88 protein-coding genes, 1 tRNA gene, 3 pseudogenes and 2 riboswitches (1 of these 94 cut by a window edge) are annotated in these 106,012 nt (G+C 68.0%); of the genes and pseudogenes, 31 read left to right on the forward strand and 61 right to left on the reverse strand.

Going from position 1 to position 106,012, the window contains the following annotated elements; genetic code table 11:
* From WFM69_RS14565 to WFM69_RS19430, 6 genes and pseudogenes are all read left to right on the forward strand, one after another.
* Positions 1 to 1,039 carry the 3' portion of a DegT/DnrJ/EryC1/StrS family aminotransferase gene (locus WFM69_RS14565; protein ID WP_337005880.1) on the forward strand. The gene continues 77 nt to the left of window position 1, outside the view, so 1,039 of the gene's 1,116 nt are visible here — the last part of the coding sequence; the start codon falls outside the window, past its left edge; its stop codon occupies positions 1,037 to 1,039.
* Positions 1,036 to 1,965, forward strand: coding sequence for a glycosyltransferase family 2 protein (locus tag WFM69_RS14570; protein WP_337005882.1), 930 nt, complete (start codon positions 1,036 to 1,038; stop codon positions 1,963 to 1,965). Before WFM69_RS14565 ends, WFM69_RS14570 begins: the two co-directional genes overlap by 4 nt.
* Complete coding sequence (locus tag WFM69_RS14575; RefSeq protein WP_337005884.1) at positions 1,959 to 2,360, forward strand: GtrA family protein; 402 nt, start codon at positions 1,959 to 1,961, stop codon at positions 2,358 to 2,360. Before WFM69_RS14570 ends, WFM69_RS14575 begins: the two co-directional genes overlap by 7 nt.
* A pseudogene (locus WFM69_RS19420) lies at positions 2,357 to 2,605 on the forward strand (WxcM-like domain-containing protein); the annotation flags it as partial. The gene WFM69_RS14575 and the pseudogene WFM69_RS19420, both read left to right, overlap by 4 nt.
* 84 nt (positions 2,606 to 2,689) lie before the next feature.
* A pseudogene (locus tag WFM69_RS19425) lies at positions 2,690 to 2,818 on the forward strand (WxcM-like domain-containing protein); the annotation flags it as partial.
* Between the two features lie 75 nt (positions 2,819 to 2,893).
* A pseudogene (locus WFM69_RS19430) lies at positions 2,894 to 3,268 on the forward strand (sugar 3,4-ketoisomerase); the annotation flags it as partial.
* 55 nt (positions 3,269 to 3,323) lie between these two features.
* On the opposite strand, the gene WFM69_RS14585 reads toward WFM69_RS19430, so the two are convergent.
* The 5 genes from WFM69_RS14585 to WFM69_RS14605 are packed head-to-tail and all read right to left on the reverse strand — an operon-like array spanning position 3,324 to position 9,360.
* Positions 3,324 to 5,459, reverse strand: a complete 2,136-nt coding sequence (locus tag WFM69_RS14585) for a hypothetical protein (protein ID WP_337005889.1) — start codon at positions 5,457 to 5,459, stop codon at positions 3,324 to 3,326.
* 59 nt (positions 5,460 to 5,518) lie between these two features.
* Positions 5,519 to 6,670 carry a UDP-galactopyranose mutase gene (glf, locus tag WFM69_RS14590; RefSeq protein ID WP_337005891.1) on the reverse strand — a complete coding sequence of 384 codons (1,152 nt, stop codon included), beginning with the start codon at positions 6,668 to 6,670 and terminating at the stop codon, positions 5,519 to 5,521.
* On the reverse strand, positions 6,651 to 7,655 hold the full coding sequence (locus tag WFM69_RS14595) for a Gfo/Idh/MocA family oxidoreductase (RefSeq protein WP_337005893.1): 1,005 nt from the start codon (positions 7,653 to 7,655) through the stop codon (positions 6,651 to 6,653). The genes glf and WFM69_RS14595 overlap by 20 nt, the downstream gene beginning before the upstream one ends.
* Complete coding sequence (locus WFM69_RS14600; protein WP_337005895.1) at positions 7,655 to 8,752, reverse strand: DegT/DnrJ/EryC1/StrS family aminotransferase; 1,098 nt, start codon at positions 8,750 to 8,752, stop codon at positions 7,655 to 7,657. The genes WFM69_RS14595 and WFM69_RS14600 overlap by 1 nt, the downstream gene beginning before the upstream one ends.
* The gene (locus tag WFM69_RS14605; protein ID WP_337005897.1) at positions 8,749 to 9,360 is read right to left on the reverse strand and encodes an acyltransferase; all 612 of its coding nucleotides are present in this window, start codon (positions 9,358 to 9,360) and stop codon (positions 8,749 to 8,751) included. The genes WFM69_RS14600 and WFM69_RS14605 overlap by 4 nt, the downstream gene beginning before the upstream one ends.
* Before the next feature lie 169 nt (positions 9,361 to 9,529).
* Here WFM69_RS14605 and WFM69_RS14610 point away from each other — a divergent pair, with 169 nt between their 5' ends.
* Positions 9,530 to 10,822: a lipopolysaccharide biosynthesis protein gene (locus tag WFM69_RS14610; protein WP_337005899.1), complete on the forward strand. Its 1,293-nt coding sequence runs from the start codon at positions 9,530 to 9,532 to the stop codon at positions 10,820 to 10,822.
* Positions 10,823 to 10,828: 6 nt separating this feature from the next.
* On the opposite strand, the gene WFM69_RS14615 is transcribed toward WFM69_RS14610, so the two are convergent.
* Positions 10,829 to 11,908, reverse strand: coding sequence for a UDP-N-acetylglucosamine 2-epimerase (locus WFM69_RS14615; RefSeq protein ID WP_337005901.1), 1,080 nt, complete (start codon positions 11,906 to 11,908; stop codon positions 10,829 to 10,831).
* Positions 11,905 to 12,984: a glycosyltransferase family 2 protein gene (locus tag WFM69_RS14620; protein ID WP_337005903.1), complete on the reverse strand. Its 1,080-nt coding sequence runs from the start codon at positions 12,982 to 12,984 to the stop codon at positions 11,905 to 11,907. Before WFM69_RS14620 ends, WFM69_RS14615 begins: the two co-directional genes overlap by 4 nt.
* 180 nt (positions 12,985 to 13,164) lie before the next feature.
* Here WFM69_RS14620 and WFM69_RS14625 point away from each other — a divergent pair, with 180 nt between their 5' ends.
* Positions 13,165 to 14,640: a DUF2142 domain-containing protein gene (locus tag WFM69_RS14625; RefSeq protein ID WP_337005905.1), complete on the forward strand. Its 1,476-nt coding sequence runs from the start codon at positions 13,165 to 13,167 to the stop codon at positions 14,638 to 14,640.
* A 49-nt stretch (positions 14,641 to 14,689) separates the two neighbouring features.
* Here the strand turns inward: WFM69_RS14625 and WFM69_RS14630 are convergent, their stop codons facing one another.
* From WFM69_RS14630 to rfbA, 8 genes are read right to left on the reverse strand one after another with little or no spacing between them, the layout of a single operon-like run.
* The gene (locus WFM69_RS14630) at positions 14,690 to 15,061 is read right to left on the reverse strand and encodes a DUF2304 domain-containing protein (RefSeq protein WP_337005907.1); all 372 of its coding nucleotides are present in this window, start codon (positions 15,059 to 15,061) and stop codon (positions 14,690 to 14,692) included.
* The gene (locus WFM69_RS14635) at positions 15,058 to 15,780 is read right to left on the reverse strand and encodes a glycosyltransferase family 2 protein (protein WP_337005909.1); all 723 of its coding nucleotides are present in this window, start codon (positions 15,778 to 15,780) and stop codon (positions 15,058 to 15,060) included. The genes WFM69_RS14630 and WFM69_RS14635 overlap by 4 nt, the downstream gene beginning before the upstream one ends.
* A gap of 32 nt (positions 15,781 to 15,812) precedes the next feature.
* Positions 15,813 to 16,826 (reverse strand): glycosyltransferase family 2 protein, encoded by a 1,014-nt coding sequence (locus WFM69_RS14640; protein ID WP_337005911.1) that lies wholly within the window; start codon positions 16,824 to 16,826, stop codon positions 15,813 to 15,815.
* Positions 16,823 to 18,028, reverse strand: coding sequence for an ABC transporter ATP-binding protein (locus tag WFM69_RS14645; protein ID WP_337005913.1), 1,206 nt, complete (start codon positions 18,026 to 18,028; stop codon positions 16,823 to 16,825). Before WFM69_RS14645 ends, WFM69_RS14640 begins: the two co-directional genes overlap by 4 nt.
* A 2-nt stretch (positions 18,029 to 18,030) precedes the next feature.
* Positions 18,031 to 18,951, reverse strand: a complete 921-nt coding sequence (locus WFM69_RS14650; RefSeq protein WP_337005915.1) for an ABC transporter permease — start codon at positions 18,949 to 18,951, stop codon at positions 18,031 to 18,033.
* Between the two features lie 5 nt (positions 18,952 to 18,956).
* Positions 18,957 to 20,918, reverse strand: a complete 1,962-nt coding sequence (locus WFM69_RS14655; protein WP_337005917.1) for a rhamnan synthesis F family protein — start codon at positions 20,916 to 20,918, stop codon at positions 18,957 to 18,959.
* Positions 20,918 to 22,834, reverse strand: a complete 1,917-nt coding sequence (locus WFM69_RS14660) for a rhamnan synthesis F family protein (protein WP_337005919.1) — start codon at positions 22,832 to 22,834, stop codon at positions 20,918 to 20,920. Before WFM69_RS14660 ends, WFM69_RS14655 begins: the two co-directional genes overlap by 1 nt.
* A gap of 3 nt (positions 22,835 to 22,837) precedes the next feature.
* Positions 22,838 to 23,710, reverse strand: coding sequence for a glucose-1-phosphate thymidylyltransferase RfbA (rfbA, locus tag WFM69_RS14665; RefSeq protein ID WP_337005921.1), 873 nt, complete (start codon positions 23,708 to 23,710; stop codon positions 22,838 to 22,840).
* 78 nt (positions 23,711 to 23,788) lie between these two features.
* Between rfbA and rfbB the strand changes: the two genes are divergently transcribed.
* Both rfbB and WFM69_RS14675 read left to right on the forward strand, forming a co-directional pair.
* Positions 23,789 to 24,787, forward strand: coding sequence for a dTDP-glucose 4,6-dehydratase (rfbB, locus tag WFM69_RS14670; protein ID WP_337005923.1), 999 nt, complete (start codon positions 23,789 to 23,791; stop codon positions 24,785 to 24,787).
* Entirely contained in the window at positions 24,787 to 26,193 is a 1,407-nt protein-coding gene (locus WFM69_RS14675) for a bifunctional dTDP-4-dehydrorhamnose 3,5-epimerase family protein/NAD(P)-dependent oxidoreductase (RefSeq protein ID WP_337005925.1), read from the forward strand. Before rfbB ends, WFM69_RS14675 begins: the two co-directional genes overlap by 1 nt.
* A gap of 263 nt (positions 26,194 to 26,456) precedes the next feature.
* Here the strand turns inward: WFM69_RS14675 and WFM69_RS14680 are convergent, their stop codons facing one another.
* A complete protein-coding gene (locus tag WFM69_RS14680) occupies positions 26,457 to 29,285 on the reverse strand; it encodes a hypothetical protein (protein WP_337005927.1) in 2,829 nt (942 codons plus the stop codon).
* A 134-nt stretch (positions 29,286 to 29,419) separates the two neighbouring features.
* Entirely contained in the window at positions 29,420 to 30,493 is a 1,074-nt protein-coding gene (locus WFM69_RS14685; RefSeq protein WP_337005929.1) for a glycosyltransferase, read from the reverse strand.
* A 122-nt stretch (positions 30,494 to 30,615) separates the two neighbouring features.
* Between WFM69_RS14685 and WFM69_RS14690 the strand changes: the two genes are divergently transcribed.
* On the forward strand, positions 30,616 to 32,379 hold the full coding sequence (locus tag WFM69_RS14690) for a DUF4012 domain-containing protein (RefSeq protein WP_337005931.1): 1,764 nt from the start codon (positions 30,616 to 30,618) through the stop codon (positions 32,377 to 32,379).
* 143 nt (positions 32,380 to 32,522) lie between these two features.
* A complete protein-coding gene (locus tag WFM69_RS14695; RefSeq protein ID WP_337005933.1) occupies positions 32,523 to 33,116 on the forward strand; it encodes a hypothetical protein in 594 nt (197 codons plus the stop codon).
* Between the two features lie 205 nt (positions 33,117 to 33,321).
* On the opposite strand, the gene WFM69_RS14700 is transcribed toward WFM69_RS14695, so the two are convergent.
* From WFM69_RS14700 to WFM69_RS14725, 6 genes are all read right to left on the reverse strand, one after another.
* A complete protein-coding gene (locus WFM69_RS14700; protein ID WP_337005935.1) occupies positions 33,322 to 34,779 on the reverse strand; it encodes an LCP family protein in 1,458 nt (485 codons plus the stop codon).
* Entirely contained in the window at positions 34,776 to 35,243 is a 468-nt protein-coding gene (gene purE, locus WFM69_RS14705; protein ID WP_337006049.1) for a 5-(carboxyamino)imidazole ribonucleotide mutase, read from the reverse strand. Before purE ends, WFM69_RS14700 begins: the two co-directional genes overlap by 4 nt.
* A gap of 145 nt (positions 35,244 to 35,388) precedes the next feature.
* The gene (locus WFM69_RS14710) at positions 35,389 to 36,513 is read right to left on the reverse strand and encodes a 5-(carboxyamino)imidazole ribonucleotide synthase (RefSeq protein WP_337005936.1); all 1,125 of its coding nucleotides are present in this window, start codon (positions 36,511 to 36,513) and stop codon (positions 35,389 to 35,391) included.
* Positions 36,514 to 36,614: 101 nt separating this feature from the next.
* On the reverse strand, positions 36,615 to 37,133 hold the full coding sequence (locus WFM69_RS14715) for a PH domain-containing protein (protein WP_337006051.1): 519 nt from the start codon (positions 37,131 to 37,133) through the stop codon (positions 36,615 to 36,617).
* An 86-nt stretch (positions 37,134 to 37,219) separates the two neighbouring features.
* Positions 37,220 to 37,990 carry a biotin--[acetyl-CoA-carboxylase] ligase gene (locus WFM69_RS14720; protein WP_337006053.1) on the reverse strand — a complete coding sequence of 257 codons (771 nt, stop codon included), beginning with the start codon at positions 37,988 to 37,990 and terminating at the stop codon, positions 37,220 to 37,222.
* Between the two features lie 2 nt (positions 37,991 to 37,992).
* A complete protein-coding gene (locus WFM69_RS14725; protein ID WP_337005937.1) occupies positions 37,993 to 39,276 on the reverse strand; it encodes a CDP-glycerol glycerophosphotransferase family protein in 1,284 nt (427 codons plus the stop codon).
* Positions 39,277 to 39,446: 170 nt separating this feature from the next.
* Between WFM69_RS14725 and WFM69_RS14730 the strand changes: the two genes are divergently transcribed.
* Entirely contained in the window at positions 39,447 to 40,472 is a 1,026-nt protein-coding gene (locus WFM69_RS14730; protein WP_337006055.1) for a glycosyltransferase, read from the forward strand.
* Between the two features lie 16 nt (positions 40,473 to 40,488).
* On the opposite strand, the gene WFM69_RS14735 is transcribed toward WFM69_RS14730, so the two are convergent.
* Genes WFM69_RS14735 through WFM69_RS14745 form a run of 3 tightly spaced genes read right to left on the reverse strand, consistent with a single transcriptional unit; the run spans position 40,489 to position 44,822 of the window.
* Positions 40,489 to 41,925: a CDP-glycerol glycerophosphotransferase family protein gene (locus WFM69_RS14735; RefSeq protein WP_337005938.1), complete on the reverse strand. Its 1,437-nt coding sequence runs from the start codon at positions 41,923 to 41,925 to the stop codon at positions 40,489 to 40,491.
* Positions 41,922 to 43,175, reverse strand: a complete 1,254-nt coding sequence (locus tag WFM69_RS14740) for a CDP-glycerol glycerophosphotransferase family protein (protein WP_337005940.1) — start codon at positions 43,173 to 43,175, stop codon at positions 41,922 to 41,924. The genes WFM69_RS14735 and WFM69_RS14740 overlap by 4 nt, the downstream gene beginning before the upstream one ends.
* Positions 43,176 to 43,223: 48 nt before the next feature.
* A complete protein-coding gene (locus WFM69_RS14745; protein WP_337005942.1) occupies positions 43,224 to 44,822 on the reverse strand; it encodes a S1C family serine protease in 1,599 nt (532 codons plus the stop codon).
* A gap of 98 nt (positions 44,823 to 44,920) precedes the next feature.
* Here WFM69_RS14745 and WFM69_RS14750 point away from each other — a divergent pair, with 98 nt between their 5' ends.
* On the forward strand, positions 44,921 to 46,123 hold the full coding sequence (locus tag WFM69_RS14750; RefSeq protein ID WP_337005944.1) for an aminotransferase class I/II-fold pyridoxal phosphate-dependent enzyme: 1,203 nt from the start codon (positions 44,921 to 44,923) through the stop codon (positions 46,121 to 46,123).
* A 15-nt stretch (positions 46,124 to 46,138) separates the two neighbouring features.
* Here the strand turns inward: WFM69_RS14750 and WFM69_RS14755 are convergent, their stop codons facing one another.
* The gene (locus WFM69_RS14755) at positions 46,139 to 46,954 is read right to left on the reverse strand and encodes a carbon-nitrogen hydrolase family protein (protein WP_337005946.1); all 816 of its coding nucleotides are present in this window, start codon (positions 46,952 to 46,954) and stop codon (positions 46,139 to 46,141) included.
* 95 nt (positions 46,955 to 47,049) lie between these two features.
* Here WFM69_RS14755 and WFM69_RS14760 point away from each other — a divergent pair.
* Positions 47,050 to 47,123, forward strand: a tRNA-Met gene (locus WFM69_RS14760).
* Between the two features lie 61 nt (positions 47,124 to 47,184).
* Here the strand turns inward: WFM69_RS14760 and WFM69_RS14765 are convergent.
* The 4 genes from WFM69_RS14765 to WFM69_RS14780 all read right to left on the reverse strand — a co-directional run bounded on the left by WFM69_RS14765 (position 47,185) and on the right by WFM69_RS14780 (position 52,267).
* Positions 47,185 to 47,553, reverse strand: a complete 369-nt coding sequence (locus tag WFM69_RS14765) for a hypothetical protein (RefSeq protein ID WP_337005948.1) — start codon at positions 47,551 to 47,553, stop codon at positions 47,185 to 47,187.
* A 104-nt stretch (positions 47,554 to 47,657) separates the two neighbouring features.
* Complete coding sequence (locus WFM69_RS14770) at positions 47,658 to 48,059, reverse strand: arsenate reductase ArsC (RefSeq protein WP_337005950.1); 402 nt, start codon at positions 48,057 to 48,059, stop codon at positions 47,658 to 47,660.
* Between the two features lie 124 nt (positions 48,060 to 48,183).
* Positions 48,184 to 51,102 carry a UPF0182 family membrane protein gene (locus WFM69_RS14775; protein WP_337005952.1) on the reverse strand — a complete coding sequence of 973 codons (2,919 nt, stop codon included), beginning with the start codon at positions 51,100 to 51,102 and terminating at the stop codon, positions 48,184 to 48,186.
* Positions 51,103 to 51,175: 73 nt separating this feature from the next.
* Positions 51,176 to 52,267 carry a YlbL family protein gene (locus WFM69_RS14780; RefSeq protein WP_337005954.1) on the reverse strand — a complete coding sequence of 364 codons (1,092 nt, stop codon included), beginning with the start codon at positions 52,265 to 52,267 and terminating at the stop codon, positions 51,176 to 51,178.
* A gap of 118 nt (positions 52,268 to 52,385) precedes the next feature.
* Between WFM69_RS14780 and WFM69_RS14785 the strand changes: the two genes are divergently transcribed.
* Entirely contained in the window at positions 52,386 to 53,789 is a 1,404-nt protein-coding gene (locus WFM69_RS14785; RefSeq protein WP_337005956.1) for a zinc-dependent metalloprotease, read from the forward strand.
* A gap of 828 nt (positions 53,790 to 54,617) precedes the next feature.
* Here WFM69_RS14785 and WFM69_RS14790 read toward each other — a convergent pair.
* Complete coding sequence (locus WFM69_RS14790; RefSeq protein WP_337005958.1) at positions 54,618 to 56,339, reverse strand: ATP-dependent helicase; 1,722 nt, start codon at positions 56,337 to 56,339, stop codon at positions 54,618 to 54,620.
* On the reverse strand, positions 56,336 to 57,217 hold the full coding sequence (gene nudC, locus WFM69_RS14795) for an NAD(+) diphosphatase (protein WP_337005960.1): 882 nt from the start codon (positions 57,215 to 57,217) through the stop codon (positions 56,336 to 56,338). Before nudC ends, WFM69_RS14790 begins: the two co-directional genes overlap by 4 nt.
* 64 nt (positions 57,218 to 57,281) lie before the next feature.
* Here nudC and WFM69_RS14800 point away from each other — a divergent pair, with 64 nt between their 5' ends.
* Complete coding sequence (locus tag WFM69_RS14800; protein ID WP_337005962.1) at positions 57,282 to 58,631, forward strand: phosphotransferase; 1,350 nt, start codon at positions 57,282 to 57,284, stop codon at positions 58,629 to 58,631.
* Here the strand turns inward: WFM69_RS14800 and WFM69_RS14805 are convergent.
* Together WFM69_RS14805 and WFM69_RS14810 are read right to left on the reverse strand one after the other, a co-directional pair.
* Entirely contained in the window at positions 58,577 to 62,083 is a 3,507-nt protein-coding gene (locus tag WFM69_RS14805) for an ATP-dependent DNA helicase (RefSeq protein ID WP_337005964.1), read from the reverse strand. The genes WFM69_RS14800 and WFM69_RS14805 overlap by 55 nt on opposite strands.
* Positions 62,080 to 65,295, reverse strand: coding sequence for an ATP-dependent helicase (locus tag WFM69_RS14810; RefSeq protein WP_337005966.1), 3,216 nt, complete (start codon positions 65,293 to 65,295; stop codon positions 62,080 to 62,082). Before WFM69_RS14810 ends, WFM69_RS14805 begins: the two co-directional genes overlap by 4 nt.
* A 162-nt stretch (positions 65,296 to 65,457) precedes the next feature.
* On the opposite strand from WFM69_RS14810, the gene WFM69_RS14815 reads away from it, so the two are divergent.
* Positions 65,458 to 65,682, forward strand: coding sequence for a DUF3107 domain-containing protein (locus tag WFM69_RS14815; RefSeq protein WP_337005967.1), 225 nt, complete (start codon positions 65,458 to 65,460; stop codon positions 65,680 to 65,682).
* Positions 65,683 to 65,689: 7 nt separating this feature from the next.
* Positions 65,690 to 65,977, forward strand: a complete 288-nt coding sequence (locus tag WFM69_RS14820; RefSeq protein ID WP_337005969.1) for a hypothetical protein — start codon at positions 65,690 to 65,692, stop codon at positions 65,975 to 65,977.
* 17 nt (positions 65,978 to 65,994) lie between these two features.
* Here WFM69_RS14820 and WFM69_RS14825 read toward each other — a convergent pair whose 3' ends face one another.
* Positions 65,995 to 66,708: a ferritin-like fold-containing protein gene (locus WFM69_RS14825; RefSeq protein ID WP_337005971.1), complete on the reverse strand. Its 714-nt coding sequence runs from the start codon at positions 66,706 to 66,708 to the stop codon at positions 65,995 to 65,997.
* A gap of 196 nt (positions 66,709 to 66,904) precedes the next feature.
* Between WFM69_RS14825 and WFM69_RS14830 the strand changes: the two genes are divergently transcribed.
* Positions 66,905 to 68,425 (forward strand): DEAD/DEAH box helicase, encoded by a 1,521-nt coding sequence (locus WFM69_RS14830; protein ID WP_337005973.1) that lies wholly within the window; start codon positions 66,905 to 66,907, stop codon positions 68,423 to 68,425.
* A gap of 73 nt (positions 68,426 to 68,498) precedes the next feature.
* Here WFM69_RS14830 and WFM69_RS14835 read toward each other — a convergent pair whose 3' ends face one another.
* Positions 68,499 to 69,386, reverse strand: a complete 888-nt coding sequence (locus tag WFM69_RS14835; protein ID WP_337005975.1) for a DUF817 domain-containing protein — start codon at positions 69,384 to 69,386, stop codon at positions 68,499 to 68,501.
* Positions 69,387 to 69,449: 63 nt separating this feature from the next.
* Complete coding sequence (locus WFM69_RS14840; RefSeq protein WP_337005977.1) at positions 69,450 to 70,322, reverse strand: PHP domain-containing protein; 873 nt, start codon at positions 70,320 to 70,322, stop codon at positions 69,450 to 69,452.
* A gap of 97 nt (positions 70,323 to 70,419) precedes the next feature.
* Between WFM69_RS14840 and WFM69_RS14845 the strand changes: the two genes are divergently transcribed.
* Together WFM69_RS14845 and WFM69_RS14850 are read left to right on the forward strand one after the other, a co-directional pair.
* Positions 70,420 to 71,442, forward strand: coding sequence for an endonuclease/exonuclease/phosphatase family protein (locus WFM69_RS14845; protein WP_337005979.1), 1,023 nt, complete (start codon positions 70,420 to 70,422; stop codon positions 71,440 to 71,442).
* Positions 71,443 to 71,479: 37 nt separating this feature from the next.
* On the forward strand, positions 71,480 to 72,901 hold the full coding sequence (locus WFM69_RS14850; RefSeq protein WP_337005981.1) for an aminopeptidase P family protein: 1,422 nt from the start codon (positions 71,480 to 71,482) through the stop codon (positions 72,899 to 72,901).
* Positions 72,902 to 72,965: 64 nt separating this feature from the next.
* Here WFM69_RS14850 and WFM69_RS14855 read toward each other — a convergent pair whose 3' ends face one another.
* Together WFM69_RS14855 and WFM69_RS14860 are read right to left on the reverse strand one after the other, a co-directional pair.
* Entirely contained in the window at positions 72,966 to 73,547 is a 582-nt protein-coding gene (locus tag WFM69_RS14855) for an alpha/beta hydrolase family protein (RefSeq protein ID WP_337005983.1), read from the reverse strand.
* Between the two features lie 105 nt (positions 73,548 to 73,652).
* Positions 73,653 to 74,369 carry a general stress protein gene (locus WFM69_RS14860; protein ID WP_337005985.1) on the reverse strand — a complete coding sequence of 239 codons (717 nt, stop codon included), beginning with the start codon at positions 74,367 to 74,369 and terminating at the stop codon, positions 73,653 to 73,655.
* A gap of 85 nt (positions 74,370 to 74,454) precedes the next feature.
* Here WFM69_RS14860 and WFM69_RS14865 point away from each other — a divergent pair, with 85 nt between their 5' ends.
* Genes WFM69_RS14865 through WFM69_RS14875 form a run of 3 tightly spaced genes read left to right on the forward strand, consistent with a single transcriptional unit; the run spans position 74,455 to position 77,350 of the window.
* A complete protein-coding gene (locus WFM69_RS14865; RefSeq protein WP_337005987.1) occupies positions 74,455 to 75,723 on the forward strand; it encodes a magnesium transporter MgtE N-terminal domain-containing protein in 1,269 nt (422 codons plus the stop codon).
* Entirely contained in the window at positions 75,723 to 76,232 is a 510-nt protein-coding gene (locus WFM69_RS14870) for a DUF1003 domain-containing protein (protein WP_337005989.1), read from the forward strand. Before WFM69_RS14865 ends, WFM69_RS14870 begins: the two co-directional genes overlap by 1 nt.
* A complete protein-coding gene (locus WFM69_RS14875; RefSeq protein WP_337005991.1) occupies positions 76,229 to 77,350 on the forward strand; it encodes an Mrp/NBP35 family ATP-binding protein in 1,122 nt (373 codons plus the stop codon). Before WFM69_RS14870 ends, WFM69_RS14875 begins: the two co-directional genes overlap by 4 nt.
* A gap of 10 nt (positions 77,351 to 77,360) precedes the next feature.
* Here the strand turns inward: WFM69_RS14875 and WFM69_RS14880 are convergent, their stop codons facing one another.
* Entirely contained in the window at positions 77,361 to 77,735 is a 375-nt protein-coding gene (locus WFM69_RS14880; protein ID WP_337005993.1) for a twin-arginine translocase TatA/TatE family subunit, read from the reverse strand.
* A gap of 90 nt (positions 77,736 to 77,825) precedes the next feature.
* Here WFM69_RS14880 and WFM69_RS14885 point away from each other — a divergent pair, with 90 nt between their 5' ends.
* Positions 77,826 to 78,464 (forward strand): O-methyltransferase, encoded by a 639-nt coding sequence (locus WFM69_RS14885; protein WP_337005995.1) that lies wholly within the window; start codon positions 77,826 to 77,828, stop codon positions 78,462 to 78,464.
* 113 nt (positions 78,465 to 78,577) lie between these two features.
* Here WFM69_RS14885 and WFM69_RS14890 read toward each other — a convergent pair whose 3' ends face one another.
* The 3 genes from WFM69_RS14890 to dapE form a co-directional block, all read right to left on the reverse strand.
* Complete coding sequence (locus WFM69_RS14890) at positions 78,578 to 78,751, reverse strand: DUF3117 domain-containing protein (RefSeq protein WP_017203323.1); 174 nt, start codon at positions 78,749 to 78,751, stop codon at positions 78,578 to 78,580.
* A 94-nt stretch (positions 78,752 to 78,845) separates the two neighbouring features.
* Positions 78,846 to 80,063 (reverse strand): hypothetical protein, encoded by a 1,218-nt coding sequence (locus WFM69_RS14895; protein ID WP_337005997.1) that lies wholly within the window; start codon positions 80,061 to 80,063, stop codon positions 78,846 to 78,848.
* Positions 80,045 to 81,118: a succinyl-diaminopimelate desuccinylase gene (dapE, locus tag WFM69_RS14900; RefSeq protein WP_337005999.1), complete on the reverse strand. Its 1,074-nt coding sequence runs from the start codon at positions 81,116 to 81,118 to the stop codon at positions 80,045 to 80,047. The genes WFM69_RS14895 and dapE overlap by 19 nt, the downstream gene beginning before the upstream one ends.
* Positions 81,119 to 81,183: 65 nt before the next feature.
* Here dapE and dapD point away from each other — a divergent pair, with 65 nt between their 5' ends.
* Complete coding sequence (dapD, locus tag WFM69_RS14905) at positions 81,184 to 82,131, forward strand: 2,3,4,5-tetrahydropyridine-2,6-dicarboxylate N-succinyltransferase (RefSeq protein WP_337006001.1); 948 nt, start codon at positions 81,184 to 81,186, stop codon at positions 82,129 to 82,131.
* A gap of 283 nt (positions 82,132 to 82,414) precedes the next feature.
* Positions 82,415 to 83,794 carry a DEAD/DEAH box helicase gene (locus WFM69_RS14910; protein ID WP_337006002.1) on the forward strand — a complete coding sequence of 460 codons (1,380 nt, stop codon included), beginning with the start codon at positions 82,415 to 82,417 and terminating at the stop codon, positions 83,792 to 83,794.
* Between the two features lie 111 nt (positions 83,795 to 83,905).
* On the opposite strand, the gene WFM69_RS14915 is transcribed toward WFM69_RS14910, so the two are convergent.
* Complete coding sequence (locus WFM69_RS14915) at positions 83,906 to 85,357, reverse strand: DHA2 family efflux MFS transporter permease subunit (protein WP_337006004.1); 1,452 nt, start codon at positions 85,355 to 85,357, stop codon at positions 83,906 to 83,908.
* A gap of 63 nt (positions 85,358 to 85,420) precedes the next feature.
* Here WFM69_RS14915 and WFM69_RS14920 point away from each other — a divergent pair, with 63 nt between their 5' ends.
* Positions 85,421 to 86,062 (forward strand): TetR/AcrR family transcriptional regulator, encoded by a 642-nt coding sequence (locus tag WFM69_RS14920; RefSeq protein ID WP_337006006.1) that lies wholly within the window; start codon positions 85,421 to 85,423, stop codon positions 86,060 to 86,062.
* Positions 86,063 to 86,083: 21 nt separating this feature from the next.
* On the opposite strand, the gene WFM69_RS14925 is transcribed toward WFM69_RS14920, so the two are convergent.
* The 6 genes from WFM69_RS14925 to WFM69_RS14950 all read right to left on the reverse strand — a co-directional run bounded on the left by WFM69_RS14925 (position 86,084) and on the right by WFM69_RS14950 (position 90,499).
* The gene (locus WFM69_RS14925) at positions 86,084 to 87,373 is read right to left on the reverse strand and encodes a citrate synthase (RefSeq protein ID WP_337006008.1); all 1,290 of its coding nucleotides are present in this window, start codon (positions 87,371 to 87,373) and stop codon (positions 86,084 to 86,086) included.
* A gap of 192 nt (positions 87,374 to 87,565) precedes the next feature.
* A complete protein-coding gene (dapC, locus tag WFM69_RS14930) occupies positions 87,566 to 88,678 on the reverse strand; it encodes a succinyldiaminopimelate transaminase (protein WP_337006010.1) in 1,113 nt (370 codons plus the stop codon).
* Between the two features lie 9 nt (positions 88,679 to 88,687).
* Positions 88,688 to 89,008, reverse strand: coding sequence for a ferredoxin (gene fdxA / locus WFM69_RS14935; protein ID WP_131491902.1), 321 nt, complete (start codon positions 89,006 to 89,008; stop codon positions 88,688 to 88,690).
* 9 nt (positions 89,009 to 89,017) lie between these two features.
* Positions 89,018 to 89,428 carry a histidinol dehydrogenase gene (locus tag WFM69_RS14940; RefSeq protein WP_337006015.1) on the reverse strand — a complete coding sequence of 137 codons (411 nt, stop codon included), beginning with the start codon at positions 89,426 to 89,428 and terminating at the stop codon, positions 89,018 to 89,020.
* A gap of 43 nt (positions 89,429 to 89,471) precedes the next feature.
* On the reverse strand, positions 89,472 to 89,786 hold the full coding sequence (locus WFM69_RS14945; RefSeq protein ID WP_337006017.1) for an AzlD domain-containing protein: 315 nt from the start codon (positions 89,784 to 89,786) through the stop codon (positions 89,472 to 89,474).
* Positions 89,783 to 90,499, reverse strand: coding sequence for an AzlC family ABC transporter permease (locus tag WFM69_RS14950; protein WP_337006019.1), 717 nt, complete (start codon positions 90,497 to 90,499; stop codon positions 89,783 to 89,785). Before WFM69_RS14950 ends, WFM69_RS14945 begins: the two co-directional genes overlap by 4 nt.
* A gap of 102 nt (positions 90,500 to 90,601) precedes the next feature.
* Here WFM69_RS14950 and WFM69_RS14955 point away from each other — a divergent pair, with 102 nt between their 5' ends.
* A complete protein-coding gene (locus tag WFM69_RS14955; protein ID WP_337006021.1) occupies positions 90,602 to 91,150 on the forward strand; it encodes a helix-turn-helix domain-containing protein in 549 nt (182 codons plus the stop codon).
* A gap of 12 nt (positions 91,151 to 91,162) precedes the next feature.
* On the opposite strand, the gene WFM69_RS14960 is transcribed toward WFM69_RS14955, so the two are convergent.
* Together WFM69_RS14960 and typA are read right to left on the reverse strand one after the other, a co-directional pair.
* Positions 91,163 to 92,068 (reverse strand): phospholipase, encoded by a 906-nt coding sequence (locus WFM69_RS14960; RefSeq protein ID WP_337006022.1) that lies wholly within the window; start codon positions 92,066 to 92,068, stop codon positions 91,163 to 91,165.
* A gap of 194 nt (positions 92,069 to 92,262) precedes the next feature.
* A complete protein-coding gene (gene typA / locus WFM69_RS14965; protein ID WP_337006024.1) occupies positions 92,263 to 94,176 on the reverse strand; it encodes a translational GTPase TypA in 1,914 nt (637 codons plus the stop codon).
* A gap of 102 nt (positions 94,177 to 94,278) precedes the next feature.
* Here typA and WFM69_RS14970 point away from each other — a divergent pair, with 102 nt between their 5' ends.
* Entirely contained in the window at positions 94,279 to 95,085 is an 807-nt protein-coding gene (locus tag WFM69_RS14970) for a CPBP family intramembrane glutamic endopeptidase (protein WP_337006026.1), read from the forward strand.
* A gap of 26 nt (positions 95,086 to 95,111) precedes the next feature.
* On the opposite strand, the gene WFM69_RS14975 is transcribed toward WFM69_RS14970, so the two are convergent.
* The 8 genes from WFM69_RS14975 to gcvT form a co-directional block, all read right to left on the reverse strand.
* The gene (locus tag WFM69_RS14975; RefSeq protein ID WP_337006028.1) at positions 95,112 to 95,675 is read right to left on the reverse strand and encodes a PH domain-containing protein; all 564 of its coding nucleotides are present in this window, start codon (positions 95,673 to 95,675) and stop codon (positions 95,112 to 95,114) included.
* Between the two features lie 5 nt (positions 95,676 to 95,680).
* Positions 95,681 to 97,405 (reverse strand): ABC transporter ATP-binding protein, encoded by a 1,725-nt coding sequence (locus tag WFM69_RS14980; protein ID WP_337006030.1) that lies wholly within the window; start codon positions 97,403 to 97,405, stop codon positions 95,681 to 95,683.
* Positions 97,402 to 98,355: an ABC transporter permease gene (locus tag WFM69_RS14985; RefSeq protein WP_337006032.1), complete on the reverse strand. Its 954-nt coding sequence runs from the start codon at positions 98,353 to 98,355 to the stop codon at positions 97,402 to 97,404. Before WFM69_RS14985 ends, WFM69_RS14980 begins: the two co-directional genes overlap by 4 nt.
* The gene (locus WFM69_RS14990; protein ID WP_337006034.1) at positions 98,345 to 99,274 is read right to left on the reverse strand and encodes an ABC transporter permease; all 930 of its coding nucleotides are present in this window, start codon (positions 99,272 to 99,274) and stop codon (positions 98,345 to 98,347) included. The genes WFM69_RS14985 and WFM69_RS14990 overlap by 11 nt, the downstream gene beginning before the upstream one ends.
* A 78-nt stretch (positions 99,275 to 99,352) precedes the next feature.
* A complete protein-coding gene (locus tag WFM69_RS14995) occupies positions 99,353 to 100,975 on the reverse strand; it encodes a peptide ABC transporter substrate-binding protein (RefSeq protein WP_337006036.1) in 1,623 nt (540 codons plus the stop codon).
* 215 nt (positions 100,976 to 101,190) lie between these two features.
* Positions 101,191 to 104,025, reverse strand: a complete 2,835-nt coding sequence (gene gcvP, locus WFM69_RS15000; RefSeq protein ID WP_442928448.1) for an aminomethyl-transferring glycine dehydrogenase — start codon at positions 104,023 to 104,025, stop codon at positions 101,191 to 101,193.
* Between the two features lie 61 nt (positions 104,026 to 104,086).
* A complete protein-coding gene (gene gcvH, locus WFM69_RS15005) occupies positions 104,087 to 104,464 on the reverse strand; it encodes a glycine cleavage system protein GcvH (RefSeq protein ID WP_337006040.1) in 378 nt (125 codons plus the stop codon).
* Positions 104,461 to 105,576, reverse strand: coding sequence for a glycine cleavage system aminomethyltransferase GcvT (gene gcvT / locus WFM69_RS15010; RefSeq protein ID WP_337006042.1), 1,116 nt, complete (start codon positions 105,574 to 105,576; stop codon positions 104,461 to 104,463). The genes gcvH and gcvT overlap by 4 nt, the downstream gene beginning before the upstream one ends.
* A 54-nt stretch (positions 105,577 to 105,630) precedes the next feature.
* Positions 105,631 to 105,729, reverse strand: a riboswitch (glycine riboswitch).
* 1 nt (position 105,730) lies between these two features.
* Positions 105,731 to 105,825: riboswitch (glycine riboswitch) on the reverse strand.
* Positions 105,826 to 106,012: the final 187 nt, after the last annotated feature.

Genomic DNA, 106,012 nt, shown 5'->3' on the forward strand with positions numbered 1-106,012 from the left:
GACGGCGGCGGTGATCGATTCCGGCTACGCGGTCCTCGGCGCGCAGCACATGGCCTTCGAACAGGAGCTTGCCGCCTACCTCGGTGCGATGGATGCGGTCGGGGTGGCGAGCGGCACCGACGCCCTCGAGTTGGCGATCAAGGCAGTCATGCCGGATGGACGAGCTGTCGTGCTCACTGCTGCGAACGCGGGCGCCTACACCTCCACGGCGACCGTTCGCGCGGGATTCACCCCGCGCTACGCGGATGTGGACGCGGAGACGCTGTGCCTGAACGCGGAAACGATCCGCGCTGCTCTGACCGACGACGTGGGAGTCGTGGTCGTCACACACCTCTACGGATATCTCGGAGACATGGCCGCGATCCGCGCACTGTGCGACGAGCGCGGCGTGGCGCTGGTCGAGGACTGTGCACAGGCGATCGGCGCGACTCGCCCCGAGGGCCGGGCCGCGACCTTCGGAGACGCCGCGACCTTCAGTTTCTACCCGACCAAGAACCTCGGCGCGGTCGGCGACGGCGGCGCCGTCATCCCAGGTTCCGAAGAGACAGCGGCCCGCCTACGGCAACTACGACAATACGGCTGGGACGGCAAGTACAACGCCGTGCTTCCTGGCGGCACGAACTCCCGTCTGGACGAGCTGCAGGCGGCCTTCCTCCGCGTGCGCCTCCCCCTCGTCGACGGGTTCAACCAACGGCGCCGCGAAATCATCTCGGCGTACCGGCACGCCACAGCACACATCGACCCCGCTCTGCTGACGGTACTTCCGGCCGACACCGCCGACCACGCGGGGCACCTCGCGATTGGCCGCAGCGCCCGTCGGGACGATGTCAGGGCGCAACTGACGGCACAAGGCATCGCGACCGACGTCCACTTCCCGCTTCCCGACTACGAGCAGCCCGCGTTCGCCCGCTTCGCTCCCGAAATCCCGCTCACTGTGACCGAGAGCGCCTGTCGCGAGATCCTGAGTCTTCCGCTGTTCCCCGAGCTGCGCGACGACGAAGTCGAGAGGGTCGTCGCCGCGATCAGGGGGCTGCGGTGACGGACTTCTCCATTGTCATCCCGGTGTACGGCAATGAGGAGAACATCCCCTCCCTCGTCGCACGTCTCACCGAGATCATGCCGGAACTTCCCGCCGAGACCGAGGTGGTCTTCGTGGTCGACGGTTCTCCCGATCGTTCTTACGATGCGCTCGCGGCCGCGTTACCAGAGGCGGCGTTCCGGTCGCAGCTGCTGCAGCACTCCCGCAACTTCGGTTCGTTCGCGGCCATTCGCACCGGCCTCGCGGCAGCGAAGGGCTCAGCGATCGGCGTCATGGCCGCGGACCTCCAGGAGCCGGCTGAACTCATGGTCGAGTTCCAGAGGGCTCTGGCCTCCGGAAGCGTAGACGTCGCGGTCGGCCGCCGCGTCGCCCGCGACGATCCGGCACTGTCGAGCTTGAGCTCGCGTACTTTCTGGGGCCTCTATCGACGCACCATCGCGCGCGAGATGCCACCCGGTGGAGTCGACGTCTTCGGGTGCACCAAAGCCGTGGCGCTCGAGCTGGTCGCGATGAACGAGGCGAACTCGAGCCTCGTCGCGCAGCTGTACTGGGTCGGTTTCCGTCGCGTGGAGATACCCTACGGACGCCAACGACGCGAGCACGGCACGAGCAGCTGGACCCTCCGCAAGCGCGTGAAGTACCTACTCGACAGCGTCTTCTCGTTCACGAACCTGCCCTTGGACCTGCTGCTGCTGACAGGCATGTTCGGATCGGTCGTCGTGCTCGCCGTCGCCGTCGTGATCCTCTGCTTCTATCTCGCCGGCGGGATCACCGAGCCGGGTTACGCCCCGTTGATGCTCACCATCCTCTTCTCGACGTTCCTCACCATCACCTCGATCGGGATCGTCGGTGCCTACGTGTGGCGCATCTTCGACAACACCAAGCAGCGCCCCTCGTCGATCGTCATGAGCCACGAGCAATGGTGAACGAGGACGCGCGCACGACCCGCGCGGCCGCGTGGCGGTTCCTCATCGTCGGCGGCGCGAACACTCTCGCTACCACCGCACTGCTGATCGGACTCAGCTACCTGATGCCAGGATGGCTCGCCTTCACCCTGGCGTTCATGATCGGTCTGGTGTTCTCGACAGTCTTCGCCGCCCGGTGGGTGTTCACGAGCAACGGATCGCGCCGGGCTGCCCTCGTCTACGCCCTCTGCTACCTCGTCATCTATCTCGTCGGACTGGTGGTGATCGCGATCATCCGCTCCTTCGACGGTCCCGAGTTCCTCAACGGATTGAGCGTGCTGGTGACGGCGCCTCTCGGCTTCGTCGCGGGCCGGATAGTATTTCGTGAGCGCCGACGCGAGGAGCCTTCTGCATGACTGATGACGCTGACTACTTCGTTCACCCCCAGGGCATCTGCGAAAGCACGCAAATCGGGGCACGAACCCGGGTCTGGGCGTTCTCACACGTCCTTCCCGGAGCCGTGATCGGTGAAGACGTCAACATCAACGATCATGTCTTCGTCGAGAACGACGTCATGATCGGCGATCGGGTCACCCTCAAGTCCGGCGTCCAGGTGTGGGACGGCGTTCGCCTCGGCGACGACGTCTTCATCGGACCGAACGCCACGTTCACCAACGATCCCTTCCCACGCAGCAAGCAGTACCCCGAGGCGTTCACGCAGACCGTGATCGAAGACGGGGCTTCTATCGGCGGCGGGGCCGTGATCCTGCCCGGCATCCGTGTCGGCCGTCGTGCGATGATCGGCGCGGGTGCCGTCGTCACGAAGGATGTCCCGCCGTACGCGATCGTTGTCGGAAACCCCGCGCGGATCATCGGATATGCCGAGACGGAGACGCCGACCGCAGCGCGGACCGAATCCTCGACGAGCCCCGAAGGCATCACGGCTTTGCGCACCGTGAGTGACATCCGGGGAGACCTGCTCCCCATCGATCTGCCGGACGACCTCCCGTTCGCACCGCTGCGCGTCTTCTTCGTACACGGCGTGCCCTCGAAGGAAGTACGCGGCGAGCATGCACACCGCCAGTGCGAACAGTTCCTCATCTGCCTCACGGGCAGCGTCTCCTGCATCGTCGATGACGGCACCACGCGCCACGAGTACGTCCTCGACGATCCGTCGATGGGACTGCACATGCCGGCGATGACGTGGGGCACGCAATACGACTACAGCCCCGACGCCGTGCTCGTCGTGTTCGCGTCGCGTCCCTATGAGGACCAGGACTACATACGCGACTACGAGGAGTTCCGAGCGCTGACACGGCCCTGAGGACCGAGCTGACCTCAGGACGTCCTGAAGCCCACATCCCGCGCGGCGAGACGGCTCAGACCGTCTGGCTGACGCGCGTCATCTGTGCAGACCCGTATTCCTGGGCACGGACGGCGATGCCACCGAGCTTCCAGATCGTAGGCAGAGTCGCCCGCAGGCGAGTATCGGTCCCTCCCACGGTGTCGGCGGTCCTCACGGAAAGCTCCCCCGTACGCCGCTGGGCACCGAATGCCATCTCCTCGAACCACAGCGCACCGGGCTCGCGCGAGATGTCGGCCAGTGCCCGAGCATCAGCGCCGTCGAGAACCAGCGCCCGCACGTCACCCCTACCCTCCAAGGAGAGCAGTGCACGACGGAGCGCATTCACGACGCCTCCGCCCGTGGCCGAGCGAACGACTGCGGATCGCCCACCCTCCGGATCGATCACGAGGAGCCCCGCGTCGCTGGCGGACCGCAGGACTGCGACGCGTGCCCCTGCGGTGGCCAGGACACCTTCGCGCAACCGCCCGCCGACACCCGCGGCGCGGGAGGCCACCACGCGGACCCTGGCATCGTCGAGCAGGTCTATGGGCACGGCGGTCCCCGTGCTCACGACGACGACGATCTCATCGACCTCGGCACCGAGTGAACTGATCGAACTCCGCGCATCGGAGGCGGTGCCCGCGGCGTCGATCACGATGCTCGTGCCGGTCCCGGTCTCAGCGGACCGCGGATCGCGAGTCGCAGTACGCTGCCTCTCGCGGTCGCGCACGCGTGCCGGCCACGATGAGACAGCCCAGACGATGATGCCGAGCGAGACGGCTGCCAGGACGCCGAGAGACGCAGCCAGCTCGGAGTAGTAGTAGAGCATAGGCATCACCAGCACGGCCGGGACGAGTCCGATCGCGACGGTTGGCAACGCGATCGCCAGCACACGGCCGATCCGGACAGGCGGCCGCGCTCGGACGGTCAACCCGACTGAGAACCCGACGATGATGAAAAGGAGCAGCCCGCCGAAGTGCTGAGTGACGTAGATCAGTTTCTTCACGTAGAGCTTGACCGCTCCGAGAGGATCGGCGAGAACCTTCTCGAAGTACAGGTCTTTGAGGATCTCGTCGTACTCCGTGCTCGCCACCACGACGTCCGGGTCGACCTCCTGCGCCTTCTCCCACCCGAACTGGTCCGACCAGAGCACCCCAAAACGCGACTCCTGTCCGTTGAGCGGTTGCGGGTAGGACAGCCCGAGATACAGCGAGTGCCACGCTGTGTGCGCATCGGGCACGTCGGACATCTGCTGGTTCGCAGCTTCGGCTCGAGGTCCATTGATCGCCGACATCACTCCGTTCTGAATCACGGTCGCGAGCAGGATCGTCGCCACGATGCTGCCGAGCGCGGCAACCCACTTCCATCGACCGCGGACGTGGATCCACCACAGCACGCCGACCGCGGCGGCCACCCCCATACCGGAGAGGGAACGGGACATGTTGCCCGACGCCGCGAGCACCGCGAAACCGACCGTCACGGCGATCAGGGCGACGGTGCTCAGCCGGAACGAACTGGCGAGGACGACCAGAGACAACGACAGGAAAGCCAGTGATGCGGCCGTCCCGTAGAGCGAGTACACCGGCAGTGTACTGATCTGGTCGGAGAGCCCATACTCCGTGCCAGCCAGCGTCGCTCCATGGTTGAACAGCCACATGGCGAGCGGGAGCAGCACCATGGCGAATCCCGCACGTGCTCTGCCGACAACGCGAGCGACGGCCAGCGGCAACCAGATGAGCGGGATCCCGACGAGCAGCGCCTGCGCGAGGGTGAGGCCGGGGTAGGGAGACTCGGAGCCTGTCACGTGGCTCATCAGACTCGCAATGATGTAAGAACCCGGGTCGTCGTCCCACGTCGCGAAGGTCAACGGACCGTTCGTCGGCCCTTGGACACTGTTCGACCCCGAGCCCGACTCCTTCACGAGGAGCGTACCGGTCTCGCGGTAGGCGTCGTAGGTCGCCTGCAGTTCCAGGCCGCGGGTCCCGTGCCACGCCAAGTTCGGCATAGCCATCACGGTCGCGAAGCCGATCGCGCCCATCAGAAGCCCCACGAGCAGCAGCAGCCCGGTCGTTCGGCGGGGCCACAACCGGTTCGACGATCGTCGCGCATCCCCCGAGGAGAGCTGATCCGATTCCGGGCGCGCCGGGAGGGCGGACGTGGGGGAAGCCATGTCACCGATCCTACAGATCGTTCGTGATGGACTCCGTGATACGAGATCTCAGCAGCTGATCACGCGAAGGTGTTGTTCCACATGGAGAGCGCCGAGCCGATCGCCATGTGCATGTCCAGGTACTGATAGGTGCCCAGCCGTCCGCCGAAGTGCACGTCCGCCTCACCCTTGGCGAGTTCGCGATAGGCCAGCAGACCACCGCGGTCGGCGGCGGTGTTCACCGGGTAGTACGGCTCGTCCTCCCGGTCCGCGAAACGAGAGAACTCCCGCATGATGACGGTGCGGTTCGAGTCGTACACGTCCTTGCGCTCCGGGTGGAAGTGCTTGAACTCGTGGATCCGCGTGTACGGCACGTCCATGTCCGGGTAGTTCATCACGCTCGTGCCCTGGAAGTCGCCGACGTCGAGCACCTCTTGCTCGAAGTCCAGCGTCCGCCAGCTCAACGCACCTTCCGCGTAATCGAAGTAGCGATCGACGGGGCCGGTGTAGACGATCGGCAGTTGACCGACCGTCGCCTCCCGGTTGAAAGGTTGGGACTCGTCGAAGAAGTCGACGTCGAGCCGCACCTCGATGTTGGGGTGGTCGGCCATGCGCTCGAGCCAGGCGGTGTAGCCGTCCGTGGGCAGGCCCTCCCACGTGTCGTTGAAGTACCTGTTGTCGTAGGTGTAGCGCACCGGGAGACGGCTGATGATGTCGCCCGACAACTTCTGCGGGTCGGTCTGCCACTGCTTCGCGGTGTAGTCGCGGAAGAACGCCTCGAACAGCGGACGGCCGACGAGCGCGATGCCCTTCTCCTCGAAGTTCGCCGCGGTCTTCACGTCGAACTCCCCTGCCTGCTCCCGCACCAGGGCGCGCGCCTGGTCGGGTGTGTACGCAGATTGGAAGAACTGGTTGATCGTGCCCAGGTTCACGGGCATCGGGAAGACCGTGCCCTTGTGGGTCGTGTAGACGCGATGCACGTAGTTCGTGAACGACGTGAAGCGGTTGACGTACTCCCACACGGTCGGGTTCGACGTGTGGAACAGGTGCGCACCGTAGCGATGCACCTCGATGCCCGTCTCGGGCTCGGCTTCGCTGTAGGCGTTGCCGCCGAGGTGGTGTCGGCGATCGATGACGGTGACCTTGCGGCCGGCCTGCGCGGCACGCTCGGCGATCGTGAGGCCGAAGAAGCCCGATCCGACGACGAGGAGGTCAGTGCGCTGCGCGTCCAATGTTCACCAGCTTCCCTCCGTCGCGTGCCGACTCGAGCGCGGACTCGACGACCTCGAGGGTGTGCACGGCTTCACTCATGGTGGACAACTCGCTGGGCTGGCCGAGCACCGCGTCGCGGAATGCCTCGAGTTCGGCGCGCAGCGGCTCCCGCTTCGCGAACGCGAACCGGGTCATGTCGCCTTCGGACACACCTCGGAACGTCGAAACGGAGTCCCATTCGAGCAACTCGGTGCCGTTCGCGTGGAACGTCAGATCACCCGTCGCCGTGTCGGCGACGAAGGTGCCGCGCTCGCCCGTGACGACCGTGACGCGCTCCTTCATGGGGCTGAGCCAGTTGATCAGATGGTTCGTGATGATCCCGCTCTCGAGGCGTCCGGTCATCGCGATCATGTCCTCGAACTCGCGGCCGCTCTTGAACGCGGTCTGCGCGCTGATCGACGAGTAGAAGGACTGGGCGACCCACGCCGTCAGATCGATGTCGTGCGTGCCGAGATCCTTCGCGACGCCCACGTCACCGATACGGGCGGGGAATGTACTCTGTCGACGAGTGGCGATCTGGTAGACCGCCCCGGCGTCTCCCTCGGCGAGTCTGCTGCGCAGCTGCTGCAGCGCGGGGTTGAAGCGCTCCACATGCCCGACCGCACCGACGAGGCCCTTCTGCTCGAAGCACTCGCTCACCCGGTGCCCGGACCCGCTGTCGTCGGCGATCGGCTTCTCGACCAGCGTATGTACGCCCGCGTCTGCCAGCGCGAGTGCTGCTTCCGCATGGAACCGCGTCGGGATGGCGACCACGGCGATGTCGATGCGTGCGGCGATCAGCTCCTCGACGTTCGCGAGAAGAGGCACTCCACCCGCGACGCGATGCGGATCACCTCCCGGATCAGCGACCGCGACGAGTTCGACGCCGTCGATGTCGCGAAGAATCCGTGCGTGGTGCCGCCCCATCGAGCCCACACCGAGCAGACCCGCCCTCAGTGCCGCCATCAGCTACCGGCCCCGGCGAGCTTGTTCACCGCAGTGACGATTCGGTCGAGATCGGCGTCCGAGAGCGACGGGTGCACCGGAAGCGACATCGCCTCACGTGCCGCGCGCTCCGTCTGCGGAAGCTCGAGGCCCGGCGCATACTGCCGGAGCGACGGGAGCCGGTGGTTCGGGATCGGGTAATACACGCCACTGCCGATCGCGTACTCCTCCTTGAGCGCCGCGACCAGTCCATCGCGGTCATCCTCGACCCGGATCGTGTACTGGTGGTAGACGTGCCTGGCACCTGCAGCCACGGGAGGCACGGCGACGCCGGCGAGGTTGGCGTCGAGGAAGGCGGCGTTCGCGCGACGCTTCTCGGTCCAGGCGTCCACCTTCGTCAGCTGGACCCGCCCGATAGCGGCGTGGATGTCGGTCATGCGAGCGTTGTAGCCGATGACCTCGTTCTCGTACTGACGCTCCATGCCCTGGTTGCGCAGCAGGCGCACCCGTCGTGCGGTCTCCTCGTCGGCAGTGACGACCATTCCACCCTCGCCGCTGGTCATGTTCTTCGTCGGGTAGAGCGAGAACATCGTCATCGTTCCGAAAGTACCCACCGGGCGTCCGTTCAACGCGGCACCGTGCGCCTGCGCTGCATCCTCGTACAGCGCGATCCCGTGCTTGGTTGCGATGTCGCCGAGATCGGTCATCCGCGCCGGGTGACCGTAGAGGTGAACGGGGAGGATACCGCGAGTGCGCGCAGTGACGGCAGCATCGACCGCCGCTGGGTCCAGCGTGAACGTCTCGGGCTCGATGTCCACGAACACCGGGGTGGCTCCGGTGAGGGCGACGGCGTTCGCGGTCGCAGCGAACGTGAAGGACGGGACGATGACCTCGTCGCCGGGTCCCACTCCCGCAGCGAGCAATCCGAGGTGCAGACCGGAAGTCCCGGAGTTGACCGCGATGACCGGAAGCCCCTCGACGAAGTGGTCGGCGAACTCCTTCTCGAACGCCGCGACCTCCGGGCCCTGAGCGACCATGCCGCTGCGAAGCACGCGGTCGACGGCCGCTCGTTCCTCGTCGCCGATCAGCGGCCTGGCCGCCGGAATGAATTCCGTCATTGTTCCTCCAATGCGAGAACGCCGTCTGTTTCGAGATAGCGGGAGCCGGTCGTCGGGCATACCCAGACACCGGGTTCGGATTCCGTCAGCGGTACGCCCGCCTTGCCCACCCATCCGATCCGGCGCGCCGGCACTCCGACGACGAGCGCGAACGGGGGAACGTCCTTCACGACGACTGCTCCGGCGGCCACTGTCGCCCACGCGCCGATGGTCACGGGCGCGACGCAGGTTGCTCGCGCACCGATGGAAGCGCCGTCACCGATGACGACGCCGACGGGCTCCCAGTCGTGTGCGGACTTCAACTGTCCGTCCGGGGTCACCGCCCGGGGGTAGGTGTCGTTCGTGAGGACCACTGCGGGGCCGACGAACACGCCGGCGCCGAGAACGGCCGGCTCGTAGACGAGCGCATAGTTCTGCACCTTGCAGTTGTCGCCCATCCGCACGCCGGTGCCGATGTACGCGCCACGTCCGATGATGCAGTTCTCGCCGAGGACGGCGCTCTCCCGTACCTGGGCGAGATGCCAGACAGAGCTTCCGCTGCCGATGGTCGCATCCGGTGAGACATCGGCGCTCGCGGCGATCCGAGTCTCGGCGCCTGCGGGCGCCACGGCATCAGCGTTCTGGGAGGGCGTCACAACGAAGAAGCTTACCCTCCCGCATTCGCGAACCCGTGTGAGTGCCAGCGCGCCCTCAGACACGCCGAGTATCATTGCCGCGGCACGAGTGGCCCGTGCGCCCGCACCCTGCGAGCGGCGTCCCGCCCCCACAGACGTCAGGATGACCACGCCGATGGCCGAGCACGAGACGATGACGAACCCGAAGCCGCAGCGCACTGGCCTGGGGGTCCACGTCCGCTCGCACGGCAAGGCGCTTCTCGCCGTCGGCGTCGCGAGCGGTCTCGGCATCGTCGCCTCCTTCGCATTCCAACTGCTGAGCGCGCGCTTCCTCTCTCCCGCCGACTTCGGCCTCCTCGCCGCCTTCTTCGTGATCGTCAACGTCGCTGCGATCGGCAGCGCCTCATTGCAGAGCAGTGTGACCGTGCAGACAGCCACCGCGCTGACGACGCCGGTAGATGCCGCCGGCAAGAACAAGAAGCGCTGGCCCCTCGACGCGATCCTGATCGGCCTGGGGGGCGGGGCCGTGATCGCCACGCTGTCACCCTGGCTCGCGACGTCGCTCAGCACCACTCCCATCGTGATCATCGCCGCCGCCGTGACGATCCCACTGAGCTTCGTTTTCGCCGATGCGATGGGGCTGCTGCAGGGCTCTGGACGAGTGGCCCAGGCCGTGTGGTGGTCGACGTTCTCGCAGATCGCGCGGGTGCTGTTCGCCGTCTTGGCGATCGCCGTCGGCATGGGACTCGGGGGTATCGTCGGCGCGGTGCTCGCCGCGCTCGTGGTGGCGGTGGTGGGCGGCCTCTGGACGGCCCGGCACGTCCCACGCCCCGTCGATGGCGTCTTCAGCCGGGCCGGGATCACGATCGTCGTCCTGAGTGTCGCATTCGCGTGGCTGACGAGCTCCGACGTCATCTTCCTCCGCGCAGGCGCACCCGAGGATCTCGCCGGAATGTACGCCTCTGTGACTGTGCTCGTGAAGACCGGGTTCCTGCTGCCATCCACGCTGTCTCTGTACCTGCTGCCCCGATTCGTGAAGCACCGCGACAACCCGAATCTCGCGCGCATCGGCGTGCTGGCGACACTCGGGCTCTCCCTCGCCACGAGCGTGGCGATGATCCTCGTGTTCCTCGTGCTGGGCGACTGGATCATCGGGCTGATCTATCCGGCCGCATACGCGCCGGCATCCGGCCTGCTCGTGCCGACTGCGCTCGCCTACCTCCCCTGGATCGCGGCCCAGGGGATGATGATCAAGATGACCAGCTCGGCATCGCCGGCGGCGGCGGCCCTCCTTCTCGTCGCCACGGCGGCGCAATGGATCGCGTTCACCCTCACGATCCCAAACATCACGGCGATGCTCGTGTCCTATGCGGCGATCGGCACGGTGGTCTTGGTCACATTCTTCGCAATCGACATGCGCAATGCGCGTCGACTCCGGCGCTCGCTGGCCGACTGAGCTCGATCAGACGCCCGGCGTCGCGAGTCCTCGTTCGATGAGGTCGGCGACGATGATGTCGGACGGCGATGCGCCAGGATCGACATCGACCACGCGATAGTCATCGGCGTGCGCCAAGAAGTCGATGACCGCCTGCTGCTCCCAGCCCGACAGCACAGCGCTGGTGCCGATGCCTTCACGGCTCTCCGACACCTTGCGATGGACGAGTGTCGGGATACCGAACACCGCAGCCTCCTGCTGGATGCCGCCTGAGTCTGTCACGACGAAGCTTGCGGACCGCAGCGCGGCGACGAACTGGCTGTGCTCGAGCTTCGGCATGACCGTGAACTTGGTCAGACCGAGGTCCGCGATCGTCTGTTCGATCGCATCACGCGAGTACGCGTCGACGATGAGCCGCAACGGCAGTGGGCTGTTCTCATCGAGCGTCTTCAGAGTCTCTGTGACGAGGGCGGAGTTGGAGATGAACTCGAAGCGGTGCAGCAGCACAAGGCCGTAGGGCTCTGTGACAGCCGCAGAGTCGCCTGCCGCGTCGCGCACCGCGTCCTTCGCGGTGTTGCCGTGTGTCAGTACCACGTTGCGCTGCGTCGAGAGGTTGCTTGCTGCTTCCTCAGTCGGCACGTAATGGATGTCGGCGAAGCGCCCGACGATACGTCGGTCGAGCTCCTCGGGGAACGGGTGCCGCCAGTTGCCGGAGCGGAGTCCCGCCTCGACGTGCGCAACAGGCACCTTGAGCCGACGCCCGATGAAGGTGCCGAGCACCGTGGTCATGGTGTCGCCATGCACGATGACGGCAGAGTCCTTCGGGAGCGATTTGCGGATGCGTCGGATGTTGCCGAGCGACCACCGGGCGACATCGAACATCCAGCCCACCATCTGGATGGGCGACTTGAGCGGCTTGCCGCGGAAGCCGTTGGCGATGACCTCCGTCGGAGCCGGGAAACCCAGCTCCGGCATCGCCTTGCGCAGCGACTCCGTGTGCTGCTGCGTCACCCAATGCTGCACAGGGACGCCCTTGTCTGTGAGGCGCCGCACGACCGGAGCGATCTTGATCGCCTCGGCGGTCGTGCCGTAGATGAAGATGATCATGAGTGCGCCTTTCCGGCAGCGGACCCGGCGACGCGGGACCGATCGAAGAATGCACCGCGATGGATAACGATGCCTCTGAGGAGGCCGCTCCAGAACGGGACGAGGAAGACCAGGATGAACGTGACGTAGGACAGTTGGGCGCGAGGCGGGCATCGATTGAGGGACGCCGGCATGAGCGGTGCGAGCAACAGCAGCAGCAACACCGCGACCAGGATGAGAGCTGCAACGCCCGCTCCCGCGACGATGAGCCAGACCATCAGCGCCACCGCGACGAATGGTGCCACAGCCGCAAGCAGCAGGATGACCGAGCGCAACGGCGATGTTCCGGCGTAACTGTCGACGAACAGAGTGCCGCGATCGAACGAGTGCCGCACGAACCCATCGACGGTCGTGCGCGGTCGGTACGTCGCCGAGAACCCGGGATCGAGACGGATGCCCCCGTTGTCCGCGATCCAGCGCAGGATCTTGGTGTCATCGGAGATCAGCTTGGCGTCACCCTCGGGCCAGGCCTGCAGGAATGCCTCCCGAAGCACCTCTCGTCGAGCCAGGAACGCGCCAGTGCCCTTGGGCGCGGAGTCGAACGTCTCCGCGGTCAGATCGTACGGGCGCGGGTCGCGCAGGTATCCGCCCCAGAACACGAACGTCGGCACTTCCCAGAACCGTCCCACCAGAGGCGAGGTCGGGTCGGTGTGCACATGCGCGTTCCAGCCTGCGGGTGCAGGGTCGGCCGCCACAGCGGGCAGGAGGTAGGCGAGCGCATCCGGGGCGACGATCACGCGTGAGTCCAACAGCAGGACGTGTTCGGCGCGCGCACGCTCGATGCCCGCCCAGCGGGCGAGAAAGCGTCCACTGTTCTCCTGACGCACCACGATGAGCTCGCCGGGGAAGTCTGCCGACAGCTGCTGGAGGACATCTCCGGAACCGTCGTTGCTCCCGTCATCGACGACGATCACCTCGATGTCGGCATCCGCCTCACGGACGGCGACGGCAAGCGCGTCCAGGGTCGACGGCAGCCAGCGCGACGAGTTGTACGACGGGATGACCACGCTCAGTGATGGGTCTCCGTTGCCGGTCATCGTGTCCTACCAGCCTGAGGGATCCCGCGATCGACGACCACGGTCCATCGAGGTGCCCGCTGGGCACGCAGATAGGATGGGACACGGTGAAGACGCACCACCCAACAATACCCGCGACTTTCTGTGCCACCGAAACCTCTCGTCGGCAGTGTCGCTTCCTGACCGAGGAGCCCCTCTGCGATGACCCGCCGGACACGACAGATCGTTGCTGCAGTACTCGCCCCGCTCGCGCTGCTGGTCGCGCTCCTCGCCTGGGGAGTGTCGTCCCCGCCCGGGTCGAGCCCGGACGAGGACTACCACATGGGCAGCATCTGGTGCGCGAACGGCCCTGTCGATGGACGATGCGAGCTCACAAGCGACGAGAAGACGCGTGAGTTGCCAGGAGACGTCGTTCAGGCGGCGGCCTGCTTCGCGTTCCATTCCGGCCAGGCGGCGACCTGTCCTCTCGATGAGACGAGCATGAAGCCGACCATCCGCGGAAACTGGCTCGACAACGGCTACCCGCCGGTCTTCTACGCGGTCATGAGCACCTTCGTCGGGCCCGACCTCTCGGTGTCGATCATCCTCATGCGATCGCTCAACGCACTCTTGTTCGTGGGCGTGCTCACCGCACTGTTCTTCCTGCTCCCACTACGCATGAGACACCTCCTCGTGTGGGGTGCCCTCGCTGCCATCGTCCCACTCGGGGTGTTCCTGATCCCGAGCGTGAATCCCAGCTCCTGGTCGATCATCCAGGCGAGCGGGCTGTGGCTTGCGACGTGGGGCTTTTTCGTTCAGACCGGACGGAGGAAGTACGGCCTCGCCGCCCTTGCGGTCATCCTGATGGTGATGGGAGCCGGGGCGCGCAGCGACTCCGCAGCCTACGGCGTGCTGGCAGTGGCAGTTGCTGTCGTGCTCGGTTGGCGGCGCGACCGGAAGTTCCTCCTCGAACTCATCCTGCCCGCTGTCCTCGTGGTCATCGCCGCCAGTCTGTTCCTCACCAGCGGCCAATCCGGGGTGCTCACCGCCGAGACCGAACGGACGTCGAGCGTCTACTCGCTGATCATCGCCAACATTCAGCTCCTTCCCGGCTTGTTCACGGGAGCACTCGGCTCCTGGGGCCTGGGCTGGTTCGATACGCCCATGCCCGCCTTGGTCTGGGTGACCACCGTGGCCATCGCGGCGGGAGTCACCTTCTGGGGCTTCAAGAAGGGCAGTCCGCGCAAGTGGCTCGCCCTGACCGGCGTGGCCGCGGGTCTGGTCGTCGTCCCGATGTACATCCTCGTTCGCGAGGGTGTACTCGTCGGCGCCGGTGTCCAGCCACGCTACGTCTACCCGATGATGATCATCTTCCTCGGCGTCGCGCTCGTGGGCCTCCGTCGTGCGAACCTCTCTCTCAGCCGCGTGCAACTGACAGTTGTCGTCGCTGGCCTCTCGATGGCGAACAGCCTGGCCCTGCACATCAACCTGCGCCGCTACATCACCGGCCTCGACGGAACCGGGGTGAACCTCGACCGCGACGCCGAGTGGTGGTGGAACACCCCGATCTCCCCCATGACCGTGTGGATCGTCGGATCCCTGGCATTCGCGATCGCGCTGTCGGTCTTCGCCTGGATGGCGTGGGGGCACCGGAAGATCGAGCGCGTCATCGACGAAACCGCGCCCGTCGCCGCGTGAGTTTCGGGTTCCCGTCCACCTCACGAGGCAAGGGCGGGAACCCCGCCTCTCAATCCTCGCGGTCGCTCTCGGTGCGAGCAGCGAGAGCACGCAGTGCATCGACCTCGGCACGAAGGATCGCGACCTCTTCGGCGACACGTCGCGTCTCGTCCTCTGCCGTAGACAGTTCCCAGGATTGATGCAGCGTCACGCCCACCAGGAGAGCGAGCGCCCCGACGAACAGCAGGTTCGAAGGCACCTGGACGCCCAGTGTGGCCGAAAGCCATACCAGCAGATCAGGGAACACCGTCAGCACGAGCATCGCGACGCCGATGATGAGCCACAGCACCGCGTACTTCTCGCGGAGGCGTTTGCTCAGCAGCATCCAGATGATGACTGCGAGCACGAACAGGGCGAACGCGATCCCGAGGAAGACGATCATGCGGCGGCCTTTCGACGTCCTCGCATCAGCGCGAGCCCGAGTGCGAACACGGAGCGGAACAGGTAGATGGTGGAGCCGATGGCCCCCTGCGAGGGGCGACCGTGCACGCGCGGCCGCATCGCCACCGGAATCTGGGTCACGGTCAGGCCTGCGTGCGCACCGGCGACGAGCGAGTCGATGGTGTCGCCGAGATACTCCGCCGGGTAGTAGCGGACATATTGGGCGATAGCGCGCGCGTTCGCGGCACGGAATCCGCTCGTGACATCGGTGAGCTTCGCGCCGGCCACGCGGGAGACGACAGAGGCGAGGAACACCATCGCCCACTTGCGCGGTCCGCGCACGGAGTAGTCCCCCACATCGGCGAAGCGCGCTCCGATCGAGATGTCGGCATGGTCGAGGCCGCTGAGCACCTCGGCGATGTTGGCGGGATTGTGCTGACCATCGGCGTCGACCTGGATCGCGCGCGCGTAGCCGTGTCGCTGAGCGTAGGTGTAGCCCGTCTTCATCGCTCCGCCGACGCCGAGGTTGAAAGGCAGCGGGAGTACGGTCGCACCGGCCCCCTTGGCGACCTCGACGGTGGCGTCAGTCGACCCGTCGTCCACGACGATCACGTCGTAGCGATCATCGGCTGCCAGAATCTCCGAAACGGTGTGGCCGACGTTCTTCTCTTCGTTCCACGCGGGGACGATCACCAGCACGCGTTCATTCACTTTCGCCACGGTTAGCCATCCTAATAGCGATACCTCCGACGTCAGCGACGTCGGTGCACCGTGCGGTTGTAGACCTGGACCTCGATCGCGCGCTGTAAGTACAGCAGTTGACACAGCACTCGCTGCCCGAGGCTCAGTCGTCGGAGGCGAGTGCGCACGGCCCGCACGTCGGCGGCGTAGATCGCCTGGTCCGCCGATGTGATCGCACTGCGGCGCTCGAAGCGGAGCGTCTTCAGCCCGGAGTATGCCCGCGCCGGGGTGATACCCATACGAAGGGCGGCGTCGAAGGATGTGAGGTGTGCCTGCACGATATCGGAGTAGTAGCCCGTGGACTTCACGGCGTGCGAGACACTGTCGCCGCGCTGGAGCCAGTAGTACAAGGCGTCCGTGCACGAGACGACGGTCGATGTGCGCTCATAGAGGCTCATCGCCACTGCGACGTCCTGCGCGTAGCGTCCGTCGGGGAAACGCACTCCTTCGAAGAGGTGAGAGCGGTACACCTTGCCCCAGTTCGCCTCACTGAAGTACTTCAGCTCGAGGCGCAGGAGACGACGTACTGCCACGGAGAACACCAGTTGATAGGCCTTGGCAGCGTCGTCGAACACGAGCGAAGAACCGAACGGATCGTCGCGGTGCTTCGCGACCTCCGCCGGCCCCTGACTCGCACCGACATTGCGCCACCGGCAGCAGCCCATGTCCGCACCGGTCTCTTGCATCAGAGCCACCAGACGCTCCAGCATCCGCGGAACCATGAGGTCGTCGTTGTCGCAGAAGGTGACGAGGTCGCCGGTGGCTCTGTCGAGGCCCGCGTTCTGTGCAGAAGCGATGCCCCCGTTCGCCTGGTGAACGACGCGGACGCGGGCATCCTCGACGGCGAAAGCGTCACAGATCGCACCGGAATCGTCGGTGGACCCGTCGTCGATGAGGATGACTTCGAGATTCTCGTACGTCTGGTCGAGGATCGAGCGCACACACGGCCGCAGATGCACGCCCGAGTTGTACACCGGGACAATGATCGAGACCAGCGGATGCGAAGCCGTCGAATCAGAGGTCATACGATCCGCACGGCCGTGGCGACAGGACCGACCGAGACGATGTCGCCGAGGATCTCGAACTCAGCGCCGTTCATCAGACCGTGCGAGGTGGGCTCGCTGATTCCCGATGCGTTGACGTTGACGGTGTACCGTCCAGGGCTGAGTCCGTCCGTCGTGAACGTGATAGACACGTCGCGCGATGCCGTCAGCGGGTCGAGCTGGATGTCGAGCATGTCCGTGTTCGATGCGAGCGCGATCTGTCCGAGCGACGAGTCAACACTGAACCCGATCGCCCACTGCTCGATGGGACGCAGCATCTCGACCTTGACCTTCAAAGTGATGTCACCGCCTGCCCTCAGCGTGCTGACGGCCTTCCCCGACTCGTCGCGGAGCTTGATCGAACGGATCTCGAGCGCCCGGGACACCTGGTCGGGTCGGGCCTGACCGACGGCGTTGTCCGCGAGCAGCTTGCGGAACGTCTTTATGGCCGTGACGGGAATCCCGTCGTAGACGAGTTTGCCTTTGTCCATGACCACCACGCGGTCGCAGAGAGCGGAGATCTGATCGAGAGCGTGGCTCACGATGATGATCGTGCGTCCCTCCGTCTGGAACTCACGGATCTTGTCGAGGCATTTCTGCTGGAACTGCTCGTCACCGACAGCGAGGACCTCATCCACGAGGAGGATGTCCGGATCGGTATGCACGGCGATCGCGAACGCAAGGCGGACGTACATCCCGGAGGAATAGAACTTGACCTGGGTGTCGATGAATTCACCGACACCCGAGAACTCGAGGATCGCGGCGAACTGCTCCTCGACCTGCTCTCTGGTGAGCCCGAGCACCGAGCCGTTGAGGAACACGTTCTCGCGTCCGGTGAGATCGGGATGGAATCCTGCGCCGAGTTCGAGAAGAGCGGCGACCCGACCGCGCTGCTCGACCGTACCGTCGGTCGGCTGGATGATGCCGCCCAGCACCTTGAGCAGCGTGCTCTTTCCCGAGCCGTTATGGCCGATCAATCCGATCGTCGTGCCTGCGTTGATGCTGACGCTCACGTCGCTGAGGCCCCAGAAGTCCTGGCGATGCTGTCGCCCAGCGCGTCCGAGGGTGACGACCCTCTCCTTGAGGGAGGAGTCCTTGCGCACGGTGAAGCGCTTGGACACGTTGGTGACCCGGATGACCTCGGGCGCGGGCACGTCGAACTCGTGCGTCTTGGTTTCGGCCATGATCACAGCTCCTGCGCGAAGTTACCCTGCAGACGCAGGAAGACACGGTGGCTCACGAAGAGCAGGACCACGCCGATGATCAGCGCGATGAGCATGCGAAGCATGAGGTTGTCCGGCCACGCGACCGCGTCGCCCGAGACCCAGAACGCACGCTGGAAGCCGAGCACGGCGAGGGTGAGCGGATTGTCGGTGTAGAGCTCGACCAACCACGGGACGGTCACCAGCTGAGACACCATCTGCCAGGAGTAGACCACCGGGGACGCCCAGAACAAGAGCATCGTGATCACGTCGACGAGGTACTGCGTGTCACGAAGGTAGACGTTCACGGCGCCGCAGAAGAGGGCCAACGCCAGACCGAACACCACGAGCAACGCGAGTGCGGGCAGGAAGTAGATGAGGCCCGCGTGCAGCGGCGGCTTGCCGATCGCAATAGTCGCGATGATGAGTACCACGAGCTGAACGCCGAAGTTGAAAAGCGCTGCCCCCGTGCTTGCGAGAGGGAAGACCTCGCGCGGGACGTACACCTTCTTGACGAGACCGGCATTCGCGAGGATCGAACCCGTTCCGCCGACGAGGATCTCCTGGAAGAGGCCCATCGCAGTGAGTCCGGCGAACACGTAGATCGCGAAGTCCGGGATACCACGTGCCGCGCCCAGGAAGTGGCCGAGCACGACGAAGTAGATCGCCAGCTGCATCAGCGGGCGCGCGAGCACCCAGAGGAAGCCGAGTGCTGAGTCCTTGTACCGGGCCTTCAGGTCGCGCTTGACGAGGAGCGAGAGCATCTCCCGGTGGTCGACGAGCTCACGGAACGGTCCGAGGAATCCTGCCGTCGACCCTTTGCCGACGGCGCCGATGCTCCGCATAGGCATCGTGGCGATCCGCGCGAACCGCGCGCTGGCCGCCGATGGCGTTGCCTCTGTCATTCGTTTCATGCTCCCTTGCTGCCGGGGGTCGGCAAGAGTTTCCGCAGGATCCGCGAGGGGCGCAATCTGCCGAGGCGGCGTCGCCACGGTGCGACTCGCTCGAAGGCAGCCCGGAATCGCGGCTCAAGCTCTGGTCTGTTCATACGCGCGTACATGTACGCGAAGTCCTCGAGTCGTCCATCGCCGAAGTCGCCGGCCGCGCGCATGCGCTCGATCTGCTGCATCGTCGTGTCCGTCAGGGTGCTGGACATCTGATCAAGATTGTATTCGAGCGCTGTGTGGCTCCGCGCCAGGTATGACGGAGTCGCGATCGTCCGGGTGTGGAAGCCGAGCTCGCCAGCCGCGTAGGACGGCATCCGTTCGAGCACATGCGCCAACCCGCCGTCTTTGTACGCCTCCGTGCCTCCGAAATCGTCGAAGCTCCACTCTGCCTCGAGCAGCAGGCGCAGCGCCTCGGGGCGCGCGAAGTACATCGAACCGTAGGGGGCGAGCGGCGAGAGCTGATCAATGGGGACGCGGATGCCGAGCTCCGAGGCGATCTCCGTGAAGCGTGGGCGGTTGTCCCACCACGCGTGCCCCATCGTGCCGTAGCCGATATGCACCATCGGCGGGTACGCGAGTCCCAGTCCGGGTTCACGCTGGAACAGCGCGACGATCCCGGCGACGTGGCCCGGGCTGTGGAGCAGATTATCGAGCTGTTGGCGGGCGAAGAGGCGACCGGGGTTGAACGCGTCCTGAGGAGTCTTCTTCGAGTGGATCTTGACGACGAGCTCATACCCGCCGTGCAGCAGCTCTTCGCGGCAAGCGATGAGGAACGCACTCTGATCGCGTCCGTCATTCGACTGCACCACGCGCACGTCCACGCTCCCCCGCGCAGTCCGCGATGCCAGTGTGTCCCGGATCTGCGCGGCTCGACCCTCATCCGCCGTCGTGACGATCAGGTCGTAGTCGCCGGGGAGACCATCCAGCCCGTCGAACATCGACGACGCGAGCTCCGGGTAGTAGATGTGGGCGACGGCCAGGGTGCGCAGCGGCGCACTCTCGTCGTAGTTCTCATCGTGCTCGTTGATCACATCGAGCAGAGCGGCGTCCGCATTCAGGGTGCGGGGCTCGACGTTCCGCGCCAGGTCCTGCATGAGGATCGGCATGGGATAGCCGTAGCGCGCCGCCGCGTCCAGGGTCCACTTGCCCACCACCGCCAAGCGGTCGAGGTACGGCGGCCATTGGAAGAACGGACGACGCTTCAGCGTCGGGCACCCAGCGTCAAGCAACTGCTCGGCATAGAGGACGGCGTGGTTCTCGACCTTGTCGGTCAGCGTCGGGAACGCCACCTCGCCGACGAACCCGTACGAGGTGAATCGCTCGGTGAAGACCGCCTCATGCTTGACCACTGCGTCTTCGTATCCATGCATGACGGGCAGGTTCGCCCAGTAGTCGATCCACTCGGTGCTGGCGACGAGTTCCTTGCGCGCAACCAGCCAGTACGACTGCAGGTGATACGCCAGGTAATCGCGCTTGGTGAAGGGGTTCGGCTCGACCCGCATGTGATCGGTCATTCCCCAGAAGTGCAGCTCCTGACGGTCCATCCGCTCGAACACCGGGTCGAACGGACGCACCGGACCGAACCAGGTGTCGTTTGCGAGGATGACCTCGTCGAAGTCGCCGATCCCGTCACCGACATGATCGAGGCCGTGCTTGTAGCCCCAGATGTCGAACCCTGAGTTGTCGCGTTCGATCACCTCGTCGGCGACGGTCTCGAGGGTTGCGCGTCCAGAGGCGGCCAGCGGGCCGTTGGAGATGACGATGATCCGCTCGCAGAATCGGCGCAGGTCCGTCAACGCGTACGGGACGTAATCCTCTACTTCGCCGCGTCGGTCGTACACGACGTAGATCAGGAGGCGTCGTCCGCCCTCGGGGAAGGTCGCCGCATCGCGAGTCGGGAACGTGGTGAGTTCGGCGGTTCTCATCAGAATCCTCCCCGGTAGTTGTTGATGCGGCGACGCGCGTACCGCAACGCGCGTCGCGCGCCCTTTGCCGCGAAGATCGCCGCATACGCCGCCTTGTAGGCGGGGCTGGCGATGGCCGCGAGCACGGGGTGGTTCATGGTGAGGTACATACGCGAGAGCCCGAACAGCCCGACGCCGCTCATCCGCCCCGCGCGCTGGATCAGAGTCACCGCGTCGACGGGGTATCCGCTCGTCGTCGAGAACAATTGATCGACCTTGTAGTCGATCGCCGTGTGACTGATCGCCGCATGCTCTGGAGTGAGCACGGTCTGCGAGTAGTACCCCGATTGGCCTGCCACGTGCGCGACGATCCGCTCCTGCACCCTGGCGAAGTCCTTGATCGGTCCGCTCGACGTGTAGTCGCGGTAGCTCAGACGCAGCTCGGCCATCGGCGCAAGTGCCTCGGGCCGGCAGAACCACATGCCTCCATACGGGGCGAGAGGAGAGACGGTCTCGACAGGCACACCCACACCGAGCTTGCGCAGCAGCCGCGTCGCTGAGGTGCGGTTTCGGGCGCCGCCCCACCCTGTACCCAGGATCGAGTAGCCGATGTGCATCGTCGGCGGGAACACGACGCCGAGGCGTGGCTTCGCCGCGAACTCACCGAGCACGTTCTGCACATACTCGGGAGACGCGAGGAGGTTCTCCGTCTGGAACCGCGTGAAGTAGCGCACGACGTTCAGCGTCTTCTTGACGTGCTTGCGCGCGTGAACCTTCACGAGCACGTCGTACTCGCGCTCGAGCAGCAGATCGTGGCATCCCACGAAGAAATCCGCCATATCGCGCCCCTTACGGGATGGCGTCACTCTGACGTCGAGTCGCGCGTTGCCGAGGGTGCGGGACTCCACGAATCGCTCGATGCGAGCGGCCTTGCGGCCATCGGTGGTCGTCACGATCAGGTCGAACCCGGCCGGGATGTTGCCCAGCTTGCCGCAGAGCTGTTCGAAGGCAGGCAGATCGCGGGCGTACACCACCGCCGCGATCCGCAGCCCCTCCGCATCCGTTCCGGGATTCACGCTCCGCTGGGACTTGATCCCCAGGAGGCCGGCATTGGCGTTCAGCGTGCGTGGTGCAACCGTTCGCGCGAGTGCGCTCAGGGCGGCGTCGCGGTCCAGCCCGTGCGCCTCGGCAACATCGAGGATGTCGCTGCCGATGATGCCGTGGCGGTCGAGATAGGTCGGATACCACGCGAACACGCCTCGATCGAGGAACGGATATCCGTCCTCGATCAGCACGTCAGCGACGTGAGCCGGAGCGTTGTTCGTCGGATATGCGTCGCCAGGGAACGCGAACTCGATGCGATGCCCCGCCGCGGCCAGCCGGGGGGCGATGACGCGCTCCTGTTCGGCCGCGCTCCCCGAGCGGCCATGGCCGCTCCAGAACGCTGACCACGCGGCGCTCTCGAACAAGGATCGGCGCGCGACGAACCAGGCCCACGGCATCGCGACGAGAGGGTGCCCCTGTTCGGGGAAGGAGCCATCGAGCTCCCCGACGATCTCAGCAGCCTGCCATCCATCTCCCGTGACCGCATCCATGCGCTCGAGCATCGCGTCGAACGAGTCGAGCGGGCCGAACCATCCGTCTCCGGTGAGCACGATCTCGTCGATCTCGCCGTGCAGCGGTTTCAGCGCCTCGAGCGCATCCCGGTAGTTCGCCGGATCGAAGCGGGAGGTGGCGACGGGGATGAGCTGGATGTCGAGGTGTGCAAGGCGGGCGTCGGCATCTGACACCTCGGTCGGCACGGTGACGAGCAGCCGCGTCGCATGGGTCGCGAGAGTTTCGAGTGCAGTGGCGGCCGTGGGTTCGAGGGTGCGCGAATCGCCCGAGAGCGCGTAGACGACGGCCCTCCGCGGGGCCGGGAGGACGCCGTTGGGCACCACTCAGCGGCCCCCCTGCTGCAATGCCTTGAGGAGATACTCGCCATACCCGCTCTTTCGCAGCGGCTCCGCGCGCTCACGCAGTTCGTCGTCCGTCAGGAAGCCCATTCGCCAGGCGACCTCCTCCGGGCAGCCGATCGACAACCCCTGACGCTTCTCGACCGTGCGGATGAAGTCCGTCGCCTCCGCCAATGAGTCGAACGTCCCGGTGTCCAGCCACGCGGTGCCGCGCGTCAGCAACTGCACCTTGAGCTTGCCTCGCTCCAGGTACTCCCGGTTGATGTCCGTGATCTCAAGTTCACCGCGGGGAGACGGCTTGAGCGCCTTCGCGATCTCGATGACGTCATTGTCATAGAAGTAGAGACCGGGCACGGCGTAATTGCTCTTGGGGTGGAGGGGCTTCTCCTCCAGGGAGACGACTCTCCCTTCGCGATCGAATTCGACGACACCATAGGCGGCCGCGTCGTCGACCCAGTAGCCGAACACGACGCCCCCGTCGAGCTCGGTGTACTGGCGAAGTTGGGTTCCCATCCCCTGCCCGTAGAAGATGTTGTCGCCGAGCACGAGGGCGACGGAATCGTCGCCGATGTGCTCCTCTCCGAGGATGAAGGCCTGTGCGAGGCCGTCCGGCGACGGCTGCGTCTTGTAGGTGATCGAGACGCCGAACTTCGACCCGTCGCCGAGCAGGCGCTGGAACGAGTCCGCATCGTGCGGTGTCGTGATGAGGAGGATGTCACGGATGCCGGCGAGGATCAGGGTCGACAGCGGGTAGTAGATCATCGGCTTGTCGTACACCGGGACCAGCTGCTTCGAGACGCCGAGAGTGATCGGGTGCAGCCGGGAGCCTGTGCCGCCGGCGAGAATAATGCCACGCATGCCCACCAGTCTCCCTGATCGAGTCCACCTGAACAAACGCCCCGAATCACGCACAGGCCACCCGGTACGCTGGCTGTCATGCAGAAACTGCTCGTCACCGGCGGCGCCGGCTTCATCGGTTCCAACTTCGTGCACCACGTCATCGGGAACACCGATGCCCACGTCACCGTGCTCGACAAGCTGACGTACGCAGGGAACAAGGCATCTCTCGAAGGCCTCCCCGCTGACCGGATCCGGTTCGTCGAGGGCGATATCGCCGACGCCGAACTGGTCGACGCCCTCTTCGCCGACGCCGATGCGGTGGTGCACTATGCCGCCGAATCGCACAACGACAATTCCCTGCACGACCCGCGTCCCTTCCTCGACACCAACATCATCGGCACGTACACGCTGCTCGAGGCCGCGCGGCGCCATGATCGCCGCTTCCACCACATCTCCACGGACGAGGTCTACGGCGACCTTGAACTCGACGACCCCGAGCGCTTCACCGAGCAGACGCCCTACAACCCGTCTTCCCCGTACTCCTCCACGAAGGCCGGCAGCGACCTGCTCGTGCGCGCCTGGGTGCGCTCGTTCGGAGTGCGTGCGACGATCTCGAACTGCTCCAACAACTACGGCCCGTACCAGCATGTCGAGAAGTTCATCCCGCGGCAGATCACCAACGTCATCCGCGGCATCCGCCCCAAGCTGTACGGTGCCGGGCAGAACGTCCGTGACTGGATCCACGCCGACGACCATTCCTCGGCGGTGCTCACGATCCTCGACAAGGGCGAGATCGGTGAGACCTACCTGATCGGCGCCGACGGGGAGAAGGACAACAAATCCGTCGTCGAGCTCATCCTCACCGAGATGGGGCAACCCGCCGACGCCTACGATCACGTCACCGATCGCGCAGGACACGACCTTCGCTACGCCATCGACTCGACGAAGCTGCGCACCGAACTCGGCTGGACGCCGACATACGGCGACTTCGAGTCCGGGCTCGCCTCGACGATCGCTTGGTACCGGGACAACGAGGCCTGGTGGGCCCCCTCGAAGGACGCGACCGAGTCGTTCTACGCCTCCAAGGGCCAGTGATGACAGAGTTCGGCAAGTCTCTGACCATCGCGGAGACGGCCATTCCGGGACTGCTCGTCGCCGACATCCCCGTGCACGGCGACTCCCGCGGTTGGTTCAAGGAGAACTGGCAGCGCGAGAAGATGGTCGCCGCCGGACTCCCCGACTTCGGCCCGGTGCAGAACAACATCTCCTTCAACGACGCGATCGGTACGACACGGGGTATCCACGCAGAACCCTGGGACAAGTGGGTCTCGGTGGCAACGGGACGCATCTTCGGCGCCTGGGTCGACCTCCGCGAAGGGCCCTCGTTCGGCACGGTCTTCACGACCGAGCTCGACCCGTCTCGCGCGATCTTCGTGCCGCGAGGCGTCGGCAACTCCTATCAGACTCTCGAGCCCAATACCGCCTACGCATATCTTGTCAACGACCACTGGTCGCCTGACGCCGAGTACTCGTTCCTGAACCTCGCGGATGAGACCGCGGCCATCGTGTGGCCGATCCCGCTGGCAGACGTCGAGATCTCCCCCAAGGATCTCGCCCACCCGCGGCTCGCCGACGTCACGCCCATCCCCCCTAAGAAGACACTCGTGATCGGTGCGAACGGGCAGCTGGGGCGCGCGCTGCACGAGCTCCTCGGAGAGTCGGCGGAGCTCGACTACGTCGGACGAGCCGAGTTCGACCTCGCCGACCCTTCCTTCGCCGAGAGCCGTCGGTGGCGCGACTACGCGACCATCATCAACGCCGCCGCCTACACGGCAGTCGACGCTGCGGAGACGGCGGAAGGACGCGCCGCGGCCTGGGCAGCCAACGTCTCCGGAGTCGCGATACTCGCGCGCATCGCGACGGAGAACGGCATCACGCTCGTGCACGTTTCCAGCGACTACGTGTTCGACGGAACCAAGGACGACGAGTACACGGAGGAAGACGCCATCTCGCCCCTGGGCGTGTACGGGCAGACCAAGGCGGCGGGCGATGCGATCGTCGCAACCGTGCCTCACCACTACATCATCCGCACATCCTGGGTGATCGGTGAGGGGAAGAACTTCGTGCGCACGATGGCCTCACTCGCCGAGCGCGATATCGACCCGAAGGTCGTCAACGATCAGACCGGGCGTCTGACCTTCACCTCCGACATCGCGGCTGGAGTTCAGCACCTGCTGACCACGCGCCCCTCGTACGGGGTGTACAACCTCTCAGGTGCCGGAGTACCGATGACCTGGGCGGAGCTCGCCCAAGTCGTCTTCACGACCACCGGTCACGATGCCTCACGCGTGACGGGCGTCAGCACAGAGGAGTATTTCTCCTCCGCAGCAGGACCGATCGCACCGCGCCCGAGTAACAGCGTGCTGCGGCTCGACAAGCTGAGCGCGACCGGCTTCCGCCCCTCCCCTATGCTGGATTCGCTCGCGGCGTACCTCGCATAGTTCGCACGCGCACCACCGACTTGACGATCGCATCCCCCCGGTAGCCCGGCCGCAAAGCCGACGGCACCAGGACGAACCCGGACAGCGCGTCGAGTTCGAGTTTCCGCACGTCATTCTTTCTGGGATTGTCTGGCAGATGGAGTGGCCATCGGCGGAAGCGGGAGCGGAATGCATACGCGAAGAGGTCGCCCGCGGGATCACGGACGGCCTCTTCACTGGTTCCTCGTGACATGTGCGCCACGGGGTTCGCATCTATCCGGAGATCATGGCACCCGCACCGTGGAGCACACGATCAGGGGGTTACCACCGGCGCCGGTGTTGATCGCATAAACGCACACCTGGTTGGCTCCCGAAGGCATCGCCACGAACTGGTTGAATCCGTGCTTGGATCCGACGGAGGGATATGCGGCCCCGACGTCAGGGCGGTCTCGGTCGGCGAGGAACCCGGTACCCACCCCGTTGACGTACACGTGCACGAGGATCGAGTCCGTGGTATCAGGGTCGAACGCCCAGCCGTTGAGAGTCGCTCCTCCGGCACTCGGCACGAAGCTCTCCACGAACCCGACGGGCACACGTCCCTGGTCGACAGCTGGCGGCGGTGCGCTCACCTTCACGGTGGAGCACACGAGCAACGGGTTGCCACCGGCCCCAGTGTTGATCGCGTACACGCACACCTGGTGCGAACCCACCGACATCGGGATGAACTCGTTGAACCCGGTGAGAGGTCCGGCCCCCGGATAGGCCGCCGCGACGTCACCGCGCGCCTTGTCGGCCATGTATGCCTTGCCGACGCCGTCGACGTAGATATGCACCTGGATCGGATCGATCGTGTCGGGATCGAATGCCCAGCCTGCCACCGTCGCGCCACCCGTTCCCGGAGACATGCTCTCGACGAACCCACGGGGAACGAGTCCGCGGTCGACTGCGGCAGTGACCTTGACCGTCGAGCATGAGATCAGCGGATTGCCGCCGGCTCCGTTGTTGATCGCGTACACGCACACCTGGTGCGTGCCCATCGACATCGACACGAACTCGTTGAAGCCAGTCCGTGGACCCGCGCCCGGGTAAGAGGCTGCGACATCGGCGCGCGCCTTGTCGGCCATGTATGCCTTGCCGACGCCGTCGACGTAGATATGCACCTGGATCGGGTCGGTTGTATCGGGATCGAACGCCCAGCCGGATACGGTTGCGCCGCCCGGTCCGGCGACGACTCCCTCGACGAAGCCACCGGGCACCCGTCCCTGATCCACAGGGGCCGTCACCTTGACGGTGGAGCAGACGATGAGCGGACTTCCGCCGGCACCGTTGTTGATCGCATACACGCACACCTGGTGCGATCCGACCGACATGGACACGAACTCGTTGAATCCATGACGCGAGCCCATCGACGGATAGGCGGCACCGAAGTCGGGGCGGTCTTTGTCGGCCCGGTAGTTCTTGGAGACGCCATCAACCTCGATGCGGATGTCGATGGGGTCGGTCGTGTCGGGATCGTACGCCCACCCCGAGATCGTCGCTCCCCCGGGACCGGCGGCCATGCTCTCGACGTGCCCGATGGGCGCGCGCCCTGGATCCGTCGCAGGCGGCACGGTCACAGTGGCGCAGCCGATCAGCACATTGTTGCCGTTGCCGACGTTGATGCCATAGGCGCAGACGCTCTGCGGCCCCGCGGGTGCGGTGATCTTCGCGCCGAAGCCGTGCGCATTGCCGTACAGCGGGTACTGCGCCATGACGTCGTTTCGCGGTCGACTCGCGACGAGAGCTGTGGCCGACGATCCCACGTAGACATGCACCGCGATCGAGCTGGCAGTGTCAGGATCGAGCGCCCATCCGGACACCTCGACGCCGCCGTCGACTGCGACTGCGGACTCGAGAGCGCCGACAGGAGGTCCGGTCTTGCCGATCACCTCGTCGCACCTGAGCGTGGAGTTGCTACCCGCCCCGATGTTGATGCCATAGACGCAGATTCGCACGCCGCCGGCCGCGGACGTCGGGATTCTCAGATCGAAACCATGCTTGTTCCCCATTCCGGGGTAGGCCGCACCAACGTCAGGACGGTCACCATCAGCCACGTAGGCGTAGCCTGCCGAGCCGATGTAGACGTGGATGGCGATGCTCTCCGCGGTGTTCGGGTCCAGCGCCCACCCGCGCACCCGGTACTCGCCAGGAAGCGCTTCGATCGTGTCGACGACCCCGATCGGGTCATCCTTCGCCCCCTGGGTCGGGCCGAACCAGTCGGTGAAGTAGTTGTAGAAGTTCCGATTGCCGTAGGCCGAGCACGCGTCTCCGGCGCCGTACCCCGCACGGAGGGCAGCCGCGTTCGGCTGGTACGGCGTGTAGTAGTAGAGCGCCGACGTCGCCTTGTTCGCGATGTACACAGGCGAGCTGCCGCAGTTCGCATTCGGGTTGTAGAGGATGTTCCATGTCCTACCCGGGGCGTACCACTGGAACCACTTTCCCTCCATGTAGATCTGCATCTGACGTGCGGCGCCGTAGATCTGGTGGAAGAAGCCGATGTAGTTCGGGTCACAGGGCGCCGTGTCAGGGCAGCCCTGGCCCAGCGCGATGTTGAAGCGCCAGGCGCTCGGCCAGGTGTGCGTGATCAGGCCCTGCTCCTTCTGGAGCATCACGATGAGCACCTGAGGGTTGATGTTGCAGGACTGGGCGACGCGATAGATGATCCGCGCGGCCGACTCATTCGCCGCACCCGTGTAGCCGCTGCAGTACGCGTCCGCGGGTCGACTGACGGAAGTGATCGTGAAGTCCTTGAGGCAGACGATCGGCTTCCCGTTCTCGTCCGTGCCCCCGAGGCAACGAGAGACCTTGCTGTTGAAGAAGGCCTGGATCTGGGCCTCGCTCATCGTGTTCTTGTTCGTGAACACGGCGTCGCTGATGATGTTGCCGGCGTCGAAGCCTGCGAGTGTCGTCTTCACGATCCCCGTGGACGCAGGATCACCGGCGACCTGCGCCGTGCTCGTCGGGGCGGACGCCGCGGCAGCAGTGGAGGCGGCGGCTGCAGTAGCGGGGACCACCGTTCCGATGACCAGGGCGAAGACAGCGACGACACAGGTGAGGAGTGGGGAGGTCCTCATGGTGTTTCGCGAGCGTGGGGCACGTCGAGACATGTGACCAGTGTGACGGAAGTTGCGTGATGATGCCACTGTTACACGCTTTGCGCCACAACTTTTCGGCGTGTCGCCCGTATGCGGAGCTTGCTCTCAGCCAATCACAGGTCGGCGTGCAGGCCCCAGAGGCGCTCCGCAGAGCTCGCCCAGGAGAACGCTCGTGACCGATCGGCGGCGAGCACGCGAAGCCGATCCGCCGCCACACCCGTCGCTTCGGCGACGGCTTCCGCGATCTCGCCACCGGGCACCAACAGGCCACCGTCCGCGATCACGTCACGGTGCGAGCCGGTGTCGACAGCGACGACGGGGATGCCGAGCGCCATCGCCTCGACCGCGCGCCACGGCCAGCCGGCGACCGCATCCGTCGTCACATATGCCGATGCTCCGGCAAGCACGGCTGCGCGGTCCTCGGGGGAAAGCGCGCCCCGTACGTGCGCACGCCGCTCGGGCAGCCCGACGGCGGACGCCGCGTCCGCGAATCGAGGCTCCGCACCCTCGGACGCGTCGACGATCACCGCGTCGAGGCCTGCGGCCAGCGCACCACGGAATGCATCGGACACGGTGTCGAGCGAACCGGTGAGCACCACGTACTCATCAGGCAGCGAGAGGGTCGCGCGTCGATCCGCCGCGTCGGCGGGCGCACGGAACCCGCGCGGTGGTGCACCCGCGATCACCCGCACCCGATCGCCGAGCTTCGCGAGCTCGGACAATCGCTGCGCGACCGCATGCGAGGGCACGACCACAGCATCGGCATGCCGCACGGCACGCCGGAGCATGCCGCGCTGCCACGCCACCGCACCTTTCGACAGCTGCTCTGGAGCGTCCCAGGCACGCAGATCCCAGAGCGTCACCGTCGTCTGATTGTTGTCGTGCACACGATCGTGGCGGACGAGCGGCGCCAGCAGGGACGGAGAGTGGATCAGGCCGCCACCGACACCCGGCGCGATGCCCAGCTGCCATGAGGCGGCGAGCTCACGCCGGCCGAACCCGAGCGTCCGGACGTCACCCACACCGGGCACCGCCACCGTCGCACCCGCGGGCACGATCGCGTCGACCGTGCACCCGGATGGCGCTGTCGCGACCAGTCCGGCGGCGAGGTCGAGCGCCGCCGCAGCCTGATCGGGGTCGACGACGTGCACGAGCTGATCCAGAACTACACGCAGCCGAGCACCCATGTGTTCAGGTTAACCTCGCGAGGCTCGCTCCCCGGGGAGTCAGCCCCCCGCGCCGCGTGAATATCAGCGTTCCCACAGAATCCGCCCACCACCGGCCCAGAGGTTCATGCTTGAATGCTCGGGTGAGCGATGGTCGACTTCCCGTCCGGCGCCGATGGATCGGGTGGACCGTCGGCATCCTGCTGTCCCTCCTCATCGTCGCCATCGGATGGGTCACGGTTCGCGGAATCGGCGCGGTGAGCAACCTTCAACAGGTCGCCAAGAGCGCGACGCAGCTGAAGGCCGCGATCGCCGACGGCGACATCGAGGCGGCGCAGCCGATAGCGAAGAGCATCGCGCGCAACGCGGCGTCGGCTCACGACCTCACGTCGGACCCCGTCTGGCACGCGTTCGGCGTCGTGCCCTGGCTGGGACCGAACTTCCGTGCAGTGAGCGACATCGCGGAGATCGCCGACGATGTGTCGTCCGATGCCCTCACCCCGCTGCTGGACGTGGCCGGCGACCTCGATCTCGCGAGTCTCGGGTTCACCGGCGGCGTGATCGACCTCGCGCCGTTCGCCGAGGTCGCGAAGCCGCTCGGCACGGCGGGCACCGCGCTGAGCGAGGCGGAGGCGAGAGCGAAGCGCATCGATGCCGACGCGACGCTCCCCCCGCTCGCAGACGCCATCGGCGAGATGCGCTCGGCTGTCACCGAGGCGGCCACCGTGGTGGGCTCCCTGCACGGGGCGGCCGTGCTGCTTCCGACGATGCTCGGAGGCGAGGGACCGCGCAACTACGTCCTCGCGATGCAGAACAATGCGGAGTTGCGCTCGTCGGGCGGCATCGTCGGCTCGATCGCCCTCCTGCACGCGGAGAACGGCAGGATCACCCTGCAGTCCCAGGCGTCGACGAGCGACTTCCCGCCCCTCGATACGGCGCTGCCGCTGAGCGACTCGACGATCGCCCTGTTCGAGGACGGCCCGGGCAGGTATCTGCAGAACATCACGAGCATCCCCGACTTCACCGAAGCGGGCGCGACGATCGCCGCCCGCTGGACGGGGCGATTCGGTGGCACTGTCGATGGCGTCATCGCCGTCGACGCCGTCGTCGCGCGGCATCTCCTGGCCGCGACAGGCGACCTCGCGTTCGGCCCCTTCACCGCGACCGCCGACAACGTGACCGACATCCTCCTGTCGCAGATCTACGCCGCCGTTCCCGACCCCGCGGTGCAGGACCAGATCTTCGCGCAGGCCGCCGGCGCCCTGTTCGGTGCGGCGCTCTCCGGCGGAGACCCGCAGGCCCTGATCGGCGCCCTGGCGAAGTCTGCCGGTGAGGGACGCATCCGCGTCTGGAGCGCCCACCCGGACGAGGAGGCGCTGCTGGCGGCTTCCGAACTCGGCGGCACGATCCCGACCGACAGCACCGACGCGACCTACGTGGGAGTGCTGTTCAACGACAGCACGGGATCGAAGATGGACTACTACACCAGGGCGACCATCGCGACGTCCGTCGGCACGTGCCAGGGCACCCCGACGACGCAGGTGCGGGTGACCTGGACGAACACCGCGCCCGCAGACGCGGCGACCTCGCTGCCCGCGTATGTGACGGGAGACGGCGTGTACGGGGTGCCGGCCGGCACCGTGCGCACCCTCATCGCGATTTATGGTCCCGAAGGTGCCACTCCGTCGCACACCGACCGCGACGGCAAGGAGGAGAGCGTGCAGACCGCCCTGCTCGGCGATCGCTCCGTGGTGCAGCACGAGGTTTCCCTCGCCCCTGGAGAGTCCACCACGATCACGCTCGAGTTCCAGGGGACGGGCGCCGGCGAGCGCCTTACCGATGTGGTGCACACCCCTCTGATCGACACCCCTGACACGCCGCGGAAACCGCTCCGCTGCGCTTCGTGACTTTCCCCGCCGGATAGGGTACTGTCGACTCACTGGGGAATATCTGGAGTCTGCAATCCTGCCGTGGGGGCAGGAAGACACCACGCAGTCGGACGCAGGGGTGTGTCCGAAGGCGATTCCGCGTGAAATTCTGGGGAGAAATCATGCTGAAGAAACTGGCTGCCATCAGCCTCACCGCCGGCGCGCTCGTACTCGCTGCGCCCGCCGTCGCCACTGCCGCGCCTTCCGCGCCGGCTGCGTCGTCCGATTCGTATCCGGCCCCTCCGGGAGCCAAGGTCGGCAACCCGATCATCGACATCTGCGAAGTGTCAACGATCGTCTTCGGACCGGCGTACTTCCTGCCGGGTGAGAATGTGAACGTCTCGGTGTCCGGGCTCAACGCTGCCAAGGCCGCGGTCTCGGGCAACGTCGCCGCATCCGACGGCAGCCTGACGCTCACCTTCCGCCCGCCGTCCGACGGCGAGGGCTCCTATGCAGTCGCATTCAACGGCTCGCGCTCGTACACGGCGACCATCACGGTCTCGCACGGACATGATGCCGCCGCCAGCTGCGACCACGACCCCGGTGTCGCGGCCGCAGGCTCCGAGCTGCCGCTCACGGGCGGAAGCAGCGGCGGCTTCGAACTCGCCCTGACCGGCGGAAGCGTCTCGCCGTGGATCCTCGGTGGTGGAGCCGCTGCGCTCGTCGCCGGTGGAGCCCTCGTCGCTGTCGGTGCTTCTCGCCGCAAGCGCGCCTAGATCCGGCTGCCGCCTCGTGCGGTGGTCGACTGGACGACGGTGATCCCTCCCCCTCCGATCACCGTCGTCTGGTGCATCCGGTGATCACACCGGAAGCCCACGGCCGCCCCGTCCCTCGCTGGACGGCCGTGGGCTTTGGCGTGTCCTCGCACGTTTCACTCACGGCCTGAAGCGCACCTCGAATGCGTGGCAGAGAGCCGTGTGGTCAGGGGGTGGGCGTCGGCGTCGGCGTGGGCGGATGCAGCGCCTGCTGGATCATCTGATGGATGTAGGCGTAGTCGGGGTTGTGCTCGTCCACCCCGGAAGCCGGTGTGAGCTCGATCGACGTGACCGGCTGCTCCTTCGCCTTGAGCATCAGATCGAAGAACTCGGGCAGCTTGTCCGAGGGCAGGTCGGTGCTGATCAGCGCCGTGCCCGCCGCCGCCACCTCGTTGAAGCGCGTGAGAACGGTCTGCGGCGTGAACTGCGCGAGGATCGCCTCCTGCAGCTGACGCTGCCGCTTCATGCGATCCCAGTCACTGGTCGTGTAGCGCGAGCGCGCGTACCACTGGGCGGTGTCACCATCCATATGCTGCTGGCCGGGTTCGATCCAGCCGATGGCCCACTCGCTCACGTCCGTGCCCGACCAGTTCTCGGGCGGCCCGCCCTTGGGCAGACGAGGACCCGTGACGTCGATGTCGACGCCACCCAGAGCATCGACGAGCTCTGCGAAGCCGTGCATGTCGACGAACACGTAGTACGGGATCTCGATCCCGAGCACGCCCTCGGCGGCATCCTTCGTCGCCTCGATGCCCGGCTCGGACCCCTTCGCCGCGGCGTCGGGGTAGAGCCCGGTGCCGTTGTCGTCACGGCAGACCTCGGCAGCGTAGCGGACGTGGTTCATCCAGCCGTTCCAGCCACACGTCGGCGAGGAGTGCCCCTCGAAACCGTTCGGGTAGAGCTCCTGCATCGGGCTGCCATCGCTGAAGGGCGCACCCGGCAGCTCGCGAGGAATACCTGTGATCGTCATCGCGCCGGTCTCCGCGTTCACGGAGACGACGGAGATGCTGTCGAAACGCATCGAATCGCGCCCATCGCCGCTGTCCGCGCCGAGGAGCAGGATGTTGTAGTAGCCGTCGCTCGGGGGCAGGCTCGGTCCGCTCTGTCCGAAGATCGCCCCGAGCGTGTTCCGCACCGAACCGACCGCCGTCGCCGCATACCCCGCACCACCACCCACGAGCCCCAGCAGGAGGAGCGCCACGACAGGGATGGCGAAACGGGACGCCGTCGGCACCTTGACGAGCCGCACGAGGCGCAGCGTGTCGAACGTGAGCACGATCCACAGCACGGCGTATGCGATCAGCAGCACCTGCACGAGCGTGAGGATCACCGCCGAGAAGAACCCGGCGCCGATCGTCAACCACAGCAGCGCAGGTCGCGCGAACAGCGCGAGACCCAACCCCACGATCACCAGGAACCATGACAGCAGGGTGGCACCGAGACCAAAACGGCCGAGCCGACGATTGCCCGCGAGCACCTGTGCCGAACCGGGAATCAGGAGGTTCAGGACGACCAGCCACCAGCCGCGCTTCGTCATCGACCCCGCGTCGGAGGAATCCGGGTGCCGCAGCGGCCGGGTCTCGATGAGCGGGCGCCGTGATGCGCGCGGAGGCGCAAGGGTCACAGCGACGCCTTCAACCGTTCGTTCTTCTCCTCGACCTGGGTCTCGAGGTCGCTCGCGTAGGCCTCGACGCGATCGGCGAGATCGTCGTCGGCGGTACCGAGAATCCGTGCGGCGAGCAGCCCCGCATTGCGGGCGCCGCCGATCGACACGGTCGCCACGGGAATCCCCGCGGGCATCTGCACGATCGAGAGCAGCGAGTCCATGCCGTCGAGGTAGGCAAGCGGAACCGGTACACCGACCACGGGAAGCGGCGTCATGGAGGCAAGCATGCCGGGAAGGTGGGCTGCTCCCCCGGCGCCGGCGATGATGACGCGGACGCCGCGTGCCCGCGCCTCGCGCGCATACGACATGAGCTTGTCGGGTGTGCGATGCGCGGACACCACCTCGACCTCATGCGCGATGCCGAAGTCGGTGAGCGCCTGGGATGCGTCGCTCATCACACGCCAGTCGGAGTCGGATCCCATGACGACGCCGACCAGAGGCGCGGCGGAAGAGTGCAATGGCTCGGTCACCAGATCAGGCTACGGTCTGCCGCTGGGAGAATCCCCGAACGGCACACCTCTTGCGCGGCATGTGTCGCATGCTCACGGTGCGCGCCACGGTTCGCGATCAGGCGAAGTGCGCAGCGACCGCGCGTGCGACGTACACGGCATCGTCGAGATCGTCGTCCGCGACGTTGACATGGCCGACCTTGCGCCCGGGCCGCGGCGCCTTCCCGTACGTGTGGATCTTCGCCTGCGGGTGCTCGGCCATCGCCGCACCGAAACGTTCTTCCAGCGTCCCTTCGACCGGTCCGCCGAGGATGTTCACCATCACGGACCACGCCGCGCGAGGAGCCGTGCTGCCGAGGGGCAGATCGACCACGGCACGCAGGTGCTGCTCGAACTGGCCGGTCACCGCGCCGTCCTGGCTCCAGTGGCCGCTGTTGTGGGGCCTCATGGCGAGCTCGTTCACGAGGATGCGCTCGTCGTCGGTCTCGAACAGCTCGACCGCGAGCATGCCGGTCACTCCGAGACCCTCAGCGATCGCCCGGCCGATCCCCTCCGCAACCTCCACCAGCCGCTCGCCTGCTGCGGGCGCGGGCGCGATCACCTCGGCGCACACACCGTCGCGCTGCACCGTCTCCACGACGGGATACGCCACGATGTCACCACTCGGGCGACGGGCGACCTGCTGTGCAAGCTCTCGCACGAACGGAACCAACTCCTCGACGAGGAGCGTCTCCCCCTCGGGGAGAGCGTCCAGCCAGTCCTCGGCATCCACCGCCGCACGCACGACACGGACGCCCTTGCCGTCATATCCGCCACGGGGTGTCTTGACGACGCCCGCACCGGCATGCGCATCGAGGAACTGCTGCAGCTCGTCGATGGTGCGCACGGCGGCCCAATCAGGCTGAGGAACGCCGAGCTCGGCGAGACGCGCACGCATCACCAGCTTGTCCTGAGCGAACTGCAGCGCATCCGGGCCGGGATGCACCACCACACCATCGGCGACGAGGGCGCGCAGCACGTCCTGCGGTACGTGCTCGTGGTCGAAGGTCACGACATCGACGTCGGCCGCGAAGGCGCGCACGGCGTCGAGGTCGCGATAGTCGCCGACCGCGCTGGCCGCGAGTCCGGCGGACATTCCCACATCCTCGGCGAGCACTCGCACATCGAGGCCCAATTCGACCGCCGGAGCGATCATCATCCGGGCCAGCTGTCCTCCGCCGATCACGCCCACACGCAGCGCCATGTGCCGCCTCCATTCGTCTGTCCCATTCTCCCGCACCGATCGGAGCCTGTAGGACACGTTTCGAATGGGTCGGAGACGACGTGCGGACGGACCGGCTCAGTTCACAGCGGGGTGTGCTCGTCCGAGCTCGCCTGTGCGTCGCGGTGGGCGAGGATCTGTCCGACTTCGACCTGGTCGGCCAGTGTCTCGTGGACGAGCGTCACGTTGGGGACGTTCGACAGCCGCAACGGGGTGTCGACGCCGTTGGACAGTGTGATGGTGCCCGCTCCCCACAGCCGCTGCAGCGGACCCCGGCGGACCGCGATCGTGTAGCCGCGCGCATGGGACATCTCCTGGCGACGACGGGCACCGATTCCGTGATGAGCGATGACACGCCGTGTGGTCACGGTGGTGCTCCGGGAGTACCAGATGAGAAATGGAACGACGACGGCCACCACGACCAGCACGCCTGCGGCCGCGAGGAGCATCCAGTCCTCGAACCCCGCCGGCAGGTTGCCGTAGAAGTACGCCGTCGAGCCGAACGTCGCGATCAGCACGAGAGCCGACCAGAAGAGCCGACGCGCATGACTGCGGAAGCGCGCGATGAGCAGCTCCTCTGAGGGCGTACCGGGCGGCGGCATCACCGGCCGACCGCCGAGCATCACAGGCTGGGTCACCCCACCATTGTGCCCGTGATCACCGACAACGCCCGCTGTCCGACGGCGTGTCAGCTTCCGGTCGGGCGCACGTGCACGACATCCCCCGCAGAGATCGCATGATCTGCGCCCTCCGCCACGACCACGAGACGCCCCTCCGCATCGATCGCGGTCGCCGTCCCCTCGAGGATGCGGTCGCCGGGCAGGGATACCCGCACGTCCGCGTCGAGCGTCGCGCATCGAGCCGACACAGCCGCGTGCAAACCGCTCGCGCGCGCATCGCCCGCCGAGACGAGTTCTGCGAGCACGCGGGCCAGGACGCTCAGGTAGTCCGCGAGAAGCCGGTCCTCCTCGGCCTCGGACCCGAGTGCGGCGAACGACGTCGCCGTCGGTACCGGGAGCTGCCCGACGGTCATCGCCGTGTTCACGCCCGCGCCGACGATCACGCCGTCCGGCGTAGCCTCGGCGAGAATGCCGCAGATCTTGCGCCCATCGACGAGCACATCGTTCGGCCACTTCACGGCCACATCGCGCCCAGGAAGCTGCGCGGCGATCGCCTCCGACATCGCCAGCCCTGCCGCGAGCGGGATCCAGCCCCGAGCCGCCGGATCGGACGGAAGATCGCGCAACAGCACCGATACGGCGAGGGCGGAGCCGTCCGGCGCCACCCACGTGCGATCGAGACGGCCCCGCCCTGCGGTCTGGTTGCGGGTGATCAGGGCCGACAGGTGCGGCCAGTGGGCGACATCGTCTGCGAGCCCGCGCAGATCGGCGTTCGTGGAACCGGTCTGCGGCACGACCTCAAGACGCGATGCGACGGCGCGAGCGAGCGGGAGATCCATGCTCACACGTCCTCCTCGTCGGCTTCTTCGTCGTCGTCGTCCTCGTCGGGACGGACGGCTCCGACCTCATGCGCCTGCCAGCGATCCCACTTCTGCATGAGCTCGTCGACGGCGGCATGGAACTTCTCGGTCGCCACGCCCTGCGTCGTGTCCCCGAAGTAGTGCTGCACCCACATGCGCAATCGGGCCGTCGCCGCCTCGTCCACGCGCACCCGTTCGACCTCGGACACGATGTCGGCCGCCCCCTCGACGGTCAGCCACTCACAATCGGACAGGTAGCCCTGCGTATCGATCGACGCCTGCTCATCGGTCGGACGGGTGATCATCAACGGCTTCCCGGCCGCGAGTCGGTCGTAGACCATGGCCGAGATGTCGACGATCGCGACGTCGGCCGCCGTGAGCTGCCAGCCGAGTTCCGGGCCGGCGTCGTACACGTGGTGCGCCGCCGCATCCGCCGCATTCGCCGCGGCGATCGCCGTGATGATCCGACGATGAGCGGCACCGTACGCGTCGTCGACCACGCCGCTGCGGGGATGCGGACGGTAGATCACTCGATGCGTCCCCGTGGCCAGCAGTCGGTTCACCAGAGTCTCGCCGTGAGAGGCGATGGAGCCGTAGTGCGCGCTGGGACGGTCGCCCTCCCACGTCGGGGCATACAGCACCACCGTGCGCTCATCGGGGGTGTAGGGCAACGTGCCCGCGTAATGGTCGGCCTGCGGACGCCCGATCTCGATCGTTCGCCGGTCGACGTCGTAGTCCCACAGCGTGCGCGACAGCCGATCCCGCGCCGCCTGACCCGCCACGAACGCGTAGTCGTACGCCTTGTACTGGTTGGTGGTCATGTACATCTTGTCGGACTCGCCGTGATTGATGAACACGTGCCAGCGCCGGCCGTACCGGAACATCTGGAAGTTGCGGGTGTTCTGGTTGACGTACAGCACGACGCGGATGTCCTGCGTCGCGATGAACCTCTCCAGGTCGCGGACCGTCGGCACGAATGCGACGGGCGGCGAGTCCTCGTCGAGCAGCTTGTCCGCGCCCGTCGCCTGCCGCGAGAGGACCACGACGGGCCAGCGCTTCGCGAGCTCGGCCAACGGTCGATACCACTGCCGCATCTGGTACATGTTCACCGCACCGTCGGCGAAGTACACCGCGACCTTGAAGTGGTCGGCAGGCAGGGGCTCGCGCTCGGCCAGCCGTCGACGGACCCGCTGCACGGCGGTGCGGGATGCGAGCGCTCGTTTCAGCAGTCGGTATGCCTTCTTCGCGTCAGACAGTGCACCCATCCCTCCAGAATAGTTCGTCCTCGCGGTGGCCCCCGGCGGAGGGGAACGGCGAGACGTCACGACGCGGGGCGCCCCATCGCCGTCATCAGGGAACACGGTGGACGCCGTGCCATGATCGTCATGTGCCCGCTGACGAATCCGCCGCTCCCCTGACCGGGGTGTCCTTCGTGATGCCGGTGCTCAACGAGCGCGCCTACCTCGAGCACGCGATCGCCTCCGTGCTCGCACAGGACGTCGACGCCCCCACCGAACTGGTGCTGGCACTCGGTCCCTCCACCGACGGCACGACGGAACTGGCGCATCGTCTCGCGGCGGCCGACGACCGCATCCGCCTGGTCGAGAACCCCGCCGCCCACATCCCCGTCGGTCTGAACGCCGCCATCCGCGCGAGCCGGTTCGCGACGATCGTGCGTGTCGACGCGCACTCGGAGCTGTCCCCCGGTTACGCCGCTCGCGCCATGCAGACGCTCGAGCGGACCGGGTCCGCGAACGTCGGCGGTGTAATGCATGCCGAAGGTCGCACCCCTTTCCAGAAGGCAGTGGCCCGTCTGTACAACTCCCCCGTCGGGCTCGGCGGAGGGGCGTACCACGGTGGCACCCAGGAGGGCAAGGCCGAGTCCGCCTACCTCGGGGTGATGCGCCGCACCGTGCTCGACGAGGTCGGGCTGTTCGACGAGTCGATCCGGCGCGGCGAGGACTGGGAGCTCAACCTCCGCATCCGCCAGGCCGGACACCGCGTCTGGTTCGACCCGGAGTTGTCGGTCACCTACTGGCCGCGCGAGAGCTGGCTGCGCCTGGCACGGCAGTTCCGCGCGACGGGTGCCTGGCGCGGCGAGCTGGTCCGTCGATTCGGCCGGAGCAACGGCATCCGCTACTTCGCACCGCCCGCGCTCGTGCTCCTGGTCGCGCTCGCCCTCGTCGTGGGGATCCTGCAGGCGACGGGGGTGCTCAGCGGAGTGCTCTCCCTGATCGCCTCCCTCGTCGTGTACGTGCCGCTCGCCCTCTACGTGCTGCTCGTGCTCGCGGTCGCTCTGGCGCCCGGAGGCGGCGGCATCCGGCAACGGCTGTGGACCCTGCTCGTGCTGCCGACGATGCACCTCTCGTGGGGCCTGGGCTTCCTCGGCGGCGTGCTGCGCGGGGCGCGGGATACGGTCGACGCTTCGCGGCTGGGCACGCGCAATACTCCACTCCCCTGAGACCCGTTCGCCTCGCTCAGCGTGTGATGAACCCCAGGTCCAGGATGCGATCGACCACGCGCGAGGCAGCGTGTCCGTCGTCGCGCGCGTTGAACTGTCGACGCCAGGCCGCGTAGCGCTCGGCGTACGCCGCCTGGTGCTCCGGATCGTCGAGCGCTGCCGCGAGCTCGTCCTGCGTCCGCACCAGCGGTCCCGGCGCGCGGTCGGCGAGGTCGAAGTAGAACCCACGCAGCTTGCCGCGATAGTGGTCGAGGTCGGGCACCAGGAAGTACATCGGTTTGCCTGTGACGCTGAAGTCGAACATCACCGACGAGTAGTCCGTGATCAGGGCGTCGGCGGCGAGCAGGAGCAACGCGGTCTCCGGGTATCCGGTAACGTCGATGACCCGCGCGCCGGCACGGTCGCGCCCCTGCTCCAACGTGCGGGAGTGCCCGCGGACGAGCACGACGGCGTTCGCCTGCCGGGCCAGAACCTCGGGGTCGATGAAATCGACCATCTCGGCGCGGTCGTCCCGCCACGTCGGCGCGTACAGGAGCACCCGCTCCTCGGGCCCGATGCCCAGAGCACTGCGGATCGCCGCCGGATCCCCGGTGGCGAGTGCATCGTTGCGGGGGTATCCGTCCACCCAGATCGGCCGCCCGAAGAACGCGTATGCCTTGCGCAGAATGCGCTCCGAGTAGGTGTTCTGCGCCAGCAGCACATCCCACCGTCGTGATTCCTTGACCACCGCGGCCATACGTCGCGGGTCGAAGCCGGGACGATGCAGTGCGAGACGCTTGAGAGGCGTGCCATGCCAGGTCTGCAGGACCTTCTGACCCGGCTTTCGAGCGAAACGTCGACGCAGCCAGTCGTTCACCACCAGCAGCCGTGCAGCACCACGTGCATTCCACCACTGCGGGCTGCCCTCGACCACGGCGATCGCTCCCTCAGGGACCTCCACCGAGAGATCGACGACACTCCAGTACCGGCGCACCTCGGGGGCGCGCGCGGCGAGCTCCCGATCGATGGCGCGCGGGTTGCAGCCGACGCTGCGGCCGTAGAAGCTCTCGAAGAACACGGCGTTCTCGGTGCCGCCGACCTGCGCGACGTAGCGCTCTTCCAGCGTCGAGCGGCCCTCCGGCGTCTCGAAGACCGGATCGATCGGCGCGGCGATGCGCACGGCGCCACCGTCGACGGCGATGCGCACGCCGGTGAGCACGACCGGGGCGATGTGGAGGTCGTCGACGTCGACATCCGCGATCCGCAGCTCGTACTCCCCCGCCGGCAGCGGGAGGGACGGGCCGCCCCACCGCGCTGCCTGCAACGGGAAGGTCGCCTTCCACGTCTTGCCGCCTCCGCTCAGGCGAGCCTCGACCCGTGCGCGTGGTCCGACCAGCGCGGCCTCCACCGGTCGCTGACCGGTCCCTGCGATGACCAGCGCCTCCGCTACGTCATCGATGCGGGCCGTTGTCATGCTGCTCCCTTCGGCGCCGGAATTCCCCGTGCGCGGATGACCTGGTAGACACGCTCGGTGTTGTGTCCGTCCCGGTACGCGTGCATCTCCGCGCTGAGCGTAGCGGACCGCGCCGACGCGGCGGAAAACGCACCGTCTTCGGAGAGCAGCGTCTCCAGCTGCGTGAGCAGCTCCGGCCAGTCCGATGCGGCGTCAGAGCCGGCGACGTCGTCGAACCGACCGTATAAGCCGCGCGTGCGGGCATACTCTGTGGCGTCAGGTGCCAGGTAGAGCACCGGCATCCGCAACAATCCGACGTCATAGGCGAGCGAGGAGTAGTCCGTCACGAGCACGTCGACAGCGGCGAGCGCCGGCGTCACATCGGGGAGGACCGTGGCACTGAGCGCACGGACCCGCCGGCTCGGAAGCGGCGAGGCGTAGCCACCCGCACCCAGCGGGTGGGAGCGCACCAGCAGGATCGCGTCCTGCTCCTCGAGAACGCGGAGGATGCGGATCCATTCTTCTGCAGACGGCACGGCCGGGTCGGCGGCGCCGTCACGCCAGGTGGGCGCATACAGGATCGTTCGCGCCCCTGTCGGGAGATCACTCACCGCGCCGTGGAGCACGGCCGATGCCGCCTTCCGGACATCGTCGGCGCTTCCAGCCGACAGCACATCGACGCGGGGTTCGCCGGTCACGACAACGCGATCGTCGCCGAGCCCGAATGCCGACTCGAGGCGGCCGCGCGCGCGATGCGACGCCGCAGGAAGCACGCGGATCCGCTGGGCGGCTGCACGGTAGAGGAAGGCCACGACACGGCGCAGCAACCATGCGCCGGGGACGTTCGGCACCTGCGTCGTCGCCGGGGAATCGAGACCGATCCGCTTCAGCGGGATCCCGTGCCAGAGCTGCACCACGAACGCTCCGCCGTTCGCATAGCGGTTGACGTCGCCGAGGCCGTGGGTGACCACGAGCACTCCGGCACGCGCCGTCGCCCACCAGCCGCGCAGACCACCCTTGCGCACGAAGCGGATGCCGAGGGCCGCCGCATCCCGGTCCTCGCGCTCCGACGAGGTGAGCCACACCGTCTCATGCCCTGCGACGGATGCGTGACGCTGCAGCGCGAGCGCGCCATCGCCGACCCCGGCACCGCAGCCGAAGACCCAGCGTCGTCCGCGCGGGACAGCGAGAGTGCCGATGCGTCCGACGGCATACAACGGAATCCGGAGCAGCTTGGCCGCATTGCCGGAGCCGAAAGAGAAGGACGCCACCCCGCGAGCCTATCGCGCAGGTGGCGTCCTTCTCTGTGAAGCAGAGTGTCAGCTGGTGAGCGTGCCCAGCGTCACCTCGACGTCGTAATCCTTGCCGTCTCGCACGTAGGTGAGCTTGGCGTCGCTGCCAGCGGCTGCGGCGCGCACCTGGGCGGTGAGGTCGCTCGAGCTGGTGATCGGGACGCCGTTGAACTCCGTGACGATGTCGCCCTTCTTGAGTCCCGCGGCCGCCGCCGCACCGCCGGACGTGGTCTCGGCGATGTAGGCCCCGGAGACCGTTGCGCCCTGGATGCTCGAGGCATCCTGGACCGACGCGCCGAGCAGACCGTGGGTGGCCGCACCGTCGGCGATGATCTCATCCGAGACCCGCTTGGCGATGTTCGACGGGATGGCGAAGCCGATGCCGATCGAGCCCGACTCCTCGGAGCTTCCCGAGCTCGCGATCGCCACGTTGATGCCGATCAGCTCGCCCTTGCTGTTCACGAGGGCACCACCCGAGTTGCCGTGGTTGATCGCGGCGTCGGTCTGGATGACGGCGATCGAGATGGACTTGGACGTCTGCTGGCTGCCACTGCCCGGGATGTCGAACTGGAACGGTCCCTGGCCCTGACCCTGATCCGGGGTCTGCTGCGGGTCCGGCGAGTCCTGGGAGGACGAGTCGGGCAGCGCGGAGGACGCGATCTGGATGCTCCGGTTCAGCGCACTCACGATGCCGGTGGTGACCGAGTTCGCCAGTCCCAGCGGGGCGCCGAGCGCGACGGCGGTGTCACCGACGTTGAGCTTCGACGAATCTGCGAACTCCATGGGGGTGAGCCCCTTGGCGTCCTTCAGCTTGATGACGGCGAGGTCGTAGATCGGGTCGGTACCGACCACGGTGGCCTCGAAGATCCGGCCGTCCGAGGTGGTCACACGGATGGTCGGATCGGCGACGGCACCGCCGAGCGTCACGACGTGCGTGTTGGTGAGGACGTAGCCGTCATCGCTGATGATGACACCGGATCCGCTGCCCGCCTGATCCGAGCCCGCGACCTCGATCGTGACGACCGACGGCAGAGCCGCCGTCGCCACGGCCGTGGTCTCGTTGACCGAGCCGGGGTTGTTGACGGTGACGGTCTGCGGGCCGGTCGCGGTGCCCGACGAGGGGCGGTCCTGGATGCCGTTGAGCAGAGCGCCACCGCCGAAGCCGGCGACACCGCCGACAAGCGCGGCCGCGACGATGAACGCGGCGAACCTCGCGCCGCTCCTCGGCTTCTGCTCCTTGGTCTTGACGCCGTCGACGGGCGCTCCGCCGAGCGGTGCAGCGCCGTCGAACGGCTGAGTGGGCTGCGTGTGCGACGCCGCCGTGGGAATCCCGAAGGCGGCTCCCGATGCGGTGGCGGTCGCGGCAGGTGCCGCGTATCCCTGCGGCACGGGCGGAGCGACGGGCGCAGACGGGGCGTGCGACGTGAACGTCGACGGCACCTCGTGTCCCTGCTGCGGGGCGACCGGAGCGGCCGGAGCGGCCGGAGTGGCCGGGGCGGCATCCGTTGCGGACGTGTCAGCGGCGGCATCCGCCACCGGCTGAGCGGGAACGTCTCCCGCCTGAGTGGACGGCACAGCGTCGTTCGACGCAGGTGCCGAGTGGTCCTGGGTGTTGTCTTCGTTCATGTTGTGCTCCTTCAACGACGCTCCTTCAGAATGACGCCTGTATCTGTGCGTTTCGTATGTCGAAGATGAGTTTCCGCTATGGCCTTAGCCTGTTCTTCATGAGTGTCATTCCCGGTGCATGGCGGCGGACGGCTGCGGGTGCAGGACTGCTGGCCACGGACGGAAGCGTCGCGCCCACCATCTTCGCAGAGATGTCTGCGGCAGCGGCCAGGACGGGCGCGATCAATCTCGGACAGGGCTTCCCCGACGAGGACGGCCCCGCCTTGGTGCTCGAGGCGGCACGGGAAGCGATCGCGCACGGGGCGAATCAGTATCCTCCCGGTCGCGGGATCCCCGACCTGCTCGAGGCGATCAGCGAGCACCAGCTGCGGTTCTACGGTCTCGAGGTCGACCCTGCTCGCGAGGTGATCGTCACGGCCGGAGCCACCGAAGCCCTCACCGCGACGCTGCTCGCACTGATCGACGGCCCCGACGACGAGGTGGTCGTGTTCGAGCCGTACTACGACTCGTACGCCGCTGCCGTGGCGCTGGCGGGCGCTCGACTGCGCACCGTCCCGCTGCGTGCCCCCGACTTCCAGCCCGATCTCGACCGGCTCGCCACGACGGTGAACGAGCACACCAGGATCATCCTCGTCAACGGTCCGCACAATCCGACCGGCGCGGTGTTCGAGCGATCCGTGCTCGAGGAAGTCGTGCGCCTGGCCGAGAAGCATGACGCCGTCATCGTCACCGACGAGGTGTACGAGCACCTCGCCTTCCACGTCCCGCACACCCCGATCGCCACGCTTCCCGAAGCCGCCGAACGCACGCTGACCATCTCCTCGGCGGGCAAGACTTTCTCCACCACCGGGTGGAAGATCGGCTGGGTGCACGGTCCGGCGGCGCTGATCACGGCCGTCCTCACCGTGAAGCAGTACCTCACCTATGTGAACGGATCGCCGTTCCAGCCCGCCGTCGCCGTGGGTCTGCGGCTCGACGACGCATACTTCACGGGCGCCGCGTCGGTGCTCGCACACAAGCACGACATCCTCGGCGCTGGACTGCGAGCCGCCGGTTTCGCGGTGCACCCGCCGCAGGGCGGCTACTTCACCGTCGCCGATGCGAGCGCACTGGGAGGTACGGACGCCGCCGCGTTCTGCCGCACCCTACCGGAGCGTGCCGGGGTCGTGGCCATACCCCTGACGGCGTTCGTCTCGGAGGCGCATCGGGGCGAGTACGCGGGTCTTGTGCGTTTCGCCGCGTGCAAACGGGTGGATGTGCTGGAAGAGGCTGCGGCGCGATTGGCCGACTTCACCGCCTGAGCGTCGCGGCCGGGGCTAGTCCTCGCGCGGGACGACCGCGTACCTCCGTACCCGCAAGGACGGGTTCACGGTGCGCACACGGTCGATCACGGCACGCTCGACCGTCGCCACCCCGATGCCTTCCGCCGTTCCGACGCCGGCGAGGACCACACCCTGCGGATCCACGACCTGCGAGTGGCCGACGCCGATCGGTGTCGGATGGTCGGCGGCGACCAGGTAGGCGGTGTTCTCGATCGCCCGCGCCGCGAGCAGTGTCGTCCAGTGATGCTCCTTGAGCGGTCCTCTGACCCACTCCGCCGGGACGACCAGCACGTCCGCTCCCGCGTCGACGAGGGTGCGCGCGATCTCAGGGAACCGGAGGTCGTAGCAGGTCATCAGCCCGAATCGCAGGCCCGCGAGATCGAAGGTCGCCGCCTCTCCCGGCACCCCGGGCTCGATCCAGTCCGACTCGGTCTGACCGAAGGCGTCGTAGAGGTGCTGCTTGCGATAGACGGCGAGGATGCCGTCGCCGCGGACCGCCACGACGGTGTTCCGCACACGCTGGCCGTCGTGTGCGCGTTCGGCGAGACCGGCGATGATCACGACCGCGAAGTCAGCCGCGAGGCCGGTGAGGGTCGCGACGAACTCTCCGTCGAGGTCCTCTGCGTTCGCCGCGAGAGTCTCGTCCATAGGGTCGACGAAGTAGCTCGAGTACTCGGGGAACACGATCAGCTTCGCGCCTCGGCCCGCGGCATCGACCACGAACTCGGCGATCCGCTCACGGTTCTCCGCACGGGATGCCACCGGCGCGAATTGACACACGGCGACGGGGACGGCAGCGCTCTGAGACATGCCTTCATCCTCTCGCATCGACACGCCCGAGCGGGCACGCGAAGGCGGCCTCGATTCGCCGACGCCTGGATTCCGTGATAAGTTACTTCTTGTGCCGCGGGGTGGAGCAGTTCGGTAGCTCGCCGGGCTCATAACCCGGAGGTCGCAGGTTCAAATCCTGTCCCCGCAACAAATGAAAGGCCCTCTGACCCGGAGAAATCCAGGTCAGAGGGCCTTTCGCTTTCCCGGTATCAGAAGAACAGCATGGCTTTGTACGCGATCGCCGACGCGATCGGGCACGCCACGAGGATCAGGGCGATGCCCGCCACCGGTGCGATCCACACCTTCCCACTGCGTCGCAGCCGGATCATCACCGCCATGCTCGCCACCAGGGTCAGCGCGACGAAGATCATGAACCCGTAGATGCTGGCGCTGAGCAGCTCCCATTCGCAGTTCTGCCCGCAGTGGGGAATCGAGATGGCGAGAAACGTGACCCAGCCGATCGCCACCACGCCCACGATCAGCTGGAGCGCCCAGAGTCCAAGGCTTCCCCAGAATGCGTGGGACGTGAGCGGCTGCGACCGGTTCCCCATGAACGTTGCGAAGAGGAGCGCGCCCACGATCATGAAGGCAATGAGGACAAGGACGACATGAACTCGTTCAGTCTCACCGCAGATCCTGCGCCGGCGCAGTATTCAGCGCCCTGGCGCCAACGCCCGCGTCATCAGATCAGGTCGGCGACGAGGCCCTCGATCCGGCGGCGGATCTCATCCCGGATCGGGCGGACAGCATCGATTCCCTGTCCAGCCGGGTCGTCGAGCTTCCAGTCCTCGTAGCGCTTGCCCGGGAAGAACGGGCACGCGTCGCCGCATCCCATCGTGATCACGACATCCGATGCCTGCACGGCGTCAGCGGTCAGTACCTTGGGCGCCTCGGCGGTGATGTCGATGCCGAGCTCCGCCATCACCTCGACCGCGATCGGGTTGATCCGGTCGGCGGGCATCGACCCGGCGGAGCGGACCTCGATGCGGTCGCCGGCGATGTCTCTGAGGAACCCCGCAGCCATCTGCGAACGGCCGGCATTGTGCACGCAGACGAAGAGGACGGAGGGTGTGCGGTCGGTCATGGTGACTCCCGGGGAATGAGCTCAGCGAGCGGTGCAGACAGCGGAATGCCCCTTCCATTCTCGCCCGCTGCAGACGCGAATGGGCGCCCCCGGAGGGGCGCCCATTCGATACGTACAGGGAAGGTCACTTCCCGGATGCGGCATCCAGCTCGATGAGCTTCTGGACCGCGGCAGTGAGCCGCTCATCGGCCTCGGCGAACTTCGCGAGGTCACCCGCCTTCAGCGCGGTCTCGCGGTCGATCATCGCGTTCTGAGCCGCAGCGAGGGCATCGGCCTGCGCGTTCGTCGGCTCCGTGGGCTGTGTCGGCTCCGTCGGCGTCGTACCCGCATCGGGAACCACCGCGTCCGGATCCGGCTCCACGGTGTCGTCACCCCCGGTCGCACCCGAATCGCCACCGAACAGCGTGTCCAGAGCTTCCGTGAGCGTGTTCTCGAAGGCGACGCGGTCACCGAAGGCAACCAGCACCTTCTGCAGCCGAGGCAGCTGCGTGCCCTCGGACGACTGCACGTACACCGGCTGCACGTAGAGCAGACCGCCACCCACCGGCAGAGTCAGAAGGTTGCCGTAGATGACCTCGGACTCACCCTGTTGCAGCAGGTTGAGCTGCGGCACCACCGACGTATCGGAGTTGTAGGTGTTCTGCACCTGACCGGGGCCCGGGACCGTCGTATCGGTGTCGATCTCGAGCATGCGCAGCTGGCCGTAGCCCTCCGCCTTCTTGCCCTTCTCCGACCCGGCATCCGAGTCCACCGCGAGATAGCCCATCAGCACGTCACGACTGCCACCGGCACCCTGCGAACTCGGGATGAACGTCGAGAACATCGAGAACCGCGGCGAATCCTGACCGGGCATCTGCATGGTCAGGTAGTACGGCGGCTGCAGCATCGAGTCGCTGCGCGGGTCGTTCGGGGTCTGCCAGCGGTTGTCCTGCTGCGCGAACGATCCTGCCTTGTCGACGTGGTAAATGCCGAGGATGTCGCGCTGCACCTTGAACAGGTCGGTCGGGTAGCGCACGTGGCTCATGAGCTCACCGGACATCTCGCTGTACGGCTTCAGCGTCGACGGGTACACCTTCTGCCAAGTCTTGAGCACCGGGTCCTGGTCGTCCCACGCGTACAGGGTCACCGAGCCGTCGTAGGCGTCGACGGTGGCCTTGACCGAGTTGCGGATGTAGTTGATGTCGTCGATCGCGAGCGTCGGCGTCGGGATGTTCGAGTCGGCGATCGCGTCCGACAGGCTCACGCTCGTCGAGTACGGGTAGGTCTGGCTGGTCGTGTAACCGTCGACGATCCAGACGATACGACCGTCCACCACGCTCGGGTACGGGTCGCTGTCGAGCTCGAGGTACGGTGCGACCTTCTGGACGCGCGTCTTCGGGTCGCGATCGTAGAGGATCTGCGAGTCCTCGTTCACGAGGTTCGAGAACAGGATCTGCTCGGACTGGAACTTCAGCGCGTACAGGAGCTTCGTGAAGGTGTCTCCGACCTTCGGGCCGCCGTTCCCGTCGAAGGTCGTCTTCGTCTCGCTGGAGCCATCCTTACCACGCGGGTAGTCGATCTCGGCGGGCTCGGAGCCCTTCGGGGCACCCACGATGGAGTACTCAGGCGAGTTCTCACCGAAGTAGACGCGCGGCTCGAAGTTCTCCCGGTCGGTCAGGAAGCCGGAGGTCGGGATGCCGCGCTCGAGGAACACCGGCTCGCCATCGGTCGTGCGCTGGTTGCCCGCGGCGGCGACGAGTCCGTAGCCGTGGGTGTAGACGGCGACGCGGTTGTTCCAGTTGTCGCCATCGCCGAGGCCCGACATGTCGAGGTCTCGCACGGACACGACGGTGTCCTGCATCTTCCCGTCGATCTCGTAGCGATCGACATCCATGGTCGTCTGGAACTGGTAGTACCCGCGGTACTGCTCGAGCTGACGGACGGTCGGCGGGATGACCTTCGGGTCCATGATGCGCGTGGATGCGGTGGTCTCCGCGTCGGCACGCAGCTGACCGGCCTCGGCGTCGGTCTTGGCGGCGAAGGGGGTCGTCTCGAGGTCGGCGACCCCGTACGCCTCCTTCGTCCCGTCGATGTTCCGCTGGTAGTACTCGGCCTGATAGGCGTTCTGGTTCGGCTTCACCTGGAAGGTGGTGACCACCCAGGGGTAGCCGACGCCCACCACGAGCGAGGCGACGATCAGGAGCGCGGTCGCCGCGAGCGGGAAGCGCCAACGGCCGATCACAGCGGTGACGAAGAAGAGGATCGCGACCACGGCCGCGATGATCGCGAGGATCGCGAGACCCGGGATCGTCGCGTTGACACCCGTGTACGCCGCACCCGTGATGCGGTCGTCCGGAGCGACCAGCGTCTTGTAGCGGTCGAGCCACAGACTCACCGCCTGCACGAGGAGGTAGAGACCGGCGATCACCGCGAGCTGGATACGAGCCGGCTTCGAGATGCGCAGCTCGCCTTGCCCGATACGCACCGAACCGTACAGGTACGACACCAGAGCCGTGACCAGGAGCGAGAGCAACAGGACGGCGGACACGAACGCCAGCAGGATCGAGTAGAAGGGCATCGCGAACATGTAGAAGCCCGTGTCGATCCCGAACTGCGGGTCGACATCCGACGTCGCGACACCGTTGGCCCAGAGCCACACCGTCTTCCACTGCCCCGCGGCGGCGAAGCCGGCGAACAGGCCGAAGAAGATCGGCATGCCCCACATCGCGAGGCGACGCAGCGGCTCGATGACCTCCTGGTAGCGGTCCAGCTGCGAGCTGAGGCGCACGTACACCGGACGCAGCCGGTACGCGAGCTGGATGACGACGAACAGCGGAACCGCCATCCCGAGGAAGCCCACCACGAACATCACGGCCGTGGCGATCCACTGCGTCGTGAGGACACCGGTGAAGCCCACCTGGTCGTACCAGAGGTATTCGGTGTACAGGGAGGCGAACACGAAGAACACGGCGATCAACGCGGCGATGATCACCAGAGAGATGCCGAGGATGCGTCGGGAGGTTCGAGGCGTGGCCGGATTCGGGGCTGAGGGCGAGGTCACCATTCCATCCTAGGCATCGCTCACTGTGCGCAGGCTGTCATCCCGATCACGGCGAGGTCACGGTGACGCCCGCGGATCAGCCGGCTGCGCGCTCGCAGGTCGGCAGATCGGCGATGTCGCCGTCGTCGGCGATCACCTCGAGCGCCGCCAGCGACTCGTCGAGCGAGGCCGTGCGGATGACCTGAAGACCGTCGGGCACATGACCGACCACCTCGTCGCAGTTGGCCGCCGGAGCGAGGAAGTACGTCGCACCGGCATCCCAGGCACCGTACAACTTCTGCCGGATGCCGCCGATCGGCCCGACGGTGCCGGCCGCATCGATCGTCCCGGTCCCTGCGACGTTCTCACCGCCGTTCAGCTCGCCCGGTGTGAGCGTGTCGATGATCCCGAGCGCGAACATCATCCCGGCGCTCGGCCCGCCGACGTTGTCGAGCTGGATGGTCACGTCGATCGGGAAGTGGTAGTCGGTGCGCAGCGTGATGCCGATGAGCCAGGTCGTCGTCCCGTTCTCGGTGTGCTTCTCGGGCGTGACATCGACGTTCTGCTCCTCGCCGTCGCGCTGCACCGTGAGCGCCACCGCATCTCCCCCGGACGCCTGGATCGCCTCGCGCAGCTGCGTGGCCGAGGTGACGGCGGTGCCGTCGATCGCGGTGATCACATCGTCCGCCTCGAGGATCCCCTGGGCCGGGGAATCGGCGAGAGCATCGACGACGACGACCTGGGCTCCGGTGTCGTACCCCAGCTCGTTGAGCGCCGCGGCAGTCGCCTCATGCTGCGAGTCGACCATCAGTGTCGCGTTGCGCTCGTCGCGCTGTTCGGTGGTGACGCCCTCCGGGAACACCGAGTCCAGCGGGACGACGGCACGCGAGGAGTCCATCCAGGCGAGTGCGAGCTCGAACCAGCTGGGCGTGCGCTCACGGTTGCCGACGACCTGGACCGTGGTCAGATCGAGCGTGCCGGCCGTCTCGAACGTCTCGGCCCCCTCGATGCTGATGAGCGGCACCTCGTCGCCGTCCTTGTCCGCCGCGGTCCCCAAGGTGTCGTACACCGGGCCAGGACGCTGGATCACATACGGCGACGGGAGGAAGGTCAGCACGAGCAGGGCGCCGAGCGCGACGATCAGCGCCCAGACTCCCAGTCCGAACTTTCCAGGCCGCGTTCGTTCCACAGTTCTCCTCCGTCGTTCGCGAGCGGCGTACACCGATCTGCTCGCATCGGGTTCGCGTGCAGAAACCTGTGACTAGCGTAGATGCCACGGCAACAGAAGTGCTGAGAGGGCGAGCGACATGGCAGACAACGACCCGACACCCGAGGACTTCCAGGAGTTCCTGCGGAAGATGCTGTCCAACCAGGGCGGTGGAGACATCGACCCGGAAGCGCTTCGGGGTGCGTTCGAGGGCATGGACGGCTTCACGTTCGACCCGGCGATGATGCAGACGATCATGTCGCAGCTCCAGGGCGCCTTCGGCGGCGACCCGTGGGAGAACGCGCTGCGTCAGGCGCTGCACATCGCCAACCGCGACGGACAGGGCATCACTGCCGGATCCCGCTCCTCGCTCGCTGATTCCTTCGCGCTCGCGAACCTGTGGCTCGGCGAGGCGACGACCATCTCCGAGCTCGCCGAGGCACCGACCGCGATGACCCGCGGCGAATGGGTCGAGAAGACCCTGCCCGTGTGGAAGGAGATCGCCGATCCGGTGTCGACGAGCATCGCCGACGCCCTGACGTCCGCTCTGGACACCCAGGTGCCCGAGGACATGCGCGGCGTCGTGCAGGGGGCAGGACGCCTGATGCGCGGTCTGGGCGGATCGGTGTTCGCCGCCCAGTTCGGACAGGTCCTCGGCAACCTCTCGCTCGAAGTGGTCTCCGGCGGCGATGTGGGCATTCCCGTGCTCCCGGCCGGGACCGCGGCCGTGATCCCGCAGAACCTCACCGCGTTCGGGGAAGGCCTCGAGATCCCGGAGGACCAGATCGCGCTGTACCTCGCCACGCGCGAGCTCGCATACGCCCGCCTCTACCGGCACGCGAAGTGGTTGCACCTGCACGTCATGGCGCAGATCACCGACTTCGCGAGGGGCGTCACGGTCGACGTGGACGCTCTCGAAGACGTGGCGAGCCGCCTCGACCCCTCGAACCCGGAGGAACTGCGAGCAGCCATCGAGGGCGGAGCGCTGCTCCCCGTGCAGAGCGAGGTGCAGCGCGAGGCGCTGACGCGTCTCGAGAACCTCATCGCGACGATCGACGGATGGGTGGACGTGGTGACGGCCGAGGCCACCTCACGTCTTCCCGACGGTGCCCGCATCGCCGAGGCGGCCCGTCGTCGTCGCGCCGTCGGCGGTCCTGCCGAAGATGCACTCGGCGCCCTCGTAGGGCTCAAGCTGCGCCCGCGGCGCATGCGTGAGGCGTCCGCGATGTGGCGCGCGGTGACGGACGCGGTCGGTATCGGCGCGCGCGACTCGCTCTGGGACTACCCCGACCTGATGCCGACCGCCGACGACATCGACGATCCGAGTGCGCTCATCGCTCGGCTGCAGGCGGCCGCGCGCGGTGAGAGCCCGGTTGCGGACGAGTTCGACGAGGCGCTGGCGCGTCTGCTCGACGGCGATGACTTCGCGGATGAGAAGCCCGCGGACGAAGCGGACGGCACGGGAGACGACAGCGCGGCACCGGAGGGCGACCGCCCGGTCTGATCGTCTCGGCCGAACGAGCAGGGGACGCGTTCTTCTCCTCCCCCGACCGGACAGGCGGCGGGAGTTCTCCACGGATACGAAGAGAGCGTCCCGCGACACCGGCACCCACCACCAGAATCGGATGGATGCCGCTGACACCGCCGATCCTCACGCGCCTGGACCCGAACGCGCCGCTCCTGTGGCGAGATGAGAACACGCTTCAACTCGGCGACGAGGGCGATCTGCGCTTCACCACCGACGCGCAGTGGGTGGAGCCGTTGCTCAGCCGCCTGCGCACGGGATTCCGCCGCAGCGCGTTCGATGTGATCGCGCACGCGGCCGGTGCACCGAGAGAAGCCGCGCGATCGTTGCTCGCCCGCCTCGATCCCGTCCTCCTCGACGATGCGACCGGAGCCAGGCACGCCTGGGTCGAGAGCATCGGCGGCATCGACGGCCGCAGCGAGTACCGCCTGAGTGAGTCGCTCATCGACGAGGGCATCACCCTCGTCGACCCCGCCGACCGGGCGTCGGTCGGCGTGGTCCTGGTGCAGGGAGCCGCGGCCACCTTGCAGTTCGCCCGCTTCCTGCGCGACGACATCCCTCATCTGCCGGTGTCGTTCGAGCCTGGGCGCGTGACGGTCGGTCCGCTCGTGATCCCCGGTACCTCTCCCTGCCTGGCCTGCCGCGACGCACAGGAGCGGGACCGCGACCCGGCATGGCCCCTGCTGCACACGCAGCTGATCGGTCGCGACCCGGGGCCGGTCCGCGCCGCGCAGGTCGCCGAGGCCGGACGGCTCGCCGCCATGCTCCTCGGAGACGACGAGCAGCACCTCGGCCGGTCGGTGCGCGTCAGCGCGGACGGCTCGCGCGCGTGGCGTTCGGTGACGTTTCACGAAGAATGCCGGTGCCGCGGGCCGTGGTGCCCATCTCAGCGAGGAACCTCGACGGCGCCCGCTCGCCCCGCCCCGCAGACCGCGCCCACGAAAGCGACAGGGTACGCGCGGCCCGCGTGACACCGACATAGGCCAGGCGACGCTCCTCGTCGACCGCCTCGAACGTCGTCGCGTACGAGATCGGCAGAGAACCCTCAGCCCAGCCGGCGAGGTGCACGTGCGGCCATTCCAGACCCTTCGCCGCATGCAGAGTCGACAGGGTCACCGTGCGCATCGTGGGTTCGTGCTGATCCTTCGCGCGTGCCATGAGCGCGTCGCTGAAGCTGCGCAGATCCGCGTCGGGTCCCGCCTCCTCGGCGAGCTGCAGGATCGCTCGACGCGCCTCCCATCCCCCGCGTTGGGCGCCACCGGCCGCAGGCGGCTCATCCGTGAGCCCGAGCTCGCGGAGCACCCGTTGCACGCCGGGCAGGAAGCCGTGTTCGGTCGGGGCCACCGCCGCGGCCCGCAGCGCGAGGATCGCCTGTCGCACCTCCGGCATCGCGAAGAATCGTGTGCCACCGAGCACGGAGGTCGCGATTCCCTCGCCGGCGAGCGCCTGCTGCAGCACCGCCGACTGCGCATGAGCGCGGTACAGCACGGCGATCTCGGACGGCGATGCCCCGGCGGAGATCTGCGCGGCGACCGCCGCCGCGATACCCGCCGCTTCCTCCCCTTCGGAGTCGTAGGCCGTGATGGTCGGGGCATCCACGGCGAACTGCTCCCGCGCCGGGACGAGCTCGAGCGCGCCGGGCCGACCGTGCATCAGGGCATTGGCCACGGTGAGGATCGGCGCCTGCGAGCGGTAGTTCGTCTCGAGCCGCACGACGGTGGCATCCGGGTGACGACGTTCGAACTCGAGCAGGTAGCGCTGCTCGGCGCCCGCGAACGAGTAGATCGTCTGGCTGGCGTCGCCCACGACGCAGATGTCATGCCGGTCGCCGAGCCAGAGCTCCAGCAGGCGATTCTGGAGCGGGGAGACGTCTTGGAACTCGTCGACGGTGAAGTGCCGGTACTGCTCGTGCACGGAGGCGGCGACCCGCGGCTCCGCTTCGAGCATCCCCGCGCACGCGAGGAGCACGTCTTCGAAGTCGAGCTGGCGGCGGTCGTCCTTCAGCGCCTCGTATCCCCTCATGAGTTCGACGAGCTGCCCGGCATCGATCCCGCTGACGGGTCGCCCGAGCTCGGCGTACTGATCGATCGACACCATGGAGACCTTGCGCCACTCGATCTCGGACGCGATGTCGCGGAGGGTGGCTGTGCTCGGACGCAGCCGCATCGCGTCGGCGGCCTGGCCGAGCATCCGCACCTTGTTGTCGATGAGCGATGGTGCGGGCGATCCGGCGAGCGTCGGCCAGAAGAAGTTCAGCTGTGCGAGGGCCGTCGCGTGGAAGGTGCGGGCGGCCACACCCTCGACGCCAAGTGCCCGCAGGCGGCCTCGCAGCTCGCCCGCGGCCTTGGCCGTGAAGGTGACGGCCATGACCCGCGACGGTGAGTACGCGCCCGTGTCGACCCCGTGCGCGATGCGATGCGTGATGACGCGAGTCTTGCCCGTCCCCGCGCCGGCCAGCACCGCGACCGGTCCTCGGAGCACGGATGCCGCAGCCCGCTGCCGCTCGTCGAGGGCATCGAGTGCGCTCACGCGCGATCCTCGTACCAGTCGACGATGAGTGCGCGGGCGATCGATGCCGGCCCCGGGAGTCCGACCGGACCGTCGCCATCGAGCGCGGACCCGATCTCTGCGCGCGTGAACCAGCGCACGTCGATGATCTCCTCGCCATCGGCGAGCGCGGCGGACTCGTCATCCACCACTGCGCGGAAACCCACCATGAGCGAGCGCGGGAACGGCCACGCCTGCGACGAGACGTACCGCAGCGACGACAGTCGCACACCGGACTCCTCCTCGATCTCCCGGTGCACGGTCGACTCGAGCGATTCCCCGGCCTCGGTGAAGCCCGCGAAGCACGAGTACATCCGCCCACCCCAGGTCGCGTTGGCGCCGAGCAGCAGACGCGCGCCGTCACGGCTCTCGACCGCCACGATCACAGCCGGATCGGTACGCGGGAAGTGGTCGCGCCCGCACACCAGGCAGCGCCGTGACCAGCCGCCCTGACGCAGTTCGGTGCCTCCCCCGCACGCGGGGCAGAACGGCGCGTCACGCAGCCAGCCGGCCAGGGCGATCGCACTGATGAGGATCTCGGATTCCCGAGCGTCGATACGACCGCCCAGGTCGCGCAGCCCCAGCCAGATCTCATCCGGGGCGGCATCGAGCGAGTCGGTCTCGGGCGCAGCTGCGGCGAGCAGTAGCGCGGCACCGTCGTCGTCGCGCCCGAGCAGACCCCACGTGGCGTCCCCCACCGCGGACGGCGGAACGCGCAGGAGTGCGGAATCGACGACACGCACACGCCCTTCGCGCACCACGATGACACGGCTCGACGTGTCCTCCCGCAGACGATCGAGCACTGCCGGCTCCTCGCGGAGTTCGGCTGCGCGGTCCAGGGACGGGCGCTGAATGGTCATCGACTCCCCCTTTCACGGGCGTGGCGGAGGCGGGACCGCCCCTGAGCCGACCTACCCTGGGGGCATGGGACGCTCTCCTTTCACTCTAGCCGCGGCAGTGACCGCCGCACTGCCCGGGGCGGAGGTCACGGGTGCCCGCGGTCTGAGTGCGGACGGCGACGGTCGATTCGACTCCGCCGTCGCCTCCCTCGCCGATGGTCGTGAACTCGCGATCCGGGTCGCGGACGACGACGAGACGGCGCGAGAACTCGCCGCAGAGGCGATCGCCCTCCGCGCGCTGACGGACGGCGCCCGCGCCATGCTGCCCTTCCGAGCGCCCGCGTACGTCGGGGAGACACGCCTCGGCGAAGGACGCGCGCTCGTCACGGAGCTCCTTCCCGGCTTCCAGATCGAAGCGGCCATGGTGCCCGCCGGTCGTGGTGCCGCCGAGTCCATGGGTGCCTCCATCGCGGCCGTGCACGGCCTCCCGACATCCGTGGTGCGGGGCGCGGGCCTCGCCACCCGCAGCGCCGAGGAGAGCCGCGCCGAACTGGATCGACTCGTCGACACCGCCGCCGCCACCGGCCGGGTACCCGCCCGCCTCACGGTGCGCTGGCGCGACGCCGTCGCCGACGACGACCTGTGGCGATTCGAATCGACGGTGATCCTGGGCGGTGTGCAGGCCACGTCGTTCCTGTTCGACGATGACCCCGAGCGCGGCCCCGAGGTCATCGGGCTCCTCGACTGGCACGGACTCTCCGTCGGAGACCCCGCTCTCGACCTCTCCTGGCTGTCGGCCGCGCCCGAGGCATCGGACGACGTGCACGCCGCCTACGCCCGTGCCATCGAGCGCACGCCCGATGGCGGCCTCGAGGTGCGCGCTCGTCTGCTCGCGGAGCTGGAGTTCGCCCGCTGGCTCGTACACGGCGATGCCATGCGTCGACCCGACATCGTCGACGACGCGGCAGCCCTGCTTGAAGCGCTGGCGGATGGCCTGCACTCCGACGACCTGCGCATCATCGACGCGCGCAATGTCGGTGTCGACTCCGCACTGGATGCACTCGACCGAGTGCCGAAGAACACCGTCGCCGACGTCGACACCTCGATGCACACCGACGCCTACAACCCGGAGGAGCTGTGGGTCGAAGCCGCGGATGAGCCGGAACCCACGGCATCCGATGACTCGTCCGGCGTCGAGGCGCCCGCGGGCGATGACGACAGCGACGAGAGCGCGCGACGCACCGCGATGGTGAACGTCGAGACGGAAGACCTCTCCGGTGTCGCGAGCATGTTTGCTCGCGCCGACGACTCGGCGGACGATCAGCGTCCCTCCGACACGAGCGCCGAAACGGGGTACGGCGACACCGACTCCGAGGAGGCTCAGCGGGCCGCGCGGGCTGCGCTCCAGCGGTGGAAGAGCTCCTCCTCCGAGTAGACGCGGTCGCCGCGGATGATCAGGTCGTCCGCGACGTAGTACAACGCCACATCGATCTCTTCGAGTGGCACGTCGAAACGGCGGTGATACGCGAGCCGGTACAGCGCGAGCTGCAGCATCCGCTCCTCGCGCTCGGCCGCCGTCCGCGGGGCCTTTCCCGTCTTCCAGTCCACGATCTCGATGCGCCCACCCCGATCGGCGCGGCGGTACACCGCGTCGAGCTTGCAGATCACGATGTGCGAGTGCTGGTCTTCCAGAGACTCGACGCCGGCGCCGAGAGCGAAGTCGATCTCGATCTCGACGGCGATCGGCTTCCGCTCGCCCCATTCGCTGCGCTCGAACGTCTCCTGCAGCACCGCCAAGTCGACGGCGTCCGCCGCCGCTCCCCGATCCCGCGCCGCGGGCGCCACCCCGAACGTCGCTTCCCCCGGCGCCTCGTCGTCATCCGTCTCCCACAACGCCTCATCCACACGCGTGCCGACGCCGACGAGCTCGGAGCGCTGCTCCACCCAGGCGTGGAAGAGCGTGCCGAGACGGGTCTGCCGATACGGTCGCTCTGGCATGGGCCGGACGATCGATGAGAGCGTCCCGGAGAAGTCCGTGACATAGTCCTTGAACCGCGAGGCGGGCACGCGGGTGGGAGCGTCGGCATCGGTCCCCCGCAGTCGCGCGGCACGTTCCGCGAGCAGGCGGGAGAGTTCGATCGACGGTTCGGCTGTTGCGGTGCGGGTCGCGTCGGCGACGAGTCCCGCCGCTGCGCGCACCACCTCGCCGCGCGCCCCCAGCGGATCGAGGGGCCAGCGCAGCGTGCTGCCCGGCCCGTCGTACGGGTTGTCCTCGGGGTCGACCGCTTCGATCGGGTCGAGCCCGCGCACCTCGATCGCCTCCGCCAGGAAGGGACTCGCGGTGCGCGGCGACTTCTGCCCTGCCCAGTGCGCGCCGCTGAGCAGCAGGTCGGTCCGGGCACGAGTGACCGCGACATACGCCAGGCGACGCTCTTCCTCCTGCTGATAGGCGCGGTAGGCGTCCTTGAAGCGCTTGAGCGCACCGCCCTGCGGATTCGCCTTCGTCACGCCTCCCGACAGCGAGGCCTGGGCCAGCTTCTGCCTCTTGTCGGGATCGGTCTCGTCCCCCATCGCCTCCACCGGATCCCACTCGAAACGCGGGAGGGCATCGCGGTCACCGCGCAGGGCGAAGGGCACCACTCCGAACCCGAACCACCCGGATGTGTCGGATACGCGACTGGGCAGCTCGTCGACCACGAGCCGCACGACCGCCACGGCATCCCACTCCAGCCCCTTCGAGCCGTGGATCGTCAGCAGCTGCACGACGCCGGCCTCCGGCGGCTCCGGCCGAGGCATGAGCTCATCGGTGCTCTCGGCCTTGTCGAGCCACGCCAGCAGGCTTCCGATGCTCCCCCGCTCATCGGCGGCGAGGAACGCCCTCACCTCGTCGGCGAAGGCGCGCAACTGCGTCGCCGCGATGCGGGCGGGCCCCCGCGTCTCGTTCGCGGCCAGTTCGATGTCCAAGCGGAGTTCGAGCTCGATGAGGCGGATCAGCTCGGGAATCGGTTGGGACGAGGCTCGACGGAGCCGCTCCAGCATCTCCCCCGCGGCACGGATGCGTGCTCGGCCCTCCGGCGTGATCGTCTCGAGCAGACGGTAGTCGTCGCGCACGGCGCGCACCACGTCGACCGCGTCGATGATCGAGACCGCCTCGTCCGCCCCGCGGGAGGATCGCAGCCGCAGTCTCACCTCTTCGGGCAGCGGTGCCATGGCCGTATCGCGCTCGGACAGCGTGCGGCCGAGATCATAGAGAGCCGCCATGTCGGCCACTCCGACGCCGAATCGCGGACCCGTGAGCAGGCGGATCAGCGCGGACCCTGCCGTGGGATCGTGCACGACGCGAAGGGTCGACACGACGTCGACCACCTCGGGCGTCGCGAGGAGCCCGCCCAGTCCGAGGATGCGATGCGGGATGCCCCGTGCCGCGAGCGCCGCCGCAAAGGTCTGCATATGCCGCTTCGAGCGGAACAGGATCGCGCCGGTGTGCGGCTTCGCTCCCGCGGCGGCGGAGGCACCGGCGTCGTGCTCGGTCCTCCGCTCGGCAAACCACTCCGCCACGGCTGCAGCCTCATCGTCGACCGTGAACCGGTAGGTCACGGTGACGGTTCCCTCCCCCGCGCCGGGTCGGGGCTCCAGCGGCGGGACGTCGAGGCCTGGACGCTGCAGCGGCTCGAGCACCCGGTTCGCGATCCCGAGAATGCCGCGGTCATTGCGCCAACTGGTCATGAGGCTGTAGGTCTGGGTGGTGCCCGAGCTCGCGAAGGTCGCAGAGAATGCGTAGAGGTTGTCGGCACTCGCCCCGCGCCAGCCGTAGATGGACTGATGCGGATCACCGACCGCCATCACGGCGGTGTCGCGGAAGAGCTCGGCGAGGAAGCGGGTCTGGATCACTGAGGTGTCCTGGTACTCGTCGAGCAGCACGACTCGGTGCTGCTCGCGAAGCTCGGCGCGGACATCGGGCGCAGACTCGACGATGTCGTACGCCCCGCCCACCTGATCGGCGAAGTCGAGCACGCCACGCCGTTCCTTCTCGGCGATGTAGTCGCGCACCAGTCGTGCGAGCGTGGGAAGACTGAGCAGGTTCACCGCCGCCTTCTCCACGTCGCCGTTGCCTCGATACGGCGCGAAAGCGAGGGCCTGATCGCGGGCGATCCGCTCGGCCAGATCGAGGTCGACCCGATGGTCGAGGGCGTCGCCGGCCAGCCGCTGCACCGCATCGATGACCGTGCTGAGCGCGAAGTCGATCTCCTCCAGTTCGGGCAGGTCGCTGCGGAGCACGACCTCCCGCGCCAGCATCCACGAGGCGGCCTGGCTGAGCATCGCCACGTCCGGATCGCGGCCGATCCGCGCGGCGTGCTCACGGACGATGCCGTCGGCGAACGCGTTGTAGGTCGACACCCGCGGTCGGATCATCAGATCCTCGGCCGCCCTCGGCGCCACCGGGTCCCATCCGGTGCCGAGACGGTCGGCGAGCTCGTCGAGCGCATGGGCACGGACCAGCTCGCGTTGACGACCCGGCGCGGCCTCGTCGACCCTGCGGAGCGAGCCGTCGGCCACGATCGTCGGCAGATGCGGCAGGAGCCCCCGCCGCCCGTACTCGTCGACCACCGCGAGGCGATGGCTGATCCGCTCCGCGAGCTCACCGGCCGCCTTGCGCGTGAAGGTGAGTCCCAGGATCTCGTCCCGACGCACGTGCCCGTTCGCGACGAGCCACACCACGCGGCCCGACATCGTCTCGGTCTTGCCGCTGCCCGCACCGGCCACCACCAGCGCAGGCTCCGGCGGCGCCTCGATCACCCGCTGCTGAGCGGGCGTCGGCGACGGCAGACCGAGCGCCGCGGCGATGTCGGTCGCAGAGATCCCTTCGCCGCTGCCCCAGCCCGTCACGAGCTCACCGCCGGCACCGTGTGGATCCGGCAGGGATGCACCCGACGCTGCGTGTCGGCGCAGTGCGACTCGACCTGAGCGGTGAAGCTCGACGCCGTCATGCCTCGCGCGGCATCCGACACCCGCCGCAGGAACGCCGACCGGGACTCGTCATCGAGGGTGTGCTGGTGGGCGATGCGGTACTCGCTCTTGGCGAGGGTCTTCGACACGATCACGAGTCGCGCACCCGCGAGCGATTCCGGCGGGGCGCCGTCGATCAAGCCCTGCTGCACTGCGACCTGGTACGCGGCGAGCTGTGCATGATCGAGCACGCCGGAGTCCGATTCGGGGTCGTTCTTCCCCGTCTTCAGGTCGACGACGACCACGGGCCCTTCCGCCCCGCCCCCCATCGGCTCCCACCCGCGTCCTCGAGCCGGAGGGTGCTCGCCGGCGCCGGGCGGATATGCCTCGACGCGGTCGATGTAGCCGTGGATGATCGCCTGGTTCGCGCGATCCTCGCCGACCGGACGCACGGCCGGGACCGCATCGTCGTCGTCGACGACGTCCACGGCGAACCGGAACTCGGCCTCGCTGCCGATGACCCGACCGCCCTCGCGACGCACATCGCCGAGGTAGGCGTGCAGCCGATCGACCAACAGGTCGGCGCGGCGGCGCTCCTTGCGACCGATCCACTCGGTCTCGAAGTCGAGCTCCGGCCAGTGATCTGCCACGATCGCGCGCATCTGCTCGAGGTCGCCGTCGGGTACCCGTTCCATCGCCTCATGCACGATCGTGCCGATTCCGGCGGTCGGGGGCATCACGGTGTCGCCTCCGAGCGCCGAGACGACCCAGTTGAGACCGCATTCCTCGTACGACTCCATCTTCGACGGCGACACCCGCGCCCCGGCCACAGCGAGGTCGCGGAGCGGCGCATCGGTCGATGCGGGTGTGACGCCGTACCAGTCCGCGGGTGCGGCTCCGGGCACGCCCTCGCGTGCGAGGACACTGAGCTGCGCAGCCGCCTCACGCCGCGTCGACTCGACCGCGGAGGTGGTGAGGGTGCGCCGATGGCGCGCGACGAGTCCGCGCAACGTGAGCGGGTGATCTGCGGACGCGTGGCGCTCGGGTGGTTCGGGGGCGGGCAGGAAGCCGAAGAACGCGCTGGGCGTCAGGTCGTCGTCATCGACCGCGGTGATCAGGAGCCGCTCGCGGGCACGCGACACGGCACGCACGAACAGCCGCAGCTCGTCGTGCAGCGCCGCTCGCCGTCGGTCCAGCACGCCCGGTGGCTCGACGCTCACCCCCGTGCGCATCGACTGCAGGGCATCCGCCAGACGCCACGTCTGCAACAGGCCGCCGCGCAAGCGCACGTTCGGCCAGATCCCGTCCTGCACCCCTGCGACGACGACCGCGTCGAACTCCGTGCCGAGAGCGGTGGCGGGTGTGAGCAGGGTGACCTTGCCCGGCCGATCCGGCGTCGAGAGCGAGTCCTCCGGCACCTCGCTGTCGAGGATGTCGCGCACGAAGGTCTCGGCCTTCTCGTTGGGCGTGCGCTCGACGAAGCGCTTCGCCGCGTCGAACAGCGAAACCAGTGCGTCGAGGGAGCGCGCCGTCTCGGCACCGGTGGGAAGCAGTGAGACCTCCCGCCAGGCCACGTGAAGCCGGCGGCCGTCGACCGCGCGGGCCTGATCCCACACGCGCCAGAGCAGATCGTGGATCGTCTCCCCGGCGGCCGCCCCCGCCGCGAGCGCCGCGATCGTCTCGGCGAAACGCTCCGCCGTACGCGACTCCGGCGCATCGATGAGCGTGAGGTGCGCCGGGTTGGCCATGGCCTGGCGCAGCAGTTCGCGCGCCGGGGTGGAACCTCCCTGCTCGAGCTCGAGATGCCGCAGTCGTGCCCGCAACCGCCGGAGTCCGATCGCGTCCATGCCCCCGAACGGCGTCCGCAGCGCCTCCTCCAGCGCCTGCGGTGTGCGCTCGTCGACCGGCGTCAATGCGAGACGCACGATGCCCACGATGTCGCGCACGATCCCTTCGCTTCCGAGCGGACGCTGCACCCCCGCTGCGCGCGTCGGGATCTCACGGGCGGCGAGTTCGGTCTCCAGGGTGGTGACCTGCCGTGTGTCGTGCGCGATCACGGCCATCCGGTCCCAGCGGATCCCCTCGGAGAGATGCCACTCCCGCATGACGCCGGCGATCCGGTCGAGCTCTTCATACGGTGACGGAGCGATGAACGTCGCGACCCTCGCGTCGACCTCGTCGGCGGCCACGGGAACCGGCGCGCGACGATGCTCGACACGACCGGATACCCCGATCGCCTGGGTCACCGTGCGCGTGAGCGCGGTGAGCGCGGGGCGCTGGCGGTGCGGGCCGTCGAGCACGTGCACCTCGCCGAGCACACCGGCCAGTTGCGCGAACAGCTCGGGACTCGCTCCACGGAAGGAGCCGGAGGAGATGTCGGGGTCGCCGAAGGCCAGGACGGCGATCCCGCGATCCCGGAGGGCGGTCACGACCGCGACCCCGCCGCGCGTGAGTTCCTGGGCATCGTCGATCAGCACCGCGCGCAGCGGAGACAGCGGACCGAGGGTCGCAGCGTCCGCGGTGCGCAGGATCGTGCTCGCCTCGCTCAGCAGGTCGGCCGCGTCACGGTGCGCCGCACGGAGCGCGTCGAGGACGGAGCGGTACTCGACGAGGAAGTCCGCCGCCGCCGCCCACACCTCGTTGCCCGAGTTCCTGAGTTCGTCGGGTCGGGCGCCGATCTCCGTGCACTCCGCCAGAAAGGCGCGCAGCTCGGAACGGAACCCCTTCGAGGCGCGGACCGAGTCGCTGAGCGCCTCGGGCCAGGGGATGCGCCGGTCTTCGGCGTCGCCCGCGAGCAGTTCGGCGATGATGCGGTCCTGGTCGGCACCGGTGAGCAGCGCCGGCGGCTCGGCCCCTTCGCGCACCATCGCCCCACGCACGAGCTGGAACGCGAACGACCCGAGCGATCGTGCCAACGGCCCCGGCGTCGCCTGGCCGATCCGTACGCCGATCCGATCACGCAGGGCCGTCGCGGCCTGGCGGTTCGGGGTGAGGGCCAGCACCTGCTCGGGACGCAGGCCCTCGACGTCGAGCAGGTGCACCACGCGGTCGATGAGGGTGCGGGTCTTCCCCGTTCCCGGGGCGCCGATGATGACGCCGGATGCGGCGGGCTCGGCGTCGATCACAGCACGCTGGGCGTCATCCGGTGTCATGCCCACCACGCTATCCGGACGGACGGACATCGTCGCCCGCGAGCCGGATGCCCCGTCGAGCATGATGGCTGTGCGCCCACGGCGAAACCAGACGCGCGCGCCGATCCGGCCCGCGGCTCGCGGGGTAGAGTTGGCGCAGTCCCCGAACTTCAAGGAGCACGCGTGGAAATCCGCATCGGCATCATCAACACCGGCCGTGAACTGAGCTTCGAGACCGCCACGAGCGCGGACGACGTCCGCACCCAGGTGGCCGCGGCGCTCGAGCAGAGCGCGACGCATGTGAGCTTCTCGGACGTGAAGGGCAACTCCTACATCGTCCCGACCGCGAACCTCGCCTACATCGAGCTGGGCACCGAGGAATCGCGCCGCGTCGGCTTCGTCGCCTGACCCGACGATGTACATCCTCCTCGCACTCATCGGCGCGTGCGCACTGGGCATCGCCGTGCACTTCATGATCGGCGGACGTGAGTTGCGCGGCGTCGCCCTCGCTCCGGCGATCGCGACAGCGGTCTCGGCGATCCTCTACACGGGCCTGCAGTGGGCCGGCGTCGGCGAGGACAGCATCTGGCTGTGGCTCGCGAGCGTGATCGGTGCCCCGGCGATCGCGGCTCTCGCGATCGCCGCCATCACCGGCATCCGTCGCCGGTCGGACGCGCAAGCGCGGAGCGCCCTCGGCATCTGACCGCGACGCTCCCCCGGCTAGGAGGCGAGCCCCATCGCATCCATCCGCCGTGCGTGCGCACCCATGAGCTCGGTGTAGACCGGTTCGATCCGCTCGTCGGCCACGGCGAGGAGCTCCGGTCGGAGCGCCGAGCGGCAGACGAGGATCGTGTCTCCGACGAGGCGGCGCGCCCACATCGACAGCAGCGAACGCCACTCCTCGTCGCTCTCGATCGTCTCCTGGATGATCGCCACGATCTCGTGGCGGGCATCGTCCTCGCGGAGGATCTCGGCCACGCGGCGGCCGGGGTCGCCGTAGCTGGAGGCCAGCGCGAGGTAGAAGTCGTCGAGCATGCCGGCCGTGATGTAGACGGCCAGCAGGGTCTCCCGGGGCCGCGCACCGATCGTCTTGCGGCGGAACGCGTCGAGATTCTCCCGGAACGGCAGCATCAACTGCGTCGGGTCGTCGCCTCGTTCGGCGATGAGTTCGACGATCCCGCGGTGCTTCGTCAGGGCCGCCCCGGCCGCGCGCGAGAGCGACTCCTTCTCCGACAGTTCCGGAGTGGCGCGGATCAACCGCGTGAGGGTCTCGAAGTAGCCGAGCTGCAGATAGGCGGCCTGACCCAGGAAGCGATTGAGCTCGGGGGCGAGCTCGGCGAAGTCGACACGCGTCGCGTCTCCCTGCTCCCCCCTGCTGCGCAAGGTGAGGGTGCGTCGCGGCGCCGCATCGCGCTGCCAGAACCACTTAACCACGAGGTCGTCCTCCCGAGTCCACCACGTCGTTCACAATACTCGTGCACCACTCCTCTTCCTGCTCCGCGGTGGCCCTCGGGTAGGCTGACCCTGTCCCCGCCGTCGGAGCGGGGCCCCGCGCCTGTGGCACAAGAGACGGCGTGGATCCGTGAACGTGGCGATCCCGCTGGGTCGCCGGACAGGCAATCTGAATACTGTGACAACTTTCGCCGATCTCGGCATCGATCAGGACATCGTCGACGCGCTCGCCGCCAAGGGCATCGTGGACGCGTTCCCCATCCAGGAGCAGACGATCCCCCTCGGCCTCCCCGGCCAGGACATCATCGGTCAGGCCAAGACGGGAACCGGTAAGACCTTCGGCTTCGGCATCCCCGTCGTGCAGCGCCTCGGCCAGAACCCGGAGCCCGGGGTGAAGGCGCTCATCGTCGTGCCCACCCGCGAGCTCGCGGTGCAGGTCTATGAGGACATCGACCTGCTCACCAGCAACCGCTCCACCAGCGTCGTCGCCATCTACGGCGGCAAGGCATACGAGGGTCAGATCGACCAGCTGAAGGCCGGCGCGCAGATCGTCGTCGGAACTCCCGGTCGTCTGATCGACCTCGCCGGTCAGCGGCTGCTCGACCTGTCGAACGCGACCGAGGTCGTGCTCGACGAGGCCGACAAGATGCTCGACCTGGGCTTCCTCGCCGACATCGAGAAGATCTTCCAGAAGGTCCCCGCGGTCCGCCACACGCAGCTGTTCTCGGCGACCATGCCCGGACCGATCGTGGCGCTGGCGCGTCGCTTCATGACGAACCCGATCCACATCCGCGCGAACGACCCCGATGAGGGCCTCACGCAGGCGAACATCAAGCACCTCGTCTACCGCGCGCACTCGCTCGACAAGGACGAGATCATCGCCCGCATCCTGCAGGCCGAGGGCCGCGGGAAGACCGTGATCTTCACGCGCACCAAGCGTGCGGCGCAGCGTCTCGTGGATGAGCTCAACGACCGCGGCTTCAATGTCGGCGGCGTGCACGGCGACATGGGTCAGGACCAGCGCGAGCGTTCCATGGCCGCGTTCAAGGCCGGCAAGCGCGACGTGCTCGTGGCGACCGATGTGGCCGCCCGCGGCATCGACGTCGACGACGTCACGCACGTGATCAACCACACCATCCCGGACGAGGACAAGACGTACCTGCACCGTGCCGGTCGCACGGGTCGCGCGGGCAAGACCGGCATCGCGATCACGTTCGTCGACTGGGAGGACCTGCACAAGTGGGCCCTCATCAACCGAGCCCTCGAGTTCGGTCAGCCGGAGCCCGTCGAGACCTACTCGTCGAGCCCGCACCTGTACGAGGACCTCGACATCCCGCAGGGCACGAAGGGCCGTCTCGTCTCGGCGCCGAAGACCGAGTCCGTCAAGTCCGAGCGCACCCGTCGTCCCGAGCGTGCGGCCGATGCTGCCGCAGAGGGCACCGCCGAGAGCGGGACCCGTCGTCGCCGTCGTCGTCGCAACAGCACGACCCCGGTCGGTTCGACCTTCGCCGAGGGAGCTCCGCAGGCCGCCTCCGGCGAGGGGCAGTCCGCACCGGCGTCCGACCGCGGCGCCGAGGGTGCGGGCACGCACGACGGCGAGGGCAAGGAGCACCACGACGGCAAGCCGGCTCCGGCCCGCCGTCGCCGTCGCCGTCGCGGCGGTTCCGGTGCGGGCGCCGCTCCGGTCGCCGGAGCCTGACGCACGAGAACCTCGCGAAGGGCGCATGCCGAAGGGATCACCCTCGGCATGCGCCCTTCGTCGTCGCGGCGCGTCAGCGTGAGGCGGGCACCGTATCGTCGTCACGCAGCATGGCGGCGGGCACCTGCGGCGGGTAGACCCAGGCGACGAGCACGACCGAGATGATCATCAAGAGGAACCACGAGCTCAGCTTGCTCAGCGAGACCGGCTGCCAGCCGCCCTCCTGATCGGGATACGCCCAGGCGCCGGCCCAAGTGCCGATGTTCTCCGCGAGGTAGATGAAGACCGCCACACCGGCGAACACCACCAGCAGCGGCAGCCGGATCGTGCGACGCCAGACGCGGGCGTGCATCACCGTGGGCAGCCACAGCAGCACGACTCCCGCGAGCAGCACCCAGCGCGCGTCCCACCACCAGTGGTGCGCGAAGAAGTTGAGGTAGATCGCGACCGCGAGGATCGCTGTCATCCACCGCCGGGGATAGCGCGTGAAGCCGAGGTCGAACAGCCGGTAGACCCGGACCATGTACGAGCCGACGGCGGCGTACATGAAACCGCTGAACAGAGGGACACCCCCGATGCGGAGGACGCCATCGGCGGCATAGGCCCAGGAGCCCACGTCCGTCTTGAACAGCTCCATCGCCGTGCCCGTGAGGTGGAACAGCACGATGACCCACAGCTCGCGACCGGTCTCCAGCCGGAACACGAGCATCGCGACCTGGATGAGCACGGCCGTGAGGGTGAGCGCATCGTTGCGGGCGAGCACGGCGTCATCGGGGTACCAGAGGCGCGCAGCGACGATCGCCACGAGCAGCGCCGCCCCGAACACGCATGCCCATGCCTGCTTGAGCACGAACACTGCGAACTCGATCAGACCCGCGCGGATGCCGTTGGCCGGGGCGTCCCGGAGGACGCGGTGCGCCATCGCATCGACGCGGCGCTCCAGGGAAGTCGCTCGCTGCATGCCTCGGACGGTATCGGTCCCGCTCGACAGGTCGCCGGGAGATGCCCGACAGAACGCCGAGGATCAGGGGTGGCGCGGGGCGCTGCCGGTTCCGCGTGCTATGAGCCGTGCCACCATCTCGTCGGACGTGGTGTTCTCCCCGGGGCGATTCGGCTTGCCGCTGCCGTGGTAGTCGCTCGATCCGGTCACGATGAGGTCGTGCTTCGCGGCGATCTCACGCAGCATCCGCTTGCCCGCCTCGGTGTTCTCCCGGTGATCGATCTCGAGCCCGCCGAGTCCGGCGTCGATCAGCCGCTCGATGAAGGGCACGGGCATCATCCGGTCACGGCCCGCCGTCACGGGATGCGCGATCACGGCCACTCCCCCGGCATCCGTGATGAGGCGCACGGCGGTGAGCGGATCCGGTGCGTAGTGCGGCTCGTAGTAGCCCTCGCGGGGGTGCAGGATCCCGTCGAACGCCTCGGTGCGGTCGCGCACGATGCCCCGGGCGACCAGGGCGTCGGCGATGTGGGGGCGCCCCACGGTGGCATCGGCCGCGGTCTGCGCCACGACGTCGTCCCACTGCAGGTCGTAGTCCCGGCCGATGTTGCGGACGATGCGCTCCGCGCGTCCGATGCGGTCACCGCGGATGCGGTCCGTCTCCGCGCGCAAGGCCGCGTTCTCCGGGTCGAACAGGTAGCCGAGCACGTGCACGCTGCGCCATTCGTGCTTCGCCGACAGCTCCATGCCGGGGAGGAACGTCATCCCTCGTGCGACAGCGGCATCGCCGGCCTCGTCCCACCCGGTGGACCGGTCGTGATCGGTGAGCGCGAGCGTGCGGATGCCGTAGGCGTGCGCCTGGGCGACCACCTCCGCGGGGGACTCCGTGCCATCGGAATGGTTGGAGTGCAGGTGCAGGTCGGCGGGACCGACGAACCCGGGGGACGAAGTGGCCATCCTCCGAGCGTACCGAGCGCCGCCGTCACCGGACGCGAGCGGCGCCGACGGGATGTCGGGGAGGGACTTCACAGGCGGCGCTTCTAGGCTTGAAGGGATGTTTCGACTACTGGGGATCCTCTTCACCGTGCTGCTCGCGATCGCGACGGCCATCGTGGTCTGGCCGCAGTTCTTCCGACTCGAGCAGACGTATCCGTTCGCACAGCTCGTCGCGGCGCGCGGCCTCGTGCTCGGCGGCTTCCTCGTGGTGGCTGTCGTCGCGCTCCTGCTGCTCCTCATCCGGCCCCTGCGCGGTTTCGCCGCCTCGATCCTGATCGTCGCGCTCCTCGGGGCCGGTGCCACCGGGCTGATCGGCGCCACCCGCGGCTTCGGCGCGTCCGCCCTTCCGGCGCCGACGGAGAGCAGCGTCCGCGTGCTCACCTGGAACACCGCGGGCGAAGCCGTGCCCGCCGAGGTCATCGCCCAGCAGATCCTCGACCAGGGCGCGGACATCGTCGCCCTGCCCGAGACCACCGAGGCGGTCGGCGAGCGCATCGCGGTCATGCTGCGCGAGCAGGGGCATCCGATGTGGGTGCACCACGTGCAGTTCCGGCCGGACGTCCCCGATGGCCCGCAGTCCTGGCAGACCACTGTGCTGGTCGCGCCCGATCTCGGCGAGTACTCGGTGATCGAATCGTCGAAGGACGGCTCGAGCAACACCGGTTCAGTGCCCAGTGTCGTGCTGATGCCGATCGACGGCACAGGGCCGACCATCGTCGCGGTGCATGCCGTCGCCCCGCGCATGGAGGAGATGTCGCAGTGGCAGAGCGATCTGCAGTGGATCGCCGACCAGTGCCCCGCGGGCGACTTCATCCTCGCCGGCGACTTCAACGCCACGATCGACCACATGGCCCCGCTCGGTGTGGACGGCGGCGACATGGGTTACTGCCGCGACGTCGCCTCACGCACCGGCAACGGCCTCACGGGAACCTGGCCCAGTTCGCTCCCACCGCTGGCCGGAGCACCGATCGACCACGTGATGGCCTCGGCCAACTGGACGCCGACAGGATCCGTCGTGCTCGACGACGCCGGTGGCAGCGATCATCGTGCCCTCGTCGTGCAGCTCGAGCCGGCCGGCTGAACTCCCGCGTCGCTTCTCCAGGTGACAGACTGGAGGGATGAGCACCGCAGAGCGCGACACGATCGCAGAACCCCCCGTCGAAGCGTCCGCGTCGAACGGCACCACGAACCGCCGGCAGCCCTTCCCCCAGGGTTTCCTGGACACCATCTCCACCGGATGGGCCGACCGTCCCGAGTCCCTTCCCGCGGCGCGGGCGCAGGCGGCGTACGCGGCCGCCCGGCGCGCGGCGGTCTCGGCGGCCTTCCCCGGCAAGCGTCTCGTGTTCCCGGCAGGTCCGCTCAAGCAGCGCAGCAACGACACCGACTACGTGTACCGCCCGCACTCCGCATTCGCGCACCTCACCGGGTGGGCCTCGGACACGCAGCCCGACTCGGTGCTGGTCCTCGCCCCGATCGACGGCGGACACGACGCCACCCTCTACTTCCGCGAGCGCGCCGACCGCACGACGTCCGAGTTCTACAGCGACGCCACGATCGGCGAGTTCTGGATCGGCCCGCGCCCGTCCCTCGCCGGGGTCGCCGCCGACCTCGACATCGCCACCGCCCACCTGGACGAGCTGACCTCGGACGAGGGCGAGCTGGTGCTCGAGGCCGACGAGGCCCTCACCCGCTTCGTCTCCGAGCTGCGTCTGGTCAAGGACGAGTTCGAGATCGCGGAGCTGCGGCACGCGGTCGAGATCACGGCGAACGGCTTCGACGATGTCATCCGCGAGCTCCCGGCAGCCATCGCCCACGCACGCGGCGAGCGCGTCGTAGAGGGCGTGTTCCACCGCCGTGCGCGCGAGGACGGAAACGGCGAGGGCTATGACACGATCGCCGCGTCCGGGCCGCACGCCTGCTACCTGCACTGGACGCGCAACGACGGCACGGTCGCTCCGGGCGACCTGATCCTGATCGATGCGGGCGTCGAGGCCGAGAGCCTGTACACGGCGGACATCACCCGGACCATTCCGGTCTCGGGCACCTTCACCGAGGTCCAGCGCCGTGTGTACGAGACCGTGCGCGAGGCGGCCGACGCTGCTTTCGCCGCCGCGAAGATCGGTGCCCGCTTCCGCGATGTGCACGCCGCCGCGATGAAGGTCATCGCCGAGCGCACCGCCGAGTGGGGTCTGCTGCCCGTCACGGCCGAGGAGGCACTCGACGCGGAGAAGGGCGGACAGCAGCGCCGTTACATGGTGCACGGCACGTCCCACCACCTCGGCATCGATGTGCACGACTGCGCGCAGGCGCGTCGGGAGATGTACTACAACGGCATCCTCGCCCCGGGCATGGTGTTCACGATCGAGCCCGGCCTGTACTTCCAGATCGACGATCTCACGGTCCCGGCCGAGCTCCGCGGCATCGGCGTGCGCATCGAGGATGACATCCTCATGACGGAGGACGGCCCCGTGAACCTGTCGGCGGGGATCCCCCGCACGGCCGACGAGGTCGAGGCGTGGATCGCCCGCCTCCAGGGCTGACTCCTCCTGATGCAGCGAGGGCGTGGCCGAGTGCGGTCACGCCCTCGCTGCATGTCGGCGTCGTTCAGAGGCGCGGGGAGCTTCGGATGAAGTCCGCCACGAGCGGTGCGAGCGCGGCACCGATGTCGGCGGCCGAGCGTTTGCGACCCTTCACCTCGAAGGTGTGCCCGGCGCCGTCGATCCACTCGACCCGGGCGTCCTGGCAGGTCGCCACCGCCTCCTCGAACTGCGAGATCGGCTGGATGAAAGGATCGTTCGTGCCCTCGATGAACAGCTGGGGCACGCGGATCGCCGGCAGATGCTCGATCCGGGGCTTCTCGGGTCGCCCGGGCGGATGCAGCGGGTAGCCGAGATACGCGAGGCCGTCGACCTCGAGCCCCTCCGCCACGGCCATCGAGGCCATGCGTCCACCGTAGGACTTGCCTGTCGCCCACACGGTGGCAGTGGAGTCGTTCTCCCGGGCGAAGGCGACCGCAGCGTTCCAGGTCGCGATCGCGTGCGCCGCCGGTCCCGGCATCCGACGCCCCTGCTCGACATACGGGAAGTTGAAGCGCAGCGTCGAGAATCCGAGTCCGCCCAACGCGTCCGCGTACCCCGTGAGGAACGGATGGTCCTTTCCGGTGCCCGCGCCATGTGCGATCAGCACGGTCGCTCCCCCTGATCCCCGGTCCAGTCAGCCGAGACCATGGTGGGGCCGGCAGGGAGATCGACCCGGATCTCCGCCATCAGGCGAGCAGGGTCGGGATCATGGTCACGCCCGGCTGCCTTCGGCGCCGTCTGCGCCCGGAGTCGCGTCGGGCTCGACCGGGGTCGTCGGAGTGGGCGCGTCGGCCTCTCCCGCCGGCGCCTCCGGCTCGGGAGCCGCACCGGCCTCGGGCACCGGATCGGCAGGACGCGGCGGGATCACCGGCGCGGCAGGCTCGGGGGCGGGCGCGCCGGGCGTGATGCGCTCCCCGTAGCGAGGCGGCTCGTCGAGGTTCACCGGAGGCCTCACGGGTGCGACCCTGGCCGCTCCGAGCACCTGACGCGCCTTGGAGAGCGACGCTGCCAGCACCGTGACCTCGTAGTGGTCGGCGGCGAACTGCGTGACGCTCGCGAAGTCGCGCCGACGGCGGACGATCGCGTAGGTGATCAGGCTGAGGATCATCCCGACCGCGACGCCGATGAAGACGAAGCCGACGAAGAGCTGGATCGGCACCTCGGGGTTGCCGAGCACCAGGATCGCCGAGAGGAACAGGCCGATCAGCACGCCGTTGATGGCTCCCGAGCGGGCCGCGGCGGCGTAGCCGAGCTTGCCGGTCACCCGCTCCACCGTGCGCACGCTCTGACCGACGATGGCGATGTCACGGGCGGGCACCTCGCCGGCGATCAGCTTGGAGACCGTCTTCTGCGCGCTCTCGTAGTCGCGCATCGATGCGACGATCTCGCCGGTGTCGGTGCCGCTCGCGGGGCGGTTCAGCATGCTCATCCGGCTATTCTTCCACGCGCGCCGTCCGACGGCCCGAGGCGCGACCATCCCGCCGCCGACCGAACCCGCCGACTACGCTGGAGAGGTGAGCACACAACGGGTTTTCGCCGCGCGCCTGGCCGGGTGCGCCGTCTTCGATCCCGTCGGCGACCGGCTCGGCAAGGTCCGGGATGTCGTCGTCGTGTATCGAAGTACCGCGGCACCCCGCGTGATCGGCCTCGTGGTGGAGATCCCGGGACGACGGCATGTGTTCCTCTCGATCGGACGGGTCACGTCGATCCGCTCCGGCCAGGTCATCAGCACCGGCCTCATCAACGTGCGCCGCTTCTCCCCGCGGGCGGGCGAGGTGCGCGTGCTCGCGGAGATGCTCGGACGTCGGGTGAGCTTCGCCGACGGCAGCGGGACGGCGGTCATCGAAGACGTCGCGATCGAGCCGAACCGCCTCGGCGAGTGGGCCATCAGCCAGCTGTTCCTGCGGCGTCCGAAGACCAGCGCCTCCCCCTTCGCGAAGGGACCCACTACTTTCGCCGCCTGGAACGAGGTCGCCGAGGAACGCGCACCAGGTGAGTCGCAGTCGGCCGAGCAGCTCGTCGCTTCATATGCCGAGCTGCACGCGGCAGACCTCGCGAACACCCTGCTCGATCTGCCGCAGCAGCGCATGATCGAGGTGGCCGAGGAGCTCTCGGACGATCGCCTCGCCGATGCTCTGGAGGAGATGCCGGAAGACGAGCAGGTGCACATCCTCGATCGTCTCGGCGACGAGCGCGCTGCCGACATCCTCGATCAGATGGAGCCGGACGACGCCGCCGACCTGCTCGCGCAGTTGCCCCCGAACCGTCTGGAGCAGCTGCTCGAGCTGATGGAGCCGGAGGAGGCCGAGGACGTCAGGATGCTGCTGCGCTACGGTCCTGACACGGCCGGTGGCCTGATGACCCCGGAGCCGATCATCCTCTCCGCCGATGCGACGGTCGCCGAGGCACTGGCACTCATCCGGCGGCACGAACTGCACCCGGCCCTGGCCGCCGCGGTCTTCATCACGCTGCCCCCGTTCGAGACGCCGACGGGGCGGCTGCTGGGCATCGTGCACTTCCAGCGGATGCTCCGGTATCCGCCGCACGAACGACTCGGGGCGATCCTCGACGACACCCTCGAACCGGTGCCGGTGACCGCCTCCGCCGCCGAGGTCGCCCGCATGCTCGCCAGCTACGACCTCGTGTCGCTTCCGGTGATCGATGCGGCGCATCGCCTGGTCGGAGCCATCAGCATCGACGACGTGCTCGACTACCTCCTCCCCGACGACTGGCGCACGCACGACAGCGAAGACTCCCCGACCACCGCGAACGAGGCGCGCTGATGCCCCGCTCGACGCGCCTGGATGCTCCGGGCCGCACCAGCACCCGGCCCCGCACGACCTCCCGCGATCGGTTCGGTCGTTTCACCGAGTGGGTCGCCCGCGCGATGGGCACCCCGGCCTTCCTCCTGATCCTGAGCCTGTTCTGCGTGGTCTGGATCGTCTGGAACACTCTGGCGCCCGACGAACTGCGTTTCGACGATGCGGCGCTCGGGTTCACGGCGCTGACGCTGATGCTGTCGCTGCAGGCGTCGTACGCGGCACCCTTGATCCTCCTCGCGCAGAACCGCCAGGACGACCGCGACCGCGTGCAGATCGAGCAGGATCGGCAGCGCGCCGAGCGCAACCTCGCCGACACGGAGTACCTGGCGCGCGAGATCGTCGCCCTGCGGATGTCGCTCGAGGAGCGCAATGCACAGGTGGTCACGCGCGACGTGCTGCGCCAGGAGCTGAAGGCGCTGCTCGCCGAACTCGACGCCGCGGAGAAGCCTGCCGCCGGCACCGCATCGTGAGCGCGGTCGACGGCGTCAGATCCGCGGTCTCCGCCGTGACGGATCCGGAATTGCGACGCCCGATCGGCGAGCTCGACATGGTCCGTGACATCACCGTCGACGGAGACGTCGCCCGGGTGGGCATCGTGCTGACGATCGTGGGCTGCCCCGCCGCCGCACGGATCGAGGCCGACGTCCGCCAGGCCGCCGCCTCGGTCCCCGGCGTCTCGACGGTCGAGGTCGAGGTCGGCGTGATGACTCCCCCCGAGCGCAAGGCGCTCACGGAGAAACTCCGCGCCGGCAGACCGGCACGGCACATGCCGTTCGGACCCGACTCACTCACCCGCGTGATCCTCGTCTCCAGCGGCAAGGGCGGCGTCGGCAAGTCGACGGTCACAGCCAACCTCGCGGTGGCCCTCGCCGATCAGGGCCTCTCGGTCGGTCTGGTCGATGCCGATGTGCACGGCTTCTCGATCCCGGGGCTCCTCGGTGTCCCGGCCGGCACGCAGCCGACGCGGATCGATGACCTCATGCTGCCGCCCGTGGCCCATGGGGTGAAGACGATCTCGATCGGGATGTTCCTCCGCGACGGTGAATCCGTCGTCGCCTGGCGTGGACCGATGCTGCACCGCACGGTCTCGCAGTTCCTGACGGACGTCTTCTTCGGCGACCTCGACGTGCTGCTCATCGACATGCCGCCGGGCACCGGAGACATCGCGATCTCGATCGGTCAGCTCCTCCCGCACGCGGAGGTGCTGGTCGTCACCACCCCGCAGACCGCGGCCGCCGAGGTCGCGATCCGCAGCGGGCTCGTCGCCAGGCAGACGGGCCAGCGGGTGATCGGCGTGATCGAGAACATGGCCGCCTACACGCTCCCCGACGGCACCGTCATCGACCTGTTCGGCACGGGCGGCGGCGCGGCGGTCGCCGAGGCCCTCTCCGAACCGGGCACACCGGTGCCGCTCCTGGCGTCGATCCCCCTGAGTCCGGCTCTGCGCCAGGGCGGCGACGCCGGCGTCCCGATCGTCGCCGGCGAGTCGACCGACATCGCCGCGACGACCATCCGCGACCTCGCCCGCCGTCTCGCACGGCAGGGTCGCGGGCTGTCCGGCCGATCACTGCCGATGTCGATCGGCTGAGTGGGCCCCCTCAGGTGGCTTCGAGGTCGAACGGGGGCCGGTTGGTGGCGCTGAACTCCTGCGGTGCCGTGCGGGGGGCGACCGGTTCGGCGATCGTCGCGCGCGCCTGCACGGGCGTGGCCGGCTGCGGCTCCTCCAGCAGGGCGTCGCGGATGATCCGGCGCGGGTCGTACTGACGAGGATCGAGCTTGCGCCAATCCACGTCGTCGATCTCGGGGCCCATCTCCTCGCGCACCCGGGATTTGGTGTCGCGGAGGTACTCGCCCGCCTTGCGGACGATGCGGGCGAAACCCTCGGCGGCCGCCGGGAGACGCTGCGGCCCGATGATGAGCACGGCGATGAGGCCGATGAGCAGCATCTTCTCGAAGGTGAGGCCGAACGTCATCTGTCCAGGCTACCGCCGCGCCTGCGGTCCCGGCACGCGGCGAGCGAATACTCTGGAGAGGTTCACAGTGCAGGCAGGGAGAATCAGGCCATGAGCGAGCATGACGCGAACGCGCGTTTCCTGCGCGAGTCCATCGTGGAGCCGGACGCCATCAGCCGAGCCCGCGCGCACGCCGTCGAGCTGGGGGCGATGCCGATCAGCGCTGCCGTCGGCTCGCAGATCGCGGTCCTGGCCGCCGCGACCGGCGCCCGCTCGATCGTCGAGATCGGCACCGGCGCCGGTGTCTCCGGTCTCTGGCTGCTGCGCGGCGCACCGCAGGCCGTGCTCACCTCGATCGACAACGAGCCCGAGCACCTCGCCGCCGCGCGGCAGGCGTTCAGCGACGCGAAGGTCCCGTCCACCCGTGCGCGACTGATCACCGGTCGTGCGATGGATGTGCTCCCGCGCATGAACGAGGCCTCCTACGACATCGTGCTCGTCGACGCCGACCCCGAGAACGTGATCGAGTACGTCGAGCACGGACTTCGGCTCGCGCGTGCCGGCGGGCTCGTCCTGGTGCCACGCATCCTCAGCGGCGGCCGGGTCGCGGATCCCGTGCAGCGCGACGCCGTCACCGCGGCGTACCGTTCGCTGGTGCAGGAGACCCAGGAATCGTCCGCCGTGCTGGCGACCGTCTCCCCCGCTGGGGAAGGGCTGCTGCAGCTCATCAGCCTCGACGACCGCGACTGAGACCGGCTGCGGTCCTCGTCCGGCGGAACGCCGAAGCCGGACGGAGTGCGAAAAAGGCGGCGGATCCGCGGATCCGCCGCCTTTTCAGATCCGCCATGCGGATCCCAGGTCGATCAGGCCGGTGCCACGACGGCTGCGAGCACGTCGTGAAGCTCCTTCGCCTCTGCGTCGTTCACGGAGACGACCAGACGGCCGCCGCCTTCGAGCGGAACGCGCACGATGATGAGTCGTCCTTCTTTCACGGCCTCCATGGGTCCGTCTCCGGTCCTCGGCTTCATCGCTGCCATCGTGGGCTCCCTTTCCTCCGGTGGTATGCAAAGAGTTTATCGGGTGACACCGCGACCTGGCGGTCACCGAGCAACAATTGCGTCTGCATCGGGCTCACGGAACCTGCCAGAACGTGCTTCCGAGCGCATACACGTGGTAGATCCAGAGCCACTGACCGAGCAGACACGCCACCAGCACCCCCAGCCGCCACGCTCGCGATCGGGGAACCGCGACCGCACCCCACAGCGGACTGAGCGGAAGCAGCAGACGGAACACGCTCGACTGGGGGAAGAACACGGCGAGCAGATACAGCAGATAGCTGGCGCTCCACAGCCGCAGATCGGCGCCGAGCGTCCGCACCTGGGGCGAGAACAGCAGTGCTGCGGCCGCGCCGACCACCAGCAGGACCAAGGCGATGAGACCCCACCAGTGCGGCATCCCCCACTGACCGAACCAGAACTGCGCGGCCTGGATCCATCCCTCGAACGGCACGAATCCCTCCACTCCCCCGAGGATCCAGTTCCGGCGCCAGGCCAGTTCGGTCGCGAGGTACGCTCCCGGATCTCCTGTCGCGACTCCAGCGATGACCTGCCAGGCGAAACCGCCGGCGGTGGCCAGAGTGCCGAGAACGAGGATGTGTGCGACCTCGGGTCCGTGGAGCGGCTCGTCTCGGCGTCGGACCCACCGCAGCACGCCGTGCAACCCGAGGTAGAGAGCGAAGGCGAGGATCCCCGGTCTCGTGAACGCCATGACGGGGATCAGCAGATACAACCAGGCGTACTTCCTGCGGGCGGTCGCATCGAGGGCGAGGAACAACAGGAGCAGGAACAGGGTCTCGGCGTAGCCGACCTGGAACATCGCGGCGATCGGTCCCATGGCGAAGAACACCACGGCCCACATCGCCGCGGAGGCGCCGATACGGTCACGGAGCAGGCGGTGCAGCGCGAGGCACGCGAGGTAGCCGGCGACGATCGAGAGCAAGAACGCACCCGCACCCCAGGAGCCGAGCGCGAATCCGATCGCCTTGGCCGCATATGCGAACACCGGCATGAAAGCCCAGGCGTTCTCGGCCACGTCTCCCGAGTCGGTCAGCGGCAGGGTCGTCGGATACCCGTTCTCGGCGACCAACCAGTACCACTGCGCGTCCCAGCCGACCACGAAGTCGCCGATACCCGCGTCCGCGCCGAAACGCGACGAGAACGTCGACAGCGACGCGGCCATGATCAGGAACACCGTCGTGATCACCCGGGCGACCACGTAGATGACCGCGATGCGCAGTGCGACCGGTGAGCGCGCCCAGCGCCGGGCGGTCGTCAGGGCGAGGTGAGCCATGCGCGCAGGCCCTGCTCGACGGCATCGATCTGCGCGTAGGACACCCGCTCCTCGTCGTGGTGCGCCAGATGGGGGTCCCCGGGGCCGTAGTTCACGGCCGGGATACCGAGTGCCGAGAAGCGGGCGACATCGGTCCAGCCGTACTTCGGCCGGGGCTCAGCGCCGACCGCGGCGACGAACTGCTTCGCGATCTCGGCATCGAGCCCGGGGCGCGCACCTTCTGCGGCGTCTGTGATCTCGAGGTCGAACCCGGCGAGCACGCCGCGGAGGTGCGCTTCGGCATCCGCCGCCGACTTGCTCGGCGCGAAGCGATAGTTGATCTCGACCTCGCAGGCATCCGGGATGACGTTGCCCGCGACACCCCCGGCGATGCGCACCGCGCTGAGGCTCTCGCGGTACAGCAGCCCCTCGACCAGCACCTCCTTGGCGCGGTACTCGGCCAACCGGGCGAGGATCGGCGCGGCGCGGTGGATCGCGTTCTCACCGATCCAGGCACGTGCGCTGTGTGCCCGGACGCCGCTCGTGCGCACGACCGCTCGCAGCGTGCCGTTGCATCCGCCCTCGACTTCGCCATCGGACGGCTCGCCCAGGATCGCGAAGTCGGCCTGGAACAGCTCGGGGCGTTCGGCGGCGAGCAGGGCCAGGCCGTTCTTGGACGCCTCGACCTCCTCGTTGTCGTACCACATCCAGGTCACGTCGATCGCGGGGTCGACGATCTCGGCGGCGAGCTTGAGCTGCACCGCGGTGCCTGCCTTCATGTCGACGGTTCCTCTCCCCCAGAGGAAGGGGGCGCCGTCGATCTCGATGTCGCGCGTGGGCAGGTTCGCGTTGATCGGCACCGTGTCGATGTGACCGGCGATCACGACGCGCTGGGCACGTCCTCGATCCGTACGGGCGACGATCGTGTTCCCGTGCCGGATGACCTCGAGATGCGCGAGCGGCGCGATGGCCGCCTCGATCGCGTCCGCGAGCGTCTTCTCATCGCCGGAAACGCTCGGGATGTCGCAGATCGCACGGGTGAGGTCGACGGAGGACGCAGTCAGATCGAGCACCATGCGTCCAGCCTACTTACCCCGTCATGCGGCACATCGTCGGCCGCAGGGCGCGATAGCGTGGAGGGATGAGCGACGCACGCACGGTATGGGGAATCGGACTGACCACGATCGCCGGAGACGGCACCGTCCTCGACGCGTGGTACCCCGAGGTGCGCCTCGGCACGGCATCCGCCGACGATGCCGCGGTCGCCGCGCTCGAGCCCCTCGCGACCCCCGACGAGCGTCGCAACGTCACGGTCGAGATCGTGCAGCTGCAGATCGACCTCGACCGGGCCCCGACCTCCACGGCCGACGCCTACCTCCGCCTGCACGCGCTCTCGCACCTCGTAGTGCGCCCGAACGAGCTGAACCTCGACGGGATCTTCGGATTCCTCCCGAACGTGGCCTGGACGAACGCCGGGCCGGTGCTCCCGGCAGATGCGGCACGTCTGCGCCCGCAGTTGCAGCGCGCCGGCATCCAGGTGCAGGGCTTGGACAAGTTCCCGCGCCTGACCGACTACCTGCAGCCGTCCGGCGTGCGGATCGCGGATGCCTCCCGGGTGCGGCTCGGCGCGCATCTCTCTCCCGGGACGACCGTCATGCACGAGGGATTCGTGAACTTCAACGCCGGCACGCTCGGCGCCTCGATGGTCGAGGGACGCATCTCGCAGGGCGTCGTCGTCGGCGACGGCAGCGACATCGGCGGCGGATCCTCGATCATGGGCACCCTCTCCGGGGGTGGCACGCATCGCGTGTCGATCGGTGAGCGCACGCTGCTGGGGGCGAACGCCGGCATCGGGATCTCGCTCGGCGACGACTGCGTGGTCGAGGCGGGCCTCTACGTGACGGCCGGGACCAAGATCGTGCTGGTCGACGGCCCCGCGACTCCCGACGGCGGGCGCACGACGGTCAAGGGCTCCGACCTCTCCGGCCAGAGCGGCCTGCTCTACCGCAGGAACTCGCTGAGCGGTGCCGTCGAAGCCGTGCGCCGTGCGGGTGTCGGGGTCACGCTCAACGAGGCCCTGCACGCCTGAGCCGCCTCGCAACCGGCACCTCTCGGCCCGTGACGACCCGCGCACGAAGCGGGTATGCAGCCCGTGGCATGCCCGCACTGGTAGACTGACACCGTTGCGGAGACCGCCGGTCTGCCAACATCGTCGTCGTCACGGGGTCTCCGAGGACCGAAGCGAGCGGAACTGCTCCCACTACCAGCACGAGCTGGCCTTTCGAACGGCGAACCGATGCGCACCTCCTGCGCCGTCGCCCACCTCACCCCTTATCTCGCGCCGTTCACTCGTGCGCTGACGGAGTTCCTGCATGTCTACTTTCCTCGAACTCGGCGTTCCCGCCGAGCTCGCCGCCGTTCTCGCCGACTCCGGCAAGACCGAGGCGTTCGCCATCCAGCGCGACACTCTTCCCGACTCGCTCGCCGGACGCGACCTCCTCGGCCGCGGCCGCACGGGCAGCGGCAAGACGATCGCCTTCGCCCTCCCGCTCGTCGCGCGTCTCGCGGCCTCGGGCGGCCAGCGCCGTGCGGGCCTCCCCCGCGGACTCGTCCTGGCTCCGACCCGTGAGCTCGCGACCCAGATCGCCGCGACCATCGCACCCCTCGCCGAGGCCGCGGGGCTGCGCGTGACCACGGTCTTCGGCGGCGTCAGCCAGCGTCCCCAGGAGCAGGCGCTGCGTGGCGGCGTCGATATCGTCGTCGCCTGCCCCGGGCGCCTCGAAGACCTGATGAAGCAGCAGATCGTGCGCCTCAGCGCGATCGAGGTCACCGTGCTCGACGAGGCCGATCACATGGCGGACCTCGGCTTCCTGCCCGGTGTCACCCGCATCCTCACGGCGACGCCAGCCGGGGGTCAGCGCCTGCTGTTCAGCGCCACGCTCGACCGTGGCATCGACACCCTGGCCCGTCGCTTCCTCTCGAACGCGGTCAGCCACGAGGTCGACGAGGAGAGCGTGCCGGTCGGCGAGATGACCCACCGCGTGCTGGTCGTCGACTCCACCGACAACAAGACGGCACTCGTACGCGACCTCGCCTCGGGCACCGGCCGCCGCATCCTGTTCACCCGCACCAAGCACCAGGCGAAGAAGCTCGCGAAGCAGCTCACTGCCGCGGGCATCCCCGCTGTCGACCTGCACGGAAACCTCTCGCAGAACGCCCGCGAGCGCAACCTCAGCGCGTTCTCGGCTGCTCCGGAAGACGGCGGCGTCCGCGTGCTCGTGGCCACCGACGTCGCGGCCCGTGGTGTGCATGTGGACAACGTCGACCTCGTGGTCCATGTCGACCCGCCCGTGGAGCACAAGGCGTACCTGCACCGCTCCGGTCGCACGGCCCGCGCGGGCGCGGCCGGCACTGTGGTCACCGTGGTGCTCCCCGAGCAGCGGCGCGATGTGAAGGATCTCCTGCGCAAGGCCGCCATCTCGGCCCCGCTGGAGGACGTGACGAGCGCCGCTGTCACCGCACTGGTGCCCGAGCGCGCACCGCACGTGCGTCCCGCGCCGGTCCAGGCCCCGCAGCAGCAGCGTCAGTCCTCGAAGCAGCGGCCTGCCGGCGGCGAGAAGAACGGAGCGGCCAACCCGCCCGCACGTCGTCGCCGTCGCCCCCGCGCGGGCGGATCAAGCTCAGGCCAGGGTGGTGGCTACTCCACGCAGAGCGGCCAGTCCCGCCAGGGCGGACGCGGCCAGGCCCGCTGAGTCCCCGAACTCGCATCCGCGGCTGAGGTCGGATGATTCCCCGCGACGCCCCCATCACTTTTCCGGAGTGATGGGGGCGTCGCGTTCTCTGCGTGCAGGAGAACTGTCCGGCTAGGCGGGTACGCGGCTCTCTCTCGACTCGAGCGCGTCGTCGGCGTCGATCTCGTTGCCCGAGACCGCACGCAGGCGACGGATTCCCGAAGGAAGAGCGATCGAGATGACCGCCGCGACGGCCAGGACTCCGGCGCCGACCCAGATCGCGGGGATCGCGGCGTCGACGTACCCGGTCGGCGTCAACGTGCCTCCCGCGCCGACGAAGACCGCCGTGAGAACGGCCACACCGAGCGCCACGCCGATCTCCCGCAGCGTGGAATTGGTGCCGGACGCCTTGGCGTGATCCTCGGGCTGCATGTTGGCGAGCACGGCTGTGGAGCTCGGCGCGAACACCAGCCCCATCCCGATGCCGGCGAGCAGGAACGGCGGCCACATGGCGGAGTACTCGAGCGTCGCGGACAGGGTGAGCGCGATCCAGCCGAGAGCGACCGCCAGCATCGTCAACCCGAGCAGGATCGGCAGGCGCGTCCCGGTGCGTGGTGAGAGCATGCCGGTGAGCGGAGCCACGACCATGGGCGCGAGTGTCCACGGCATCGTCATGATCCCGGCTTCGAGCGGCGTGTGGCCCTGCACCACCTGCAGGAACTGGATGAGGATGAACACCGCGCCGAAGATGCCGAAGCTGAACGTCACTCCCACGAGGTTCGCCACGGTGAAGCTGCGGTCCCGGAACAGGCGCAACGGCAGCAGCGGATGCGTGGTGCGTCCCTCCCAGACCACGAAGCCCACGAGCAGCAGCGCACCGGCCACGAGGGAGCCGACCACTTCGAGGCTGTCCCATCCCGCGTCGTTGCCGCGCACGATGCCGTAGACGACGCCCAGCACACCAGGGCCGGCGAGCAGCAGACCCACCAGGTCGGCACGCACGCGGGCCCCGAAGCTGTTGGGGAGCGCGATCAGGATGAGCGGCACCGCGAGGATGCCGACGGGCACGTTGAGCCAGAAGATCGTCTGCCAGTTCCATCCTTCGATCACCGCTCCCCCGATCAGAGGCCCGGTGGCGACGCCGAGCCCGGCGACGCCTCCCCAGATGCCGATCGCGGCGGGCCGGAGGCGCTCGGAGACGCTGCCGACGAGAAGCGTGAGCGACAGTGGCATGAGGGCAGCGGCGCCGACCCCCTGGACAGCGCGGGCGAGGATGAGGACCGACGGCTCGGTGGCCAGAGCGGCACCTGCCGAGGCCAGCGTGAACACGGCGATGCCGGCGAGGAAGACGGTGCGACGACCGAACCTGTCGCCGAGACCGACCGCGAGCAGCATGAAGGTGGCGAAGCTGAGCGTGTAGGCGTTGATGACCCACTGCAGCTCCTCGATCGAGGCGCCGAGTTCCCGCGAGATGACCGGGAGCGCACCGGTGACGACGAGGTTGTCGAGCGTCGCCATGAACATCGGCAGCGAGGCTGCGACGATCGTCAACCAGACCGGAAGACGTCGGGTGGATGAGGCCATGAGATTCCCTCGTTGTTATTGAATGATTACTTACCCATCGAAGAGTAGTAATCGACTGATAACATGTCAAGCGTGAACGAGAAGCAGAGCGAACGCATCCCGGCTGCCGAGCGCCGCGAGCAGATCCTCGCCGCCGCGAGCCTGGTCTTCGGCGAACGCGGCTACTTCGGCGCCACGACCGATCAGATCGCCAGAGCAGCCGGCATCAGCCAGCCCTACGTCGTGCGGATGTTCGGAACGAAGGAGAGTCTGTTCGTCGAGGTGCTCGCGCGCGCCAGCGGAAAGCTGCTCGACACGTTCGCTCTCGAGATCGCACAGTGGAAGGAGCAGTCGGGATCCCCCGACCGGGAACTCGGCCGCAGACTCGGCGCAGCATACGTGAACCTGATCGAGGACCGCGGCATCCTGCTCTCGCTCATGCAGGCGTTCAGCATGGGGCACGACGCCGTGATCGGCGACCGCGCCCGCACCGACTTCCTCAAGATCTATCGCATGCTGCGAGACGACGCCGGATTCTCACCGGAAGAGGTGCGGACGTTCCTCGCCGAGGGCATGCTGCTCAACACCCTGCTGGGCCTGCGTCTTCCCGAGCACTACGGCAGCGACGAGGCGACGACAGAGCTCCTGGAGTGCACGTTCCAGACCAAGCTGCAGCTGGTGCTCGACGTGGTCGGCGAGCACGCGAAAGAGTCCGCGACGGCGTGAGGACACGCCGTCACCACTCCCCTAGCGGGTCGGGAACGGCCGCTCGGGCGACCCCGTGTACAGCTGCTGCGGGCGACCGATCTTCGTCTGCGGGTCGAGCTGCAGCTCACGCCACTGCGCGAGCCATCCGGGCAGACGGCCGATCGCGAACAGCACGGTGAACATGCGGGTCGGGAAGCCCATCGCCTTGTAGATCACGCCGGTGTAGAAGTCGACGTTCGGGTACAGACGACGCTCCTTGAAGTAGTCGTCCGCGAGCGCGATCTCTTCGAGCTCCTGCGCGAGATCGAGCAGCGGGTCGGTGACGCCGAGCTCGGCGAGCACCTCGCCGGCGGCCTCCTTGACGAGCTTGGCACGGGGGTCGTAGTTCTTGTAGACCCGGTGCCCGAAGCCCATCAGCTTCACGCCCTCTTCCTTGTTCTTCACCCGCTCGACGAAGCGCGAGACGCTCTGCCCGGAGTCGCGGATCTGACCGAGCATCGTCAGCACGGCCTCGTTCGCTCCACCGTGCAGCGGACCGGACAGCGCCTGGATGCCGGCGGAGATCGACGCGAACTGGTTCGCCCCGGTCGAGCCCACCAGACGCACGGTCGAGGTCGACGCGTTCTGCTCGTGGTCCTCGTGCAGGATGAGGAGCAGCTCGAGAGCCTTCGACATCACCGGGTTGACCTCGTACTCCTCGCTGTGCACACCGAAGTTCAGCTTGAGGAAGTTGTCGACGAAGCTCAGCGAGTTGTCGGGGTAGAGGAAGGCCTGACCCACGCTCTTCTTGTGCGCGTACGCGGCGATCACGGGCAGCTTGGCGAGCATGCGCACCATGTTCAGCTCGACGTGCTCGGGGTTGTGCGGGTCGGTCTGGCCCTCGTAGTAGGTCGAGAGCGCGGCGACGGCCGAGGAGAGCACCGACATGGGGTGCGCCGTGTGCGGAAGCGCAGAGAAGAAGCGCTTGAGGTCTTCGTGGAGGAGCGTGTGCCGACGGATCTTCTCGTCGAACTCCGCGAGCTCGGATGCCGACGGCAGCTCGCCGTAGATCAGCAGCCAGGCGACCTCGAGGTAGCTGGTGGATCCGGCGAGCTGCTCGATCGGATAGCCGCGATAGCGCAGGATGCCCTTGTCGCCGTCGATGAACGTGATCTCGGACTTGGTGGAGGCCGTGTTGACGAAACCGTAATCGAGACCCGTGTAGCCGGTCTGCCGCGTCAGCGTCGAGAAGTCGATGCTGTCGTGGCCTGCGGTGCCGCGCAGTACCGGGAATTCGGCGGTCGTGTCGCCGATCGTCAGCTTCGCCGTCTGCTCTGCCGCTGCGCTCACGCGGACCTCCTCCTGGCGTCCGACCCCCGCGCGTCGCGGCGATGTCGGACAAGATCTTGATCAAGTCGGAACTGGCGATCTCACGGCGCTGAAGCACCAGGTCGGGTCACGACCGAATCGCCTTTACAGCCTAGTAGGCACACAGGCCTACTGTGACATCCGCCAAACAGAAGCCTCTCGCGAGGAGGGAACCTACAGTCGCCCTGCCGCGAGACGCCGGGCCGCTTCGACGATGCGCTCCGTCGGTGCGGTCAGCGCGAGGCGCACGTGCTGCGCGGAGTCCGAGCCGTAGAACGGTCCGGGACCGGCGAGGATGCCGAGGTCGGCCAGGCGTCCCATCGATTCCCAGGCGTCGCGCCCTTCGGTCGCCCACAGATAGAGACCCGCTTCGGAGCCGTCGATCCGGAACCCTGCGGCCTCGAGAGCCGGACGCAGCGCATCGCGGCGGGTGCGGTAGAGCTCCTTCTGCCGCGCCACGTGCTCGTCGTCACCCAGCGCGACAGCCATCGCATGCTGCACCGGCGCCGGTGGCATCAGCCCGAGATGCTTGCGAGCGGTGAGCAGGTCGCCCACGATCCGCGCGCAGCCGGCCACGAAAGCGGCCCGATAACCGGCGAGGTTCGACTGCTTGCTCAGGGAGTACACGCTGAGCAGGTTCGCTCGGCTGCCACCGGTGACCCGCGGGTCGAGGATGGACGGAATCGGCTCGGTCGCCCAGGCGCCGTCCCACCCCAGCTCGGCGTAGCACTCGTCGCTCGCGAGCACGGCACCCAGCTCCCGTGCGCGAGCGACCGCAGCAGCAAGCTCGTCCACGGTCCAGGTGCGACCGTCGGGGTTGCCCGGGGTGTTGATCCAGATGAGCTTGGTGCCCTCGGGCCAGTCTGCGGGGTCGTCCGCGGGAAGCGGGGTGGCGCCGACAACCCGGGCGCCCACCTCGTATGTCGGGTACGCGACGCGCGGGTGCACGACGATGTCGCCGTCCCCCAGGCCGAGCAGCGTCGGCAGCAGAGCCACGAGCTCCTTGGACCCGATCGTGGGCAGCACGTTGTCGACGCGGAGGTCGGGCACTCCCCTGCGCCGCGCGTACCACTCGACGATGGCCTCGCGCAGGGCGGGAGTCCCGACCGTCTGCGGGTAGGCGTGGGCGTCTGTGGCCTCGGTCAGGGCGCGACGGATGATGTCGGGCGTCGGGTCGACGGGCGAGCCCACCGAGAGATCGACGAGTCCCCCCGGGTACTGCGCTGCACGTTCACGGAAGGGGACGACGGCATCCCACGGGTAGTCGGCGAGGTCGCGGACGCTCACGGATCGCGCCTACTCGCCCTGCGGCGGGAGCGCGGCGACGATCGGGTGGTCGAAGGCGTAGACGCCAACCTTGGCGGCGCCTCCGGGCGAGCCGATCTCGTCGAAGAACTCGACGTTGGCCTTGTAGTAGTCCTGCCACTCGTCTGGCAGATCGTCTTCGTAGTAGATGGCCTCGACGGGGCACACGGGCTCGCAGGCACCGCAGTCCACGCATTCGTCGGGGTGGATGTACAGCGACCGTTCCCCCTCGTAGATGCAGTCAACGGGGCACTCGTCGATGCAGGCGCGATCCTTGACATCGACGCACGGGAGGGCGATCACATACGTCACCGCTCCAGTCTACGACTCGCGGACCTCGGGTTCCTGCGCGCCGGGCGCGACCGTCCGCACCGGGACCTTCGAGAACGACGGCCACGCGACGACCAGCAGGACGAGCCCGGCGACGACATAGGTCCAGATCTGACCGGACAGGGAGTTCGGAACCACCACTGAGCCCCCAGGGCCCACGCCGGAGATCAGCACGAGCATCCCGATCATGCCGAGGCCGGCGGCGACGGCGGCGCCTCGGTCGTGCGTGAGCGACCGCACGGCGACGAGGATCGCCGCGCAGGCGATCGCGGCCACGATGATGCCGATCGGGACAGGACCCCACATCACGCTGTGCGCGATCGTTCCCGCGACGCCGTAGACGCCGCCCACGAGGGCCGCGACGATCCACGACAACACTCTCGACACCCAGCTCACACGCACGCGTCGATTCTACCGGCGCGCCCTGTGCGCACACCGCGCGGATTCACGCCGCGAGCCCGAACAGGCGCAGCAACGCCGCCACCAGCGCCGCGGCGACCACGACGACGAGGAACGACTGCCGCAGCCAGAGCAGCCCCGCGGCGACCAGGAGCGCGGGCACTCGCGCGTCGACGGTGATCGCCTGACCGTCGCCGAGTGTCTGCACCGCGACGAGCGCGGCGAGCAGGGCGACCGTCAGCAGGTCGGAGATACGGGCTACGCGGGGCGCCTCGAGCACCTTGGGCGGCACGAGGTAGCCCGCAGCCTTCAGGGCGAGACAGATCAGCGCCGCGAGGAGGATCGCGCTCCAGATGCTCATGAGACGTCCTCGGATCCACTCGGCTCGGCGGTCGGGCGTGCGGGCCTCCCCATCCAGTTGAACCAACCGACCACGATGGCCACGAACGCCGCGACCAGCACCGGGAGGCCCGGCATCAGGAAAGGCGTGAATGCGGCGGCGACCACGGCGGCCGCCGCTCCGACGGCGATGGCCTGGCGCTGTCGCAGGCGCGGCCACAGCAGGGCGAGGAAGGCGGCGGCGGCCGCGGCATCCAGCCCCCAGGTCTTGGGGTCGCCGAGGACATCGCCCACAAGCGCTCCGATCAGCGTCGTCGCGTTCCAACCGAGGAAGATCCCGACACCGGTCACCCAGAACCCGACCTGCCGCAGCCGCGGGTCGTTCTGCGAGATCGCCACGGCGGTCGACTCGTCGATCGTGAAGTGCGCGGCAGCGGCCTTCCGGGCGGGACCTCCCCCGACGATCGGCGACATGCGCATACCGTAGGCCACGTTGCGCACGCCGAGCAGTGCCGCCGAGGCGATCGCCGACGGCAGCGCCGCGAGCCCTCCTGCGGTGAAGACTCCGACGAAGGCGAACTGGGATCCGCCCGTGAACATCAGCAGGCTCAGGACGCACGTCTGCCAGACGTCCAGGCCGGAAGCGACAGCGAGCGCCCCGAACGAGATTCCGTAGGCGCTCGTGGCGAGCACGACTCCGAGTGCTTCGCGCCAGACTTCACGTTCTGCCGTCATGGCTGTCCGCGCACGGCTGTTCGCTTCAGTGAACGCATGATCATCATTCTGAACAACGAACGTTGGATAGTCAAGCGAACGAACGTTTGACATGATGAACGCATGGAGGAGCTTCGCACACGCATCGCCCGTAGCCTGCGCCGGGAGCGGGAGTCCGCCGGCCTGTCCGTCTCCGAGCTCGCTCGGCGCGCGGGCATCTCCAAGGCGACGGTCTCGCAGCTCGAAGGCGGCGCAGGCAATCCCAGTGTCGAGACGCTGTGGGCGCTCGGCGTCGCACTCGGCGTGCCGTTCGCCGTCCTCGTCGACCAGCAGGCCAACGCGCCGACACTCATCCGGGCCGATGATCTCGCAGGAGTTCCCTCATCCGCGGCCGCCTACAGCGCGACACTGCTGTCCGCGAGCCCCCCGGGTGCGCGCCGCGACCTCTACCTGATCCAGGCGGAACCCGGCGATGCTCGACGCTCCGACCCACATCACGCCGGCACCATCGAGCACGTCATCCTGATCGCCGGTCAGGCACGGATCGGCCCCGTCGACGAACCCGTGCTCCTGAACCCGGGCGACTATCTGACATACGCGGGAGACGCTCCGCACATCTTCGAGGCGACGGAACCGGGGACGAGCGCCGTGCTCATCTCCGAGCTCCGCTGAGTCGTCCGCGGGTCAGTACCAGTCCGTCGCTCGCGAATGTGCCCATGCGCTGCACGGTGTGCCATAGGCATCCGCGATGTATTGGAGGCCCCACGCGATCTGCGTCGCAGCACTCGTCTGCCAGTCCGCTCCCGCCGAGGCCATCTTCTTGCCGGGAAGCGCCTGCGGAATGCCTGTCGCACCAGAAGGATTGTAGGCCTGGTAATCCCAGTGTGATTCCTTCGTCCACAGGGACTCCAGGCATGAGAACTGGTCTCCACCCCAGCCGTAGCGACTCGACATCAACTGCTGGGCAGTGGCCTTGGCGCCCTCGACCGTGTTCGCCGCAGCCAGCGCTTCCGCCGCTCGCTGCGCCGCTGCCGCCTCGGCTGCAGCCTGCTCCGCCGCGGCCCTGGCCGCATCCTCCGCCGCCTTCTTCTCCTTCGCCGCCGAGAACGCCGACTGCAGGCGTGCGGTGTCGGAGACCACGGCAGCGCGCTCGTCCTCGACCTTGTCCGCGAGAATGCCCACGAGCAGCGCCGGCATCAGCTCGCTGTCGGCGAGCGCATCGACGTGCTTCTCCAATGCCGTCGTCGATACCGGGGGCGCGGCACTCACATCGAGCCCCGACGCCGCGACGTCCGCGGTGAGCGCCTGCGCGACCTCGACGGTCGTCTGCGCGTGCGACACCGTCGCCGCGGTCTGCTCCGAGATGCGCGTGAGCGGTTCAGCCCCGACCATGGTCCGGGCGACGGCGACGTTCGCATCGAGGGTCGCCGCCCCGGCAGCCGGAGCGGACGCGAGACCGACGCTGAGCGTGATGCCCACGAGCGCCGCCACCCCCGTCCCCAGGATCGCCATCGGACGTCGGGCGGTGACCGCGGAGCGCGCAGCGGCCGCATCGGAGGCGCGCCGGAGCGCACGGGACTTGTGGAGCATGGATTCGACTTTCGGGTCGTCGTACGCCCATACAGGAGACTCATCGGGAGCTCGTCCCAGGCGCAAGTGAACGAGTCTGGACGACGAACCTGAACGAAAACCATCCCTCACCTGGGATTTACATGAGAAGAGGGCCCGATGCCGCTCGGTGGCGGCATCGGGCCCTCTTCGTCAGAGCAGCGTGAGGCTGTCGCTCAGGCGTTTGCGTCCTGACGCTTCATGCGTGACGCTTCGCGTCCGCGGATCGTCTGGTCCAGGATCACCTTGCGGATACGCACGGACTCGGGCGTGACCTCGACGCATTCGTCGTCGCGCGCGAACTCCAGGCTCTCCTCGAGCGTGAGGATGCGCGGCGGGGTCATCGACTCGAAGTTGTCGGCCGTGGCCGAGCGCATGTTGGTGAGCTTCTTCTCCTTGGTGATGTTCACGTCCATGTCGTCGGCGCGCGAGTTCTCGCCGATGACCATGCCCTCGTACACCTCCTGCGTCGGCTGCACGAAGAACGACATGCGCTCCTGCAGGGCGATCATCGCGAACGGGGTGACGACGCCCTGACGGTCGGCGACGATCGAGCCGTTCTGGCGCGTGGTGATCTGCCCCGCCCACGGCTCGTAGCCGTGCGAGATGGCGTTGGCGATGCCGGTGCCGCGGGTCGTGGTGAGGAACTCGCTGCGGAAGCCGATGAGGCCGCGCGACGGGACGACGAACTCCATGCGCACCCATCCGGTGCCGTGGTTGGTCATGTTCTCCATGCGACCCTTGCGGTTCGCCAGCAGCTGCGTGATCGCGCCGAGGTGCTCCTCCGGCGTGTCGATCGTGAGGTGCTCGAACGGCTCGTAGGTCTTGCCGTCGATCTTCTTCGTGACCACCTGCGGCTTTCCGACGGTGAGCTCGAAGCCCTCGCGCCGCATGTTCTCGACCAGGATGGCGAGAGCCAGCTCGCCGCGCCCCTGGACCTCCCAGGCGTCCGGGCGTCCGATGTCGACGACCTTGAGCGAGACGTTTCCGATGAGCTCCTTGTCGAGACGGTCCTTGACCATGCGAGCAGTGAGCTTGTGGCCCTTCACCTTGCCCATGAGCGGCGAGGTGTTGGTGCCGATCGTCATCGAGATGGCGGGGTCATCGACCGTGATGGCGGGCAGCGGGCGCACGTCCTCGGGGTCGGCGATCGTCTCGCCGATCGTGATGTTCTCGAAACCGGCGATCGCGACGATGTCACCGGGACCGGCCGACTCGGCCGGGTAGCGCTCGAGTGCGCGGGTCTTGAGGAGCTCGGTGATGCGCGCGTTGCTGGTGGTGCCGTCGGAACGGACCCAGGCCACGGTCTGACCCTTCTTCAGCGTGCCGTTGAAGACGCGCAGCAGCGCGAGGCGGCCGAGGAACGGGCTCGAGTCGAGGTTCGTGACCCACGCCTGCAGCGGAGCCTCGTCGTCGTACTCGGGAGCCGGCACGTGCTCGAGGATCGCCTCGAACAGCGGCTCGAGGTCGTCGTTGTCCGGCAGCGAGCCGTCGGCGGGACGGTTCTGCGACGCCGCACCGGCACGGCCCGACGCGTAGACGACCGGGACGTCGAGCAGTGCATCGACGTCGAGGTCGGGAACGTCGTCGACCAGGTCGGATGCCAGACCCAGCAGCAGGTCGTGGGCCTCTTCCTCGACCTCGGCGATGCGGGCGTCGGGGCGGTCGGTCTTGTTGACCAGCAGGATGACCGGCAGCTTGGCCTCGAGCGCCTTGCGCAGCACGAAGCGGGTCTGCGGCAGCGGGCCCTCGCTCGCGTCGACGAGCAGCACGACACCGTCGACCATCGACAGGCCGCGCTCGACCTCGCCACCGAAGTCGGCGTGACCGGGGGTGTCGATCACGTTGATCGTGATCTCCTGGCCGTCCGCGTGCTTGCCCTTGTAGGTGATCGCCGTGTTCTTGGCGAGGATCGTGATGCCCTTCTCACGCTCGAGGTCGTTCGAGTCCATCGCGCGCTCTTCGACGTGCGAGTGTTCGCCGAAGGAGCCCGTCTGACGGAGCATGGCGTCGACGAGTGTCGTCTTGCCGTGGTCGACGTGGGCGACGATTGCGACGTTGCGGAGGTCAGAGCGAAGGGCGTGCGCCATGCAAGTGTCCTAAAAGGGTGTGGGGTTTTGCCGGGAAGCCGACGTTCCAGGATAACGCAAGCTCAGGGTTCGTTCCTGAATGCAGGTCGTACCATCGAGATCGTGACCCAACCGCAGGCCCGGGACGACCTCCCCGATCTCCGCCCCGCCCCTTCTCGCGCGCGGCTGTGGTGGGAGATCTCGATCGTCCTCGCTCTCGGCCTCGGGCAGTCGGCCGTCTACGCCGTGGTGCAGCTCGTCTACCGCCTCACCGACGAGGTCCCTCTCGCCGACCAGGTCGCGAAGCTCAACCCCTCGCGCAGCGACCGGGAGATCTTCGACTTCCTGTACCAGGTGCTCGCGATCGGATTCTCGCTCGTCCCGGTGCTGCTGGTGTGCTTCCTGCTCTGGCAGTCCCGCCGACCGCACCTGCAGCGCCTGGGACTGGATGGGACCCGGCCCGCGCGCGACGTCGGACGCGGCGTGCTGCTGGTGCTCGCGATCGGCATCCCCGGCCTCGCGCTGTACCTCGGCGGGCGCGCTCTCGGTCTCACCGTCGCCATCGATCCGGCCGGGATCGACGCGTACTGGTGGACGATCCCTGTGCTGCTGCTGGCCGCGGCACGGGCGTCGCTGCAGGAGGAGTTCGTCCTGCTCGGCTACCTCTTCACACGACTCCGGCAGCTCGGCTGGGGGCCGTGGTCGATCATCATCGCCACGTCCGTCCTGCGCGCGAGCTATCACCTGTACCAGGGGTACCCGGCATTCCTCGGAAACCTGGCGATGGGACTGCTCTTCGGCTGGCTGTATCAGCGCACGGGGCGGCTCCTGCCGTTCCTGGTGGCGCACTTCCTGATCGACGCGACCGCGTTCGTCGGTTATCCGTGGGCAGCGGCCACCTGGCCGGCACTCTTCGGGCTGCCCGGCTGAGCCACCGCAACAGGGGTTCGGTCGCCTCAGCCCGCGTTCGCGACCAGGATCGCGATGATCCCCCACACGACGATCACGATCAGCGCCGCCGTCGCCGGGCGATCCCAGCTGCGACGGATCGGCGCATCGGCGGTATCCGGAGCCGCCTGCCACCGCTCCTCGATCTCGGTGAGGGCGCGGATGCCCGCCGGCACCTTCTCCTCCCCGTCACGACGGGTCGGCACCCTGATCGATCCCGCCTTGGCCGGTCCGCCGTAGCAGGTGAGGTCTTTGCCGTCGTCGAGCGAGAACACCAGCTGCCAGCGCAGATCGACGGCACGCACACGCTGCCAGCCGAACTCGACCCGGCGGAGCAGGTTCTGCACGGTCACGCCGTCATCGTCGATGCGCACGATGGATGCGTAGGAGTTCACGTAGACGATCCACAGCACGATCAGCACCCAGGGAGCCAGGAGGAGCATCTGCCCCCACCCGGCCCGCAGGACCGCATCACCCAGCAGGAACAGCGCCAGCAGACTCCCGATCACGAGAGCGGCCGGGCCGGAGGGCGCACGGAAAACCCGCACGCCCTCCGGGTCGATCTCGGTCATCACCGTCAGTGTCCGCCGAGAGTGATCGACGCGCCGGGAATCGCATTGAGCAGACGCTCGGTGTACTCCTGCTGCGGGTTCGCGAAGATCTCGTCCACGGTGCCGTGCTCGACGACGCGCCCCTGCTCCATCACGCACACCCGGTCCGCGATGACCCGGACGACCGCAAGGTCGTGGGTGATGAACAGGTACGTGAGGTCCAGCTCCGACTGCAGTTCGGCCAGCAGGTTCAGCACCTGTGCCTGCACCAGCACGTCGAGCGCCGACACCGCCTCGTCGAGCACCACGATCTCCGGCTTGAGTGCGAGCGCGCGGGCGATCGCCACGCGCTGACGCTGTCCGCCGGACAGCTCGTTCGGATACCGGTCCGCCACGCTGGACGGCAGCGCCACCTGATCGAGCACTTCGAGCACCCGCTTGCGGCGCGAGGCGGAGTCGCCGACCCCGTGCACGCGCAGCGGCTCCGCGACCGTGTTGCCGATGTTGTGCAGCGGATCCAGCGAACCGTACGGGTCCTGGAACACGGGCTGCATCTGACGACGCAGCGCCTGCAGCTCTGGCCTCGACAGCGTGTCGGTGTCCCGACCGTTCACGAGGATCGAACCCGCGGTCTTCGTCTCCAGACGCAGTAGCATCTTGGCGGCGGTCGACTTGCCCGAGCCCGACTCCCCGACGATGGCCATCGTGGAGCCCTTGGGCACCTGGAAGGACATCTTGTCGACGGCCGTGAAGTCGGTGGAGCGGAAGCCACTCCCCCGGATCTTGTAGACCTTCGTCACGTCGCGGAACTCGATGACCGGCTCCGCCGGAGCGGACTCGGTGTGCGCGATCGATGCGAGATCGACCGTCCCCGTCGCTTCGTGGATCACCTCGGCAAGAGGGTCCACGTCGCCGGACACGGCCGTCTGGATGCGCTTGGACGCCAGGCTCGGCGCCGCCGCGACCAGTCGCTGCGTGTACGGGTGCTGCGGGTTCTGCAGGATCTCGAGCGCAGGGCCCGACTCCACGATGCGCCCGCGGTGCATCACGACGAGGTTCTCCGCCCGCTCCGCGGCAAGGCCGAGGTCGTGGGTGATGAACAGGACCGCGGTGTTGCGCTCCTTCGTCAGCGTCTCGAGGTGATCGAGGATCCGCTTCTGCACGGTGACGTCGAGCGCACTGGTCGGCTCGTCGGCGATGAGCAGCTTCGGGTCGGACGAGAGCCCGATGCCGATGAGCACGCGCTGGCGCATACCGCCCGAGAACTCGTGCGGGAACTGCCGCAGACGCCGGTCGGCATCCGCGAGTCCCGCCTCCTGCAGCACCTGGATCGCCCGCTTGCGCGCGGCCTTGCGGCCGTCGGCCTGCCCGTTGGCGAGGATGGTCTCCTCCACCTGGAACCCGATGCGGTGCACCGGGTTGAGGCTGTTCATCGGGTCCTGGGGAACCAGGCCGATGAGGTTGCCGCGCACGTGCTCGATCTCGGAGCGTCCGAGCGTGGTCAGATCGCGACCCTCGAACTTGACCGCTCCGCCGGTGATCTTCCCGCTGCCGGGCAGCAGATTGATGATGGCGTGCGCGGTCGTCGACTTGCCCGAACCGGACTCGCCGACGATCGCCATGGTCTCGCCCGGGTAGATGTCGAAGCTCACGCCGCGCACGGCAGGCACGTAGCCGTCCTGCGTCTTGAACGCGACCTCGAGGTTCTCGATCGACAGGAGCGGGACGTCGGGGTTGTATTCGGCGGTCATCGCAGTGCCCTCGCCTTCGGGTCGAGCGCGTCTCGCACCGTCTCGCCGAGCATGATGAACGACAGCACGGTGAGGGAGAGAGCGATCGACGGATAGATGAGCGGCATCGGGTCGGTGCGCAGACGGACCTGCGCCTGAGCGATGTCGTTGCCCCAGGAGATGAACTCAGGCGGCAGACCGACGCCCAGGAAGGACAGCGTCGCCTCCGCCGTGATGGCCGCGGCGAGGCCCACGGTGCTGAGCACGATCACCGGGGCGATCGAGTTCGGCATGACGTGCGAGAACATCGTGCGCACCCGGGAGACCCCGAGCGCCTCCGACGCCATCACGTAGTCGGCCGAACGCACCCGGAGGATCTCGGCGCGCAGGATGCGTGCCACCGCAGGCCAGCCGAAGAAGCCGATCGCCAACGAGACCACCACGATGTTCCGGTTGTCGAGGAACATCGACATGATGACCACGGCAGCCAGCACGTAGGGGATCGCGAAGAACATGTCACCGATGCGCATGAGGAGCGAATCGACCCAGCCTCCGAAGAAACCGGCGAATGCGCCGATCACGATGCCCATGATGGCGATGATGATCGTCACCAGGATGCCGACGGTGAGCGAGGTGCCCGCACCGTGCACGACACGGGAGTACACGTCGCACCCCTGGAAGTTGAACCCGAACGGGTGCCCCTCTCGGGGACCGGCGTTGGAGTCGGAGAGCGAGCACGCGAACGGGTCGACAGGGGCGAACAGGTTCGGGAAGCTCGCCACGATCACCAGGAAGACGACGAAGATTCCGGCGGTCCAGAACATCCAGCGACCGCGGAGGTCGCGCCAGGCGTCCAGCCACAGGTTGCTCTTGCGCTCACTGACGCGGACGGCGTCGACGGCGCCGAGTCCGCCCTCGTCGGCATCGGCCACATAGTGCGCCATACGGCGGGTGGGAGTGTTATCGGACATAGCGGATCCTCGGGTCGAGCACACCGTAGAGCAAGTCGATGAGCAGGTTGACCAGGACGTAGATCACGACGAGAACGGTCACGATCGAGACGATCTCCGGCCCATCGTGCTGGTTGATGGCTTTGAAGAGCTCGTTTCCGATGCCGGGGACGTTGAACACGCCCTCCGTCACGGTGGCGCCTACGATCAGGATGCCGAAGTCGGCTGCCAGGTTCGTCGTCACCGGGATGAGCGAGTTGCGCAGCACGTGCACGGGGATCACGCGACGGGTCGGGAGCCCCTTGCCGAACGCCATCCGCACGAAGTCCTGCTGCCGCGTCTCGATCACCGAGTTGCGGGTGAGACGGACGACATACGCGAAGTTCAGCGCCGCGAGCACGATCGCCGGGAGCATCAGATCGGACCATGGCGCGCCTCTGCCCACCGTCGGTCGGAACAGATGGAGCTCGATCGCCAGGAAGTACTGGGCGATGAAGGCCAGCACGAACACCGGGATCGAGATCAGCACCAGGCTGAGAAGCATCGACGCGTGATCGAACAGGCTGTTCTTGCGCAGACCTGAGATGAGCCCGACGACGACGCCGAACACGAGCTGGATGACGATCGCGAGGAGAGCGAGACGCAGCGTCACCGGAAACTTCGCGGCGAGGATCTCATTCACGCTCTGGCCGCGGAACGTCGTCCCGAGGTCGCCCTGGAACAGATCGCCCAGGTAGATGAGGTAGCGCGTGAAGAACGGCTGGTCCAGGTGGTACTGCGCCTGCAAGGCGGCGTACTGCGCGTCGGTCGGCGTCTTGTCGCCGAACAGAGCGAGGATCGGGTCACCCGGTAGGAGGAAGACCATCGAGAAGATCAGGAAGGTCGCCCCGAGGAAGACGGGTATCGCCTGAAGAAGGCGACGAGTGATGTAAGCAGTCATAGCGTGAACCGAACTGCGCCGTGCGGGGCGACGCTTGCGCATCGCCCCGCACGGCGGGTTCAGATCAAAGCGGGAGTGTTACTCGCCGGCCTTGGTGATCTTGTACACGATCGGCCAGCTGTCCCATCCGTACTCGACGTTGTCGACGAGCGTGGAGAAACCGGCGTTGGTCGAGCGGTACCACAGCGGCAGGACGGGCAGGTCCTTGAACAGAACCTCCTGAGCCTGCTCGAAGAGCTTGTTGCCCTCTTCGACCGAAGGAGCCGTGGCACCCTCCTGCACGAGCTTGTCGTACTCGGGGTTGGAGTAGTCGCCGTCGTTGGAACCGGCGCCCGTGATGAACAGCGCACCCAGGATGTTGTACGCACCCGGGTAGTCGAACTGCCAGCCCGAACGCGTGGCCGCGTTCAGCGTGCGGTTCTTGATCTGCTCACGCAGCGTCGCCAGGTCGGGGAAGGACTGACCAGCGGCGTCGATGCCCAGCGTGTTCTTGATCTGGTTGGAGACCGCGTCGACCCACGGCTGGTGTCCGCCATCGGCGTTGTACGCGATGGTGAACGTGCCGCTCCACGGGGAGATGGCGTCGGCCTGAGCCCACAGCTCCTTCGCCTTGGCGGCGTCGGCGTGCGTGACCTCGGAACCGGCGATGTCGTCGTTCCACCCGGCGATGACCGGCGAGGTGTAGTCGACGGCCGGGGTACGGGTGCCCTCGAAGATCACGTCGGTGATCTCATCGCGGTCGATCGCGTAGGAGATGGCCTGGCGGCGCAGGTTGCCCTCTTCGTCGTTCGCGAAGTGCTCGAGGCGAGCCGGAATCGTCAGGCCCTCCCAGATCGCGGCCGGCTGGTCGACGGCACGGTCGCCCAGGTCGTCCTTGTACGTGGCCAGAGCCGTCGGCGGCACGCCGGGGTTGATCACGTCGAGGTTGTCCGAGAGCAGGTCGGTGTACGCAGCCTCGGCGGTCGCGTAGCTGACGAGGTCGACTCCACCGTTCTGCGCCTTGCGCGGACCGTCGTAGTTGTCGTTCGGGAGAAGCGAGATCACGGAGTCGTGCTCCCACTTGTCGAGCACGTACGGGCCGTTGCCGACGGGTGCCTGACCGAACGCCTCAGGGTCCTTGAAGAAGGACTCGGGCAGCGGCGCGAACACCTGGTAGCCGAGCGTGGTCGGGAAGTCCGACTGCGGAGCGGCGAGCTCGACGGTGAACGTGGTGTCGTCGACGACCTTGAGTGCGAGGGAGTCTTCCTTCACCTCGTCGGCGCTGTAGCCGGAGAAGTTCGCGAACCACCACTGGTTCTCGAAGGCGGGGTCGGACGCGGCGTACTGCCAGGCCTCGACGAAGGAGTCGGCGGTGACGGGGGTGTCGTCGCTGAACTTCTCGCCTTCCTTGATCTTGATGGTCCAGGTCTGGTTGTCGTCGGACTCGATCGAGTCGGCGAGGTCGTTCGCGAGCGAGCCATCGGCTTCGTAGTACACGAGTCCCGCGAAGATGTTCTGCAGAACGAGTCCGCCGCCGACCTCGTTGGTCACAGCCGGGAGAAGCGGGTTCTGCGGCTCGTTGCTCTGAACCGTGACGATGCCGGTCGACGCGTCGCCGCCTTCACCGCTGCCGTTGTCTCCGCCGGATGCGCAACCTGCGAGCGCGATGGCTCCCACGGCAAGCAGAGCGGTGCCCGCGAGGGCAGTCCTGTTTCTTTTCACTTTTCGTCCTCCTGTGGACACGGGGGTTCTGCACGCTCATCATCGAGCAGGCAGGGATACCTGAGCGTAACCCGACACGCGTGCAACCACGGCCCTCAGCTAACGAACTGTTACTGAGTGGTGACCAACGGAAACATCGCGGAAACACCCGGAAACACGAGACGGTGCTGCGCTCCCACAGAAGCGCAGCACCGCCTGCTCAGATGCGCAGAAACTCAGGCGAATGCCTCCACCGGAGGGCACGCGCACACGAGGTTGCGGTCGCCGTACGCCTGATCGATCCGGCGCACGGGCGGCCAGTACTTGCCCGCGATCAGGGCGTGCACGGGATACGCGGCGTCCTCGCGCGTGTAGGCGTGATTCCACTCCCCCGTGATCAGCGACGCCGCGGTGTGCGGGGCGTGCACGAGCGGATTGTCCTCCGCGGGCCAGCGCCCAGCGGCCACCGCCTCCGCTTCGGCCTTGATCATGACCATGGCCTCGATGAAGCGTTCGATCTCATCGAAGTCCTCGGACTCGGTCGGCTCGACCATCAAGGTGCCGGCGACCGGGAACGACATCGTCGGCGCATGGAAGCCGTAGTCGATCAGGCGCTTGGCGACATCGTCGACAGTGATCCCGGTGGCCTCCTTGAGCGGCCGGAGATCGAGGATGCACTCGTGTGCCACGCGACCGTTCTCTCCCGTGTAGAGCACCGGGAAGTGCGTACCGAGGCGCTCGGCCATGTAGTTCGCGGACAGCACCGCGGCGGCGGTGGCACGGCGCAGACCGTCGGCCCCCATCATGCGCACGTACGCCCACGAGATCGGAAGGATACCCGCGGAGCCGTACGGGGCCGCCGAGATGACGCCGCCGTCGAACGTGAATCCGCCGAAGTGCTCGGCACGCTGCGCGAGCGGGTGCGACGGCAGGAACGGCGCCAAGTGCGCCTTCGCCGCCACCGGCCCGATGCCGGGGCCGCCACCGCCGTGCGGGATCGCGAACGTCTTGTGCAGGTTGAGGTGCGAGACGTCACCGCCGAGGTCGCCGAAGCGGGCATATCCGAGCAGCGCGTTGAGGTTCGCACCGTCGACGTAGACCTGACCGCCCGCGTCGTGCACGGCAGCCGTGATCTCGACGACCTGCTCCTCGTACACACCGTGGGTCGAGGGGTACGTGATCATCAGCGCCGACAGGTCGTCGGCGTGCAGCGCGATCTTCGCCCGCAGATCGTCCAGGTCGACGTTGCCGAGCTCGTCGGTCGCGACGACCACGACCTTCATGCCCGCGAGCACCGCGGAGGCCGCGTTCGTGCCGTGGGCAGACGACGGGATGAGGCACACCGTGCGGTGCTCGTCGCCGTTCGCGTGGTGGAATCCCCGGATGGCGAGCAGGCCGGCCAGTTCGCCCTGCGAGCCGGCGTTCGGCTGCAGCGAGACCGCGTCGTAACCGGTGACCTCGGCGAGCCAGCCCTCGAGGTGGTCGATGAGCTCGAGGTAGCCCTGCACGTCGGCCGCTGGGGCGAAGGGATGGATACCGGCGAACTCCGGCCACGTGATGGCAGCCATCTCGGTCGCGGCATTGAGCTTCATCGTGCAGGAGCCCAGCGGGATCATGCCGCGGTCGAGTGCATAGTCGCGGTCCGAGAGGCTCTTCAGGTACCGCATCATGGCGGTCTCGCTGCGGTGCGCGTGGAACACGGGATGCGTGAGGTAGTCGTCGTCGCGGCGCAGATCCGCGGGCAGGGCGTTCGTGCCGTCGGCGAAGCCGAACACGCGCTCCTGCGGGCCGCCGAACACCATCGCGACCTGGTGCAGCTCGGTCACCGTCGTCGTCTCGTCGACGGAGATGCCGATCGTGTCCGCATCGGCGACCCGCAGCAGGATGCCGTAGCCGTCGTGCGCCTGCGCTGCGTACTCGGCGGCACGCCCGGGCACGCGCACCGACAGCGTGTCGAAGAAGGCGTCGTGCACGACCTCGACACCTGCCTCGATCAGCCAGCCCCGCAGCAGCGCGGCCTTGGTCGCCGCTTCGGAGGCGATCGCGCGCAGCCCGTCGGGCCCGTGGTACACCGCGTACATCGACGCCATCACGGCGAGCAGCACCTGCGCGGTGCAGATGTTCGACGTCGCCTTCTCACGACGGATGTGCTGCTCGCGCGTCTGCAGGGAGAGACGGTACGCGGGCTTGCCGTCGGCATCGACCGACACACCGACGAGGCGACCGGGAAGCTGACGCTCCAAGCCGGAACGCACGGCCATGTATCCGGCATGAGGCCCGCCGAAGCCCATCGGAACACCGAAGCGCTGAGTCGTGCCCACCGCCACGTCGGCGCCGAGCGAGCCGGGCGACGCGATCAGGGTGAGTGCGAGCAGGTCGGCAGCCGCGACCGCGAGAGCGCCGGCGAGGTGCGCGGCGTCGAACACGGCGGCGGGATCCCACACGCGCCCGGATGCACCCGGGTACTGGACGAAGACGCCGAACAGGTCGGCGGGCAGCTCGTCACCCGCGGCGAAGTCGACCGAGACGATGTCGATCCCGAGTGCTTCCGCACGTGTGGCGAGCATGGCTTTCGTCTGCGGCAGGGCATCCGCATCGACCGCGAACACGGTCGATGCGGACTTCGAGGCGCGGCGGGCGAGCAGCATCGCCTCGACGACGGCCGTCGACTCGTCGAGCATCGACGCGTTGGCCGTGTTCAATCCGGTGAGCTCGGAGACCATGGTCTGGAAGTTGATGAGTGCTTCCAGACGACCCTGCGAGATCTCCGGCTGATACGGCGTGTAGGCGGTGTACCACGACGGGTTCTCGAGCACGTTGCGCTGAATCACCTGCGGCGTGATGGTGCCGTAGTACCCGAGGCCGATCATCGGTCGGTTCACGGTGTTGCGGGACGCCAGACTGCGCAGCTCGGCGAGAGCCTCGGTCTCGCTCGCGGCCGCCGGGATGAGCGACTCCGCGTCGGACGGGCCCGTGTAGATGGATGCGGGCACGGCCTGGCGCATCAGCGCCTCGATCGGGCTCAGCGCATCATCTGCGACGGCGGCATCGATGCCGAGAGCATCGAGCATCCTCTGCTGGGCGGCGTCCGTCGGTCCGATGTGACGATCGGCGAAAGTGACCACGGGTGAATCAGCCCTCCGTGAGTGCGACGTAGGCGTCGCGGTCGAGCAGTCCATCGAGCGCCCCGTCGGCGACGGCGACCTTGAGCAGCCAGCCGCCTTCGAAAGGCGCGGCATTGACGAGCGAGGGGTCGTCGACGGCCGCATCGTTGATCTCGACGACGGTGCCGGTGACGGGCGCGTAGAGCTCGCCGACGGACTTGGTGGACTCGATCTCGCCCACGACGGAGCCGGCGGTGACCTCGGTGCCGACGGCGGGGAGCTCGACGAAGACGACGTCGCCCAGCTTCTCGGCAGCGTAATCGGTGATGCCGATGGTCACGGTGTCGCCGTCAGCGGCGATCCACTCGTGCTCTTCGGTGTAGCTGAGGGCGGTGAGATCGGTCATTTGGTCCTCCGGTAGAAAGGCAGGGCGGTCACGGTCGCGGGGATCCTGGTCCCCCGCACATCAAGGAATACTGCGGTTCCCTCTTCGGCGGAAGACGGGTGCACATAGGCCATCGCGATCGGGTGGCCGAGAGTGGGGCTGAGAGCACCGCTGGTGATCTCGCCGAGGGTCGTGCTGGCGTCGTCGACCACGGCGTATCCGGCGCGTCCGGCGCGCTTGCCCTCTGCGACGAGGCCGACCAGCACGGGGGCGTCGACGGTCCCGTCGGAGGCGGAGAGCGCGTCCTTCCCGACGAACCGCTCCTTCGCGGTCACGACCACCCGGCCGAGACCCGCCTGGGCAGGCCGGGTGTCGAGGCTCAGCTCGTGCCCGTAGAGGGGCATGCCCGCCTCGAGGCGCAGCGTGTCCCGAGCGGCGAGGCCGGCGGGGACGAGACCGTGCGCTTCACCCGCGACGAGCAGCGCGTCCCAGAGCGACGCGGCACGGTCGGCGGCGACGAGCAGCTCGAAGCCGTCCTCACCGGTGTAGCCGGTACGGGCGAGCAGCAAGGGAGCACCCTCGTAGCTCGCGGAAGCCCAGGCGTAGTACTTCTGCTCCGCCCACGGCACGCTCACCTCCGTGATCGCATCGGTCGCCGCGAGGATCGCCTCGGAGTGCGGACCCTGCACGGCGATGAGTGCGTAGTCGTCGGAGACGTCGTGCACGGCGACGTCGAACCCCTCGGTGCGGGAGGCCAGCGCTGCGGACACCGCGTCGCGGTTGCCCGCATTGGAGATGATGAGGAAATCGTCGTCCTGCAGTCGGTAGACGATCACGTCGTCGATGATGCCGCCGGACTCGGCGAGCAGCAGCGAGTACTTCGCCTTGCCGATCGCGAGCGCCGAGAGGCGGCCGGCGAGGGCGTAGTCGAGGAAACCACCGGCGTCGGCGCCGCGGACCGTGAACTCGGCCATGTGCGAGATGTCGAAGATGCCCGCGCTCTGGCGCACGGCATGGTGCTCGGCGAGGTCGGAGGTGTAGCGCACCGGCATCTGCCAGCCGCCGAAATCGGTGAAGGATGCACCGAGCGCCTCGTGGCGCTCGCGGAGCGGGGTGTAACGGGGATCGGACATGGAGTTCTCCCGGATGCGGACGGGCGGCACGGCGACGTCGCCATACCTCGGAACTCCCCCTCTGTCATAGGCCTGAGAGCTTCGCCCGCGCGCAGAGGCGGAGCTTTCACCGTCGGCGGATCCGTCCGTGCGGAGGATCGCTTTTCAGAGTGGCCGGAACCGCGCGGTACGCGTACCTGAGAGATTGGCGGGGAGGCTTGCTCCTTCGGTGCCCGGCAACATGCGCCGGGGCTCTCCCGCGTGGGTCATTCGGCCTGTCTTCAGTTGTGCGGCCAGTCTAGCCGGTTCCCTCCCCCGCTCCGGGCCCGCTCAGGCGATGCCGAGTTCGGTGCGGACTTCGTCGCGGAGGCGGCCGAGGTTGTCGGGCTCGGGTGCGGCGCCGAGGAGGGTCTTGGTGTAGTCGTGTTGCGGGTTGAGGATGACGTCGTCCGCGGGT

The organism is Microbacterium sp. LB12, from assembly GCF_037150835.1.
Lineage (GTDB): Bacteria > Actinomycetota > Actinomycetes > Actinomycetales > Microbacteriaceae > Microbacterium.

What these genes read in the sequence shown, in the direction of transcription:
- WFM69_RS14575 (WP_337005884.1), top strand. Translation starts at nt 1,959, where the DNA reads ATGGTGAACGAGGACGCGCGCACGACCCGCGCGGCCGCGTGGCGGTTC.
- WFM69_RS14585 (WP_337005889.1), bottom strand. Translation starts at nt 5,459, where the DNA reads ATGGCTTCCCCCACGTCCGCCCTCCCGGCGCGCCCGGAATCGGATCAG.
- WFM69_RS14595 (WP_337005893.1), bottom strand. Translation starts at nt 7,655, where the DNA reads ATGGCGGCACTGAGGGCGGGTCTGCTCGGTGTGGGCTCGATGGGGCGG.
- WFM69_RS14600 (WP_337005895.1), bottom strand. Translation starts at nt 8,752, where the DNA reads ATGACGGAATTCATTCCGGCGGCCAGGCCGCTGATCGGCGACGAGGAA.
- WFM69_RS14610 (WP_337005899.1), top strand. Translation starts at nt 9,530, where the DNA reads ATGACCACGCCGATGGCCGAGCACGAGACGATGACGAACCCGAAGCCG.
- WFM69_RS14615 (WP_337005901.1), bottom strand. Translation starts at nt 11,908, where the DNA reads ATGATCATCTTCATCTACGGCACGACCGCCGAGGCGATCAAGATCGCT.
- WFM69_RS14620 (WP_337005903.1), bottom strand. Translation starts at nt 12,984, where the DNA reads ATGACCGGCAACGGAGACCCATCACTGAGCGTGGTCATCCCGTCGTAC.
- WFM69_RS14625 (WP_337005905.1), top strand. Translation starts at nt 13,165, where the DNA reads ATGACCCGCCGGACACGACAGATCGTTGCTGCAGTACTCGCCCCGCTC.
- WFM69_RS14630 (WP_337005907.1), bottom strand. Translation starts at nt 15,061, where the DNA reads ATGATCGTCTTCCTCGGGATCGCGTTCGCCCTGTTCGTGCTCGCAGTC.
- WFM69_RS14640 (WP_337005911.1), bottom strand. Translation starts at nt 16,826, where the DNA reads ATGACCTCTGATTCGACGGCTTCGCATCCGCTGGTCTCGATCATTGTC.
- WFM69_RS14645 (WP_337005913.1), bottom strand. Translation starts at nt 18,028, where the DNA reads ATGGCCGAAACCAAGACGCACGAGTTCGACGTGCCCGCGCCCGAGGTC.
- WFM69_RS14650 (WP_337005915.1), bottom strand. Translation starts at nt 18,951, where the DNA reads ATGACAGAGGCAACGCCATCGGCGGCCAGCGCGCGGTTCGCGCGGATC.
- WFM69_RS14655 (WP_337005917.1), bottom strand. Translation starts at nt 20,918, where the DNA reads ATGAGAACCGCCGAACTCACCACGTTCCCGACTCGCGATGCGGCGACC.
- rfbA (WP_337005921.1), bottom strand. Translation starts at nt 23,710, where the DNA reads ATGCGTGGCATTATTCTCGCCGGCGGCACAGGCTCCCGGCTGCACCCG.
- rfbB (WP_337005923.1), top strand. Translation starts at nt 23,789, where the DNA reads ATGCAGAAACTGCTCGTCACCGGCGGCGCCGGCTTCATCGGTTCCAAC.
- WFM69_RS14675 (WP_337005925.1), top strand. Translation starts at nt 24,787, where the DNA reads ATGACAGAGTTCGGCAAGTCTCTGACCATCGCGGAGACGGCCATTCCG.
- WFM69_RS14680 (WP_337005927.1), bottom strand. Translation starts at nt 29,285, where the DNA reads ATGAGGACCTCCCCACTCCTCACCTGTGTCGTCGCTGTCTTCGCCCTG.
- WFM69_RS14685 (WP_337005929.1), bottom strand. Translation starts at nt 30,493, where the DNA reads ATGGGTGCTCGGCTGCGTGTAGTTCTGGATCAGCTCGTGCACGTCGTC.
- WFM69_RS14695 (WP_337005933.1), top strand. Translation starts at nt 32,523, where the DNA reads ATGCTGAAGAAACTGGCTGCCATCAGCCTCACCGCCGGCGCGCTCGTA.
- purE (WP_337006049.1), bottom strand. Translation starts at nt 35,243, where the DNA reads ATGGGATCCGACTCCGACTGGCGTGTGATGAGCGACGCATCCCAGGCG.
- WFM69_RS14710 (WP_337005936.1), bottom strand. Translation starts at nt 36,513, where the DNA reads ATGGCGCTGCGTGTGGGCGTGATCGGCGGAGGACAGCTGGCCCGGATG.
- WFM69_RS14715 (WP_337006051.1), bottom strand. Translation starts at nt 37,133, where the DNA reads ATGCCGCCGCCCGGTACGCCCTCAGAGGAGCTGCTCATCGCGCGCTTC.
- WFM69_RS14720 (WP_337006053.1), bottom strand. Translation starts at nt 37,990, where the DNA reads ATGGATCTCCCGCTCGCTCGCGCCGTCGCATCGCGTCTTGAGGTCGTG.
- WFM69_RS14725 (WP_337005937.1), bottom strand. Translation starts at nt 39,276, where the DNA reads ATGGGTGCACTGTCTGACGCGAAGAAGGCATACCGACTGCTGAAACGA.
- WFM69_RS14730 (WP_337006055.1), top strand. Translation starts at nt 39,447, where the DNA reads ATGCCGGTGCTCAACGAGCGCGCCTACCTCGAGCACGCGATCGCCTCC.
- WFM69_RS14735 (WP_337005938.1), bottom strand. Translation starts at nt 41,925, where the DNA reads ATGACAACGGCCCGCATCGATGACGTAGCGGAGGCGCTGGTCATCGCA.
- WFM69_RS14745 (WP_337005942.1), bottom strand. Translation starts at nt 44,822, where the DNA reads ATGAACGAAGACAACACCCAGGACCACTCGGCACCTGCGTCGAACGAC.
- WFM69_RS14750 (WP_337005944.1), top strand. Translation starts at nt 44,921, where the DNA reads ATGAGTGTCATTCCCGGTGCATGGCGGCGGACGGCTGCGGGTGCAGGA.
- WFM69_RS14755 (WP_337005946.1), bottom strand. Translation starts at nt 46,954, where the DNA reads ATGTCTCAGAGCGCTGCCGTCCCCGTCGCCGTGTGTCAATTCGCGCCG.
- WFM69_RS14770 (WP_337005950.1), bottom strand. Translation starts at nt 48,059, where the DNA reads ATGACCGACCGCACACCCTCCGTCCTCTTCGTCTGCGTGCACAATGCC.
- WFM69_RS14775 (WP_337005952.1), bottom strand. Translation starts at nt 51,102, where the DNA reads ATGGTGACCTCGCCCTCAGCCCCGAATCCGGCCACGCCTCGAACCTCC.
- WFM69_RS14785 (WP_337005956.1), top strand. Translation starts at nt 52,386, where the DNA reads ATGGCAGACAACGACCCGACACCCGAGGACTTCCAGGAGTTCCTGCGG.
- nudC (WP_337005960.1), bottom strand. Translation starts at nt 57,217, where the DNA reads ATGACCATTCAGCGCCCGTCCCTGGACCGCGCAGCCGAACTCCGCGAG.
- WFM69_RS14800 (WP_337005962.1), top strand. Translation starts at nt 57,282, where the DNA reads ATGGGACGCTCTCCTTTCACTCTAGCCGCGGCAGTGACCGCCGCACTG.
- WFM69_RS14810 (WP_337005966.1), bottom strand. Translation starts at nt 65,295, where the DNA reads ATGACACCGGATGACGCCCAGCGTGCTGTGATCGACGCCGAGCCCGCC.
- WFM69_RS14820 (WP_337005969.1), top strand. Translation starts at nt 65,690, where the DNA reads ATGTACATCCTCCTCGCACTCATCGGCGCGTGCGCACTGGGCATCGCC.
- WFM69_RS14835 (WP_337005975.1), bottom strand. Translation starts at nt 69,386, where the DNA reads ATGCAGCGAGCGACTTCCCTGGAGCGCCGCGTCGATGCGATGGCGCAC.
- WFM69_RS14840 (WP_337005977.1), bottom strand. Translation starts at nt 70,322, where the DNA reads ATGGCCACTTCGTCCCCCGGGTTCGTCGGTCCCGCCGACCTGCACCTG.
- WFM69_RS14845 (WP_337005979.1), top strand. Translation starts at nt 70,420, where the DNA reads ATGTTTCGACTACTGGGGATCCTCTTCACCGTGCTGCTCGCGATCGCG.
- WFM69_RS14850 (WP_337005981.1), top strand. Translation starts at nt 71,480, where the DNA reads ATGAGCACCGCAGAGCGCGACACGATCGCAGAACCCCCCGTCGAAGCG.
- WFM69_RS14860 (WP_337005985.1), bottom strand. Translation starts at nt 74,369, where the DNA reads ATGAGCATGCTGAACCGCCCCGCGAGCGGCACCGACACCGGCGAGATC.
- WFM69_RS14870 (WP_337005989.1), top strand. Translation starts at nt 75,723, where the DNA reads ATGCCCCGCTCGACGCGCCTGGATGCTCCGGGCCGCACCAGCACCCGG.
- WFM69_RS14880 (WP_337005993.1), bottom strand. Translation starts at nt 77,735, where the DNA reads ATGACGTTCGGCCTCACCTTCGAGAAGATGCTGCTCATCGGCCTCATC.
- WFM69_RS14885 (WP_337005995.1), top strand. Translation starts at nt 77,826, where the DNA reads ATGAGCGAGCATGACGCGAACGCGCGTTTCCTGCGCGAGTCCATCGTG.
- WFM69_RS14890 (WP_017203323.1), bottom strand. Translation starts at nt 78,751, where the DNA reads ATGGCAGCGATGAAGCCGAGGACCGGAGACGGACCCATGGAGGCCGTG.
- WFM69_RS14895 (WP_337005997.1), bottom strand. Translation starts at nt 80,063, where the DNA reads ATGGCTCACCTCGCCCTGACGACCGCCCGGCGCTGGGCGCGCTCACCG.
- dapE (WP_337005999.1), bottom strand. Translation starts at nt 81,118, where the DNA reads ATGGTGCTCGATCTGACTGCGTCCTCCGTCGACCTCACCCGTGCGATC.
- dapD (WP_337006001.1), top strand. Translation starts at nt 81,184, where the DNA reads ATGAGCGACGCACGCACGGTATGGGGAATCGGACTGACCACGATCGCC.
- WFM69_RS14910 (WP_337006002.1), top strand. Translation starts at nt 82,415, where the DNA reads ATGTCTACTTTCCTCGAACTCGGCGTTCCCGCCGAGCTCGCCGCCGTT.
- WFM69_RS14915 (WP_337006004.1), bottom strand. Translation starts at nt 85,357, where the DNA reads ATGGCCTCATCCACCCGACGTCTTCCGGTCTGGTTGACGATCGTCGCA.
- WFM69_RS14920 (WP_337006006.1), top strand. Translation starts at nt 85,421, where the DNA reads ATGTCAAGCGTGAACGAGAAGCAGAGCGAACGCATCCCGGCTGCCGAG.
- WFM69_RS14945 (WP_337006017.1), bottom strand. Translation starts at nt 89,786, where the DNA reads ATGAGCATCTGGAGCGCGATCCTCCTCGCGGCGCTGATCTGTCTCGCC.
- WFM69_RS14950 (WP_337006019.1), bottom strand. Translation starts at nt 90,499, where the DNA reads ATGACGGCAGAACGTGAAGTCTGGCGCGAAGCACTCGGAGTCGTGCTC.
- WFM69_RS14955 (WP_337006021.1), top strand. Translation starts at nt 90,602, where the DNA reads ATGGAGGAGCTTCGCACACGCATCGCCCGTAGCCTGCGCCGGGAGCGG.
- WFM69_RS14960 (WP_337006022.1), bottom strand. Translation starts at nt 92,068, where the DNA reads ATGCTCCACAAGTCCCGTGCGCTCCGGCGCGCCTCCGATGCGGCCGCT.
- typA (WP_337006024.1), bottom strand. Translation starts at nt 94,176, where the DNA reads ATGGCGCACGCCCTTCGCTCTGACCTCCGCAACGTCGCAATCGTCGCC.
- WFM69_RS14975 (WP_337006028.1), bottom strand. Translation starts at nt 95,675, where the DNA reads ATGACCGAGATCGACCCGGAGGGCGTGCGGGTTTTCCGTGCGCCCTCC.
- WFM69_RS14980 (WP_337006030.1), bottom strand. Translation starts at nt 97,405, where the DNA reads ATGACCGCCGAATACAACCCCGACGTCCCGCTCCTGTCGATCGAGAAC.
- WFM69_RS14985 (WP_337006032.1), bottom strand. Translation starts at nt 98,355, where the DNA reads ATGTCCGATAACACTCCCACCCGCCGTATGGCGCACTATGTGGCCGAT.
- WFM69_RS14990 (WP_337006034.1), bottom strand. Translation starts at nt 99,274, where the DNA reads ATGACTGCTTACATCACTCGTCGCCTTCTTCAGGCGATACCCGTCTTC.
- gcvP (WP_442928448.1), bottom strand. Translation starts at nt 104,025, where the DNA reads ATGCTCGATGCTCTCGGCATCGATGCCGCCGTCGCAGATGATGCGCTG.
- gcvH (WP_337006040.1), bottom strand. Translation starts at nt 104,464, where the DNA reads ATGACCGATCTCACCGCCCTCAGCTACACCGAAGAGCACGAGTGGATC.
- gcvT (WP_337006042.1), bottom strand. Translation starts at nt 105,576, where the DNA reads ATGTCCGATCCCCGTTACACCCCGCTCCGCGAGCGCCACGAGGCGCTC.